This window comes from Sneathiella sp. HT1-7, assembly GCF_020731145.1.
Classification (GTDB): domain Bacteria; phylum Pseudomonadota; class Alphaproteobacteria; order Sneathiellales; family Sneathiellaceae; genus Sneathiella.
The window spans coordinates 919,042-1,031,261 of the sequence record NZ_JAJFZN010000001.1 but is presented as its reverse complement, the minus strand read 5'-3'; the positions used below and the strand labels follow the sequence as shown (position 1 = coordinate 1,031,261).

General features: G+C 53.2%; 117 protein-coding genes and 1 tRNA gene (2 of these 118 only partly in view). 46 read left to right on the top strand and 72 right to left on the bottom strand.

All coding sequences use genetic code 11. The features are described from left to right. The 4 genes from LKE13_RS04995 to LKE13_RS04980 all read right to left on the bottom strand — a co-directional run. Positions 1–454 carry the 5' portion of an Hsp33 family molecular chaperone HslO gene (locus LKE13_RS04995; protein ID WP_227948731.1) on the bottom strand. 452 nt of this gene lie to the left of the window's left edge, so 454 of the gene's 906 nt are visible here — the first part of the coding sequence; the start codon lies at positions 452–454; its stop codon lies off the left edge, out of view. Positions 455–483: 29 nt separating this feature from the next. Beyond that, a complete protein-coding gene (argF, locus tag LKE13_RS04990; RefSeq protein WP_227948729.1) occupies positions 484–1,410 on the bottom strand; it encodes an ornithine carbamoyltransferase in 927 nt (308 codons plus the stop codon). Then, positions 1,403–2,578 carry an aspartate aminotransferase family protein gene (locus LKE13_RS04985; RefSeq protein WP_227948726.1) on the bottom strand — a complete coding sequence of 392 codons (1,176 nt, stop codon included), beginning with the start codon at positions 2,576–2,578 and terminating at the stop codon, positions 1,403–1,405. Before LKE13_RS04985 ends, argF begins: the two co-directional genes overlap by 8 nt. A 116-nt stretch (positions 2,579–2,694) precedes the next feature. Continuing rightward, positions 2,695–3,534 carry an ABC transporter permease gene (locus LKE13_RS04980; RefSeq protein ID WP_227948724.1) on the bottom strand — a complete coding sequence of 280 codons (840 nt, stop codon included), beginning with the start codon at positions 3,532–3,534 and terminating at the stop codon, positions 2,695–2,697. A 150-nt stretch (positions 3,535–3,684) separates the two neighbouring features. On the opposite strand from LKE13_RS04980, the gene arsC reads away from it, so the two are divergent. Then, positions 3,685–4,032 carry an arsenate reductase (glutaredoxin) gene (gene arsC / locus LKE13_RS04975; protein WP_227948722.1) on the top strand — a complete coding sequence of 116 codons (348 nt, stop codon included), beginning with the start codon at positions 3,685–3,687 and terminating at the stop codon, positions 4,030–4,032. Between the two features lie 161 nt (positions 4,033–4,193). After that, positions 4,194–5,378 (top strand): acetyl-CoA C-acyltransferase, encoded by a 1,185-nt coding sequence (locus LKE13_RS04970; RefSeq protein WP_227948719.1) that lies wholly within the window; start codon positions 4,194–4,196, stop codon positions 5,376–5,378. A 78-nt stretch (positions 5,379–5,456) separates the two neighbouring features. Here LKE13_RS04970 and LKE13_RS04965 read toward each other — a convergent pair whose 3' ends face one another. The 5 genes from LKE13_RS04965 to LKE13_RS04945 all read right to left on the bottom strand — a co-directional run bounded on the left by LKE13_RS04965 (position 5,457) and on the right by LKE13_RS04945 (position 9,063). After that, positions 5,457–6,329, bottom strand: a complete 873-nt coding sequence (locus tag LKE13_RS04965) for a 3-hydroxybutyryl-CoA dehydrogenase (protein WP_227948717.1) — start codon at positions 6,327–6,329, stop codon at positions 5,457–5,459. Positions 6,330–6,393: 64 nt separating this feature from the next. Beyond that, entirely contained in the window at positions 6,394–7,323 is a 930-nt protein-coding gene (locus tag LKE13_RS04960; RefSeq protein WP_227948715.1) for an electron transfer flavoprotein subunit alpha/FixB family protein, read from the bottom strand. After that, the gene (locus LKE13_RS04955; RefSeq protein WP_227948707.1) at positions 7,323–8,072 is read right to left on the bottom strand and encodes an electron transfer flavoprotein subunit beta/FixA family protein; all 750 of its coding nucleotides are present in this window, start codon (positions 8,070–8,072) and stop codon (positions 7,323–7,325) included. The genes LKE13_RS04960 and LKE13_RS04955 overlap by 1 nt, the downstream gene beginning before the upstream one ends. A 210-nt stretch (positions 8,073–8,282) precedes the next feature. Next, positions 8,283–8,846: a cob(I)yrinic acid a,c-diamide adenosyltransferase gene (locus LKE13_RS04950; protein WP_227948705.1), complete on the bottom strand. Its 564-nt coding sequence runs from the start codon at positions 8,844–8,846 to the stop codon at positions 8,283–8,285. 22 nt (positions 8,847–8,868) lie between these two features. Then, positions 8,869–9,063: a twin transmembrane helix small protein gene (locus tag LKE13_RS04945; RefSeq protein WP_227948703.1), complete on the bottom strand. Its 195-nt coding sequence runs from the start codon at positions 9,061–9,063 to the stop codon at positions 8,869–8,871. 75 nt (positions 9,064–9,138) lie between these two features. On the opposite strand from LKE13_RS04945, the gene LKE13_RS04940 reads away from it, so the two are divergent. The 3 genes from LKE13_RS04940 to LKE13_RS04930 are packed head-to-tail and all read left to right on the top strand — an operon-like array spanning position 9,139 to position 11,385. Then, positions 9,139–10,317 (top strand): NAD(P)/FAD-dependent oxidoreductase, encoded by a 1,179-nt coding sequence (locus tag LKE13_RS04940; protein WP_227948700.1) that lies wholly within the window; start codon positions 9,139–9,141, stop codon positions 10,315–10,317. A gap of 20 nt (positions 10,318–10,337) precedes the next feature. Next, positions 10,338–10,532, top strand: a complete 195-nt coding sequence (locus LKE13_RS04935; RefSeq protein WP_227948698.1) for a 2-hydroxymuconate tautomerase — start codon at positions 10,338–10,340, stop codon at positions 10,530–10,532. Between the two features lie 22 nt (positions 10,533–10,554). Continuing rightward, positions 10,555–11,385 (top strand): YihY family inner membrane protein, encoded by an 831-nt coding sequence (locus LKE13_RS04930; RefSeq protein WP_227948695.1) that lies wholly within the window; start codon positions 10,555–10,557, stop codon positions 11,383–11,385. Positions 11,386–11,453: 68 nt separating this feature from the next. On the opposite strand, the gene LKE13_RS04925 is transcribed toward LKE13_RS04930, so the two are convergent. Next, positions 11,454–13,142: an acyl-CoA dehydrogenase family protein gene (locus LKE13_RS04925; protein ID WP_415776500.1), complete on the bottom strand. Its 1,689-nt coding sequence runs from the start codon at positions 13,140–13,142 to the stop codon at positions 11,454–11,456. A 37-nt stretch (positions 13,143–13,179) separates the two neighbouring features. Next, positions 13,180–14,484 carry a crotonyl-CoA carboxylase/reductase gene (ccrA, locus tag LKE13_RS04920; protein WP_227948690.1) on the bottom strand — a complete coding sequence of 435 codons (1,305 nt, stop codon included), beginning with the start codon at positions 14,482–14,484 and terminating at the stop codon, positions 13,180–13,182. A gap of 267 nt (positions 14,485–14,751) precedes the next feature. Between ccrA and LKE13_RS04915 the strand changes: the two genes are divergently transcribed. Then, a complete protein-coding gene (locus tag LKE13_RS04915; RefSeq protein ID WP_227948688.1) occupies positions 14,752–16,764 on the top strand; it encodes a protein meaA in 2,013 nt (670 codons plus the stop codon). A 40-nt stretch (positions 16,765–16,804) separates the two neighbouring features. Here LKE13_RS04915 and gluQRS read toward each other — a convergent pair whose 3' ends face one another. Beyond that, positions 16,805–17,650 (bottom strand): tRNA glutamyl-Q(34) synthetase GluQRS, encoded by an 846-nt coding sequence (gene gluQRS, locus LKE13_RS04910; RefSeq protein WP_227948686.1) that lies wholly within the window; start codon positions 17,648–17,650, stop codon positions 16,805–16,807. Positions 17,651–17,790: 140 nt separating this feature from the next. On the opposite strand from gluQRS, the gene LKE13_RS04905 reads away from it, so the two are divergent. The 4 genes from LKE13_RS04905 (at position 17,791) to LKE13_RS04890 (ending at position 21,294) form a co-directional block, all read left to right on the top strand. Beyond that, positions 17,791–19,077 (top strand): S41 family peptidase, encoded by a 1,287-nt coding sequence (locus tag LKE13_RS04905; protein WP_227948683.1) that lies wholly within the window; start codon positions 17,791–17,793, stop codon positions 19,075–19,077. After that, the gene (locus LKE13_RS04900; protein WP_227948681.1) at positions 19,074–19,715 is read left to right on the top strand and encodes a DNA-3-methyladenine glycosylase family protein; all 642 of its coding nucleotides are present in this window, start codon (positions 19,074–19,076) and stop codon (positions 19,713–19,715) included. Before LKE13_RS04905 ends, LKE13_RS04900 begins: the two co-directional genes overlap by 4 nt. A gap of 201 nt (positions 19,716–19,916) precedes the next feature. After that, on the top strand, positions 19,917–20,468 hold the full coding sequence (locus LKE13_RS04895; RefSeq protein ID WP_227948679.1) for an HNH endonuclease: 552 nt from the start codon (positions 19,917–19,919) through the stop codon (positions 20,466–20,468). A gap of 97 nt (positions 20,469–20,565) precedes the next feature. Then, the gene (locus tag LKE13_RS04890; protein ID WP_227948676.1) at positions 20,566–21,294 is read left to right on the top strand and encodes a hypothetical protein; all 729 of its coding nucleotides are present in this window, start codon (positions 20,566–20,568) and stop codon (positions 21,292–21,294) included. A 13-nt stretch (positions 21,295–21,307) separates the two neighbouring features. Here the strand turns inward: LKE13_RS04890 and LKE13_RS04885 are convergent, their stop codons facing one another. From LKE13_RS04885 to LKE13_RS04875, 3 genes are read right to left on the bottom strand one after another with little or no spacing between them, the layout of a single operon-like run. Continuing rightward, entirely contained in the window at positions 21,308–21,880 is a 573-nt protein-coding gene (locus LKE13_RS04885; protein ID WP_227948674.1) for a demethoxyubiquinone hydroxylase family protein, read from the bottom strand. 9 nt (positions 21,881–21,889) lie between these two features. Next, a complete protein-coding gene (locus LKE13_RS04880) occupies positions 21,890–22,366 on the bottom strand; it encodes a disulfide bond formation protein B (protein ID WP_227948671.1) in 477 nt (158 codons plus the stop codon). A gap of 35 nt (positions 22,367–22,401) precedes the next feature. Next, positions 22,402–22,983 carry a YqaA family protein gene (locus LKE13_RS04875; RefSeq protein WP_227948669.1) on the bottom strand — a complete coding sequence of 194 codons (582 nt, stop codon included), beginning with the start codon at positions 22,981–22,983 and terminating at the stop codon, positions 22,402–22,404. Between the two features lie 165 nt (positions 22,984–23,148). Between LKE13_RS04875 and LKE13_RS04870 the strand changes: the two genes are divergently transcribed. Next, positions 23,149–23,234 (top strand) — tRNA-Leu (locus LKE13_RS04870). 114 nt (positions 23,235–23,348) lie between these two features. Next, positions 23,349–23,870 (top strand): prepilin peptidase, encoded by a 522-nt coding sequence (locus LKE13_RS04865; protein WP_227948667.1) that lies wholly within the window; start codon positions 23,349–23,351, stop codon positions 23,868–23,870. A 3-nt stretch (positions 23,871–23,873) separates the two neighbouring features. On the opposite strand, the gene LKE13_RS04860 is transcribed toward LKE13_RS04865, so the two are convergent. The 6 genes from LKE13_RS04860 to LKE13_RS04835 form a co-directional block, all read right to left on the bottom strand. Beyond that, positions 23,874–24,221 (bottom strand): EamA family transporter, encoded by a 348-nt coding sequence (locus tag LKE13_RS04860; RefSeq protein WP_227948665.1) that lies wholly within the window; start codon positions 24,219–24,221, stop codon positions 23,874–23,876. After that, positions 24,218–25,222, bottom strand: a complete 1,005-nt coding sequence (locus LKE13_RS04855; protein ID WP_227948663.1) for a glycosyltransferase family 2 protein — start codon at positions 25,220–25,222, stop codon at positions 24,218–24,220. Before LKE13_RS04855 ends, LKE13_RS04860 begins: the two co-directional genes overlap by 4 nt. Then, entirely contained in the window at positions 25,219–27,027 is a 1,809-nt protein-coding gene (locus LKE13_RS04850; RefSeq protein ID WP_227948661.1) for a hypothetical protein, read from the bottom strand. Before LKE13_RS04850 ends, LKE13_RS04855 begins: the two co-directional genes overlap by 4 nt. Before the next feature lie 144 nt (positions 27,028–27,171). Next, on the bottom strand, positions 27,172–27,591 hold the full coding sequence (locus LKE13_RS04845) for a response regulator (protein WP_227948659.1): 420 nt from the start codon (positions 27,589–27,591) through the stop codon (positions 27,172–27,174). Positions 27,592–27,604: 13 nt separating this feature from the next. Next, complete coding sequence (hpt, locus tag LKE13_RS04840; protein ID WP_415776499.1) at positions 27,605–28,144, bottom strand: hypoxanthine phosphoribosyltransferase; 540 nt, start codon at positions 28,142–28,144, stop codon at positions 27,605–27,607. Between the two features lie 67 nt (positions 28,145–28,211). Further along, positions 28,212–28,919, bottom strand: coding sequence for a DUF3426 domain-containing protein (locus tag LKE13_RS04835; protein ID WP_227948655.1), 708 nt, complete (start codon positions 28,917–28,919; stop codon positions 28,212–28,214). A gap of 124 nt (positions 28,920–29,043) precedes the next feature. On the opposite strand from LKE13_RS04835, the gene ftsE reads away from it, so the two are divergent. The 7 genes from ftsE (at position 29,044) to LKE13_RS04800 (ending at position 35,423) form a co-directional block, all read left to right on the top strand. After that, positions 29,044–29,742, top strand: a complete 699-nt coding sequence (gene ftsE, locus LKE13_RS04830; protein WP_227948653.1) for a cell division ATP-binding protein FtsE — start codon at positions 29,044–29,046, stop codon at positions 29,740–29,742. After that, on the top strand, positions 29,739–30,626 hold the full coding sequence (locus LKE13_RS04825; RefSeq protein WP_227948651.1) for a cell division protein FtsX: 888 nt from the start codon (positions 29,739–29,741) through the stop codon (positions 30,624–30,626). Before ftsE ends, LKE13_RS04825 begins: the two co-directional genes overlap by 4 nt. A 1-nt stretch (position 30,627) precedes the next feature. Beyond that, positions 30,628–31,173, top strand: coding sequence for a D-glycero-beta-D-manno-heptose 1,7-bisphosphate 7-phosphatase (gene gmhB, locus LKE13_RS04820; RefSeq protein ID WP_227948648.1), 546 nt, complete (start codon positions 30,628–30,630; stop codon positions 31,171–31,173). 3 nt (positions 31,174–31,176) lie between these two features. Next, on the top strand, positions 31,177–31,761 hold the full coding sequence (locus LKE13_RS04815; protein ID WP_227948646.1) for a YdcF family protein: 585 nt from the start codon (positions 31,177–31,179) through the stop codon (positions 31,759–31,761). A gap of 18 nt (positions 31,762–31,779) precedes the next feature. After that, on the top strand, positions 31,780–32,505 hold the full coding sequence (locus LKE13_RS04810; RefSeq protein WP_227948644.1) for a lysophospholipid acyltransferase family protein: 726 nt from the start codon (positions 31,780–31,782) through the stop codon (positions 32,503–32,505). A gap of 89 nt (positions 32,506–32,594) precedes the next feature. Beyond that, positions 32,595–34,925, top strand: a complete 2,331-nt coding sequence (locus LKE13_RS04805; RefSeq protein WP_227948642.1) for an adenosylcobalamin-dependent ribonucleoside-diphosphate reductase — start codon at positions 32,595–32,597, stop codon at positions 34,923–34,925. Positions 34,926–34,994: 69 nt separating this feature from the next. Continuing rightward, positions 34,995–35,423 carry a VOC family protein gene (locus LKE13_RS04800; protein WP_227948640.1) on the top strand — a complete coding sequence of 143 codons (429 nt, stop codon included), beginning with the start codon at positions 34,995–34,997 and terminating at the stop codon, positions 35,421–35,423. On the opposite strand, the gene LKE13_RS04795 is transcribed toward LKE13_RS04800, so the two are convergent. Further along, the gene (locus tag LKE13_RS04795) at positions 35,420–36,022 is read right to left on the bottom strand and encodes a gamma-glutamylcyclotransferase (RefSeq protein WP_227948637.1); all 603 of its coding nucleotides are present in this window, start codon (positions 36,020–36,022) and stop codon (positions 35,420–35,422) included. The genes LKE13_RS04800 and LKE13_RS04795 overlap by 4 nt on opposite strands. Continuing rightward, the gene (locus LKE13_RS04790) at positions 36,019–36,927 is read right to left on the bottom strand and encodes a DMT family transporter (RefSeq protein WP_227948635.1); all 909 of its coding nucleotides are present in this window, start codon (positions 36,925–36,927) and stop codon (positions 36,019–36,021) included. Before LKE13_RS04790 ends, LKE13_RS04795 begins: the two co-directional genes overlap by 4 nt. A gap of 98 nt (positions 36,928–37,025) precedes the next feature. Between LKE13_RS04790 and LKE13_RS04785 the strand changes: the two genes are divergently transcribed. Then, positions 37,026–38,072 carry a DUF2125 domain-containing protein gene (locus LKE13_RS04785; RefSeq protein WP_227948633.1) on the top strand — a complete coding sequence of 349 codons (1,047 nt, stop codon included), beginning with the start codon at positions 37,026–37,028 and terminating at the stop codon, positions 38,070–38,072. A gap of 3 nt (positions 38,073–38,075) precedes the next feature. Here LKE13_RS04785 and LKE13_RS04780 read toward each other — a convergent pair whose 3' ends face one another. Genes LKE13_RS04780 through LKE13_RS04770 form a run of 3 tightly spaced genes read right to left on the bottom strand, consistent with a single transcriptional unit; the run spans position 38,076 to position 40,999 of the window. After that, positions 38,076–39,020, bottom strand: coding sequence for a prephenate/arogenate dehydrogenase family protein (locus tag LKE13_RS04780; RefSeq protein WP_227948631.1), 945 nt, complete (start codon positions 39,018–39,020; stop codon positions 38,076–38,078). A gap of 3 nt (positions 39,021–39,023) precedes the next feature. Then, positions 39,024–40,112, bottom strand: a complete 1,089-nt coding sequence (gene hisC, locus LKE13_RS04775) for a histidinol-phosphate transaminase (protein WP_227948629.1) — start codon at positions 40,110–40,112, stop codon at positions 39,024–39,026. A gap of 32 nt (positions 40,113–40,144) precedes the next feature. Continuing rightward, entirely contained in the window at positions 40,145–40,999 is an 855-nt protein-coding gene (locus LKE13_RS04770) for a chorismate mutase (protein ID WP_227948627.1), read from the bottom strand. A 163-nt stretch (positions 41,000–41,162) separates the two neighbouring features. Between LKE13_RS04770 and metX the strand changes: the two genes are divergently transcribed. Together metX and metW are read left to right on the top strand one after the other, a co-directional pair. After that, entirely contained in the window at positions 41,163–42,308 is a 1,146-nt protein-coding gene (gene metX, locus LKE13_RS04765; RefSeq protein ID WP_227948625.1) for a homoserine O-acetyltransferase MetX, read from the top strand. Further along, the gene (metW, locus tag LKE13_RS04760; protein ID WP_227948622.1) at positions 42,305–42,943 is read left to right on the top strand and encodes a methionine biosynthesis protein MetW; all 639 of its coding nucleotides are present in this window, start codon (positions 42,305–42,307) and stop codon (positions 42,941–42,943) included. Before metX ends, metW begins: the two co-directional genes overlap by 4 nt. A gap of 5 nt (positions 42,944–42,948) precedes the next feature. Here metW and LKE13_RS04755 read toward each other — a convergent pair whose 3' ends face one another. Continuing rightward, the gene (locus LKE13_RS04755) at positions 42,949–43,704 is read right to left on the bottom strand and encodes a class I SAM-dependent methyltransferase (protein ID WP_227948620.1); all 756 of its coding nucleotides are present in this window, start codon (positions 43,702–43,704) and stop codon (positions 42,949–42,951) included. Positions 43,705–43,773: 69 nt separating this feature from the next. On the opposite strand from LKE13_RS04755, the gene gloB reads away from it, so the two are divergent. After that, the gene (gene gloB / locus LKE13_RS04750) at positions 43,774–44,544 is read left to right on the top strand and encodes a hydroxyacylglutathione hydrolase (protein ID WP_227948619.1); all 771 of its coding nucleotides are present in this window, start codon (positions 43,774–43,776) and stop codon (positions 44,542–44,544) included. Between the two features lie 3 nt (positions 44,545–44,547). After that, entirely contained in the window at positions 44,548–44,982 is a 435-nt protein-coding gene (locus tag LKE13_RS04745; protein WP_227948618.1) for a cupin domain-containing protein, read from the top strand. Here the strand turns inward: LKE13_RS04745 and LKE13_RS04740 are convergent. From LKE13_RS04740 to LKE13_RS04725, 4 genes are all read right to left on the bottom strand, one after another. Further along, positions 44,979–45,875: a DMT family transporter gene (locus LKE13_RS04740; protein ID WP_227948617.1), complete on the bottom strand. Its 897-nt coding sequence runs from the start codon at positions 45,873–45,875 to the stop codon at positions 44,979–44,981. The two genes, LKE13_RS04745 and LKE13_RS04740, sit on opposite strands and share 4 nt — an antisense overlap. 106 nt (positions 45,876–45,981) lie before the next feature. Next, the gene (gene phbB / locus LKE13_RS04735) at positions 45,982–46,704 is read right to left on the bottom strand and encodes an acetoacetyl-CoA reductase (protein ID WP_227948616.1); all 723 of its coding nucleotides are present in this window, start codon (positions 46,702–46,704) and stop codon (positions 45,982–45,984) included. A 27-nt stretch (positions 46,705–46,731) separates the two neighbouring features. Further along, positions 46,732–47,901, bottom strand: a complete 1,170-nt coding sequence (locus tag LKE13_RS04730) for an acetyl-CoA C-acetyltransferase (protein WP_265334753.1) — start codon at positions 47,899–47,901, stop codon at positions 46,732–46,734. A 144-nt stretch (positions 47,902–48,045) separates the two neighbouring features. Next, on the bottom strand, positions 48,046–49,293 hold the full coding sequence (locus tag LKE13_RS04725) for an alpha/beta fold hydrolase (protein ID WP_227948615.1): 1,248 nt from the start codon (positions 49,291–49,293) through the stop codon (positions 48,046–48,048). Positions 49,294–49,532: 239 nt separating this feature from the next. Here LKE13_RS04725 and phaR point away from each other — a divergent pair, with 239 nt between their 5' ends. Together phaR and LKE13_RS04715 are read left to right on the top strand one after the other, a co-directional pair. Beyond that, on the top strand, positions 49,533–50,147 hold the full coding sequence (phaR, locus tag LKE13_RS04720) for a polyhydroxyalkanoate synthesis repressor PhaR (RefSeq protein WP_227948614.1): 615 nt from the start codon (positions 49,533–49,535) through the stop codon (positions 50,145–50,147). Positions 50,148–50,348: 201 nt separating this feature from the next. Further along, a complete protein-coding gene (locus tag LKE13_RS04715) occupies positions 50,349–50,780 on the top strand; it encodes a hypothetical protein (protein WP_227948612.1) in 432 nt (143 codons plus the stop codon). Positions 50,781–50,793: 13 nt separating this feature from the next. On the opposite strand, the gene msrA is transcribed toward LKE13_RS04715, so the two are convergent. Further along, a complete protein-coding gene (gene msrA, locus LKE13_RS04710; protein ID WP_415776498.1) occupies positions 50,794–51,282 on the bottom strand; it encodes a peptide-methionine (S)-S-oxide reductase MsrA in 489 nt (162 codons plus the stop codon). 170 nt (positions 51,283–51,452) lie between these two features. On the opposite strand from msrA, the gene LKE13_RS04705 reads away from it, so the two are divergent. Then, positions 51,453–52,937 carry a PLP-dependent aminotransferase family protein gene (locus tag LKE13_RS04705; RefSeq protein WP_227948608.1) on the top strand — a complete coding sequence of 495 codons (1,485 nt, stop codon included), beginning with the start codon at positions 51,453–51,455 and terminating at the stop codon, positions 52,935–52,937. Between the two features lie 7 nt (positions 52,938–52,944). Further along, on the top strand, positions 52,945–54,735 hold the full coding sequence (locus LKE13_RS04700) for an extracellular solute-binding protein (protein WP_227948606.1): 1,791 nt from the start codon (positions 52,945–52,947) through the stop codon (positions 54,733–54,735). 2 nt (positions 54,736–54,737) lie between these two features. On the opposite strand, the gene LKE13_RS04695 is transcribed toward LKE13_RS04700, so the two are convergent. From LKE13_RS04695 to argH, 5 genes are read right to left on the bottom strand one after another with little or no spacing between them, the layout of a single operon-like run. Next, entirely contained in the window at positions 54,738–55,736 is a 999-nt protein-coding gene (locus tag LKE13_RS04695; RefSeq protein ID WP_227948604.1) for a glycosyl transferase family protein, read from the bottom strand. Positions 55,737–55,769: 33 nt separating this feature from the next. Continuing rightward, positions 55,770–58,229 (bottom strand): TIGR02302 family protein, encoded by a 2,460-nt coding sequence (locus LKE13_RS04690; RefSeq protein WP_227948602.1) that lies wholly within the window; start codon positions 58,227–58,229, stop codon positions 55,770–55,772. Positions 58,230–58,240: 11 nt separating this feature from the next. Beyond that, a complete protein-coding gene (lysA, locus tag LKE13_RS04685; RefSeq protein ID WP_227948599.1) occupies positions 58,241–59,506 on the bottom strand; it encodes a diaminopimelate decarboxylase in 1,266 nt (421 codons plus the stop codon). A gap of 22 nt (positions 59,507–59,528) precedes the next feature. Next, complete coding sequence (locus LKE13_RS04680) at positions 59,529–59,654, bottom strand: lipoprotein (RefSeq protein WP_227948597.1); 126 nt, start codon at positions 59,652–59,654, stop codon at positions 59,529–59,531. Continuing rightward, entirely contained in the window at positions 59,651–61,051 is a 1,401-nt protein-coding gene (argH, locus tag LKE13_RS04675) for an argininosuccinate lyase (RefSeq protein ID WP_227948595.1), read from the bottom strand. The genes LKE13_RS04680 and argH overlap by 4 nt, the downstream gene beginning before the upstream one ends. 39 nt (positions 61,052–61,090) lie before the next feature. Between argH and LKE13_RS04670 the strand changes: the two genes are divergently transcribed. Beyond that, positions 61,091–61,663, top strand: a complete 573-nt coding sequence (locus tag LKE13_RS04670; RefSeq protein ID WP_227948593.1) for a TlpA family protein disulfide reductase — start codon at positions 61,091–61,093, stop codon at positions 61,661–61,663. Here LKE13_RS04670 and LKE13_RS04665 read toward each other — a convergent pair. From LKE13_RS04665 to LKE13_RS04650, 4 genes are read right to left on the bottom strand one after another with little or no spacing between them, the layout of a single operon-like run. Continuing rightward, on the bottom strand, positions 61,658–61,972 hold the full coding sequence (locus tag LKE13_RS04665) for a hypothetical protein (RefSeq protein WP_227948591.1): 315 nt from the start codon (positions 61,970–61,972) through the stop codon (positions 61,658–61,660). The two genes, LKE13_RS04670 and LKE13_RS04665, sit on opposite strands and share 6 nt — an antisense overlap. Next, positions 61,969–62,553, bottom strand: a complete 585-nt coding sequence (locus LKE13_RS04660; protein ID WP_227948588.1) for a TetR/AcrR family transcriptional regulator — start codon at positions 62,551–62,553, stop codon at positions 61,969–61,971. The genes LKE13_RS04665 and LKE13_RS04660 overlap by 4 nt, the downstream gene beginning before the upstream one ends. 42 nt (positions 62,554–62,595) lie before the next feature. Beyond that, on the bottom strand, positions 62,596–63,462 hold the full coding sequence (locus LKE13_RS04655; protein WP_227948578.1) for an SDR family oxidoreductase: 867 nt from the start codon (positions 63,460–63,462) through the stop codon (positions 62,596–62,598). Between the two features lies 1 nt (position 63,463). Beyond that, entirely contained in the window at positions 63,464–64,192 is a 729-nt protein-coding gene (locus tag LKE13_RS04650; RefSeq protein ID WP_227948576.1) for a hypothetical protein, read from the bottom strand. A gap of 99 nt (positions 64,193–64,291) precedes the next feature. Between LKE13_RS04650 and LKE13_RS04645 the strand changes: the two genes are divergently transcribed. Beyond that, on the top strand, positions 64,292–65,047 hold the full coding sequence (locus LKE13_RS04645; RefSeq protein WP_227948573.1) for a tetratricopeptide repeat protein: 756 nt from the start codon (positions 64,292–64,294) through the stop codon (positions 65,045–65,047). 2 nt (positions 65,048–65,049) lie between these two features. Here LKE13_RS04645 and LKE13_RS04640 read toward each other — a convergent pair whose 3' ends face one another. The 4 genes from LKE13_RS04640 to LKE13_RS04625 all read right to left on the bottom strand — a co-directional run bounded on the left by LKE13_RS04640 (position 65,050) and on the right by LKE13_RS04625 (position 68,749). Further along, on the bottom strand, positions 65,050–66,573 hold the full coding sequence (locus LKE13_RS04640; protein ID WP_227948571.1) for a YifB family Mg chelatase-like AAA ATPase: 1,524 nt from the start codon (positions 66,571–66,573) through the stop codon (positions 65,050–65,052). Between the two features lie 88 nt (positions 66,574–66,661). Beyond that, positions 66,662–67,618: a glutathione synthase gene (gene gshB, locus LKE13_RS04635; RefSeq protein ID WP_227948569.1), complete on the bottom strand. Its 957-nt coding sequence runs from the start codon at positions 67,616–67,618 to the stop codon at positions 66,662–66,664. Positions 67,619–67,695: 77 nt separating this feature from the next. Continuing rightward, the gene (locus tag LKE13_RS04630; RefSeq protein ID WP_227948567.1) at positions 67,696–68,289 is read right to left on the bottom strand and encodes a BON domain-containing protein; all 594 of its coding nucleotides are present in this window, start codon (positions 68,287–68,289) and stop codon (positions 67,696–67,698) included. A 76-nt stretch (positions 68,290–68,365) separates the two neighbouring features. Further along, positions 68,366–68,749, bottom strand: a complete 384-nt coding sequence (locus LKE13_RS04625) for a YraN family protein (protein WP_227948564.1) — start codon at positions 68,747–68,749, stop codon at positions 68,366–68,368. Positions 68,750–68,888: 139 nt separating this feature from the next. On the opposite strand from LKE13_RS04625, the gene LKE13_RS04620 reads away from it, so the two are divergent. Continuing rightward, complete coding sequence (locus LKE13_RS04620; protein WP_227948562.1) at positions 68,889–70,322, top strand: penicillin-binding protein activator; 1,434 nt, start codon at positions 68,889–68,891, stop codon at positions 70,320–70,322. Here LKE13_RS04620 and hemW read toward each other — a convergent pair. The 3 genes from hemW to rph are packed head-to-tail and all read right to left on the bottom strand — an operon-like array spanning position 70,314 to position 72,809. Further along, the gene (gene hemW, locus LKE13_RS04615) at positions 70,314–71,495 is read right to left on the bottom strand and encodes a radical SAM family heme chaperone HemW (RefSeq protein WP_227948560.1); all 1,182 of its coding nucleotides are present in this window, start codon (positions 71,493–71,495) and stop codon (positions 70,314–70,316) included. The two genes, LKE13_RS04620 and hemW, sit on opposite strands and share 9 nt — an antisense overlap. Continuing rightward, a complete protein-coding gene (gene rdgB / locus LKE13_RS04610) occupies positions 71,473–72,096 on the bottom strand; it encodes an RdgB/HAM1 family non-canonical purine NTP pyrophosphatase (protein ID WP_415776481.1) in 624 nt (207 codons plus the stop codon). Before rdgB ends, hemW begins: the two co-directional genes overlap by 23 nt. Then, positions 72,093–72,809, bottom strand: a complete 717-nt coding sequence (rph, locus tag LKE13_RS04605; protein ID WP_227948558.1) for a ribonuclease PH — start codon at positions 72,807–72,809, stop codon at positions 72,093–72,095. The genes rdgB and rph overlap by 4 nt, the downstream gene beginning before the upstream one ends. A gap of 127 nt (positions 72,810–72,936) precedes the next feature. Here rph and hrcA point away from each other — a divergent pair, with 127 nt between their 5' ends. Then, positions 72,937–73,965: a heat-inducible transcriptional repressor HrcA gene (gene hrcA / locus LKE13_RS04600; RefSeq protein WP_227948556.1), complete on the top strand. Its 1,029-nt coding sequence runs from the start codon at positions 72,937–72,939 to the stop codon at positions 73,963–73,965. 12 nt (positions 73,966–73,977) lie between these two features. Beyond that, positions 73,978–74,625, top strand: a complete 648-nt coding sequence (gene grpE, locus LKE13_RS04595) for a nucleotide exchange factor GrpE (protein ID WP_227948554.1) — start codon at positions 73,978–73,980, stop codon at positions 74,623–74,625. A gap of 15 nt (positions 74,626–74,640) precedes the next feature. Here grpE and rarD read toward each other — a convergent pair whose 3' ends face one another. Continuing rightward, positions 74,641–75,600 (bottom strand): EamA family transporter RarD, encoded by a 960-nt coding sequence (rarD, locus tag LKE13_RS04590; protein ID WP_227948552.1) that lies wholly within the window; start codon positions 75,598–75,600, stop codon positions 74,641–74,643. Positions 75,601–75,881: 281 nt separating this feature from the next. Between rarD and dnaK the strand changes: the two genes are divergently transcribed. From dnaK to dapB, 3 genes are all read left to right on the top strand, one after another. After that, a complete protein-coding gene (gene dnaK / locus LKE13_RS04585) occupies positions 75,882–77,801 on the top strand; it encodes a molecular chaperone DnaK (protein ID WP_227948549.1) in 1,920 nt (639 codons plus the stop codon). Between the two features lie 101 nt (positions 77,802–77,902). Further along, positions 77,903–79,027, top strand: a complete 1,125-nt coding sequence (gene dnaJ, locus LKE13_RS04580; protein WP_227948547.1) for a molecular chaperone DnaJ — start codon at positions 77,903–77,905, stop codon at positions 79,025–79,027. A 90-nt stretch (positions 79,028–79,117) separates the two neighbouring features. After that, positions 79,118–79,921 carry a 4-hydroxy-tetrahydrodipicolinate reductase gene (gene dapB / locus LKE13_RS04575; protein WP_415776497.1) on the top strand — a complete coding sequence of 268 codons (804 nt, stop codon included), beginning with the start codon at positions 79,118–79,120 and terminating at the stop codon, positions 79,919–79,921. Here dapB and LKE13_RS04570 read toward each other — a convergent pair. Further along, positions 79,885–80,421: a DUF2244 domain-containing protein gene (locus LKE13_RS04570; protein WP_227948543.1), complete on the bottom strand. Its 537-nt coding sequence runs from the start codon at positions 80,419–80,421 to the stop codon at positions 79,885–79,887. The two genes, dapB and LKE13_RS04570, sit on opposite strands and share 37 nt — an antisense overlap. Positions 80,422–80,479: 58 nt before the next feature. On the opposite strand from LKE13_RS04570, the gene nth reads away from it, so the two are divergent. Beyond that, the gene (gene nth, locus LKE13_RS04565; RefSeq protein ID WP_227948541.1) at positions 80,480–81,115 is read left to right on the top strand and encodes an endonuclease III; all 636 of its coding nucleotides are present in this window, start codon (positions 80,480–80,482) and stop codon (positions 81,113–81,115) included. A gap of 24 nt (positions 81,116–81,139) precedes the next feature. Here nth and LKE13_RS04560 read toward each other — a convergent pair whose 3' ends face one another. The 3 genes from LKE13_RS04560 to LKE13_RS04550 form a co-directional block, all read right to left on the bottom strand. Beyond that, the gene (locus LKE13_RS04560; RefSeq protein WP_227948539.1) at positions 81,140–81,640 is read right to left on the bottom strand and encodes a hypothetical protein; all 501 of its coding nucleotides are present in this window, start codon (positions 81,638–81,640) and stop codon (positions 81,140–81,142) included. Further along, positions 81,640–82,326 carry an EI24 domain-containing protein gene (locus LKE13_RS04555; protein WP_227948536.1) on the bottom strand — a complete coding sequence of 229 codons (687 nt, stop codon included), beginning with the start codon at positions 82,324–82,326 and terminating at the stop codon, positions 81,640–81,642. Before LKE13_RS04555 ends, LKE13_RS04560 begins: the two co-directional genes overlap by 1 nt. Before the next feature lie 79 nt (positions 82,327–82,405). Beyond that, positions 82,406–83,827, bottom strand: coding sequence for an amidase (locus LKE13_RS04550; protein ID WP_227948535.1), 1,422 nt, complete (start codon positions 83,825–83,827; stop codon positions 82,406–82,408). A 98-nt stretch (positions 83,828–83,925) separates the two neighbouring features. Here LKE13_RS04550 and LKE13_RS04545 point away from each other — a divergent pair, with 98 nt between their 5' ends. Both LKE13_RS04545 and LKE13_RS04540 read left to right on the top strand, forming a co-directional pair. After that, positions 83,926–84,924, top strand: a complete 999-nt coding sequence (locus LKE13_RS04545; protein WP_227948533.1) for an adenosine kinase — start codon at positions 83,926–83,928, stop codon at positions 84,922–84,924. Positions 84,925–84,941: 17 nt separating this feature from the next. Continuing rightward, entirely contained in the window at positions 84,942–86,660 is a 1,719-nt protein-coding gene (locus LKE13_RS04540) for an adenylate/guanylate cyclase domain-containing protein (protein ID WP_227948532.1), read from the top strand. On the opposite strand, the gene LKE13_RS04535 is transcribed toward LKE13_RS04540, so the two are convergent. The 8 genes from LKE13_RS04535 to LKE13_RS04500 all read right to left on the bottom strand — a co-directional run bounded on the left by LKE13_RS04535 (position 86,661) and on the right by LKE13_RS04500 (position 91,098). Next, on the bottom strand, positions 86,661–87,038 hold the full coding sequence (locus LKE13_RS04535) for a histidine triad nucleotide-binding protein (protein WP_227948531.1): 378 nt from the start codon (positions 87,036–87,038) through the stop codon (positions 86,661–86,663). It abuts the gene before it with no gap. Next, positions 87,028–87,381, bottom strand: a complete 354-nt coding sequence (locus LKE13_RS04530) for a phosphoribosyl-ATP diphosphatase (RefSeq protein WP_227948529.1) — start codon at positions 87,379–87,381, stop codon at positions 87,028–87,030. The genes LKE13_RS04535 and LKE13_RS04530 overlap by 11 nt, the downstream gene beginning before the upstream one ends. Further along, positions 87,378–88,151, bottom strand: a complete 774-nt coding sequence (gene hisF, locus LKE13_RS04525; RefSeq protein ID WP_227948527.1) for an imidazole glycerol phosphate synthase subunit HisF — start codon at positions 88,149–88,151, stop codon at positions 87,378–87,380. The genes LKE13_RS04530 and hisF overlap by 4 nt, the downstream gene beginning before the upstream one ends. After that, the gene (hisA, locus tag LKE13_RS04520; RefSeq protein ID WP_227948870.1) at positions 88,144–88,878 is read right to left on the bottom strand and encodes a 1-(5-phosphoribosyl)-5-[(5-phosphoribosylamino)methylideneamino]imidazole-4-carboxamide isomerase; all 735 of its coding nucleotides are present in this window, start codon (positions 88,876–88,878) and stop codon (positions 88,144–88,146) included. Before hisA ends, hisF begins: the two co-directional genes overlap by 8 nt. Then, positions 88,856–89,428 (bottom strand): GNAT family N-acetyltransferase, encoded by a 573-nt coding sequence (locus LKE13_RS04515; RefSeq protein ID WP_227948525.1) that lies wholly within the window; start codon positions 89,426–89,428, stop codon positions 88,856–88,858. Before LKE13_RS04515 ends, hisA begins: the two co-directional genes overlap by 23 nt. 1 nt (position 89,429) lies before the next feature. Beyond that, on the bottom strand, positions 89,430–90,071 hold the full coding sequence (hisH, locus tag LKE13_RS04510; RefSeq protein ID WP_227948522.1) for an imidazole glycerol phosphate synthase subunit HisH: 642 nt from the start codon (positions 90,069–90,071) through the stop codon (positions 89,430–89,432). 41 nt (positions 90,072–90,112) lie between these two features. Next, complete coding sequence (gene hisB, locus LKE13_RS04505) at positions 90,113–90,712, bottom strand: imidazoleglycerol-phosphate dehydratase HisB (RefSeq protein ID WP_227948520.1); 600 nt, start codon at positions 90,710–90,712, stop codon at positions 90,113–90,115. 110 nt (positions 90,713–90,822) lie between these two features. Then, complete coding sequence (locus LKE13_RS04500) at positions 90,823–91,098, bottom strand: hypothetical protein (RefSeq protein WP_227948518.1); 276 nt, start codon at positions 91,096–91,098, stop codon at positions 90,823–90,825. Between the two features lie 174 nt (positions 91,099–91,272). Between LKE13_RS04500 and hslV the strand changes: the two genes are divergently transcribed. Continuing rightward, a complete protein-coding gene (hslV, locus tag LKE13_RS04495) occupies positions 91,273–91,833 on the top strand; it encodes an ATP-dependent protease subunit HslV (RefSeq protein ID WP_227948516.1) in 561 nt (186 codons plus the stop codon). Further along, positions 91,826–93,136 (top strand): ATP-dependent protease ATPase subunit HslU, encoded by a 1,311-nt coding sequence (gene hslU, locus LKE13_RS04490; protein WP_227948514.1) that lies wholly within the window; start codon positions 91,826–91,828, stop codon positions 93,134–93,136. The genes hslV and hslU overlap by 8 nt, the downstream gene beginning before the upstream one ends. Before the next feature lie 12 nt (positions 93,137–93,148). Here the strand turns inward: hslU and LKE13_RS04485 are convergent, their stop codons facing one another. Beyond that, positions 93,149–93,988, bottom strand: coding sequence for an enoyl-CoA hydratase/isomerase family protein (locus tag LKE13_RS04485; protein WP_227948512.1), 840 nt, complete (start codon positions 93,986–93,988; stop codon positions 93,149–93,151). 22 nt (positions 93,989–94,010) lie between these two features. Here LKE13_RS04485 and LKE13_RS04480 point away from each other — a divergent pair, with 22 nt between their 5' ends. Both LKE13_RS04480 and LKE13_RS04475 read left to right on the top strand, forming a co-directional pair. Next, entirely contained in the window at positions 94,011–94,856 is an 846-nt protein-coding gene (locus LKE13_RS04480; RefSeq protein WP_227948510.1) for a class I SAM-dependent methyltransferase, read from the top strand. 43 nt (positions 94,857–94,899) lie between these two features. Next, a complete protein-coding gene (locus LKE13_RS04475; protein ID WP_227948508.1) occupies positions 94,900–96,258 on the top strand; it encodes an adenylate/guanylate cyclase domain-containing protein in 1,359 nt (452 codons plus the stop codon). A gap of 3 nt (positions 96,259–96,261) precedes the next feature. Here the strand turns inward: LKE13_RS04475 and LKE13_RS04470 are convergent, their stop codons facing one another. From LKE13_RS04470 to LKE13_RS04425, 10 genes are all read right to left on the bottom strand, one after another. Continuing rightward, positions 96,262–97,446, bottom strand: coding sequence for an ABC transporter permease (locus LKE13_RS04470; protein ID WP_227948506.1), 1,185 nt, complete (start codon positions 97,444–97,446; stop codon positions 96,262–96,264). Continuing rightward, positions 97,443–98,471 carry an ABC transporter permease gene (locus LKE13_RS04465; protein WP_227948504.1) on the bottom strand — a complete coding sequence of 343 codons (1,029 nt, stop codon included), beginning with the start codon at positions 98,469–98,471 and terminating at the stop codon, positions 97,443–97,445. Before LKE13_RS04465 ends, LKE13_RS04470 begins: the two co-directional genes overlap by 4 nt. 159 nt (positions 98,472–98,630) lie before the next feature. Further along, positions 98,631–100,526, bottom strand: a complete 1,896-nt coding sequence (locus LKE13_RS04460; protein ID WP_227948502.1) for an ABC transporter substrate-binding protein — start codon at positions 100,524–100,526, stop codon at positions 98,631–98,633. Continuing rightward, on the bottom strand, positions 100,523–102,415 hold the full coding sequence (locus tag LKE13_RS04455) for an ABC transporter ATP-binding protein (RefSeq protein ID WP_227948500.1): 1,893 nt from the start codon (positions 102,413–102,415) through the stop codon (positions 100,523–100,525). Before LKE13_RS04455 ends, LKE13_RS04460 begins: the two co-directional genes overlap by 4 nt. Continuing rightward, entirely contained in the window at positions 102,412–102,933 is a 522-nt protein-coding gene (locus tag LKE13_RS04450) for a hypothetical protein (RefSeq protein ID WP_227948498.1), read from the bottom strand. The genes LKE13_RS04455 and LKE13_RS04450 overlap by 4 nt, the downstream gene beginning before the upstream one ends. Further along, positions 102,930–103,736 (bottom strand): polysaccharide deacetylase family protein, encoded by an 807-nt coding sequence (locus LKE13_RS04445; protein ID WP_227948496.1) that lies wholly within the window; start codon positions 103,734–103,736, stop codon positions 102,930–102,932. The genes LKE13_RS04450 and LKE13_RS04445 overlap by 4 nt, the downstream gene beginning before the upstream one ends. After that, on the bottom strand, positions 103,733–104,896 hold the full coding sequence (locus LKE13_RS04440) for a glycosyltransferase family protein (RefSeq protein ID WP_227948494.1): 1,164 nt from the start codon (positions 104,894–104,896) through the stop codon (positions 103,733–103,735). The genes LKE13_RS04445 and LKE13_RS04440 overlap by 4 nt, the downstream gene beginning before the upstream one ends. Continuing rightward, positions 104,893–105,474 (bottom strand): histidine phosphatase family protein, encoded by a 582-nt coding sequence (locus LKE13_RS04435; protein WP_227948492.1) that lies wholly within the window; start codon positions 105,472–105,474, stop codon positions 104,893–104,895. Before LKE13_RS04435 ends, LKE13_RS04440 begins: the two co-directional genes overlap by 4 nt. Continuing rightward, on the bottom strand, positions 105,474–106,601 hold the full coding sequence (locus LKE13_RS18750) for a glycosyltransferase family 4 protein (RefSeq protein ID WP_227948490.1): 1,128 nt from the start codon (positions 106,599–106,601) through the stop codon (positions 105,474–105,476). The genes LKE13_RS04435 and LKE13_RS18750 overlap by 1 nt, the downstream gene beginning before the upstream one ends. Then, positions 106,598–107,872, bottom strand: coding sequence for a glycosyltransferase family 4 protein (locus LKE13_RS04425; RefSeq protein WP_227948488.1), 1,275 nt, complete (start codon positions 107,870–107,872; stop codon positions 106,598–106,600). Before LKE13_RS04425 ends, LKE13_RS18750 begins: the two co-directional genes overlap by 4 nt. A gap of 203 nt (positions 107,873–108,075) precedes the next feature. On the opposite strand from LKE13_RS04425, the gene LKE13_RS04420 reads away from it, so the two are divergent. The 3 genes from LKE13_RS04420 to LKE13_RS04410 form a co-directional block, all read left to right on the top strand. Then, positions 108,076–110,730 (top strand): ABC transporter transmembrane domain-containing protein, encoded by a 2,655-nt coding sequence (locus tag LKE13_RS04420; RefSeq protein ID WP_227948485.1) that lies wholly within the window; start codon positions 108,076–108,078, stop codon positions 110,728–110,730. A gap of 31 nt (positions 110,731–110,761) precedes the next feature. Further along, entirely contained in the window at positions 110,762–111,223 is a 462-nt protein-coding gene (locus LKE13_RS04415; protein ID WP_227948483.1) for a cyclic nucleotide-binding domain-containing protein, read from the top strand. A gap of 66 nt (positions 111,224–111,289) precedes the next feature. Beyond that, a protein-coding gene (locus LKE13_RS04410) for an AmpG family muropeptide MFS transporter (protein WP_227948481.1) crosses the window boundary here: on the top strand, positions 111,290–112,220 show its 5' portion. It continues 365 nt past the right edge of the window; only the first 931 of its 1,296 coding nucleotides appear in the window; the start codon lies at positions 111,290–111,292; its stop codon lies off the right edge, out of view.

Below are 112,220 nucleotides of genomic sequence, written 5' to 3'. Positions count from 1 at the left end.
CGAGGCTCTCCCCTTCCAGATCAACAATGCCCTGATATCTTTTATGCTCTTCGCCTGCATCGATGGTAAAGGCCGCATAGCCCTTGCCCAAGTAGTTTTCCACATTCATCGCCACAGCAGAGGAAGTTATGAGATCAAGTTTTTCCTGATCGAAGGATGCGTAACCACGCATATTTCCCGGCGTCGTCATATCCGAGGCAATCATGGAAATCGCGCCATCCCCCTTGGTCTGAACCGTAAATATACCGTCAAACTTGAGCGCACCTCCCAGCATCGCGGCAAGCACAATCCCCTCCCCCAAAAACTGGGCCACCGCGTCAGGATAACCGTGCCGGTTCAGGATCGAATCGACGATACTTCCCATTCGCACGATCCGACCGCGTACCCCGGCCTTGGCCATCTGGAAAGGCTGGATAAGATCATCAGTAATTATTTTTTGACCGTCTTGGGCCATCAGTCTTTTCTCACCAAATTAAAGGAGTATCAGGTGCCGAGGCACCAGCGTAGGACAGCTTTTTGAGCATGCAGGCGGTTTTCGGCCTCATCAAAAATCACCGACTGCGGGCCATCCATGACGTCGGCCGTTGCCTCCTCTCCGCGATGAGCAGGCAGGCAGTGCATAAAGACAGCATCAGCCGCCGCACGTGCCATCAATGCGTCATCCACCTGATAAGGCATCAGCAGGTTATGACGATTGGCAACATCATCCCCCATAGACACCCAAGTGTCCGCGACAATGCAATGCGCATTCGCTGCCGCTTCCGCCGCATCACGAGTGACATGGACATTTGCACCAATTTCCTTAGCCCAGGCGAGTGCTTTCGGGTCTGGTGATAATTCTTCCGGACAAGCGATACGAAATTCGAAATCAAACAATCCAGCCGCATGAATCCAGGATGTGACCATGTTATTACCATCTCCGCACCAGGTAACGATCTTGTCCTTGATCGGCCCGCGCGCTTCTTCGAAGGTCATGACATCAGCCATCAACTGACAGGGGTGGCTCCCGTTTGTCAGGCCGTTTATAACCGGCACAGTCGCATATTCCGCAAGCTCAAGCAGCTTGGAATGTTCATCTGTCCGAAGCATAATTGCATCGACATAGCGCGACAACACGCGCGCGGTATCGGCGATTGTCTCTCCGCGGCCAAGCTGCATGTCATTGCCGTTCAGGACGATGGTATGGCCGCCGAGCTGCCGCATCGCCATATCAAAGGAAACGCGGGTCCGGGTTGAGGGAAACTCGAAAATTGCCGCAAGTGTCAGCCCCGCAAGCGGAGTTTCCTTGTCCTCCGTACCTTTCGGCAGGCCGGCACGCTCTTGCTTAAGCGCAATCCCGTCATCAATAATGTGCCGTACTTCGGCCTTCGATAACTCGTTCAAATCCAGAAAATGTTGTGGCTTAGCCATTTTCAAGCTCCGTGCAGGCTTCATCCAGAAGACCTATAAATTCTGATATCTGTGTATCTTCTATGACCAACGGCGGTAGCAGACGAACCACATTATCGCCCCCCTTCGCTGTTAAAACGCCAAGTTCCAACAATTTGTCGCCGACCTTGGTGTTCTCAACTTTGCATTTCAGGCCAATATGCAGACCTATGCCGCGTATTTCCTCAAGTATATCGGGATGGCGATCAACAACACCGGCAAGTCCCTGCTTGAGGTGATTGCCCATCTGGCTCACATGATCGAGAAAACCTTCCTCCGTTATCACATCGACGACGGCACCCGCCACGGCCATGGCAAGAGGATTTCCGCCGTAGGTAGAACCATGGCTGCCGACCGTCATGGCTTTGGCAACCTTCTCAACCGCAAGGCAAGCGCCGACAGGAAATCCGCCACCAAGCGCTTTCGCGGACGTCAGGATATCCGGGGTGATTCCCGCATGCTCATGAGCGAACAGCTTGCCCGTCCGGCCCATACCGGTTTGAATCTCGTCGAGCATCAACAGCAGGCCATGTTCGTCGCAAAGTTCTCGTAGTGCACGCATGAACTCTGCTTCAACGACCTGAATTCCGCCTTCACCAAGTACTGGCTCAATCAGAATCGCTGCCGTCTCATTAGTGATCGCCGCCTTCACCTTCTCAATATCCCCAACTGGGACATGATCAAAGCCTTTAACCGCCGGGCCAAAACCATCCAAAAGTTTTTGTTGACCCGCTGCCGCAATGGTCGCGAGGGTACGCCCGTGAAAGGAGTTTTCAAAAGCAATGACCCGGTATTTTTCCGGATGACCATTGGCACTGAAATATTTTCGCACCATCTTGAGACCGCATTCGTTTGCTTCGGCCCCTGAATTACAGAAATAAACGGCATCAGCAAATGTCGCATTGACGAGTTTCTCGGCGAGCTCTTCCTGCCCCGGAATACGGAACATATTGGAGACATGCCACACCTTGGACGCCTGATCCGTCAAAGCTGCGACCAACTTCGGATGGGCATGCCCCAGGGCACTCACTGCTATGCCAGCCGCGAAATCGAGGTATCGTCGTCCGTCATTCCCATAGAGATACATGCCTTCCCCTTTTTCAAAGGAAAGATCAGCAGGAGCATAATTTGATAACAAAGCAGGAATCATATGCTTTCTCCACGAAGTGACGGGACATACGGCCAATTTCCGCTGTCAGAAAGCGCGGAAGTATTGACAGGAGACCGGTTTCTGTCAATCAAACTCTTGTGCCAGAGACAATATTTTCAGGCTTTCAGGCGATATCCGCTTTTTATGAGCGCCCAGACGGCAATATAGAGCAAAATGTCCAGCGCCGCGATCGACACGGCACCGACCCAAAGACTGCTGTCTGAGGTCCCGATAAAGCCATATCGAAACCCATCAATCATATAGAAAAACGGATTCAGATGGCTGATCTGGTACCAGACACCAGTAAGTCGGTCGATCGAATAGAAAGTACCAGATAGAAATGACAACGGCATGATAACAAAGTTTGTCATTGCGGCCATATGATCGAATTTTTCAGACACGATCCCCGCGATCATTCCCAGCAAAGACAGCATCAGGCCCGCACCGATGACGTAGTAGATTACTGCCGCCCAGGAATGAATCGAAATATCGATAAGTAACCACATGACAATCCCGACAACCAAGGCCACCGTCAGACCCCGGGCGAGGCCCGACAGAACATACGCCAGCGTTAATTCCGCGGCCGAGAGAGGCGGCATCAGAATATCGACGATATTTCCCTGAATTTTGGATATCAGAATGGAAGAAGAGGTATTGGCAAATGAGTTCTGAATAACCGCCATCATGATCAGGCCAGGCGCCAGAAAATTCGCGTAGGAAACCTCTCCCACATAGCGCTCGCTGCCGCCAAAGGCGAGAGTAAAGATCGCCAGAAACAGGATTGTTGTCATCATTGGTGCCAGCACGGTTTGCAGCGGTACTTTCAAAAACCGGCGCACCTCCTTCCAAAGCAAGGTGATGAATCCGAGCCAATTCACAAGGCCGATCATGGAGCCGATCCGAGTCAGAACGCCCGGCTTCTGCAGGTTACTATGGGTTGTCGTGTAAGAAGTCATGGGGCTTAAATATGCAATTGACCGCGCGCAAGCAAGCACTCAATTGCGAAACCGGCTTTCCTGTCATTCAGCGGCTAGCATCCAGATCACCGCTGCGCTACATAGGTAGGTGAATATAAGAACCACTATCTATTCCGGAGAATAAAAATAATGTCTGTCGAGATCTTCCATAACCCGCGCTGCAGCAAATCCAGACAAACCCTCGCGCTCTTGCAGGAGAACGATATTAAGCCTGTAGTAGTCGAATATCTCTCCTCCCCTCCAACAAAAGAACGTCTTGTGGAAATCCTGAAACAGCTGGATATGAAGCCCCGCGATCTTATGCGAAAAGGGGAGGCAGACTATAAGGACAATAACCTTGGAGATCCATCACTCAGCGATGACGCTCTCCTTCAGGCCATGGTTGATCATCCGAAATTGATTGAGCGCCCCATTGTATTTGCCAATGGCAAGGCACGCATTGGCCGGCCGCCAGAATCGGTTCTTGAAATAGTGTAAGTCAGAATAAGCCTCCGCTATTTCGTCGAAATTTCGCCGCCATCACAACCCGGTGCAGATTCAGCCTTTCCATCAGGAAACTCTGTATATAGAATTAGCGGCAATTCCCGTCTCAGTCTGATATGCCGGGCGTATAAAAAATAATATTGAGGAGAAATCTTATGGCAGACGCCGTTATCGTATCCACCGCCCGAACTCCAATAGGCAAAGCCTATCGCGGTGCTTTCAACAACACCCATGGTGCTGATCTGGGTGGTCATGTTATCAAGCACGCGGTTGAACGTGCTGGAGTAGACCCGGCAGAAGTTGAAGATGTTATTTTCGGTGTCGCAAACCCAGAAGGCGCGACCGGTGGCAACATTGCCCGGCAGGCCCTACTCAGGGCAGGCCTGCCCATTACGACATCGGGCACCACGGTCAACCGTTTTTGCTCTTCTGGCCTGCAGACGATCTCCATGGCGGCGCAGCGGGTTATCGTTGATAAAGTCCCGGTCATGGCCGCCGGCGGGATGGACAGCATCAGCCTTGTCGTGAATGAACATATGAACCGGTATCACGCGCAAAATGAATGGCTATTGGAAAATAAACCCGCCATTTATGATCCCATGCTGAAAACCGCAGAAACAGTAGCAACGCGCTATGGCATCTCCCGCGAGGCAATGGACGAATACAGCTATCAAAGCCAGATGCGGACAGCTGCAGCTCAGGAAGCGGGCCGGTTCGACAAGGAAATCGTTCCGATGACCACGACCAAAGTAATGGTGAACAAGGAAACCGGGGAAACCTTGGAAGAAGAAGTCACCCTTATGCAGGATGAAGGCAATCGGGCCAGCACAACTCTGGAAGGGCTTGCCAGCCTTAAACCGGTTCTGGGTGAGGATTGCTTCATCACGGCAGGTAACGCGAGCCAGCTGTCGGACGGGGCGTCTGCCTGTGTTGTTATGGATAGCAAACTTGCTGAACAGCGGAACATTGAACCCCTTGGCATCTATCGCGGCCTTGTTGTCGCTGGCTGTGAGCCTGATGAAATGGGCATCGGTCCGGTATTTGCGATCCCGAAACTGCTGGAACGCAATGGCCTCAAGATGGACGATATCGGTCTTTGGGAACTGAACGAAGCTTTCGCCGTACAAGTACTCTACTGCCGCGATAAACTCGGCATTCCGAATGATTTGCTTAACGTTGATGGCGGCGCCATCTCCATTGGTCATCCATTCGGCATGTCCGGTGCACGCCTGACGGGCCACGCGCTGATCGAAGGCAAGCGTCGCGGTGCGAAATATGTCGTTGTGACGATGTGCATTGGCGGCGGCATGGGTGCAGCGGGACTTTTCGAAGTCAATTAGGCCCAGCTCTACAATCAAGAAAGCCCCGGAAGTCTAACTAGATTTCCGGGGCTTTTTATTTGATATGCAGCGTTTAGCCTAGCGCGTGGGGATCGGTTCATCCCCGGTGTAATCATAAAAGCCACGGCCGGATTTCCGACCAAGCCAACCCGCTTCGACATACTTAACCAAAAGCGGACAGGGCCGGTACTTGGTATCCGCGAGGCCCTCATAGAGCACCTGCATGATTGCCAGACATACATCCAGACCAATAAAATCGGCAAGCTGGAGCGGCCCCATCGGATGGTTGGCACCAAGACGCATTGCTGTATCAATCGCCCGAACCGAACCGACGCCTTCATAGAGCGTATACACCGCCTCATTAATCATAGGCAGAAGAATTCGATTGACGATAAAAGCCGGGAAATCTTCCGCCGGAGTTGGCGTCTTATCCAAGCGGATGGTAAGTTCCTTGATCGTCTCGAATGTTTCCTCATTCGTCGCAATACCTCGGATCAGCTCGACAAGCTGCATCACCGGCACCGGATTCATGAAATGCATGCCGATGAATTTCTCCGGCCTATCCGTAATCGCCGCAAGACGAGTCACAGAAATGGAAGAGGTATTGGTGGCAATTATCGCTTCAGGTTTAAGTCGCGGACAGAGAGCGGCCAAAATCTTCTTCTTGATTTCCTCATTCTCAGTCGCCGCTTCGATCACCAGATCCACTTCGGATAAATGATCATCATCAGTCACCGTCTGGATATGGCTTAAGGCTTTCGTGATATCGCCCTCAGAGAGCGCACCCCGACCGACCTGACGCCTCAGATTGCGCTCAATCGTTTTTAGAGCCTTATCAAGCTGTTCCTTGGAAATATCCTTAAGAAACACATCAATACCAGCGACCGCCAGGACATGGGCAATACCATTGCCCATCTGACCGGCGCCAATCACACTTACTTTATTTATCATTGCCTAATTCCAAGCATAGAGGTGAGCGTGATCATTACGCCGAAATCCTGACTCATTTGCGCCACTACAGAGCTTCATCGAGCTCTGGCAAGGCCTTGAACAGATCCGCGACAAGTCCGTAGTCGGCAACCTGGAAAATCGGTGCCTCCTCATCCTTGTTAATCGCCACAATCACCTTGCTGTCCTTCATGCCGGCAAGATGCTGAATAGCGCCGGAAATACCAACAGCAATATAAAGCTGCGGCGCAACGACCTTACCGGTCTGTCCAACCTGATAGTCATTGGGAACAAAGCCTGCATCAACAGCGGCGCGACTTGCGCCGACTGCGGCACCAAGCTTATCGGCCACCTTCTCCAGAAGGTGGAAGTTATCGCCGGACTGCATACCGCGACCACCGGAAATAACGATCTTCGCCGATGTAAGCTCCGGGCGCTCCGATTCAGAGAGTTCATCACTAACAAAAGTCGACAGTCCGCTATCTGCGGCGGCACTAGCCGCTTCAACAGAGGCGGAACCGCCTGTTGCTTCCGCTGCCGGGAAATTGGTCGAACGAACTGTAATCACCTTCTTGGCGTCGCCAGACTGCACTGTTGCCATGGCGTTACCGGCATAGATCGGACGAACGAAGGTATCCGGAGAGACAACCTCAACAATTTCTGAAATCTGTGCAACGTCGAGAAGTGCCGCAACGCGTGGGAGAATGTTTTTACCCGACGTCGTCGCAGCAGCAAGAATGCCATCATATCCATCCGCGAGCGAAACGATCAAAGCAGCCATATTCTCGGCCAAGGCGTTCGCATACAGAGCATCTTCAACCAGCAGGACTTTGGCGACACCAGCGACTTTCGCCGCTTCGTCTGCAACAGCCGCGCAGCCATTTCCGGCGACCAGCACATGAACATCGCCACCCAACTTGGTTGCGGCAGTAACTGCGTTTAAAGTTGCGGCACCCAACGCTTCATTGTCATGATCAGCAAGAACAAGAACAGTCATTAGATAACCCCCGCTTCATTTTTCAACTTGTCGACCAGCTCCGCGACAGATTCTACCATTACGCCAGCTTCACGTTTCGCCGGTTCTTCCACTTTCAACGTCGTCAGACGTGGCGCGATATCAACGCCAAGATCTTCCGGTGTTTTTTCATCAATCGGCTTTTTCTTCGCTTTCATGATGTTCGGCAGGGACGCATAGCGGGGCTCGTTCAGGCGAAGGTCCGTTGTCACCACAACCGGCATTTTCAGATCAATCGTCTGCAGACCACCGTCAACTTCGCGGGTGACTTTCGCCGTGCCGTCTTCAAGGCTGACCTTGGAGGCAAATGTACCTTGCGACCAACCCAGAAGAGCAGCCAGCATCTGGCCTGTCTGGTTGGAGTCATCATCAATCGCCTGCTTACCAACAATAATAAGGTCCGGCTTTTCTTCTTCTGCCACGGCCTTCATCAGTTTCGCAACGCCAAGCGGTTCCACCATTTCATCGGTTTTGACAAGAATGCCCCGGTCGGCACCCATCGCAAGCGCAGTCCGCAGGGTTTCTTGGGCGGCTTGTGGGCCAACGGACAAGGCGACAACTTCCGTTGCGACACCAGCTTCGCGCAGGCGAAGCCCTTCCTCTACAGCGATTTCATCGAAGGGGTTCATGGACATTTTGACATTTGCGAGGTCTACACCAGTCTTGTCCGCTTTAACACGGATCTTAACGTTGTAGTCCACGACACGTTTAACAGCGACGAGAACTTTCATGGATCGGTCTACTCCAGGGTCATAGTTTTTTCACATCCGACGAAAGCCCGTATTCCGACGGTATGAATTTCAGGTTATTAGATACGTTGTTTCTACTCTTATTCGGCAGTGCACAATAAATAGCTAATGACTATCTGTCAATTCGCCGAAGCAGGACATTTTAGCACAGTTGAAAGATGTCTATTTCCGGCCAAAATTTACCAGAAAAGGTCACCTATTTGCGCCCGGCACCCACAGAACGTCCTCCACCCCCTTGTTATTGAGGTAACGGCCCAGAACAAACAGAAAATCAGACAGTCGATTGATGTAGGCGATGGCAACAGGATTGAGGATGTTCGAATCGCCAAAAGAGATCATCCGCCGTTCCGCCCGCCGGCAGACTGTCCGCGCCAAGTGCAAATTTGCAGAAGCAGTCGATCCGCCCGGTAGAATAAAAGAGTTGAGCGGTGAAAGTTCTGCATTGAGGCGATCAATTTCCTTTTCCAGCCGTTCAACCTGTTCCAGTGCAATCCGGAGGGGAGGATATTTCGGATTTTCCTGTTCAGGCGTACAAAGATCAGCCCCAAGATCGAAGAGATCGTTCTGGATACGCGCGAGCATCTCATCCGCTTCCCCAGACACATGAAGCCGGACGAGGCCAATCACGGCATTGGTTTCATCTACATCACCATAGGCCTCGACCCTTGGATCTGTCTTGCTCACCCGGGCACCATCGCCCAGCGAGGTTTTTCCCTTATCTCCGCCACGCGTATAGATTTTGGTCAGTTTTACCATGTGCTGCCTTCGCCTTATACGTTTAACTACCAGTATTCACGATCCAAAACCCGATCAACATGAGGACAACAGCTATTGCCTGCATCAGGATGCGCAAACGCATCAGTTTATTCCCATAGCGGCGATTGAACTCGCCCCCCCGGGCGAAAGTCAGCACGCCGAATAACAGAACCAGAGCTGTTGCGACAACGGCGGCGAGAATGAAATAATTGATCATGAACGGTCCGATCTGTCATATAGAAATGCAGCAGTCAAAACTACATCGTTACACCTTATATGGACAGGAACTCTAATGGAAGCAACCCGAGATGTTGTGATTGTCGGCGGTGGAGTCATCGGCTCCGCCATTGCATACTTCCTTAAGGCCACGCCGGGGTTTTCCGGCACTGTCACCGTTATCGAAAAAGATCCAAGTTATGAATTTGGCTCCACCGCCCGCTCCTGGGGAGGTGTCCGGCAACAGTTTTCAACGCCGGAAAATATCCAGATGTCTCAGTACACGCAAGAATTCCTGGGGCAGATATCAAGTTTACTTGGAGTAGATGATACCCCGGTTGACGTCAGCTACCATGAACAGGGCTATCTCTTTCTGGCGGAAGATCGTCATATTCCACGCCTGTACAGCAATAATGCCATCCAACGAGGGCTTGGCGTCAATGTCGGCCTGCTGGACGCAGATGATCTTGCAAGGGGGTTTCCCTGGATGAATGTCACTGATCTCGCCGGGGGATCCTTGGGCCTTTCCGGGGAAGGCTGGCTCGATGCCTACAGTCTTAATCAGGCGTTCCGGAAGAAAGCAATTTCCCTCGGGGCCTCTTATATGGCGAAGGAGGTTGTGGGACTTGACGGTGACAGAAACAAGGTATCCGCCGTTCTTCTTGCAGATGGCACACGCATTCCTGGAGGTTATATTGTTGACGCGGCGGGCCCGGCCGCGGCGATAGTCGCCAAATGGGCGGGCATTGATCTACCTGTTCGATCCCGGAAGAGATTTGCCTATAGCTTCAGCTGTCGAACGGAAATTACCGGCTGTCCTTTGATCATTGATCCAAGCGGCGTGCATTTTCGCCCCGAAGGGCATCAATTTCTAGCGGGCTGTTCGCCCGGGCCGGAGAATGATCCCGATTGCACAGATTTCAATGTTGATTACGGATGGTTCGAGGAACATATCTGGCCGGTTCTGGCACATCGTGTTCCCGCCTTCGAGGCCATCAAGCTCGAAAACGCGTGGGCCGGACACTACGCCTATAACATTCTAGACCAAAATGCCATTCTGGGATCGCATCCCGACGTCACCAACTTCTATTTCGCCAATGGTTTCTCCGGCCATGGGCTGCAACAATCACCCGCCGTTGGACGTGCCATCGCCGAGTTAATCACATTCGGAGAATACCGCAGCCTCGATCTAAATCGCTTCTCCTTCTCTAGGCTGGTGACAGGAGAGGCTATATCAGAGCATAATATCGTTTAACTAAATCAATAGGACAAAGAATGCCGATTATCAGAATTGAAATGTTTGAAGGACGGGATCGGGAGACCAAACAGAAGCTGGTCAAATCAATGACCACAGAAATGGCTCGAATCACGGGTTGCAGTGAGGCAAGTGTCCATGTGGTGATCAATGATGTTTCCAAGGAAGATTGGAGCATTGGCGGAGAACTCGCAGTCACTAAATTCCCAGACTAGATCAACCGACTGAGGAGACGAGGTGCAGAATATTTTCATTGTCGCGCTGCTAATCCGCATCTGGCACCATTTCAAGGATCAGCATTGCCTGCGCATGGCGACGGCCCTGAGTTATCAAACTCTGCTCGCAATCGTGCCGCTGGCAGCTGTAGTCTTTGCCCTCTTCACCGCGATCCCGGCATTCACGCACCTGAAGGTCAAGCTGACAACGCTTTTGTTCAATAATCTGCTGCCTTCAAAAATATCAACGGTCGATGCCGTACTCAATGACTTTGCTGTCAATGCGAGCCAACTGACTTATTTCGGTCTTGCGGGTATCGCGATTACCGCACTTATGCTGATGTCCAGTATCGAGGAAATATTCAGTCAGATCTGGCAGGTAGCGGCAACACGCAATCCGTTTAAACGGCTGATGACCTATATATTGATAACGCTGATTGGGCCCATTGCGGTCGGCTCCAGCCTGACGCTCATAAACTGGGTGATCGATATCAGCGAGGAAGCAACGGGATTTGAGGTGAAAGGAGCCTATTCCCTACTCAGCGAAGTCATGCCCATGTTGCTCCCCTTCATCATACTATTTGTCCTGTATCGCATCGTACCGGCTTGCGATGTGAAATGGCGCCATGCCTTCATCGGTGCCGGAATTGCAACCGCGCTTTTCCTTTTTGGAAAATTTATGTTCAAGCTTTATCTGGAATTCTTCCCGTCCTATGAGGTCGTTTATGGCGCTATGGCGGCCATTCCGCTCTTTCTGATCTGGCTTTATGTCAGTTGGGGGATTGTTCTGTTCGGCGCGACCATTGCCGCCGTCCTCGGCTTTGAATTCACTGCTGATATGGAAAAACGGTAGACTGGCGAGCCTCAACGAAAAAGGAACTACCGGAAGCGCCCTAAACAGACCGCTTCCGGCTAAACTTTTTAATTCGCGCCTTCTAGCAGACGGCGGGCAATGACCTGCGCCTGTATTTCACCGGCACCTTCAAAGATGTTTAGAATACGCGCATCACAGAGAACCCGGCTTATCGGGTATTCGAGGGCAAAGCCGTTGCCGCCGTGGATTTGCAGGGCGTTATCCGCCGTGCTCCAGGCAACGCGGGCACCAAGCAATTTAGCCATACCCGCCTCAAGGTCACAACGTCGGCCTTCGTCTTTCGCACGGGCAGACGCATATGTGAGCTGACGCGCCATCATGATTTCCACAGCCATCCAGGCAAGCTTACCGGCAACACGCGGGAATTTGATGATGGGGCGAGCAAACTGAACGCGGTCCAACGAATAACGAAGTCCAAGTTCCATGGCGTTCTGCGCCACACCGAGGGCACGGGCCGCTGTCTGAATACGGGCACTTTCGAATGTCTGCATCAACTGCTTGAAACCGTTACCCTCTTCTTCGCCGAGCAAATTTTCCGCCTTGATCTCGAAGTTATCGAAACCAAGCTCATATTCCTTCATCCCGCGATAGCCGAGAACCTCGATCTCTCCACCAGTCATACCATCGGCCGGGAAATCCTCCTCCTCGGTCATGTGAGGCTTTTCCGCGAGGAACATGGAAAGACCTTTATAGCCCGGCTCATCAGGATTGGTGCGCACCAGCATGGTCATGACATCCGCACGCGCCGCATGGGTGATCCATGTCTTGTTGCCTGTGACTTTATATACATCACCGTCCTTCACAGCGCGGGTTTTCAAAGACGCAAGGTCGGAGCCAGTGTTGGGTTCCGTGAAGACAGCCGTCGGCAGTATTTCGCCTGTTGCAATCGGGGAAAGCCATTTTTCCTTCTGCGCGTCGGTACCGCCTGTCAGGATTAGCTCTGCCGCAATTTCAGAGCGTGTTCCTAGCGATCCCACTCCGATATATCCACGGGAGAGTTCTTCTGACACGACACACATGGACATCTTGCCAAGACCAAGGCCGTCATATTTTTCTGGCACAGTCAGGCCAAAAACACCAAGTTCCGACATTTTCTCGACCACTGGCATCGGGATCAACTCGTCCTTCAAATGCCACTCATGGGCATAGGGCATCACCTCTTCATTGGCGAAACGGCGGAATTGATCCCGAATCATCGAGAAGGTTTCATCCAGTCCCGGATCGCCGAAATGACCAGTGTCCATTCCGTCGGCTATCAGTTCAGCAATTCTTTCCTTAACCGCCGCGCTATAACCCGATTCAAGAAGCGTCAAGACGTCTGCCGTCTTGAATTTTGCGATCGCGGCGTCATCCAGACCTAGGTCCTGCGGGCGAATAATTTCCCCGAGAGACATGGGAATACCGCCGGTGATCTGGCTTAGATACTCGCCGAAGCCCGCCTGCAGGGTGAGCTGTTCCAACTCTCCATATTTACCTTCCGATGCAAGATGGCGTGACCAATTCAGGGTTTCGCGCAAAGCCTCCACGTAGGTTGCGAGCCAGGCAAGGCCGTGGGTAGCGTATTGATTGGCCTCAACCAGCTCCGCGCTGATCCGGCCATTGCTGCCGCGGGTCATATCCGCGACGGCCATGATCGCCTGCTGCTTGAAAGATTCAGCCGCGCCAAGCGCTGATTCGCATAGGCCATCCAGCCCGTCCAACAAGATTGTGCCGGACGTTTCAGTCATTTCAGACATTGTCATTATTATTTTTCCTTTTGATTACGGCTTGCGCTTACTCGTTACCGGCTTCAATCGCATCCTCGATCGTTCTCAGACCCGGATACTTCGACGAAACCAACACAGCCATATTGCCCGGTTTATGCTTATTATTCATCATTTTTGTATGCGCGCGCGGGATATCATCCCAGGAGAAAACCTCTGACATACAGGGATCAATACGCCGCTCTACAACCAGGTTATTTGCCTGCGAAGCCTGCTTCAGATTGGCAAAATGACTACCCTGGATACGTTTCTGGCGCATCCAGACAAAGCGGGCATCCATTGTCAGATTAAAGCCCGTCGTGCCCGCACAGAAAACGACCATACCGCCCCGCTTGACCACGTTACAGGAAACCGGAAAAGTCTGCTCTCCGGGATGTTCAAACACGAAGTCAACGTCATTACCTTTACCGGTAATTTCCCATATGGCCTTGCCGAATTCGCGTGTTTTCTTCATATAATCGCCGAAGCCTTCACCGTTCACTGTCGGCAGCTGGCCCCAGCAATCAAAGTCCTTGCGGTTAAGAACGCCTTTCGCGCCGAGCGACATCACAAAGTCGCGCTTGCTTTCATCGGAGATAACGCCAATGGCGTTAGCACCCGCGGCAGCACAAATCTGGATCGCCATGGAACCGAGACCGCCTGACGCCCCCCAGATCAGAACATTATGGCCAGGACGCAGGATATGCGGCCGATGACCGAACAGCATGCGATAAGCAGTCGCGAGGGTCAGCGTGTAACAGGCGCTTTCTTCCCAGGTCAGATGTTTCGGGCGCGGCATCAACTGGCGGTCCTGCACGCGGGCGAACTGGGCGAAGGAACCATCTGGCGTTTCATAGCCCCAGATGCGCTGGCTCGGCGAAAACATGGGATCGCCGCCATTACATTCCTCATCATCCCCATCATCCTGGTTACAATGAACAACGACTTCATCACCAATCTTGAAGCGCTTCACCTTGTTGCCGACCGCATAGACGACGCCGGAGGCATCCGATCCCGCAATATGGTAGGGCTGCTTATGATAATCGAACGGGGAAATAGGCTCACCAAGGGCTGCCCAGACACCGTTATAGTTGACGCCGGCCGCCATAACCAGAATCAGCACGTCATGGCTATCCAGTTCCGGCGTTTCCACGACTTCCACCTGCATAGCTTTTTCAGGCTCCCCGTGACGTTCCCGGCGGATCGCCCAAGCATACATCTTGGAGGGGACATGGCCGAGCGGGGGAATCTCTCCTACTTCGTAGAGATCCTTAATCTCACCTGCCGGCGTTTCATTTCCTGCTTCAGACTGCGCAGAAGCTTGCGTATTTGACATCAAAAACATCCCTCGTATTTTGTGTGTAGTCTACTGTATAGGGCGTTAGTCTTTAGAAATTGCAAATTCCTTATCCGCCTTCATATATCGCATTGCATCAAAAAACGAAACGGAGACCTTTACATTAGCCCGGTTTATGAGAAGATTACTGACCTTTGTCCAGATAACAAGTTTTTTTTGCGCTGCAACACAAAGTTATGTTATTACGTGCGACATTAAAAACACGTAACAACCGAACTTATAAGACTATAAATACGAAAGATAATTATGGCACAAGACAAGACGGACGCCGTAAAATCCGGCACACCGAAGAAAGATCGCCCGTGGTTGTTCCGCACCTATTCCGGCCATTCTTCCGCAAGTGCGTCGAACGAGCTTTATAAAACAAATCTCGCACGTGGCCAGACTGGTTTGTCAGTCGCCTTCGATCTGCCAACCCAAACCGGTTATGATTCGGATCACGTCCTGGCCCGGGGAGAAGTTGGCAAGGTGGGTGTACCCATCTGCCATCTCGGGGATATGCGCACCCTGTTTGATGATATTCCACTTGAAAAAATGAACACATCGATGACGATCAATGCGACCTCTGCCTGGCTTCTGGCACTTTATGTCGCGGTTGCCGAGGAACAGGGCGCGGACGTGTCCGCCCTGCAGGGCACTGTTCAAAATGACATTATCAAGGAGTATCTTTCCCGCGGAACCTATATCTTTCCACCCAAACCGAGCATGAAGCTGATTACCGATGTGGTAAGCTACACCTATCAGAAAATGCCGAAGTGGAACCCAACCAACGTCTGTTCCTATCATCTGCAGGAAGCGGGCGCCACTCCGGTGCAGGAACTATCCTTTGCACTCGCCACCGCTATCTCGGTCCTAGATGCAGTGAAAGAAGGCGGGCAGATCAGCGCAGAGGATTTCCCTGCTGCCACGGGAAGAATCAGCTTTTTCGTCAACGCCGGCATCCGTTTTATTACTGAAATGTGCAAGATGCGCGCTTTCGTCGATCTTTGGGACGAAATTCTGCGCGACCGCTATGGTGTTGAGGATGAGAAGTTCCGTCGATTCCGCTATGGCGTACAGGTAAATTCGCTCGGTCTGACAGAACAGCAGCCGGAGAATAACGTTTATCGCATTCTCCTTGAAATGCTGGCCGTGGTCCTTTCGAAGAATGCGCGGGCGCGTGCCGTTCAGCTTCCCGCTTGGAATGAAGCGCTCGGTCTGCCCCGTCCTTGGGATCAGCAATGGTCCTTGCGTTTGCAGCAGATTGTGGCTTTCGAGACCGATTTGCTGGAGTTTGGCGATATATTTGAGGGATCGACTGAGATTGATCGTAAGGTTGAGGAATTGAAGATCGCCGCGCGCGCGGAGTTGAAGCTTATCGAGGAGATGGGTGGCGCCGTTGCCGCCGTCGATACGGGCTACCTGAAGGAAAGCCTGGTGAATTCCAACACGAACCGCGTCCAGTCGGTAATTACCGGTGACTTACCTGTCATTGGCGTGAACAAATTCACCGAGTCCGCCCCCTCTCCACTCACGCAGGAAGCTGATGGCGGAATCATGACCGTCGATCCAGCCGCAGAGGCAGAGCAGATTGAGCGATTGCAGGCCTGGCGCACGGATCGGGACGAGACCGCCGTGGCAAAAGCACTCGACGCCTTATCGAAAGCGGCAAGGGAAGGGCAGAATATCATGCCCCCCTCCATCGCCGCCGCCAAGGCTGGCGTTACCACAGGCGAATGGTCCGAAGCACTCCGTCACGTATATGGGGAGTATCGTGCACCGACAGGTGTCGGTTCTGCAGTTTCCAACGCCGAAAACGATATTCTGGAACCGGCGCGCGAGAAAGTCGCAGCGGCGGCGGCAGCACTTGGGCGACCGCTCAAGGTTCTGGTCGGAAAACCCGGTCTGGATGGCCATTCGAACGGCGCGGAGCAAATTGCCGTGGCAGCTCGCGACAGCGGAATGAACGTAGTCTATGAGGGCATCCGCCTAACGCCGGACCAGATTGTCACCGCTGCCCGGAACGGCACGGTCGATCTTGTCGGCCTTTCCATTCTGTCCGGATCTCACGTCCCACTCGCGACCGAAGTTTGTGAGAAGCTACAGGCCGCCGGTATGAATGACATTCCTGTCGTAGTTGGCGGGATCATCCCACCAGAAGATATAGACAAGCTTAAAAAAGCGGGCGTAAGTGCGATCTATACGCCAAAGGATTTTGATATGGCTGGTATCGTCATCGACATGGTCGACATGATCATGAAATATGAGGATGTCGCCTGATCAATGCATTAGCGGGAGATTCGCGGAAAAGCGCCGAAAATTAACCATAATCGACCATTTTCCGCACCTCTTCCGGCTGGTAACCATATTCTCGTAAAGATTTGATTGTTGCATCCTTATCACGTTTTGACAGGCGACGCCCCTTCGTATCCGAGATCAATCCATGATGAAAATAGGTCGGCGTTGGCAGGTCGAGCAGGGCCTGCAACAACCTATGAATATGTGTTGACGGGAACAGGTCCTGACCCCGTATTATATGGTTAACACCCTGAATTGCATCGTCAAATGTCACCGCCAAATGATAGCTGGTCGGGGTATCCTTCCGGGCAAGAACGACATCTCCAAATGGTACCGGGTCGCACTGGATGAAGCCCTTGCCCATTTCTTGAAACCGCAGCGTCGATAACCCCACTTCCGCAATCGCATTAACCATATTTAGCCGCAGCGCATAAGCGTCACCACGGGCGAAGCGCGCCTGCCGTTCGTCTTCCGCCAACACGCGGCAAGTCCCCGGATACTGGGGCCCTTCCGGCCCATGCGGCGCTGAATTACTACGATTGATTTCGGCTGCGATTTCCTTTCGGGTGCAAAAGCAGGGGTAAATCAGGCCACGATCACTCAGCTTTTCCAGGAGCACCGCATAATCCTCAAAATGTTCGCTCTGGCGGCGGACTGGCGGATCCCAATCAAGGCCTAACCATGAGAGATCTTCATAGATCGCATCTTCAAATTCCGGGCGACTTCGGTTCTGGTCAATATCTTCCATGCGGAGAAGGAATCGTCCCCCGCTCTCTCGCGCCGCCTTCCAGGCAAGAGAAGCGGAATAAACATGTCCAAGATGGAGAAAACCGGTTGGGCTCGGCGCAAAACGCGTTATAGTTACCATATAGTTAACAAGGGAGTGATTCCGAAAATAAATCTCTAATACGCGTAAAATTTTATCTGTTTTTCTTGTCAGCCGCTAAGGCCGACGCTAGCCTTTGTTAATACTTTATTAATTATAAAAATTGTCAACGGGCGAGACGAATGTTTAGAAGAATATTGATCGCGCTGAATATTTTAATGCTGGCAACGGCTTGTGCGATACCGATTACCAGAAACCATGATGTCAATGCTGCGATGGACCGGTATGAAGTTGCTTATCGTGAAACCGTGAAGAACGACCCCATGATGGCAGAGAATATCAATGTCATGGCAGATGTTCTGCAAACGGTTGACCAACGGTATGTCGATACCGTTAACCCTGGCGACCTGATCGACAAGGCGATTGAAGGACTGAAAGCCATCCCGGCAGAAGGTGAAGGGGATAGTGATCCCACCACCCGTGCGCTGAATGCGATGTTGGCCTCAATGGATCGATATACCGGCTATATGGCGCCGCAGCGCTTTTCCTCTTACCGTGAAAGCTTGGATGGTCATTTTGTCGGACTTGGCATTCATATCCGGATGATTGACGATAATCTCACAATCATGAGCCTGCTGCGCGGTTCCGGTGCGGAAGAGGCCGGCCTGTTGGAAAAAGACATTATCACACATGTTGATGGTGAGCCGATTAAGGGCCTCACGCTCTCTCAAGCGCGTGAAATGCTGCGTGGACCGGAAGATACATTCGCGCCACTGACTATTCAGCGGGAAGGCGCGCCTACACCACTACAGATTGATGTCTTGCGCCGGGATGTGGAAGTTGTCGCCGTAGAACACCGTATTGAAGGAAATGTTGGCTATATTCGTATCTTTTCATTTACTCGGAATACCGGTCCTGGTGTCGCCACTGCATTGAAAGATATTCAGTACACCCTTGGTTCCAATCTTTGTGGCATCGTTCTGGACATGCGAAACAACCCCGGCGGACTGGTTTCCGCGGCCGAGATTGTTGCCGACGCCTTTCTTGATAGCGGAAATATCTATTCCGTCAGAAATCGCGGAAAGGAACTTGTATCACGTGATGCCGTGCAGGGGGACGAGACCCAAGGTGCACCAATTGTGGTTATGCTAAACAAGAAATCCGCTTCTTCTTCGGAAATTGTTGCCGGCGCTCTGAAATATCAGGCACGGGCCAAGCTTTTTGGCGAAAAGAGCTATGGAAAGGGCCTGATGCAGTCGCTGATGCCACTGCGGAATGGTGGCGGCCTTCGGTTAACGACGGGGAGGTTCACTACGGGCGGCGGCCCAACATTTCACGGAGTTGGGCTAACACCGGATATTCCGCATATTGTTCATGAAGGTGAAAGCGATGAAGCACAAATCGCCATCGCTGCACAATCCCTGAACTGCTCTACGGATATGAAAACGGCGCTCGTTACTGCCCAATGAAGAATGAGGGGGATATCGCTGAGGCTCTTGCATTCCTTAGCAATCAGGACCCCGATTTTGCCCATGCTCTCACCCTGATTCAACCGTTGCCGGAACGGCGGCGGCCCGCCGGTTTTGAACATCTAACAAAGATCATTGTCGAACAACAGGTCTCCCTGGCCAGTGCGGAGGCCATCTGGAAGAGATTGGCGGGCGCCGTGACGCCATTTGTCCCGGAACGAATGCTCGCGCATACGGAGGAAGAACTCCGCGGACTAGGGCTTAGTCGCCAAAAAGCGCGTTATTGCCGCGCCCTTGCCGAAGATATCCTGACAGAGCGACTAGGACTCGACGCCCTTCACATGCATGACGACGACAATGTTCTCACGCAGCTGACCAGCGTGAAAGGGATCGGACGCTGGACTGCAGAGATATACATGATCGCCTGTCTTGGTCGAACAGATATCTGGCCAGCCGGTGATGTGGCACTTCAAAGTGCCTTTGGGCATCTTAAAAAACTCCCAACCCGGCCGGACGCGGCGAAAATGGATGAACTGGCGGAACCCCTCCGTCCTTACAGGACGGTCGCGGCGCGCATTTTGTGGCGTTATTATGCCGATGTGGTTCAGGCACCAACACGCAAAAAAAACCCTGAATAAACATAGTTTTAGAGAGGGTCCGCGAAAACAAACGAGCACACTCCGACTTACCCTACGGAAAAATATTTTGGCTTCAGGGCGCCCCCTAGATGCGGTGGCTTCATAATTATTTCACACAAAATACTGTATTAGAGTTTGCAATTTACAAAGGGAAGGGCCAAACTTTCCTCCATAATATCCCGTTTGGAGACAAATAGAGCCTTGCAAACGTCTGTGGAAAAATACCCAGCCCTGGTTCTGAATGCCGATTACAGGCCCTTAAGCTATTTTCCTTTATCGCTTTGGTCCTGGCAGGACACACTTAAATCGGTCTTTCTGGAACGGGTCAATATCGTCTCGGAATATGACCGGGTTGTCCGGTCCCCGAGTTTTGAGATGCGCCTTCCCAGCGTGATCTGCCTGAAGCGTTATGTCAAACAAGGCAAGCAACCTGCCTTTACCCGCTTTAATCTTTTTCTGCGTGATGGTTTTCGCTGCCAATATTGTGGCTCACCGGAAGAATTGACGTTCGATCATGTCTTGCCGCGCCGTCTTGGGGGACAGACAAGCTGGGAGAACATCACGACCGCCTGCGCGCCCTGCAACATGAAAAAAGGGGGCAGGCTTACCCGGGAAGTGGGCATGTTCCCCGAAATCCGACCCTATATCCCGACCCCGCAAATGCTTAATCATCAGGGTCGCGGCTTCCCGCCTAATTATCTTCATGAAAGCTGGCGTGACTATCTTTATTGGGATACCGAACTCGAAGAATAGACGAATTTCCCCGCCCCCACTTGCCTTTCCTGCGTTTCGGCGTCTATATAGAAACAAATCTATAGTCTTTCCCTTATTGCTGAAGATGTGACGCACTATGAGTTATGGCCTTGGTCTTTCTGAGAAAAAGCAAGCGCGGCAACGCCGCAACCGATTTTTCAAGTTTGTTTTGTATATTGCGCTGGTCGCCGCAGCCGGTGTCTATGGATATTATGAGGGCCAGGCCAACGCCGATCGCCGCATCGCCGATATCGAAGGGCAGGTTATTGTTCTTACCAGTGAGAATGACCGGCTGAATGATCAGGCCCGTGCCGCCCTCGATAAACAAAGTGCTGCCTTGGCGGAGGCCCGTCAGTGGCGCGACAAGTTCGAGAACGAAATCCCGAGCGGACCCACACGCGAAATTCTGGACCTGGTGCAAACCCGTATGACTGACGGTCTGGAGCCGGATCGGCTACTGTCCCTCATTACACTCGCCCAGAACAGCCAGAATTGCGACGCGGCGCCGGAAACGAAGCGCTTCATCGTCAATACCCCAATCTTTTCCAGCCCCGGAAATTCAGTCAGCCTTGGTAATGGCTCAATTACAGTTACTGGAAATGGAAAATCGGTCGTGAATGCGGAAGGCAAGGTAGAAGCCTGGTATGATCCTGATCAGCCGGTCGAAATCACCTTCACACAGTTAGGTGGCCAAAAAGAACTCCTGACAGGCGTTCTTCCGCTTCACAAGAGTGTGGTTTTTGGGGCGAATGAATATCGTTTCAGTATTTTGGCAGGCAAGCAAAGCTTCGCCACCATTTCTGCAACGCGGTGTGATTTTCCGTAAATAATACCGTTACTCAGATTCGCGAAGAGAGCCAGATCGCCATCTTTGATCCCGCTTTAACGGCAGAACTCAGTAGCTCATAACCCGGAGCCTGGCTGGCCCCCTCTTCCCGCGCGGTATCGCGATGCTCGATTTCCTCGTCGCGGAATTTGGAAATTGTCTCTTTCAGCTCTGGCTCGTCCTCTCCAAGAGTGTCAAGTTGATCGCGATAATGCTCATCGATGACCTCTTCGACTGCTTCGGTGCAAGCCATCGCCGCCTCTTTCCCAAGCATGGCCGTTCCCGCACCAAGGGCAAACCCCGCGACATGCCAAAGCGGGCTTAACAAGGTCGGGCGTACACGTCGATCCCGAAGGAGCTCTTCAAATTTCTTTCTATGAACCTCTTCCTGCTCCTTCATATGCTGAAGGGTATCTGCGGCTTCAGTTTCTTTCAGAACGGCGAGCTGTCCTTCATATATCCGGACAGCACCAAATTCCCCGGCGTGATCGACACGGATAATTCTCTCCAGCTGTTCACGCGGGCTAAGGTCGCCGGGCTGCCGTCCGAAGGCGGGTTTCTCATTGTTCAATAATTTATCAGGCATTGCCGTCCCTTACTTACTCTTAAAAGAACTTAGCGCAGCAAACAGCGAAAAAACAGTCAGAATTACACCGGCAATAACATTATAGCCTGCCATCGAAATACCGAAAAGAGACCAAGCAACTTCATCGCAGCGAACAATGGGCGTAGACATAATCTTGGCCTTTAACTCCTGCAAATTGCTGGCCTTGGCCGTATCGCCGACGCATTCCGCCGTTCCTTCCCACCAACCCTGCTCTACACCCACATGATATCCGGCAACGGCAGCAGTCACCGCGAACCCGAGCGCACAGAGCAAAAGAAACGGTCCTGCACCGATGCGCTTATGCAAGGCGATACCGGCAAGAGATATTACAATGACTGCGGCATAGGGCCAGCGCTGATACAGACAAAGTACACAGGGCCAGAGATCAAATACATATTGCGCAATAAAGGCCGCGCCAAGCGCGCCAACACTTCCCAACAGAGCTACCCATAACGCGTTCTTCATCAGGTAAGTCAATCTGGTCCGCCCTTTCCTTTACGCTATAGCATATATTTGATGGCAACGAATCCACCAATCAGTAATACAAAGAAAAGAAGTGTCAGCAGGCCAAGATATTTCTCGATAAATGTCTGAATTGGCGCTCCAAATTTCCATAGAAGGCCAGCAACAATAAAAAACCTAAGGCTCCGCGAAATGACAGAGGCAAGGATAAATATGAGGACATCAAGATGGGTTACGCCACTTGCAATAGTGATGACCTTATAGGGAAAGGGGGTCAGGCCAAAAAAGGCGACAATCCATCCGCCCCACTCATTATAGGCATCCGTAAAACTATCAAACTTGTCCGTATAGCCGTAGAAATCAATGATCGGTGCACCAACCAAATCAAAAAAGAGGTACCCGACGAGATAACCGAACAGCCCCCCAACAACCGATGTCAGGCTACAAATAAACGCAAGCCGCCAAGCTTCCCGTCGATTGGCAAGCACCATTGGGATCAGAAGAACATCCGGCGGAATGGGAAAAAAGGAGCTTTCGGCAAAGGAAATGCCCCCCAGAAACCACTTTGCCCGCGGCTTAGCCGCCAGTCCCATGGTGAAATCATACAAACGTCGCAGCATAGAGCGGGCCAGAACCTGAATAAATCAAAAAAAGAAGACCGCTCTTTTTAGACGTTTTTGTAAAGTGTCTCAATCTTTATCGTTATTTATCCTAAGGATGCGTGTCCAGGCAGAACGCCTATTGACCCGCCTCCATTCATCGCTATAGTGCGGATTTTCGACGCAGCCCCTGTGGCGGAATTGGTAGACGCGACAGATTCAAAATCTGTTGTCCTTAGGGCGTGCCTGTTCGAGTCAGGCCAGGGGCACCATCAATTATTCATCCTTTCTGCGCTATCGGCCGACAGATTTCCTTAACGATATGCTAATATCTGGCTCGTAAGATTACAGGCAATCTTACAGCTTAGCCGTTAAAGGGTGTATAAATGCCTGTCCTGATGATGTCAGCCGGTGGTTTGGTTCTTATAGCTGCGCTATGGGACGTTTTCTCCCGCCGAATTCCGAATTTGCTGCCGCTGATCATTGCAGCGCTCTATTTGCTACAAGCGACAATCGCCGGTGACTGGGCCAATCTTCCCTGGCATTTGCTATGCGGCATGGGCGTTCTTGTTGTCGGGATTATGATATTTGCCCTTGGCTGGCTGGGCGGCGGCGATGTCAAACTGCTCGCGGCTTTGGCGCTATGGGCCGGCCCGGACCATCTAATTCTCCTTCTGTTGATGACTTGCCTAGCAGGCGGCGCCCTGGCTCTTGCTTATGTGTTGCCAATTATTCTGTCGCGCAACCCAATGATATCAAATGGGATCGACTGGATTTTTGTAAAAGTCTTAAGAACGCGGGCTCCGCATCTCCAAACAGGAACCGCCCTCGGCCTAAAACTTCCCTATGGCGTCGCCATCGCTGTCGCAGGTTTTGTGGTATTCTACCAGTTCTTCCGGGTATTGTAATTCTCAGGCCGCTCGGGCGAGCCAAATGCCGAAAACAATACAAAAGGCGCCAGCCATAAACCGAAGGCTTAGCGGCTCTTTCAAGAAAATATAACTCATCACAGGGACCAGGATAAAACTGAGCCCCATGAACAAATACGCCTTACTCAGCGGAAAATGCTTAAGAATATAGACCCAAAGTAATGTTGCAATTCCATACAGGATCAGGGCGACAATAAAGTAGCCATTCATCGAAAGTCTGACCAAAGAGTTATGATCAAAGGCTGCCACATCCCGGCTAGCAATTTTGAACAGAACCTGCCCACCTGAAATAATGAACGGCATAATGAGGATGAGGATATCTTTACTCATTTTGTGCGTTGCGCCCTAATTGAAGCCGGACCCGCAATCGAGAGATAGGAAAGTCGTTTTCTTTCCCGCCGCCCGCGCGTGACGGAATCAAGAATAAATCCACATGCCAGAAATAGAAATGATAACAGCATGCAAGCACTTGCCAGAATAGCGGTAGGAAAGCGCGGTACCAGCCCCGTCTCCAGAAAGGTAAATACGACAGGTGTCGCGAGAATGATTGATATCATTGCCAGCAACAGGAACAGGCCCCCGAAGAATGTCATCGGACGTTCATCCTTAATCAGCTTGACGATCAGTTTGGTGATTTTTAATCCATCCGAGAAAGTATTAAGCTTGCTGGCAGAGCCTTCCGGGCGCTCTATATAGGTGCTCGCGATTTCGGCCACAGGCATATTGAGTTCCAGCGCATGAATGGTTAGTTCGGTTTCAATTTCGAACCCCTCGGAGAGGATCGGGAATGATTTGACGAACCGACGTGAAAAAATCCGGTATCCGGTCAGAATATCCTCGAAACGGCGGCCGAATACCCGTGCAACAATGCCAGAGAACATCCGATTACCCAGCACATGCCCCTTGCGGTAGGCGGCCTGACCGGTTGCCACGCGCTTGGCACAAACCATATCCAGTCGCCGTTTCAAAAGATGATCCACCAATACCGGCGCAAGGGAAGCTTCATAGGTGGCGTCGCCATCCACCATCAGATAGATATCCGCCTCAATATCCGAAAACAGGCGGCGGATCGCGTTCCCTTTTCCGGGCATATCCTCATAGATTACTTCCGCACCGGCAGTTTTAGCGACTTCGGCAGTTTTATCTGTCGACGCATTGTCACAGACGACAATTCGCGCCTCCGGCAATGCCGCGCGAAAATCCCGGACAACGGTGCCGATTGTCATTTCTTCATTGAGGCAGGGGATCATGACAGCCAACGCCCCGGTCACCCTATGCTCCGGTATCGGCATTGCCATCTCTGGCTTTTCGATCAAATCGGTCTTGTTCATTCTTTACCATTCCTAACTTCGAACAGTCTCCAAGGAGACGGCACATCAATCTCCGTTAGGTTATCTGGGAAACTCCCGGCAAGTAGGCGATTATAGAGAACTTCCTGCGAATTTGACTCCTGAAAATAGGATTGCGAGGAATCATCCGGACATATTAAGATATAGTCAATGTCATACTTTCGAAGAATTTTGTCACTTTTCGAATATTCTTTCGCGGTTAAAAGAGCATGGGTGTCGAAAATACTATCGCCATTTCGATGATACGGGACAGCAAGAAAATGATGCGGCGTGCGATATATGAGCTCTGGGCCATAATCAAGATTGTTGGCAAATTTGAGAACGCCGCGTCCACGGATAAACTCGTCGTCGCTTAGAAATGTCGCAATTTCTGCCGCGTTACATTTTGCTGCTGTTGGTTTTACCGCAGCAATTGCCTCTGAAGGTTTCAGACCATTGCTCACCGTTCCGACCAATACGGCCAGGAAAAACGGCCCCAGAATAATGGCGGCGCGAACCAGAAGTCCCGTTGCACTATTTCTCCATCCGCTATAGTGGCTGGCGACGCGGCTCAGGGAGTATTCCAGAAGCGGGCCCGCAGCAATCACACCGACCACCGCGAGATAAAGCGATGCCCGCATATGAAATAGCGCGAGGGCGCCCGTACAGATCAATACCGGCAACAACCGCATCCACATTTGTCGACGCTCCAGATGTTTTCTTCCAAACAAAACGAAACAGCCATAAACAATGGCAATAAATGGCAAAAGGCAATTGAGTATGATCATCCGGGTATTGCCTAGCAAAGGCAGCATTTCGCTTACTTTATCGTGCCATATTGGTCCGATACGTGGATCCGCCTCCGCCACTGGTCCGACAAGAAGATCAGGAAAATAAAACAGAATCAGGCTAAGGCATACAATAGCAAATACTCCGGCCCCGGTAATCCGTCCGATAGTCTGGCCCCTTCTGTCACAAATTTCGGCAATCACGGACCAGAAGAAAAAGGGGCACACTACCAAGAATAGCTGGGCAATCGATATCCGGTCATAGCGCGCAATCAGCCAGCTTTCCGGCATTACATCCGTCGCCATTGCCGCCAAACACACGAGAACCGTACCCATTGCGAAGTCTCTGTTAACGCGGCGCCATTCTTTCCCCCAGATGAGCCAGCAAAGACCAACGCCCAGCGTAACCGGAACGAAGACTATCAGGAATTCAAGGCTGATCCATAAACCAAGGCCGCTCAACATCCCGCCAATGAACGCGTCGCGAGACAATCCGTAATGGGCGTTAAGCCGGATCATGCAGCCCAGAACAGCCCCCGTCAGCACCGCCAGAACCATATGATGATCCGCCCGTCCGATGTGAAAATAGTTCTGAATAACCGGCTGAACGGCGAGAAGAATGATGATCGAGAACAGGTTTCCCGGCTGCATTAACGGGATAACCGCCCATATACATACCAGGACGAGTAACAGTGACATCAGCGCCGGTAGAACAACACCTGCCGTTTCGATGGCATCATGAGTACTCATAAATGGCATGATCGGCGCTGCTGCACCAATGATGAGAAGATCCATTGGCCGCGTCCAGTGAATATCTGCCCCACCTTCACCGGCGGCACGGGCGATATGGCCATCATACCAGTCGCCAGTCTCTACCAGCAAATTCACCCGTTCCAAGCGCATAAACGCATCCGGCCCTTCGGGTTGAAACGCATTCGGCGCCGATGCGATCTGCACTGGCAGAATCACAAAGCAAGTCAGCCAAAGCAGACAAAACATTACTACACGTTCGACGGTCACAGATAATTCCTTGATGCCAATTGACGCGGCTTTGTAATGTGAAAGTTACATCAAAAACCTTAACAAAAAGGAAGGGCGAGGCAGGATATTTAGCTATATCCGCCCGGCAAGAGTTCCCAGTCTGCAAGAAAGAGACAGAGGCGGCTATTTTTTGGACCGAAGTCCTTCATCGCTCGTCGTGGCGGGTTTCAGAACCGCCCGATCACTCTTAAGTGCTTCGCTGACTTTCTCACATATCTCATCGAGCGTAAAAGGCTTTGCGATGACATCATGGATCAGCATCTCAAGGTTATAGGCCCGCTGTCTTTCGGCCGCATATCCCGTCATCATGAGAACCTTGAGATCGGGGAAGTCCTTGGTCACTTTAAGCGCAAGTGCAATGCCATCCATTATCGGCATCACAATATCTGAGAGCAGAAGGTTGAACATTTCCCCTTTTTGCAGGGTCGCCAGCGCCTCCGCGCCGTCTGCCACAGCGACGACATCATGCCCATGATGGGTCAAGGCGCGACTGACAAACTCCCGAAGAGCGGCCTCATCCTCTGCAATCAATATTCGCGCCATCTTTATATTCCGTTCAATGCTTGACGATATGGCCTATGTAAGGGAGCTCCCTGTAATAGTGAGCGTAATCAAGACCATATCCGACAACGAATAGGTCAGGACAGTCGAAGCCAACGAAATCTGCTTCGAACCCGGAAACTCTTTTTCCTTTTTTGTCCAGCATCAGGCAGGTTTTTACCGTATCCGCCCCACGATCGAGAAGCTCCTGAGTCGCGAACGCCATAGTTCGACCAGACTCCAGAATATCGTCGATCAGCAACACCTTGCGGCCCTTGACCGTATCCACGATATCGCGGGTAATCATCACATTTCCGCTGCTGACGGTTTTATCGCCGTAAGAGGAAAGCGCCATGAAGTCAATCTGCGGCTTGACCCCCGCATGATGCAATGCCCTGATCAGGTCCGCCGCAAACACAAAGCTTCCCTTCAGCACGGCAATAACCAGGATATCCGGACCCATGGACTTGGCAATCTCCTCCGCCAATTCTTCATTCCGCTTGGCGATATCCGCACTCGCAAAGAGGATTTCAATATCTGATTTGGGATCAGCGATATTCATGGTAGCCCTTTCAATACGCGATCAATGTGTACCCGCATTCAAACAAAAGATCGTGACGGATTTAATTCTCGGGGTCGACCAGATCGACCTTAACATTCTTTGCCTCTTCCGGCGGTTGGTTCATACTGCTGGAGAACTCAATCTGGCCCCAGGGTGGAACCACTGGATCCTCAACAGTTGTCGTCCAGCTATAAACGCTTTGCCCCACCTCATCAATGAGGGCGACCTTAATACGCGGCACAGGTTGAGGGCTCTCGGTAACATTTTTTATCACGCCCGACACAGTCAGCGTCGTCACGCCGTCTTGCAATACCGACTTCGTTTTCAAGTCATGTATTTCAAGGCCTAGCATGTTTTGGGTTTCTACATCTATCTGCAGATATTGATAAGCGGCGGCGGATCCGGGCCAAATTTGCACCACATAATTACGGGCAAAATAGGCTCCACAAACAAGTCCGACCAAAACCAGAAGGAGGAGAGCCCAAGCGATCCAACGCCGCTTCCTGCCGGGACTTCCAGCGACAGCCGCACCAGCCTTCGCCGCTGTCATCTGTTCGATACTCATCCCCTGATCCGGCACAGCAACAGGAGCTTCAATTTCCGGTTTTTCAGGGGCAGGGTCAGCGACCACTTTCTTGGGCGTGTCCTCTGGTGGGAACTCGCGCCATTTATGGCCGCATTTGGCGCACTTAACCGCACGGCCTTCCGGACCGATCGTCGTCGGGTCAATCGAATAACGGGTTGCGCAACTAGAACAGGTTAGAATCATCGGCCAGGGACACCAGCTCACGAATTAAAGTTTCTTTTTTATAGGCGTTTGCTTGGACATGCACAAGACTGGCTGATAAATCTATCATAGTTTATATTCTGCCGCGTAATTTTGGGAGGACAGTTTGGTCAGGTTTGAAAATGTCGGCATGCGCTATGGGCTGGGACCTGAAGTATTGCGCGATATCAACTTTCACCTGCGGCCCGGGTCCTTTCACTTCTTGACGGGACCCACGGGAGCCGGTAAAAGCTCCCTCCTGAAATTGCTTGCCCTGTCACATCGGCCGAGTCGCGGTCTGGTGACGCTTTTCAATAAGGAAGTCTCTACGCTCAGCCGCGAAGACCTGCCCGGAATGCGGCGAAAAATTGGGGTGGTTTACCAGGATTTCCGGCTACTCGATCATCTTTCAACACTCGAGAATGTGGCCTTACCGCTCAAAATTGCCGGTGCGAAAAACGATCAGGTTTACCAGCATGTGGCCGAACTGCTGGAATGGGTGGGCCTTGGCCGCCAGGTGGATGCAAAACCCCCGACCCTCTCCGGCGGAGAAAAACAACGGGTTGCCATCGCGCGTGCCGTGATCAACCGGCCACAGCTCCTCATCGCCGATGAACCGACCGGCAGTATGGACGCTGAAATGGGATTACGGCTTATGTATCTCTTTCAGGAGCTTAATAAAATCGGCACTACGGTTGTTGTTGCCACTCATGATCTGGAACTGATCAAGCGATTTGGTAACCCGGTCATGATCCTCAAAGACGGTATGCTGACCACCCGCGCGCAGGACGAACTTCCCTCGCAGTTCAGCAAGGATCCGGCATGATACAGTTTTTCGGTAAATCCGCGGAATTGCAGTTGGAAAAAGATGTATCGACGCGGTATTTGCCCGTCGTGATCTCCGCCATGATCTTTCTTGCGGCTCTTTCCATCGGTGGGCTGTTCTCTTTAAGTAACGCGATCAGCGACTGGTCTGAAACCCTGACGGAAAACCTGACTGTGGAAATCGCGTTCGATCCCGTCGCAGATCTTGATAAGAAGGTTGCCGATGCCGTTGCCCTTCTTTCAAACACGCCGGGCGTTGCCACTGCCCGGGCGATCGAGCAGGAAGAAACACTGCTACTGCTGGAACCATTCCTTGGCAAAAATGCATCGCTCGGCGATCTGCCCATTCCCCGCCTGATCGAGGTGATTATCGCAGAGGACAGCGCCATCGATCTTGCCGCGCTTAACAAAAAACTGGCCGAGGCTGTTCCGGGAGCAAGGCTTGACATACACCGGCCCTGGCTTGACAAAATGGTCCTTCTCGGCCGCTCCATTCAGTTTCTGGCAGCGGGAATTATGCTGCTGATCGGCTGCGTAACCGTGATTATCGTGATTTTTGCCGTCCGCACGGGGTTAATTATGCATGCGGAAGTTATTCAGGTTCTGCATTTGATCGGTGCGCGCGACAACTACATCGCTGAACAATTCCAGAATTATTTTTCCAGGCTGAGCCTCCTCGGGGCCGTGCCGGGCCTTATCGTCGCCATCATTGTCATGTTTATTTTTAATTTTCTTGTTGGATCGCTGGAGGCGTCGATGCTACCCCCGCTCACAGTTGGTATCGAAGGAGCGATTGCCCTGCTGTTACTCCCCTTATTGGTGGCCTTGCTGACGAAATATACCGTCCGACGGGTTGTATTAAAGTCGCTTCGTCGGATGATGTAGTATGCTTGTATTGCTTGACAGAGACGGTGTGATCAATGAAGACCGCGCGGATTTCGTAAAATCCCCGGCAGAGCTGATCTTCATTCCAAAAGCGTTGGAAGCAATAGCCCGGCTTAAGGCGCATGGACACAGGCTGGTTATTGTCACCAACCAGTCCTGTATCGGCCGTGGAATAATCAATGAAGAGCAACTAACGGCCATTCATGGTAAGCTACGCGATCATCTGGCAAAGCTATCCGGGGAGCTGGACGATATCTTATTCGCGCCTGATGCTCCCTGGGCTGCGACCGATCGCCGCAAACCCGGCCCCGGAATGCTTTTCGAAGCGATGAGGAAGTATCAGGTTTCTCCTAAAGAAAGTATCTTTATCGGGGATAGCGCACGTGATATCGAGGCGGCTCGATCTGCGGACTGCCATCGGGTCCTTGTCCGGACCGGAAAGGGTCAAAAAACTTTAGCAGAAGGGCTATCGCGTGATCTTATGCCTGTCCATGTCGCGAACGACCTTGATGAGGCCGCAGATTTCATTCTTGAGGGAAGGTTCTAATATATGCCCTTTCGCTGGAGAATAATATTCGCCCTTGTCTTTATCTTCCTCTGCCTCTGGACAGGTGCCTTTCTCACCTTCATGGAAGATGTTGAAAATAGACCACCTTCGCTCCCTCATAACATCGGCGGCATTGTCGTCCTGACTGGCACACCAGCTCGACTGACGGCAGGATTTGATCTACTGAAGGAAAATGAGGGCGCGCGATTGCTGGTATCCGGCGTGAACTCGAAAGTTACACGTGAAACATTGCGGCAGGCTACGGGCCAAAGCTCGGAATTAATGAACTGCTGTGTCGATCTAGGTCGCCTTGCCCGGAATACGGAGGGTAATGCGTATGAAACGTCTCTTTGGGCCAAGTCGAATAGTTTCGACAGTCTGGCCATTGTCACCAGCGCGTATCATATGCCCCGCAGCCTTGTGGAGCTGAAACGCCAGATGCCGGATATTAATCTGATTGCCTATCCCGTCGCCAGTGATACGCTTGAGTTGACCGGTTGGTGGAAAAACCCGCGAGCCTTTATGGTACTCGCTGGAGAATTCAACAAATATGTCTTTAGCCTTGTCCGGGCAAGGCTTGACGATTAGGCACCGAAAGAGGACAGATTGACCCAAATTAGATCCCTAGCCTTCTTTATCTGCTTTTTTGCGTGGTCTACGGTCATGAACCTGGCCTTCCTGCCCTTTCTTCCCTTTGACCGGAAGTGGATTGTACTGGGTCAGCGGATCTGGTCTGGCGGCATTGTGTTTCTCCTTCGCACCCTCTGTAACCTCAAGCTGGAAATCAGGGGAGAGGAATATCTTCCCAAGGGAGCCGCGATTGTAGCAGCCAAGCATCAATCTGCGTTTGAGACCATGATATTTCACCTGATCACGGACGATCCGGCGATTATCCTGAAAAAAGAGCTCCTTAGCATTCCAGTATATGGCTGGTATTGCCGCAAGACAAAGATGATTGCTGTGGACCGCAAGGGTCATGCGGCGGCGCTGAAATCCATGTTGTCGCAAGCTCAGCAAGCAATTGAGGATGACCGCCCCATCGTTATTTTCCCGGAAGGGACACGTTCCCCGCTGGATGAGGACCTTCCTTTCCAGCCCGGCATCGCCGCACTCTATACGAAACTGCAGCAGCCAGTTACGCCCGTTGCTCTCAATACGGGGCTTTTCTGGCCGCGCAAGAGCTTTTTCTGTCGGCCCGGCGTCATGGTGATCGAGTTTCTACCACCAATCGCCGCCGGAATAGACCGCAAAACCTTCATGAAGGAACTTAAATCCCGCATTGAAGATAAAACCGAGGCCCTGGTCGCAGAGGGGCGCGAGAAATATCTTTGATAAGTATCGGTCCTCATATTAAATTTTACGTAAGACCCCTTTGCTACTATATTTAGTAGGATGAGTTTTTTCTAAAATGAAGGTGCACAATGTCGCCTGTCGCCCCGATCTCTCAACAGATATGGGATATGAAGTATCGCTTCAAATCCGCCGATGACAGCGTCAAGGAGCGCTCAATCGAGGATAGCTGGCGGCGTGTCGCCCGCGCCATGGCCGCCGCAGAAAAAGAAGAAAATCGGGAAAAATGGGAAGATCGCTTTTACGCCCTCCTAGAAGACTATAAATTTCTTCCCGCAGGGCGCATTTTGTCCGGCGCCGGAACGAAACGGCAGGTTACCCTGTTTAATTGCTTCGTCATGGGCGATATCGATGATGACATGTCATCAATCTTTGACAATCTGAAGGAAGCCGCGCTTACCATGCAGCAGGGGGGTGGGATCGGCTATAATTTTTCGACTCTCCGGCCGAAAGGCGCGCCGGTCCATGGTATGGGGTCCGATGCCTCCGGCCCGCTCAGCTTTATGGATGTCTGGGATAGTATGTGCCGCACGATTATGAGCGCAGGTTCCCGCCGTGGCGCCATGATGGCGACGATGAGATGTGATCATCCAGATATTCTCGACTTCATCAAGGCGAAACAGGATCCCGGTCGCCTCCGGATGTTTAACCTTTCCGTTCTGGTGACAGATGCCTTTATGGAGGCGGTCAAGAAGAACGATGCGTGGGAACTTCGTTTTGACGGCACCCTTTATAAGACGGTGCAGGCTCGTGAGCTGTGGGACGAGATTATGCGCTCAACCTACGCCTTCGCGGAGCCCGGTGTTATCTTTATCGACCGCATCAATGCCCGCAATAACCTATATTATGCCGAAACCATCACCGGTACTAATCCCTGCGGGGAGCAACCCCTGCCCGCCTATGGCGCATGCTTGCTGGGATCAGTCAATCTCACCAGAATGGTCGCCCATCCATTCGAGAAGAAGGCTGCCATTGATCTTAAAAAACTTGATGGCGTTGTCCGCGATGCAATCCGTCTGATGGATAATGTCGTGGATGTCTCCGGTTATCCGCTTCCCGAGCAGGCAAATGAGGCCCGCACGAAGCGCCGCATCGGCCTCGGTATTACAGGTCTTGCCGATGCACTTATCATGTGCGGCGTGCGCTATGGCTCAGACAAGGCGCTGGCTCTCACTCGCAAATGGATGGCGCAACTCCAGCGCTCCGCCTATCTTGCGTCTGCCGATCTCGCCGCGGAAAAAGGCGCGTTCCCGCTCTTTGACAAGGAAAAATACCTTGCCGGGGAAACGATTAGTGCCCTCGATAAGGATATTCAGGAAGCGATTGCGGAAAAAGGCATTCGCAATGCGCTTGTTACCTCCGTTGCGCCGACGGGTACGATCTCTCTTCTCGCGGACAATATCTCAAGCGGGATTGAACCGGTTTTCAGTTTTTCATATACCCGCAATGTTCTGATGCCGGACGATACGCGCAAATCTGAGGAAGTAACCGATTATGCCCTTCGCCTATTCCGGCGATTGAAGGGTGCCGATACGCCTCTTCCCGACTACTTTGTCGATGCGCAAGTGCTGACCCCGCCAGATCATGTGCGGATGCAAGCCGCCGTGCAGGAATATATCGATAGCTCAATTTCGAAAACCATCAACTGCCCTGAGGATATCAATTTTGAGAATTTCAAGGATATCTATCTGCAAGCCTATGAGCAGGGCTGCAAAGGCTGCACCACCTACCGACCCAATGATATCACCGGCGCAGTGCTTGAAGTAAAGAAGGATGATGCGAAGGCAAGTGCGCAGCCTGACTTGCCACTCGATGTACCATATAGCAAACCCTCCGACAGTTTCGAGGCGGGTGGCATTGTGTATATGACGAAACCACTGGACCGGCCCGGCACATTGCCCGGTCAGACCTATAAACTCCGCTGGCCGGAGAGTAATCACGCCATATATATAACACTTAATGACATCATTCAGGACGGCCGCCGTCGCCCGTTCGAGATTTTCATCAACTCCAAAAATGTCGAGCATTTCGCCTGGACGGTCGCGCTGACCCGCATGATTTCTGCTGTTTTCCGCCGTGGCGGCGACGTCAGTTTCGTTGTGGGTGAGTTGAAGGCCGTTTTTGATCCGCGCGGCGGTGCCTGGGTGAAGGGCAAATATGTCCCCTCCCTCCTTGCGGCGATCGGCGAGGTGATCGAGACCCACATGATCCAGATCGGCTTTCTCCCACCACCAGAGGGCAAAAAAGAAGAAGCAAGCGAGGCTGTCTCAATGGCCGCGGGAGGTACAAGCAAGCCGAAAGAAGGTCTGCTCCGGCAATGTCCGCAGTGTGGCGAGGCCGGATTACTGAGGATCGAAGGCTGCGATACCTGCACGGCATGCGGCTTTTCCAAATGCAGCTGACCGTAATATCACTTTCAACATGGCGTAAAGACCGCTATTAACGCGCGATATTCTGCAACGGAGATAACTATGACGGACAAACCGATTTTCCCTTTTCATCTGGCCTTTCCCGTCGATGATCTGGAGGCCGCGCGTGGTTTCTACAAGGGACTGCTGGGCTGTGCTGAAGGCCGTAGTTCCGACGATTGGGTCGATTTCGATTTCCATGGTCATCAAATCGTCGCCCATCTCGCGCCGGAAGAACTCGGCACAGCCAGAACCAGTACAGTGGATGGCCATGGCGTTCCCTGCCGTCATTTCGGATTGGTGATGTCGATGGATAAGTGGCAAAACACTGCTGACCGCCTTACCAAGGCGGGCGTAAATTTTATTATCGAGCCTTACGTCCGCTTTCAGGGAGAGACTGGCGAACAGGCGACGATGTTCTTCGCCGACCCTGCCGGAAATGCTATTGAGTTAAAGGCGTTCAAGAATATGGACCAGCTGTTCGCAAGCTAGCTGTCCTTTTCGATCAACGCCATAATGCGGTGAAGCGGGCCGTCAGCAATGCCAAATTCATCGAGATGCGTCAGCGTGCTTTTCAGGTAATCTACATTGGGGCCGCCTCGACCATGGGCGCGGGCAATAATCTTTGCGGCCTCTCCCAATGACGGTTTGCCGCAATATTGTTCGTGGCCCGGATCAGCAACAAAAGTAAGCGCGGACGCCATAGTGCCATCTTGCAAAAGCCTGATCCGCACTGTCTTGGGTCGATAAACACTGGTCACCATTTCCCGCCGATAAAGATAATCGATTACCGGTTCCCGGATATCCGATGGGCACAGGATTCCTTTCCCACGGCAAGAGCCGCCACGATCAAGCCCTAGCACAAGCCCCGGATTCTCCCGCGTTCCCCGATGCACGACGGAGGTCACACAGAAAGCGCGGTGATAACCATAAAGCTGGGCATCCTGAATACCAAGGTGGTCGAAACCAGGCCGCCACATTAACGAGCCATAACCAAAAATCCAGAGATCTTCATTCGCAGGCAGTTCCGGTAGCGGATAATCAACGGGCGGAAGGTCCGGTTCCAATACCAAATCAAATTTTCGCGTCATGTCTTTCTCGCCTTGTTGAACCGGAAATTAACAAGCGCCACCCCAACCACGGCAATCCCCATTCCGATCAAGGCAAGTGCGCCCAACGTCTCATCAAACAGGAAATAGGCAACCACCGCTGTGCAGGGCGGTGTCAGGTAAAAGAGGCTGGACACATTTGCCGCCGCGCCTCTTCGCAGCAGGATGTAGAGAAGCGTCATGGCGCCAAGTGATAAAATAATGACGAGCCAGAGCAGGGCAAAAACCAACTCTTCTGACCAGATAACTTCTCCTGTTTCGAACAAGAGAGACATGAGATAAAAATAAACTCCGGCGACCATGAACTGAATCAGGTTCCCACTTTTTATATTCATGTGCGAGCAGAATTTCTTCTGATAGAGGGTGCCCGCAGAAATGCTGATCAGCGCGATAAAGGAAAGGCTCATGCCAAAAAGCGTTCCTTCCCCGACCGAAAGCTTGTTAAAAACCACGAGAAAAACACCAAGGAGCCCCAGCAAAAGACCAACCCATTTCTGTAAAGAAACACTCTCCTTTAGCAAAACCCCGGCTAGCGCCGCCACGAAAAGCGGCTGTATCCCCACAATAAGAGAGGAAATACCCGCTGGCGTCCCCTTTGAGATGGATAGGAACACAAAACCGAGGTAACCGCCATGCATCAGGAGGCCCCCGATTGAAATATGAAAATAATCAATGCCGCGCGCGGGCCAGCGTGTCTGGGTCATCAGCACGAATGGGATCATCAGTGCAACGCAAATGCCGAAGCGCAGGGCGAGAAATGTCATCGGCTCGACATAGGGCAGACCCATTTTCGCACCGATAAAGCCCGTGCTCCATAGAAAGACGAAGATAACTGGCATCGCCTTTATAAACAGGCCGTCAGTAAGCTGACTGGAATTATCTGTCATGATGCATGCGAAGCCGAGGTAAGGAAATTCTGTAACTGCTGAAGTTCTTTCTATATAGAGTGCATAAGCGTTTCACAAGCAATCAACCCGGACCGGCGATGCGTATTCTCTATAGCGGAATTTTGGCCCTCATCCTTGTTATCGGTGGTTATGTCTACTGGTGGCACCATGTAGCGGACAAGCTTGTGGAAATTGCCGACAGATGGCGTGAACAACGGATCAGCGAAGGCTATGAAATCAGCCACGAGCCGCTGGTCACATCGGGCTTCCCCTATCGGGTGAGGGTCACGGCAGAGATGCTCTCTGTCGCCAATCCATCCCATAAACAAGCACCAAGCATAAATGTTCCAACCTTCTGGGCCGTGGTAGAGCCATGGCGCATAAATCATGTGATTTTCGGTGTAGAGGGCACGGGCCGAGCCGATTGGCTGGAAAAAGGCCTGCAAAGAAGACTTGATTTCACGGCTGCTTCCGCACTCGGCAGTGCAACTTTCAATATCGATGGTCGAATGCGCACCGTCGCCATTGATATCAAGGAGCTTGAGGCAGCACCGTCCTGGCGGCCACCGGTCACGGCAGAGCGACTGCAGCTTCATGGTCGCCCAAAACGACCTGAAAGTTCAGACGAAAAAGCCAGCACCGAAAGAATGGAAGGCCAGCAGATTGCTGTCCGCGCCGATAACATGGTGATAGAGGGGATGGATGATTTCCCGCTCGGAAAGCGAATAACGGATTTCTCTCTTTCCTCCATTCTTTATGGCAAGGTACAGAGACTTCCAGCCGCCGATACCCTCACCAAATGGCGCGATGAGGGCGGGTTTGTCGACATAGAGACGCTCAATATCGATTGGGGCCATGGCGCCATCACCGGAAATGGTGCGCTCACCTTGGATGACCGGATGCGCCCTCTGGGGGAGCTTAAGACCCGAATTTCGGGGTATGAGAAGATTCTCGCGGCACTGACGGAAACACGGCAGATAGATGCAAACGCCGCCCGCACTATCGGTTTTGGCTTAGGGTTACTGGCAAGAGAAGAGGACGACGGCAAACGCTATATCTCGCTCCCTTTATCGGCGCGGGATGGTGGCGTTTATCTCGGACCCGTCTATTTGATGCGGCTCGGCGCCGTCATCGGGAGCAAATAGACGCTATTCGGATTTCTTTGGCGTGTCCGCGGAAGTGTGAACACGACCGAAATCCGGTTCCGGCGTTTCCTGTCCGGCGTCAATAATCTGCCGCCGGATCGCCCTCGTCCGCGAGAAGATATTGAACAATGTGTCCCCGTCATCGCGCCGAATTGCCCGCTGCAACGCGGTCAAATCCTCAGTAAAGCGACCGAGCATTTCCAGCACAGCCTCCTTGTTATGCAGGAATACATCGCGCCACATAGTCGGATCGGAAGCGGCGATACGGGTAAAGTCGCGGAAACCACCGGCTGAATACTTAATCACTTCAGACTGAGTGACGTCTTCCAGATCATCTGCCGTCCCGACAATATTATAGGCGATCAGATGTGGAATATGGGACGTGATGGCGAGGACCAAATCATGATGATCCGGGTCCATAATCTCAACCTTGCTGCCCATTGCTGCCCAGAAGTCCGACAGTTTCGCGACCGCCGCATCGCTTGCCTGCCCGCATGGCGTCAGGATGAGCCAGCGATTGATAAAAAGTTCGGCGAAACCTGCTGCAGGGCCTGACTTTTCTGTTCCGGCAACCGGATGGCCCGGGATAAATTCGGCATGGCTCGGTAAATTAGGGCCGATAGCCTTTACCACGGCCCCCTTAACAGAGCCCACATCAGTGACAATCGCACCCTTTTCGAGCATCGGCGCAATCTCTTTTGCTAGTGCCTCATAGGTGCCGATAGGAGTGCAGAGGATAACAAGATCCGCACCTTTAACGGCCTCCTTGGGGCTCTCATAGGCCGCATCGACGATGCCGAGTTCCTTCGCAACTCGGCGACTGTCCGCCGTGCGCGCCGCACAGACAATTTCATCTGCAAGGTTATGCTGACGCACAGAGCGAGCTATCGAAGATCCGATTAAGCCAATACCGATCAAAGCCAGCCGTTTGAATTTTACTTCCGTCATACTCTAATTGCCGAGAAATTCGCTCAGCGCCTCTATCACTGCGTGGTTTTCATCATCCTGCCCGATTGTCATCCGCAGGCAGGTCGGCAGGCCATATCCTGCCACCGCGCGAAGCAGCAGACCCTTTTTCGCAAGATACGCTTCGGCATCGGCAGCGGATTTTCCACTCTCCTCAAAATCGATGAGCAGGAAATTACCGACGCTTGGGGTAATACCCAATCCCATTCCACGAAAGCTTTGTGTCAGGATTGGTAGCCATTTATCATTGTGCTGTCGCGCCTTTTCGATATGCGCCTGATCACGAACGGCCTCAACCCCGCCCGCCTGGGCAAGGGCATTAACATTGAACGGCCCGCGCACGCGGTGCAGCACATCAATGATCGCAGGGGGGCAATAGGCCCAACCGAGGCGCAGCCCGGCAAGGCCGTAGATCTTTGAAAAAGTCCGGGTCACAACCACATTGTCGTTGGTATCGACCAACTCGACCCCTGCACGATAATCATCACGGCTAACATATTCCGCATAGGCCGCATCTAGCACGAGAAGAATGTCATCGCGCAGACTTTCACGCAGGCGCACCACTTCTGAATGTGGCAGATAAGTGCCTGTCGGGTTATTCGGATTAGCGAGAAAGACAATTTTTGTCTTCTCTGTCACCGCCGCAAGCAGATTGTTCACATCCGCAGTGCGATCAATTTCCGGAGCCTTCACCGGTGTTGCCCCCGCCGCGGCCGCAGAAATGGCATACATCAGGAAACCATGCTCCGGAAACAGCACTTCATCCCCGGGTCCGACATAGGCCGTATTCAACAGGGAAATAAGTTCATCCGATCCGTTTCCGCAGACAATGCGGGCGGCATCCAGATTATGCACTTCGGCAATCGCGTCCGTTATGAGGAGCGAGCCACCATCGGGGTATCGATGAGCATTTGCAACAACCGCCTCAATCGCAGCGACCGCCTTCGGGCTCGGGCCGAGCGGCGATTCATTGGAAGAGAGCTTGGCAACATTCTGATTTTCACCCGCCTTGGATTTGCCGCCAACATAGGGGGAGATAGTCATAATACCTGGCTGTGGAACCGGTGTCGTCATTGAACTTCTTTCAACTCGGGTAGTGGATTTCTTTATTTGATGGGAACGGCGTATGCGCCAAGAATAACGGCTTTAATAAAGCTTTCGCCACCGATCTCCCCTAGTGTAACCAGGCGTGGATCTGTTTTCGCAACAAATTCGGGCATTTCGATAAGATGGAGCCAGTCACCTTCCCCCGCATCGGGCGTGCGGGAATCCGCACAATAACCGCTGAGACCCGCCTTCGTAAGATTTTCTGTGAGCCGCGCGCGGCTCACCTCTTCACTGGTGGCCAGAGCCATCAAGGTCACATCATCGCCAGAGGGCTCCGGTTCCGCCTGACCGATGACAAGGGAGTTCAAATCCTCAAATCCGCCGGACGGATTATCAAGGAAAGGTAGCGCCGCCAGAATCTTGGGCACATTTTCCCCGCCTTGCGCAAGCTGTGTCCACCAGGTATCGCGCTCCCGCGTCAGCCAAGGAAGCACGCCCAGAGTCGACGGGTTTTCATAAACCTCCCGCAGGACAACCGTTGGCAGCTGATGCAACTTCATTGGCGTCGCTGAGCCAAAATGAAACCGCGCCAAATCCCAGTAGCCAACGGATTTATCAGGCGCGGTTATGGAAACCGAGTATGGCTGCTGCATCCAGCCAACTGCTGCAATTAATTCTCGCCAAATCGCCGCAATAACCGTGTCAGGCAGCTTGCTGGAATGCGCCTTCAATATATTACGGAGAATGGATGCCTCTCTACCCGGGCGAAAGGCAATAGCCTTGCCATCTCCTTTTTTCGCCGCGGCGATATCCTCGACAATTGCGATCCGCTTTTCCAGAACCGACAAAAGTTCCGCATCCAGCCGGTCAATCTCAGCCCTCAGCGCTTCCAGTTTTGTATTTTTTATTGTCACTATCGTTACCTGAACTTACAGACTGTTTTGTCAAAATTGGACCACAAAGCCCCGGATTTGGCAAAGAATATATTGACATACCTTACCCCGCCGCACTAGCTAACAGCAAAGTCATTCAAAACAAAGATTTTTCTAATCCATTTGCGGGAAAAGAGTAGCATAAGTGTCTATAAATCCTCCACAGTCGGATAATCAGACTATTATCCTTGGAAAGGAGACCCCGCTCAAGCTGGACTGCGGCGTGACGCTGGAGGCCATCAATATGGCCTATTGCACTTATGGAAAGCTGAATGCGGAGAAATCAAATGCGATTCTGGTCTGTCATGCCCTGACCGGCGATCAATTTGCCGCCAGTCGCCAACCCGTTACCGGCAAGAACGGTTGGTGGGAAATAATGATTGGCCCGGGCAAGGTTCTCGATACAGATAAATACTTTATTGTCTGCAGCAATGTCCTTGGTGGATGCATGGGCACGACAGGCCCGTCCGATATCGACCCGAAGACAGGCAAACCATTTGGCCTGAATTTCCCAATCATTACCATCGGAGATATGGTCCGCGCCCAGGCACTGCTTCAGGATTATCTCGAAATCGGAAGCTGGTTTAGTGTAATCGGCGGTTCCATGGGCGGTATGCAAACCCTGCAATGGGCCAGCGCCTATCCAGACCGGGTATTCAGCGCGATTCCCATCGCCTGTGCCGCACGCCACAGTGCACAGAATATTGCCTTCCATGAGGTTGGTCGTCAGGCAGTGATGGCCGACCCCAACTGGCAGAGCGGTGATTATTACGCAAGTGATACGAAACCGACAGCCGGCTTGGCAGTTGCGCGCATGGCCGCGCATGTGACTTATCTTTCAGAGGCAGCGCTCCACCGGAAATTTGGACGTAACTTGCAGGATCGAGATAATCTCACTTACGGGTTCGACGCGGACTTCCAGGTTGAAAGCTATCTGCGGTATCAGGGAATCAATTTCGTCGACCGGTTCGATGCGAACTCCTATCTCTATATCACCCGGGCCATGGATTATTTTGATCTGGTGGAGGATAATGGTGGTGCGCTCGCCAATGCGTTTGAGGGAACGAAAACCCGCTTCTGCAGTGTCTCTTTTACGAGTGACTGGCTATTTCCGACATCCGAAAACAGGGATATTGTCCATGCGCTGATCGCGGCAGCAGCGAATGTCAGCTTTGTAGAGGTTGAGACAGACAAGGGCCATGACGCCTTCCTGCTCGATACACCGGAAATGTTCAAAACAATTGATGGATTCCTGCAGTCGAGTGCAAAAAGCCGAGGCTTGGTCTCATGAATGATCCCATCAAATTTGTGCCCAAGCGGGACATCCGCGTTGATTGGCAATTGATTGCGGAAATGGTCGAGCCAGGCAGCCGGGTTCTGGATGTCGGCTGCGATGACGGGCAGCTTCTTGCCCATCTCGCCGAAACGAAGGAAGTCGAAGGTCGCGGTCTTGAGCTTAGCCAGCAGGGTGTGAACATCTGTGTCGCGAACGGGCTTTCCGTGGTGCAGGGGAATGCCGATACGGATCTTGTTTATTATCCCGACGACAGTTTCGACTATGCGATTTTGAGCAAGACCTTGCAGACTACGCATCAGCCGCATGTTGTACTGGAACAGCTTCTTCGCATCGGGCGGCGCGCCATTGTCTCTTTCCCGAATTTCGCCTACTGGCGTTGTCGGGCCTATCTCGCAGTCAAGGGACGGATGCCGATGACGAATTCATTGGATATTCCGTGGTACGAAACGCCGAATATCCATTTCTGCACGCTCACGGATTTCACCGCACTTTGCGAAAAAATGGATGTCAAAATCGAACAATCGGTCATCGTCAAGGCATCGGGCGATGTGATGACCCGCTCGACCTATGGCAGCTTCGCTAATTTCTTCGGCGCGGACTGCATTTTTATGCTCTCAAAAAATTCCTAGATCTTTTATTTCGCCTGCCGGGACTGCCTTCTGGCAATTACAGGACGGGCCGCCGGCAAGATAACCGGTCGCCGACGTGTTTTACGTTCGGGTAATTCTGTCAGCGCGTATATCTGTTTCTCCGCTTCCATAATCCGGACACCGCAGAAATGCCCCCACCATTTTTCACCGACATTCTCCCATGCTTTCGATAGGCGCAGATTAAGCCGCCATTTGCTAGGCGGCATATAGAGGGCGCCCTGCCGCTCACCCGGTGTAAAGCTGTTATCCCGCAGAAGACGGTTAAGCTGCTTGTCACTATAGGGGCGACCATAGCCGAAGGGTGTGTTTTCCGTCCGCGACCAAAGACCGCGCCGACTTGGCACCACGACCATCAGTTTTCCCGTCGAAGTGAGGACTCTCCAAAGCTCCTGCATTATCAAATCAACATCGGTCGCATTTTCAAGTCCATGCACCCAGATGATACGATCGATAGAAGAATCAGGGAGTGGCAAAGTGTGCTCATCCACAAGGCTGACGAGGCTTTTGCCCTCACGCGGCCATTGAATGACCCCCTGCTCTAGCGGCATGAAGGAGATAACCCGTTCTGCCTCCGCGCGAAACGGATTTAGAAAAGGCGTAGCATAACCAATGCCGAGAACCCGGAAATTTTTCAGATCCGGCCACATCAGCCGGATTTTGCGGCCAATCGTGCGGCGGACCATCTGCCCAAGAGAGCTGTGGTAAAAATTCCGCAAATCAATAACATCGGGTCTGAGCATGGTGTTATACTGCCATAAAATATAGAAATGGAAACTTAACAAAAAAGCGCAATTTCGAAAGAACAACTGATGAGCAAACTGGAAATTCACCAAATTCCTGTCCTAAGTGACAATTATGTCTATTTATTTCGGGACCCCGAAAGCGGTTTGGTTGGCGTTGTCGACCCCGCTGTCGCTGATCCGGTCTTGGGTAAGCTGAAAGAACTTGGCTGGACGCTAACCCATATCATCAATACCCATCATCATCCGGATCATACAGGTGCCAATCTGGAACTTAAGGAGAAGACGGGCTGCACGATTGTTGGCGCAAAGAATGATGCGGCGCGCATTCCGGGGATCGATATCAAAGTGGAAGAAGGCGATACTTTCGAATTCGGCAGCCAAAAGGCGCATGTATTTGAGGTGCCGGGTCATACGGTCGGCCATATTGCCTACTGGTTTGAGGAGTCAGACGCGCTCTTCTGCGGGGATACGCTGTTTGCTCTCGGTTGTGGACGGCTGTTTGAAGGGACACCTGCGCAGATGTGGCAGAGCATCAGCAAATTCCGCAACCTTCCCGATGAAACCAAAGTCTATTGCGCCCATGAATATACCGAAGCAAACGGCCGTTTTGCTGTGTCGGTGAACCCCAGGAACGAAGCACTGCAAGAACGCTTTGCCAAGATTGTCGAGATGCGAAAGAAGAATATTCCGACAGTCCCTTCCACCCTTGGAGAGGAGAAGGAAACCAACCCCTTTATGCGCGCGGATGACCCGGTTCTGGCGTCAGAACTAGAGCTAAGCGGTGCCGATCCAGTGGAGGTATTCGCCGAAACCCGCCGTCGCAAGGACAGTTTCTAAATCATGACCCTGACCGCCGCCGATATCATCCAGCGTCTTAATATGCAGCCCCATCCGGAGGGCGGGCATTTCGTCGAAACCTTCCGTGATGACCTGACTCTGCCGGATAGCAAACGCGCGCTTTCAACGGCGATCTATTATCTGCTTGAAAAGGGAGATCGGTCCCATTGGCACCGTGTCGATGCCGTGGAAATCTGGCATTATTACGCGGGCGCATCGCTCACACTCTCCATGGCTGCGGAGGACGCCCCGGCGGAGGACTGGATTTTGGGCCCGGACCTTTTCAATGAGCAGCGACCACAGATCACCATTCCACGAGGCTACTGGCAGGCTGCCCACTCAAACGGGGACTGGACGCTTGTCGGATGCACAGTTGCGCCGGGTTTCGAGTTTGACGGGTTCGAGATGGCGCCGAAAGACTGGGCCCCTACGATTTAGTCAGGTTTTGCCGGCGTCCATAACGCCCGCAGTATTTTCAGCGAACCGACGAGTGCGCCAACAGTAATAAGAAGGCACCCAAAAATCAGGGACCAGGAAAAGCTGGCCACGCCGACGGCCAACAGGATCAGGGTGGAGAGCAGGGGCGAGAGATAGGACAGTACGCCTAGCGTCTGGATATCTCCGTGCTTCATCCCGCGATCCCAGAGGAAAAAAGCTCCGCCGACGGGACCAATACCCAGGCCCAGAACTGCCAACCATTGTAGAGCACCCTCGGGCCAGAGCGTCACCTCAAACAGGACATGGCAGCCAAGCGATAAGAGCGCCGTTATTCCGCAGAAAAGACCGATAACGTCGGAAGAGACCGCCGAATATCTCCGGCTCAAGACCGAATAGCTTGACCAGATAAAAGCACAGAGAATGGCAGCGAGATAGCCCGTGCTGTATTCCGGCCTGATCTCCAATGTGGCGCCCTTGGTGATCAGCAAGCCTGCGCCCACCAGGCTGATCAACCCGCCAACCAGGTGGAACCAGTAAAACCGCTCTCCCGGCAGCAGCGTCGAGAACAGGACGATCAGCAGCGGCCAGAGATAAGCGATCAAGCCTGCTTCTGCCGCCGGAGCGTTTTTAAGTGCCAGAAAATAGAAAAAGTGATAGCCGAACAAGCCCGCAACCCCAAGCACCCAAAGGCCAGCCGGTATCTTGAACAATGGCCGGATATCCTGACGATAGAACAACCATTTCAGGGACACACTAACAAAAGCTATTCCGAACGTCATCGCCGTGAGCTGGAATGGCGGCACCTGAGCTGTACCTGCCGTAAACAGGGCCAGAAGTGCCCACAGCAGGATTGCGCCAAGGCCGCAAAGGCTCGCTATCGTTCGTCCTCTCATCGTATAACCGCCCCTGAATTAGTCCGAATTGTCCGAAAAAGAAAATGGCATGGCTCCGGTCTCCCGGCGCCATGCCACTTTCAATTACAACCGTACAGATCAGGGATCAATACATATGCTGACCACCGTTGATCGAGAGTGTCGAGCCGGTAATGAAGCCGGCGTCGTCCGCAGCGAGGAAGCAAACCCCACGAGCGATTTCAGATGCCTTGCCAAGCCTCCCGACCGGAATACCGGCAACGATTTTAGCCAGCACATTTTCCGGCACCGCCGCCACCATGTCGGTATCGATATAACCCGGCGCAATGGCATTCACTGTGATGCCCTGCCCCGCACCTTCCTGAGCCATGGCCTTGGTAAAGCCATGAATACCGGATTTTGCCGCCGCGTAGTTAACCTGCCCATACTGGCCGGCCTGACCATTGATCGACCCAATATTTATTACACGGCCAAACTTTGCCGCACGCATATCGTCGATTGTTACCCGGCACATATTGAAGCAGGAGCCAAGATTGGTATCGATCACCTTTTGCCAGTTTTCCTGAGTCATCCGATGCAGTGTTCCATCTCGGGTAATGCCTGCATTATTGACAACTATCTCTACCGGACCGAGATCTGCCTTCACTTTGGCCACCCCTTCGGTACAGGCGTCAAAATCTGATACATCCCATTTATAGGAAGAAATGCCTGTGCGGTCCGAAAACTCCTTCGCCCGCTCGTCATTCCCTCCATAGTTCGCGGCAACTTTGTAACCCTTCTCATGCAGCATGATGGAAATGGCCTCGCCAATTCCACGAGTACCGCCCGTTACAATTGCTACTCTCGACATTTTCTGCCCCCTTTTGTCCCTAGTTAGCTATCGTTCAACACACATGGCGATACCCATACCGCCACCGATACAAAGTGTTGCCAGTCCTTTATGCGCATCACGCTTCTGCATTTCATGCAGCAACGTGACCAACACGCGAGCACCCGATGCACCAATCGGATGTCCGATGGCTATGGCACCACCGTTCACATTGACCTTGCTGGTATCCCAGCCAAGATCCTTATTCACCGCGCAAGCCTGCGCGGCAAAAGCTTCGTTCGCCTCAACAAGGTCTAGATCGTCGGTCGTCCAGCCCGCTTTTTCAAGCGCGGCGCGGCTCGCAGGAATAGGACCTGTGCCCATGATCGCGGGATCAACACCGCTTTGTGCCCAGGAAACAATCCGCGCGAGGGGCTTCAGCCCTTTTGCTTCAGCGGCCTCCGCCGTCATCAGTACAACGGCAGCTGCACCATCATTAATGCCGGAAGCATTGCCCGCCGTAACGGAGCCGTCTTTCGCGAAAGCAGGTCGCAGTCCGCCCAACTTCTCAGCCGTAGTTCCGCCGCGGATATATTCATCCTGATCCACAACAATCTCGCCTTTGCGCGTGGAAATGGTGACTGGAACGATCTCGTCCTTGAAACGGCCCGCGGCCTGTGCCTCGGAGGCTTTACGCTGCGATTCCGCGGCGAATTCATCCTGCGCTTCCCGGGTAATCTGCCATTTGGCGGCAACATTCTCCGCCGTGTTGCCCATGTGATAACCATGGAATGCGTCAATAAGGCCATCTTTCAGCATGGTGTCCGTAAATTCGAGCGGGCCCATTTTCTGCCCATTGCGCAAATGCGCGCAGTGAGGCGCCCGGCTCATGCTCTCCTGACCACCGGCAACGACGACCTGCGAATCACCATTGAGGATGGCCTGATAACCAAGAGCGACAGCACGTAGGCCCGAACCGCAAAGCTGGTTCACGCCCCAAGCGGGAACTTCAAACGGGACACCGGCGTTGACAGAGGCCTGCCGCGCCGGATTCTGGCCCTCACCTGCACTCAGCACCTGGCCCAGGATAACTTCGGAAACTTCGCTCGCGTCCGTCTTAGAGCGGGAAAGCGATTCCTTAATAACAATCTCGCCAAGTTTATGCGCAGACAAAGGCGCCAGTGCGCCATTGAAAGAACCAACGGCGGTGCGGACCGCACTAGTAATGACAACGTCCATAATTTATTTCTCCTGCTTCGAATGTGTAATTTTAATTCAAAAATCACTTCGTATGAGAAATTTTCCAATCATTTACCCTGCTCATACGAAATAACGTTAGTTTTTCGGAACCGCAACCCTTTTCTTATTTCATCGCTCAAAAACTCAATTTGCCATGATCCAATCGCCTAATTGCCGCCATAAACCATCCTGCGCCTTCCCGCTCGCCATCATACCAACATGCCCCGACGGCGGGGTGATAACTGTCGCGGATGGCAAAACGGACGCCAGCGCGAGCGCAGAGGGTCGAGGAACGATCTTGTCGGTTTTTGGAACAGCGATAAGAGATGCTATGGTAATATCCTGCGGCTGAACAATTTTCCCGTCAACCGCCCATTTCAACAAATTCGGCTCGTTCCGACCATACCATTTATCAAAAACATCCGCAGCCACATGTCGGACGAGCGGATAACCGTCGTTCAGCCAATCTTCAATGGCAACAAATTCCTGTGCCTGATCGGACGTCATGTCCATACTCACAAATTTGCTAAACTTTCGAAGCCCAAGGTTTGGATCTAGACTGGCAAAAAGCGTTTGCAACAGATCCACCGGTAATTCCCCGAACCCTGCAAGAATATTGGCCCACATTTCCCGCTGATCGAAAAGCGTCTTTGCCTGACCGCCAAACTCCGCATGAAAATCCCAAGGCGCCGCAATGGCTATGAAACTCTGAAGTTTGTCCTGCCGACGTTGCGCCGCCGCGACCGACAGAGTCCCCCCCATGCAGTAACCCACAAGATGGAGAGAGCCTTTCGAATAGGCTGCAGACACAAAGTCTATCGCGGGGCAAATACGCTCAGTTACATAATCGGCGGTATCGAATCCACGCTCCCTCTCACCGGGTGCATTCCAGTCGAGCAGAAGCGGATGCATCCCCCGCGCCGCGAGATAATCGACAAGGCTCCGATCCGGCATGAGATCTAGAATGTAGGCCCGGTTGACCAGGGACGGGACCAATAGCACAACAGGCGCAGTATCTGGGGCATCAGGCGCGCCATCCAGCAGTTGGGTCGTGCCGCACTGCCAGATAACTGGCCGATTGCGTGGTTCCCGATGGTAGGGATGATCGTGATATAGGCGAATGCCTTTGATCATTTCCTTCACTTGTTCACTGCCCTGATCAGCAAGCTGTTTGAGCATCTCAGGTCCATATTCGATAGATCCGAAGTCGAGCGAACTACCCCGCGCGGCGGACGATGCGGGTGTCGGAAAGATGGTATCCTTCTGGCGAAGCGGAAGAAGCGCCAGAGAGCTTGCAACAGATGTGGTCGCCAACCCCAGATGGAGCGCCAACGGGCGCGGACCAGTCCGCGAGGCTATCGAACTGTTATTATTCTGGGCGTTAATACTCATTCGCCAACACCTGTTCCAGCAATATAGTTACAGTCTGGGATCTCATTCCTGCCGTCACCGCTGCATATCATATTACTTTATATATGCCAGCGCGGTCGGGTTGCCACTTGGCGATATGCTTTATTTCGACTTTATAATGCATTATTTACCAACGGCGTTGCACAATAAACTTGCGCAGCGCAGCAAATACAGGTGAAAATACGCGCATTAATATCTTCCAGCATAAGTTAGGAGACGCCGTGGTTGAAAAAAAGACTGATGACAAAAAGCCAATTGTCATTAAAAAATATGCAAACCGCAGGTTATACAATACTGCCACGTCATCATACGTCACGCTGGATCATTTGAGCCGTATGGTCAAGGAAGGGACTGAATTCGTTGTATTTGACGCGAAGACGAATGATGATATTACGCGGTCAGTCCTGACCCAGATAATCTTCGAGGAAGAAGCCAAGGGTCAGAATCTTCTTCCCATCAACTTCCTTCGCCAACTGATTAGCTATTATGGCGACAGCCTGCAAACCGTGGTCCCGGACTATCTCGAAATGTCCATGCGGTCTTTCTCCGACAATCAGGACAAGATGCGGGAAGTCCTGCCCGGGAACCTGACAGCCAATCCCATGTTCCAGCAGTTTGAGGAAATGGGGCGCAAGAATATGGAAATGTTCAGCCAGGCGGTGCGTATGTTCTCTCCCCCTACTTTATTTGGCGGTACGGAGGGGACCGCAGAAACTGAGAAACCAACAGATTCTGCACAAAAGAAACCTGATCAAACCGCCGAGATGATGCAGGAACTCAAGGATCAGTTGAAGTCCATGCAAAAGCGCATTGATGAAATGGGCGACAAGAAATAGCGCCGGGAGTTGTGTTTTCGCCGGTTTTATGTTAAATTATTTTTATAACTATAGGTTTTGTTAAGATTATTTTGCGGATTTACCCTCAAAATAATCGGCCTTAGTTTGGGCTGACGGAGAATCAGTCGCCCCCATTGTCATTGGCTTCAGAATGAAGACCGATTACTTCTGAATTTTAAACTTGTCCGGGACCGGATATTGATGGACGTTACGCGGACCATTTCAAATATTCTTCCACCGCCAGCGAAACGTAATGATGGCGGCGCTCTGCAGTTTGCCCGGAAAAGCACTCCGGCGGACCAAGATGACGTGCGCGTTGAAGAAGTACCGTCCGTTAATGCACAGCAGCGTCACGCCCGCGATGAGATTAGATCCGAAAAAGGCATGGCGCAGGTCCCCGTCAGGCTTCGGGAAATTCACAGCACCTTTACATCATCCCGCGCCCCCGGTGCTGTTGCCCACACTCCATATTCAGCACCATTTCTTGCACAGCAGCTAGCCCAGCAGGATGACGCAACGATCGAGGGTGATTCTGCACGTGTCCACCGCCAAGCCATCTCCGCCTACGATAACAGTCTCAACCTGACCGCGACAGTAATCGGGTTTGAGGGTCATTCGGAACGGATTGCCTAAACGCCTTTAGCCCCTAGATACGACAGGTCGCTAGCCCGCGCTTTTCCAGATATTGTTGATGATAATCTTCCGCCGGATAAAAATCGAGCGCCGGTGAAATTTCCGTAACGACCGGTCGACGCAACAGCCCGTGTCTTCCTTGCGCCTCTTTTGAGGCTTCGGCAATTGCCTTCTGGTCGTCATTTCGATAGAAAATCGCGCTGCGGTACTGCGTGCCGATATCCGGCCCCTGCCGGTTCAATGTCGTCGGATCATGGCTCTGCCAAAAAACATTGAGGAGGTCCTCAAAACTCACCACGGCCGGATCGAACCTTACTTGAACCACTTCCGCATGCTGTGTGCGCCCAGTGCAAACATCTTCATAGGTGGGATTTGCCGTGTTGCCGCCTTGATATCCAACAACGGTTTCCTTCACGCCCGATACTTGTCGAAATGCCGCCTCGACACCCCAAAAGCAACCGGCGCCAAAATAAGCAATTTCTGTTGTTTCCGTCATTTTCATCTCCTCATACACAAGATCGGCGCTGTTTATTATTTCGCGCATTTTTTGAAGAATGCAACCGCGGACAAGAAAACTTGATCAGAAAGAAGCCGTCGCCGAAATATAACTTGGTATTGGTCTGATATTTTTGTAAAATTTCCATGAATTACAAACCAATTTAAATGGTTCCCATGCCCCGTCGCCTCAAGAATGCACAGCTGCAGACGTTAACCCTCGACCCAAAGAGCGCCGTTTCCCTGCATCAACAGCTTTTTTTGGCGCTGCGTCAGGCAATTCTTGACGGTCGGCTGAGGCCTGACACGCGCTTACCTTCCAGTCGGTCTCTTGCCGCCGATCTCGATGTTTCGCGCAATACAGTGCTGAGCGCCTATGATCAGCTGATGGCGGAAGGATATCTTATCAGCCGCATCGGAGCCGGCTCCTACGTGTCGGATCAACTTCCCGACGATTTGCTGCAGCGCAAGACGAAAGGTCAAGCGCCGGGCGTTCAGACACGGGAAATCTATCTTTCGAAAATGGCCGCGCCTTTCCTGGGCAAGACACGTTCCTCAGAGAAAAGGGGCCTGCCTTTCTCCCCGGGGCTACCCGCACTTGAAACCTTCCCGTTTGAGGACTGGGCACGCCTTCTCTCTCGCCACTGGCGGCGACCAGGACGCGAATATCTGGTCGATAATCCCGTTGGCGGCGCTAAAATTCTACGCGAGGCCCTTGCTTCATACCTTGGACAGACCCGCGCCGTTCGTTGCCATCCCGATCAGGTAGTCATTCTTTCCGGATCGCAGCAGGCTATCCATTTGGTGGTGCGTGCCTTTGCCGAACCGGGCGAGGCTGTCTGGATGGAGGAGCCGGGCTATCCCGGCATTCGCGATGCCATCCTTTCCGCCGGGGCTGTTCCAATCTCCGTTCCCGTTGATGAGGAGGGATTTTCCCTCACGCGCGCGCGCGAAAGATCGCCCGCAGCCCGCCTTGCCTGTATTTCCCCCTCCCACCAATATCCGCTGGGCCAGACAATGTCGCTCGCCCGGCGGCTGGATATTCTGAAATGGGCGAAAGAGGAGGGGCGATTTATCCTGGAAGATGATTACGACAGCGAATATCGTTACGCGGGGCGACCCCTCTCTTCACTTCAAGGCCTCGATGATGACAATCGGGTGCTCTATGTCGGCACCATGAGCAAAGTTATGTTTTCCGGCCTAAGGGTAGGCTATATGGTGGTACCGGAGGATCTGGTGGATGTGTTCCTCGGTCTTCGCCAGAATATTGACAGCCACTCCCCTGCAGTACCCGAAGCAGCGCTTGCGGACTTCATCAATGAGGGCTATCTCGCCGCCCATGTCCGGCGTACCCGGCTTTTGTATGAAGCACGGCAGAAACATCTACTCTCGCTGCTACATGAAAGACTAGGTGATATCATTATGGTGGCACCACAGGAATCGGGCATGCATCTTGTCACCTATCTGCCGCCCGGCATCAATGATAAGGATGTGGAGCGCGACGCCGCCAAGGCGGGCATGCTTGTACGGGCCCTTTCCGGATTTTACAATTTGCCGACAGACCAGACCGGTCTTATTCTTGGCTTTGCCGGCACAGCGGAAAAAGAAATGCCACAATTGATCGATAGGCTTGCCAAAATCATTCGCAGCAAGGCGACGTAGTTTGCATATGAAAAAACATTCTTCACTCCTCCTCTTCCTGATAGCCCTTTTTTTCGGTTGTGCGGGTCCGGCACAAGCTGCTGAAAAACACCATGCCATCGCCATGCATGGAGAACCGAAATATCCTGCCGGATTCTTGCATTTCGACTATGTCAATCCAGGATCTCCAATTGGCGGGACACTGCGCCTTAGCGACATTGGCAGCTTTGATAGCCTTAACCCCTTTCTTTTGAAAGGAGTCACCCCGCGCGGGCTCAGCGATGTCTATCAGACTTTACTGGAACGGTCCCGCGATGAACCCTTCACCCTGTACGCAAATATTGCCGAAGCCATTGAAGTCGCGCCGGACCGCAGCTGGATTGCCTTTCACATCAACCCCAAAGCGCGCTTCTCGAACGGCACCCCCATCACGGCGGAGGATGTGCTGAGTTCATACGAAACCCTTCGCGAACAGGGGCGACCGAATGTTCAACTCTATTACCGTAAGGTGACAAAGGCCGATATTCTTTCCCCCCTCTCCGTTCGATTTGCGTTCGAGGAGGAAGGACGTTTCGAGATGCCACTTATTATGGGGCTGATGAGCGTATTGCCAAAATCGGAGCTTTTAGAGACCAGTTTTGATAAAACCTCCCTCACCCCCCTGATCGGGTCAGGCCCCTATCTGGTTGAGAAAATCGAACCCGGTCGGCGCATTATCTATCGCCGAAACGAAAATTTCTGGGGCTGGCATCTGCCGCAAAACAAAGGCCGACATAACTTCGGGCGGATAATTTATGACTATTTCCGCGATGACGACGTCGCGCTAGAGGCCTTCAAATCCCACAATATTGATGCCCGCTTCGAAAGTAATGCAGCCAAATGGACCGCGAGCTATGGCTGGCAGTCAGGTGCTGAGTACAAGAGATCAACCCCGAAGCTCAGCATACCCGCACCAATGCTCGCCTTTGTCTTTAACACACGGCATAAGAAATTTGCTGATCTGCGTGTCCGCAAGGCCCTGACCCACGCCTTTGACTTCGAATGGGTAAACGCCAATATCCTGCATAGTCTTTATAAGCGCACGCACAGTTTTTTCGAAAACTCCCCACTTGCCGCAAAGGGCATAATCAAGGATGCCGAGCGGGACGTGCTCTCCCCCTTCGCGGATGAGCTGCCTGAGGCCGTATTTAACGACGCTTTTAGCCTTCCCAAAACGGATGGTTCGGGCCGGGCGCGCGTTAATCTCAAAATAGCGCGGCAATTACTCCTGTCTGCAGGTTACAAGATTAAAGATGGCATTCTAACCCATCAGGAAACTGGTCGCCCCTTCGAGATCGAATTTCTGATCAATAATACCGACTACGTCAAGATGATCTCCCCGTTTCAGCGGAATCTTGAACTTCTTGGCATCCAGAGTAATATCCGCCAGATCGATACGGCAAGTTATCAGAACCGCCTGACCGAGTATGAGTTCGACATAATCATCAATAGCTGGGGCCAGTCACTCTCACCCGGGAATGAACAGGCTTTCTACTGGAGCCGGAACGCTGCTGAAACGCCCGGCACGCGGAATTATCCGGCCATCCGCCTCGCCGCCGTTGACGCCATGATCGAACAGATTGCCACCGCACAGGATCGGGCGACGCTGGTTAATGCGGCGCGCGCCCTTGATCGCGTATTGCTCAACGGACATTATGTCATCCCGCTCTATTATACGGATGAAAAATGGCTAGCGCATTGGCCGGAAATCAAACTACCGGCCGTCCCCTCCTACTGGGGAACCAGTGCCGATTTATGGTGGTATGAGAAGGACAGTTAGACTTAGCCGAACCGTTTCTTATCGCGGTTTTCCCAAATTTCCCGGGCATGTGCCTCAGCCTCGCAGATTTTAAGGGCTGGCTCCGCAAGCTTCAAGGCAAAGGCAAGGGTGCCGATGACCGCAAGGATAGGCACCGGCAAATCAAGACTCCCTTGCCAGAGATGGAGGAGCCGCTCTGGCGACAGATCTTCTTCCCGCCATTTATAGACATTCTCTTCTGTCATTGCCGGCCATTCCTGCACCGTCGCCTCGCCGCCCACCAGCGCATCGGCGAGAACAGGCTTCATCGGATTGCGCTGTACTTCGCCGCCGCCGCCCTTGAATATCAAGCTGTTGGGTTGGTCAAGCGTCTCTACTGTTCCAAGATGCAAGGCCTTGTAAGGCGGATGGAATACTCCCTGAAGCTGATAAGGCGCACTGAAGGGATTGATATCCCGCCCGAATGTATTCACCGCCGTCCGCACACCAAGCAGGGGGCGCAACTCGAAAAGCGCCTGTACTGAGGGGCAGAATTTCTCCAACCCAATATACACGAGGTTGTTATCACTAAGACATGCTGCCGCGTCGGAAAGAGAAGCAGCCTCTGGCACACCAAATACGGCGAGGCCCGGTCGTGTCGGCGCATAACCATCGGTATAGCCTTCGATGCCATGCATCAATACCTTGTACCCCTGATCAGCAAGAAGGATGGCGGAAAGGATAAACCAGGGCTGCTGCCGATGACGATCCGCGTAAGATGGCCAGTCAAAATCCACTTTTGCCGCAACATCCCGCTCCAGAAAATGATCGCGTGCAGCGGCCACCATACCGGCGAGTTCTGCGCCCGTTTCACCCTTGCGGCGCAGCAATAGCAGGAACGCGCCAAGCTGTAATGGCTCGACCTCGCCGGAGAGCACCATATTCATGGCGGCTCTCGCTTCGTCAAAAGTCATATCCCGCCACATCTTCGGACCTTTGCCGAGAATGCGGACATATTGCGCAAACGGATGATCTTGGGTCATGGCGAGAATTTATACCAGAATTTGCAAGGCGCCCTAGAAAATATCGAGCAGGCGTTGCAGATAATCGCGTTCAATATAGCTGCGCGCCGGATCGGAAAGCCGGCGCTGTAGCTCATCACGGATGGAGCGGCTTTTGCTCAAACCATTCGCCTCGCCGCGCATCAGCGCATTACCGGCGTCCCGACCTTGACCATCCTCTTCCGTCATCGAACGGCCAAGCGGATCCCGGCCCTGACCCGGTTGTCCGGGCCCGGCGGACTGAGTACCCTCTCCCTGACCGTTCTGCATCATTTGTTGCGCCAGCGATTCTGCCCCCTGGCGTAGGCTTTCAAGCGCATTATTCTCGGATTGCAGGGCGGATTGTCCCTGCCCTTGGCCCAGAGCATCCCGCGCATCGTTCATGGATCGTTCCGCCTGACCAAGTGCCCCCGGTATCTCCCCTTCTTCGCCAAGCCGACCCATCAAGTCACCCAGCATCTGGCGCAGCGCCTCCTGAACTTCGGCTAAATCCTGCAGATTGCCACGTTGGCCAGATTGGCCCTGTTGGCTGTTTCTGTTTTCCTGCTGTGATTGACTACCTTGGGATTTCCGAAAAGTCTCATCCAACAGCTCTTGCTGCTTCTGCATCAATTTGCCAAGCTCATTGAGCATTTGTTGCGCTGCCTGCTGACTGGCGGACGGTTGCCGCGCTTCAGCTGTCTTCAGGTTTTCCATGATATCCTGAAGTTCGCTCAGCAATTGCCGCGCGGCATCACGGGCCCCACCGCGGGCAAACTGATCAATCTGATCGAGCAATTTCTGCAAATCCTGCGACTCGATAAACCGATCCTGGCTATTTGGATCGCCGGCCGCTTGCTCATCCATGGGCTGCGCCTGCTGCGCAAGAGCTTGAAGGAAATTCTCCATGGCGGCACGCAGTTCCTCGACAAGGCGCTTAATCTCTGCATCGCTGGCATTGTTGTTCAACGCTTCCATCAGGGCTTCCTGCGCTTCCCGCAAAGCCGCTTCGGCAAGCGACAAATCGCCGTTTTCAAGGCGAAGCGCAGTATCCCAGAGCATATCCACTACATCGTCAATGTCGCTCTGGTCCTTCCCTATCACCAGAATTGATTGAGCTGTAGAGAGAGATAACATGACGGTCACATCATTATTAACACTATCCGGCAGGAGGGTGAGGGTCTCCAATACAAGCGCGACATTCTCCTTGTTTCCCTCAGGATCGCTGACCAGATTTTTACGTTGTTCTATGAGCGCTTTAGCAACCGGATGGAAGAAGTTTCGCTCCGGAAGAGTGAAGGACATGGCATCTGAATATCCGCGTTGCCCGATCTGATCCTCCGCGAATAGTGTCAGCTTAACCGGAAGTCCGGCCCAGGGATGCGCCGTCAGATCATGATAACTTTTGCTGATTACTTTCTTCGAGCCTCGCCCCGGTGTCGGCAGCACAAGTTCGATCTTTTTGTCACTGCTATCACGGGTGATTTCGCCGCCAATTCTTTCCACACCATAATCATCCTGTGCCTGATACTGCATCTTGAAAGCGGCTCTTTCGGTGACTTCCGGATTATTGAGGAACGCCGCCGTCGGTATCTCATCTGCAATAACAGTCAACTGCCAACTGGCAATGACATCACCATCCTTCTCGATTTTCAGGCTTGTCGATTTATCAAAGCGGGTCTCGATCTGGAAATTCCGCACATCCGAGGCGCCGAATTCCTCTCGCTCTTCCCCGACCAACAGGGCCGGTGTACCGCGCCCGCCGCCGAATACATTGGCGATAAAACTGCTTTGCGCCGGCACAATAAATGTTTGCGCAGTTGCCTCTTCACTTGTCGAGTTAGTCAGCAATATCGGAGCCTGGCCAGTATAGGCGGGCGGAGTGATCCAGGCAGTCACCTCAACCGGGACCGACGGCGTGCCGATGGATGGCGTGACAGCCGCAACAAGTCGGTCCGTCGAATTTGGTCCGGCAATCACAAAGGCTGCCACCAAAAGAAGGATCACAATTGCCCGGAAGCCGTAAGTATCCTCTATTCCCATATCAAGGCGCGGCGGCCCAACCTTCAATCCGCGCAAATACTGGCGTAAGGACTTCTGATAAACCCGCCACATGGCACTGGATTCGGTATTGTTGAATTTTTCCGCCTCGGAATGCGCGCCAAGAGATTGAAGCGGCCTGTGGCCCAACCGATTGCGGCGCTCCAGATACTGAAGGGCACGGCTTCTTGTCGGCGCTTCCAGATTTCGCGCGAGCTTATAAAGGCTGTAAAGGGTCGCAACACAGAAAAGAATCAATGCGAGAAGGTGCAACCACCCTGCGCTAAAGGACCATATATCAAGGAGAGACAGGCCGAGAAATAACCCAACGAGACAAAAAAACAGCCGTCCATGCCGCCAAATTCCTTCAAGAACAAGGTTGACCTTCGCAAGCAGGATACGGATTTCGAACCCTAATCCATACCCTCTATCACTTGTGTCGCTGCGACGCTGCATTCATCCTCGATTCACCCCTCGAGCCATGTCGGTAGTATATCAAGTTTCAGCAAGTCATCCAAGCTTGGCCGCGCTCTGATCACCGCATATTGATCGCCTTTCACCAGAACTTCGGGCACAAGAGGCCGCGTATTATAGGTAGAGGCCATGACCGCGCCATAGGCCCCGGCACTTCGAAAGGCAACAAGATCACCGCGCGCGAGATCCGGCATATCGCGTTCCCGCGCGAATGTATCACCCGTTTCACAGACCGGACCCACCACATCGGCAAGGGAGTATTCCCCAAGCTTCTGATCCTCCCGGATCGGGTCGATCTGGTGAAAGCCGTCATACATTGCCGGCCGGATAAGGTCATTCATTGCGGCGTCCAGAATGACAAATTTGCGCTTCGTCGCCTGCTTCATGTAAATCACCTCGGATACCAGCACACCAGCATTCCCGACAATAAGGCGGCCCGGCTCAAAGATTATCTGGCAGCCAAGATTACCAATTGCCTCCAGTGCAACAGCGGCATAGGCCGTCGGGGCCGGCGGAATAGTACTGTCATAGGGGATGCCAAGCCCGCCGCCAAGATCGACGCGGGAGATGTCATGCCCTTCGGCTCTGAGCTGCTGCACAAGTTCCCGTACGCGATTGAACGCATTCTTGTAGGGTTCAAGATCGGTGAGTTGCGATCCGATATGGACATCCACTCCCTTGATATCGATCCCGGGCAACGCTGCCGCTTCGGCATAAATACGAGAGACATCCTGCCATGGCACTCCGAACTTGTTCTCGGCCTTGCCAGTGGAGATTTTGGCATGGGTTTTTGCATCCACATCCGGATTGACGCGGAAGGTGATGGGCGCCTTAACGCCCATGCTGCTCGCTACCTCACTCAGGATACGAACTTCAGGCTCTGATTCCACATTGAACTGATGAATACCCACCTCAAGCGCATAACGCATCTCTTCCGGCTTCTTGCCGACACCGGAAAACACAATTTTCTCGGGCGGAATACCGGCTTCCAGCGCACGGCGAAGCTCCCCTTCGGATACGACATCAGCACCCGACCCCAGATTCGCAAGGGTACGGATCACGGCTAGGTTGGAATTAGCTTTCAGCGCATAGCAGACGAGCGCATTCGCCCCATCAAACGCACCGGAGAATACTTTGTAATGCCTCTCGAGCGTTGCTGTGGAATAGCAATAAAACGGTGTGCCCACCGTCTCAGCGATGGCGCTAAGGGCAACATCTTCGGCATAAAGCTCGCCATTCTTATAGGTGAAATGATCCATTTGTCGGCAATCTTTTCTGAACTTAGCTTTTCTTCTGTTCGGATTTTTGCGTATCCGGTGAGTACTTGGGGGCGCTTTTCACACCACAGGCTGAAATCGACAAGGTGGTCAGCAAGACGACAAGCATCATCATAAATGAACGTTTCATTTCTTGCTCCCTTCCTGGCCCTGTTTTTCACGCCAGCGCGTGATTTGTTCCCGTACACGGGATGGTGCAGTGCCGCCATAGCTTACGCGGCTGGCAACTGAATTCTGAACACCGAGTACCTTATAAATATCGTCCGTAATGCCGCTCTCCACCGACTGCATCTGCGAAAGGGACAAATCTTCAAGCCCACATGTGTTCTCTTCGGCGAGCTTTACAAGGGCACCTGTCACATGATGCGCCTGACGGAAGGGCATATCCAGTTTCTGCACCAGCCAGTCGGCTAGATCGGTGGCCGTGGTAAAGCCCGCTCCAGACGCCGCGGTCATCACATCGCCATTGACCTTGATATCACGGATCATCCCGCTCATGGCGGCGAGGCAGAGCTGAAGATTGTCGGCGGCATCGAAAACCGGCTCCTTATCTTCCTGCATGTCCTTGCCATAGGTCATAGGCAGACCCTTCATCATCATCAGAAGAGAAGTAAAAGCGCCGGCGCTCCGCCCGGCTTTACCGCGGATCAGCTCCGCCGCGTCCGGGTTCTTCTTCTGCGGCATGATGGAGGAGCCGGTCGAGAAGCTGTCAGAACATTCAACAAAGCGGAACTGCGCACTCGACCAAATAACGATTTCCTCAGCCAACCGCGACAAATGCATCGAGCAGATAGAGGCAAAACTCAGAAACTCCAGCGCGAAATCCCGGTCCGACACGCCGTCCAGCGAATTGGCAGTTGGTCGATCAAAGCCAAGTGCCTTGGCCGTCATCTCCCGGTCGATGGGAAAAGATGTCCCGGCCAGCGCCGCCGAGCCAAGCGGGCTCTCATTCAGGCGCACCCGTGCATCTTTAAGCCGACTGCGATCACGCGCGAACATCTCCACATAGGCGAGCATATGATGACCGAAAGTGACCGGCTGTGCCGCCTGCAAATGGGTGAAGCCCGGCATGACGGTATCGGCTTCGGCCTCGGCCTGCTCAAGAAGGGCGTCCACTAGATCCACCAGCTCTCGGTCCAGATGATCCATGGTATCACGCACCCAGAGCCGGAAATCCGTCGCCACCTGATCATTGCGCGACCGCCCCGTATGAAGCCGTCCCGCTGCATCACCAATCAGCTCGCGCAGACGCGCCTCCACATGCATGTGGATATCTTCCAGCGCCGGGTCGGTCTTGAAATTCCCCGCCTCGATCTCACGAAGAATTGTCTGCAATCCGTCCTGAATTTTTTTACCATCTTCCTCGGAAATGATATTGCAGGCCATTAACATACTGGAATGCGCCATCGAACCCATTATATCTTGGGCATAGAGCCGACGGTCAAAGTCAATGGAGGCATTGATCCGTTCCATAATTTCGGCGGGGCCTTTGGCAAATCTGCCACCCCAAAGCTCATTTGCGCTCATTTTCGGGCTCGCTTTGTAACAATTGGACGTTTAAGAAATATGATGACAAAACCCATGAAATTCACCGGCCTGCTGTTCTTGCTTACATTTACAGGGCTTGTGGCGGGAACATCAACAGCTTTCTCGGAAAATCTGAGCGCTTTGCTGACCGGGGAGATGCAGAATTTCGCCCCGAACGAGACGCCGCGTCCATTTAAGGATTTCACCTTCCTGAATGCAGCGGGAAAAGAAGAAAAGATTTCCGAGTATCAGGGAAAGGTTCTTCTTGTCAATTTTTGGGCGACTTGGTGTGGGCCATGCAAGAAGGAAATGCCAAGCCTCGATCGGCTGCAGGGTGAACTTGGTGGTGAGGATTTTGAAGTGCTCGCGATCGGTCAGGACCTGCAAGGCATGGAAAAAGTGAAGAGTTTTTTTGAAAAGCGCAAGATCAGAAACCTGGCTGCGCTAAACGACAAAACAGTCAAGTCCGGCCGCAATGCCGGGGTTTTCGGCCTGCCGGCAAGCATACTGCTTAATGCCGAAGGGGAAGAAGTCGGCCGCCTTATCGGCCCGGCGGAATGGGACAGCCCGGAAGCCAAGGCCCTAATAGCCCATATTATGAACAGATCATGATACGGGCGGTTGCCGGTCTTTCTTTCGTTTGAGAAGATAAAGGCGGAACACACGCTCCAGCCCCCAGCTGATTGCAAAATACAGGAGGGCATTGAGAATGGTGACCAGCATCAGGTCCATGCCCAAGCCATAATCACGCTTTACAACACCGATATAAAACTGGAAAGCAAGTATCGAGAGAAGTCCTGCCGCCGCAACCAACGCCACAATCAGCCGGATTTTACCATCCGTCCAAGGAATTGCCATGAGGCAGAGGAACGAGATCGCCTGGAATGTCGCGCCCCACAGGTTAATGCCGAATTCAGTCATTCGCCATCCAGAACCGTCAGCGCAACATCTACCATGGGACCGAGAACTTTCTCGTTCGGGTTTACTTTACCAACAACCCGCATTCCCTGCATCACACCTACAAAAAAGGCGGCAAGGCTGGCCGCGTCGCGCTTTGTCTTGAAAGTTCCGTCGCGCTGGCCGCGGCTGATCAGCTCTTTTAAGGCGTCTTCCATGTCCTCAAAAAAGACACGCACACGTTCAGCGCACTCATCATCGCGGGAGCAAAGCTCAACCGCTGCGTTGGTCATGAAACAGCCCCGGCGCTTCGGGTCCATAACTTGCTTTTGCATAAAGACATACATGAACCTGGACAGAATTTCGCGGGCATCGCCATCCTGACGCAGGACGTCCGTCCTTAAGAGCGCGCCTGTGCCATACTGATCCAGCGCCTCCAGAAACAACTGATGCTTATCACCGAAAGTATCATAAAGGCTGCCCCGGTTGATGCCCATACAGTCAACCAAGTCCTGAACGGAGGTCGCTTCATAGCCCTTGGCCCAGAAAGCCTGCATGGCCTTTTCCAGCGCCTCGTCGCGATTAAAGCATTTCGTTCGTGCCATTTACCGATCCATACGGCTGTCAAAAAACAGTCTAGAGAATGGTTATATACCGATTTCACCATCAAGCAAAGCCGCCAAACCCTCCCTATAGGTAGGAAATTTGAGCGAAATCCCAAGCTCTGATTTAATTTTTGCGTTACTGACCTGCTTACTGTCCAAATAGAAACTACGCGCCATAGGGCTAAGGTCAGCATCCTCGAAGTCAATCAAAGGTGGGGGAGCGATCCCCAAAAGTTCAGCTGCATAGGCAACAACATCCTGCGGCGGTGCCGGTTCATCATCGGCAATATTGTAGATTGCGCCGGGATTTGGCTTTTCCATTGAGGTCATAAGAATCGCCGCCAGATCAGCCACATGGATACGTGAGAATATCTGACCCGGCTTGGCGATTCTCCGGGCCTTCCCTTTTTTCAACGACACCAGCTGGTTTCTCCCCGGGCCATAAATTCCAGGCAGGCGGAAAATATGAACCGGCAAGTCGTTTGCCTCATATAGGCTGAGCCAAGCCTGCTCCGCCCGCATTCGCCTCCCCCCTCTCTCCCCGGAAGGATTATAGGGACTTTCTTCATCGACCCAGCCACCATTGAAGTTGCCATACACTCCAGTCGTCGACAAATATCCAACCCACTGCAAATTCTTAAGGCGTAGGAGTTCCGACGCCATCACATCATAGACCGGGTCTCCCATCTCGTCGGGCGGGATGGAAAGGAGGATATGAGTCACATCTGCCGCAATATCATTGAAATTCTCTATCCGCTGATCCCGGCGGAAGGGGTAGAGGGGAATGCCCCTCTGCGTCGCGTCATCAGCGGGGGACCGGCCCGTTCCCATCACCCGCCAATTTGGAAAGTCTGTCGCGATCTGGCGGGCCGTAAAGCCGAAGCCAAAGCAGAATAACCTTTTGTCCATGCTACTCCTGTTTCGGGTTGGGCATGTCAATCCGGCCAAGGACGATCAGCGCCGACACCGATTGCTTGACGGAGACCAAAAGCTCCGCGCCACCCTGCGACCCGGAAGATTCTGTCGCGGCATTGGACTTCATCATCATTGTCCGCGGGGACGCATCCATGCTTTGTGTTGGATAGGTCTGGACGAAATCGACCTTGCGGACATGATACTCCCCGCCGGACATTACCTTGTTCAGTCGCGCCACTTCATCAAGGGCCTGCAGATAGATCTGCGCTCGCAAGTCCCCGCGCAACTGCTCAAACTCTGCCAATGACGGTGTAAAATCCACGTTAGAGATCGTCACCTTATATCCCGGGCTACTCGCTTTTTTTGCGCGATCCTGAAGACCGGCCAGCGCCGCCTCGGGGATACGCGCCTCCGCGCTTACATACCAGCGATTAAGCCCGGTCTGATCAAGCTGTTGACGGGAGGACGTAATGCGCCAGTCCACATCCTTGGCGAGGGATTGCAGCGATCCATCAATACGGTTTTTTAGCGCATCTGCCGATTCTTCCTGCTGAACAAGTTCAACATAGACCGACACTCTGGCGGTATCGGTCTTGACCCACCCTTCCGTCGTCAAATTTAGAACAACTTGATCCTGCATCATATGGGAACGATGAGGCATTTCCGCCGCCGCAAGGGGGACGAAACTTAGAAAAGCGATAGTGGCAACAACCAGTCTGTTCATGGTAGAACTCCCAATGTAATCAATCCTGTATTCGGCATGTAGGGTCGAATCAAGACCAATTTAAGGCATTTCATGTTCGCGCGATTTTTAACCCTTTTTATGGCACTTACCATATCCCTGGCCGCCCGGCCACTTCTCACTTCGGCAGCGGGGGCACCTGATGGTGTGCGGACGCAGGAAAGCGAGTATGAAGCCTGCCTGACCCTGACCCGGCGAGAACCGGAAAAAGCTTTTGAATCTGCCCTTGCCTGGCGCGATGCAGGCGGTGGTTTTCCGGCCCGTCATTGTGTTGCGCTCGCGCTTGTCGCGATGAAGAAATATGACCATGCGGCCCTGACACTGGAGGAACTGGCGGAGGATATGCAGGGGGCCGGCTCCCCTCTACTCGTTCCCGTACTAACTCAGGCGACCAATGTCTGGTTGCTGGCGGAAGAGTATGAGCGCGCACTCGCCGTCGCCACGACGGGACTGGAGATTGAACCCGAAAACATCAACCTCCTTGTCGACCGAAGCCGTATCATGGCGAAGGTCGGCGACTACAAACGTGCGTTCGATGACCTTGACCTTGCCCTCAAACTTGACCCAGCGCGCCCCGATGCACTTACTTTTCGAGCTGCCGCCCGGCGGCATCTGGGCGATAATGCCCGTGCGTTAGAGGACGTGGAACTCGCCCTGTCGCTGGAGCCTGATCAGCTGGACGCCCTGATCGAACGTGGCATCCTCTATGAGGCGGCGGAAAAACGGGATTTGGCGCGCAAAGATTGGCTGCGAGTTCTGGAAATTGCGACCAACACCCCCGCAGGCGACGAAGCCCGCCGCCATCTGGAAACCCTCGACGTCAATAAGGATAAATAGCGCTAGCCGTTCATCGCGAGGCGGCGGCGGTATTCCAGCGCCTCGGCGATATGGGATCGGGTGACGGGCTCGCTCTCGGCAAGGTCGGCCAAGGTACGCGCGACTTTCAAAACCCGGTGGTAACCGCGCGCAGAAAGTTTTAGCTTGCCGATAGCATCCTGCAAAAGCGCGGTCGCCGATTTATCCGGCTGGACAAAACGTTCCAACACCTCACCTTCCGCATCCGAGTTTGTGCGGATCGGCGTCGCATGATCGATACCCTGATAGCGATCGCGTTGAATTTCGCGGGCCCGGCCCACGCGAGCGGCAACAATCTCGGTTGTCTCGGTCGGAGGTGGTAATGTCAGATCAGCAGCAGATACAGCGGGCACATCCACGTGAATATCAATCCGGTCGAGCATTGGGCCGGAAATGCGGGAACGATACTCAACAGCGCATTTTGGCGCCCGGGCGCAGGCCTGTGACGCATCGTCAAGATGACCGCAGCGGCAAGGATTCATCGCCGCGATCAACTGCATACTCGCAGGGTAAGTGACATGCAGATTGGCCCGCGCCACCACCGCCCGGCCGATTTCCACCGGCTGACGCAAGGATTCCAGAACCTGCCGGTTAAACTCCGGTAATTCATCGAGGAACAGAACGCCCAGATGGGCGAGCGAAACCTCCCCCGGTTTCGCTCCGCGCCCGCCGCCAACCATGGCGGCAACCGACGCGGAATGATGGGGGTCGCGAAAGGGACGCCGGCGAGAAAGCCGACCCTCCTTCATTTCACCAGCGATACTGGAGATCATATTAACCTCCAACGCCTCCGCCGCGTCGAGCGGTGGGAGCAGACCAGGAAGTCGCGCCGCCAGCATCGACTTGCCGGAGCCCGGCGGCCCCGTCATTAACAAGTTATGCCCACCTGCCGCCGCTACTTCGAGGGCGCGCTTCGCCGTTTCCTGCCCCTTGATATCTTCAAGTCTCAGTGACAGTGCTTCATCAATAATATCACCGTGGGCAGGCGGGGTAAGCACCTGCGTGCCCTTGAAATGATTGATGAGCGCGAGAAGGTTTGCGGGCGCCAACACATTCAGATCACCGGCCCAGGCTGCCTCAGGTCCCGAGGCTTCCGGGCAGATGATATTCTTATCCTCTCCCACCGCAGCGACGGCAGCAGGCAAAATACCAGTTACCGGATTACAGCTGCCATCGAGTGAGAGTTCGCCCAAGACATAATAATCATCAAGTTCCTCAGCGGGGAGAACGCCCATCGCGGCGAGGATGCCAAGTGCAATCGGCAAATCATAATGCGCGCCCTCTTTTGGGAGGTCAGCCGGCGCGAGATTGACAGTGATGCGTTTGGGCGGCAGACCAATACCAAGGGAAGTGAGCGCGGCGCGCACCCGCTCCCTGCTTTCCGCAACGGATTTATCCGCGAGGCCAACAACGGTGAAGGCAGGCAGGCCAGAGGCCATCATCACCTGCACATCCACTTCGCGCACCTCCAGCCCTTGAAAGGCCACGGTCTTTATCTTCGCCTGCATGTCAACTTTCGGTTCAACATATCATTATGCGCACAACGATAGCATGTGCCGAAAGAATCTTCATGGTTAAAATTTAGGCTTGTGAAAACTAGCAAGAAGCGGAATTGCTGACCTTTTCTTCTAAGCAATCCCAAATGGTTGCCTCCAACTTCACACCGTCGAAGCGATTGATCTCCTGCAGTCCCGTCGGTGATGTCACGTTGATTTCCGTGAGGTAGTCCCCGATTACGTCAATCCCGACAAAGATTAGGCCCTGTTCCTTCAGCGCAGGGCCAATAGCTTTACAGATTTCTTCTTCCCGCTTGGTGAGAGCGGATTTGACGGCCTGCCCGCCGACATGCATGTTGGAGCGAACCTCACCTTTTTGCGGCACACGGTTGATGGCGCCGACCGGTTCGCCGTCGACAAGAATGATCCGCTTGTCGCCTTCACGTACTTCGGGAAGGTATTTCTGTACGATCATCGGCTCACGATAAAATTGTGTGAACATCTCACACAGAGCCGTCAGATTTTCATCCTCCGGTTTGAGATGGAATACACCCGCGCCGCCATTACCATAGAGCGGCTTGATGATGATGTCTTTAAATTCGGCGCGGAATCCCTTTATTTCCTCAAGGTTGGAGGAGATAAGCGTTGGCGGCATGATACCGTCGAAATGGGTGACGAAAAGCTTCTCCGGCGCGTTGCGGACGCTCACCGGATCATTCACCACCAAGGTTTTCGGGTGGATATGCTCCAGCAAATGGGTCGCCGTAATATAGGACATGTCAAACGGCGGATCCTGCCGCATCAGCACCACATCTACAGTGGCAAGGTCGATTCGCTCCGCCTCTCCCGCGGTGAAATGGTTTCCCGCTTCACGCCGTAACTGGACCGGGCGGGCATTTGCAATAATACGTCCTTGCGAAAAGGACATATCCTGCGGGCCATAATGATAGAGGCCATGGCCGCGCGCTTGCGCTTCCAAGCCGAGGACAAAACTGCTGTCCCCGTTGATATCTACGTTCTCGATGGGATCCATCTGAATGGCTACGGCAAGACTCATTATTCCCGACCTTTATTTATAAAGTGATGCGCCGCTTGGTTTGTTGAGAGGGACCCTATCCCGCCCGGACAATCAGTTCAAGCTGAGTTCAGCTCTGATTTCATTTTGACATAGCTGACGATGCGGCGGACACCGGAAATTTCTTTCGCATGATTTTTCACCCGCTGCAGTTCTGCCTCGTTTTGAGCAATCCCCATCAGGTAGACTGTTCCATCCACCGTTTCGACCGAATAATTGATGTTCAAAATCTCCGGATCGCGCAAGAGCTGCAGTTTCAGTTTTGTCGTGATCAGGCTGTCAGAGGCAAAGCTGCCAACCGTCTCACTATCCGCAACCTTGACCTCATTATGCACTTCCTTCACACCCTTAACGCCCCATATCAGACGCGTCAGTGTCACCCGATCCTCTGGCGTCGGCACCTCCCCCGTGATCAGAACGACGCCATCAATGACAGTCGTCGAAGTCGACGTAAACATCGGTTCGCTTTTCTGGAAGATGGCGTTCATGACCTGCGTTTTGATGGTTGCATCATCAATCACCGTCCCAACGGAGCGTTCCTCCGCGACCGCAACGCCTCCGATTGCCGCCCCACCCAGGATCACCGTTGGGGTGCAACCGCTCAGCGCTATTAAGGACGATAAGACAAGAAGAGCATAAGCAACAAATTTCATTCCGATACGCCTTTAACTATGATTGTCACGGCACTATAAATCCAATTCGTTTCCGTTTAAAGGGTCTCTTCAACCCCTATTCCCACGCCCCTTCAATATGGCTCGGCCATTTCCACAAGGAGGTGACAAGCAGCACATCGAAGCGGACATTAAAGCCATCGAATTTTGGCCGTTCCATGACAAAGGCCTCTAGCGCACGTGAAATACGGCGTTTCTGTTTTGCACTGATGGCTTCTGCTGCCTCCGCGAATCGCGGCCGGGCTTTGACCTCAACGGCGACAAGAAGGTTGTTGCGCCGGGCGATGATATCTATTTCACCGAACGGTTTTCTATAACCTCGGGCGACAATATGGTATCCCTTCATCCGAAGCGCCGTTGCCGCCAGATATTCGGCAGTGCGGCCCCTGAAATAGGCACGGCGGCGTTTATGTTTCAGCGCTTCTTTTGTTAGATGTGCCAAAATGTCGCCTCATCATCCTGTTTATAATGCCGTAATCAACAATTTGCTTGCTCCCCATACAGGGGTTACCTAGTCTTTTGGGCTAGGAATTTCACAAAAAGACATACGGAGTGAAAAATTGTTTCCCGCGAAATCTGCCATGACGTCATGTCTTAAACGAAACCGGAACTCACTGACTTATGTTGGCCTTGTCAGCCTGTTGGCTTTTATCCTAACAGCATGTCAGCCTGCAAAAATCGCCGAGATCGAGCCAAAAGATAACACAAATACAACCGCCACCCAAGATCTGAAGGATCTGCTCCCGCCGGAACGCACACCGTCAACCGAAGATCTTTCAGACACCCCGACAGTTGACCCACTTGTCCGCCTGATTGAGCCTGCGCCCGCCGTTATTGGTCTGCGCGCTCCGGAGGCGTTGACGGAAGAGAAAATAAAGATTGCCATTCTGCTGCCGCTCTCTGGCCCGACCGCCGCCGTTGGTAATGATTTGTTGCGCGCGGCGAATATCGCCCTTTTCGATCTTGGAAATGGCCAGCTTGAACTGCTCCCCCTCGATACGAAAGGCACGCCACGCGGCGCGGAAAGCGCGGCGGCGGAAGCGCTGGTGTCAGGTGCGGAGCTTATCCTGGGCCCCCTCTTTTCTTCCTCCGTCGCGACGGTGCGCCCCCTCGCGCGCGAACGCGGCGTCAATGTTATCACCTTTTCCACGGACACAACGGTGGCCGGGGATGGCGTTTATGTCATGGGCCTGACGGTCGGGCAGCAAATTAAACGGGCGATGGAATTCGCCTATCGGCAAGGCCTGTTTAATTTTGCGGTTCTGGCCCCGAATTCTCCTTATGGTGATGCGGTGGTCAAGAATGTAACCGAGACAAGTACAGCACTTGGCCTCTCCCTCGATCGTACGGTGCGCTATCCGACTGATGTTCCCGCCGGATCACAGGATCTGCATGAAATCGCTAAAATACTGGGCGATTACGGGCTACGGCAAAAGCAGCTGGAAAAGGAAATCGAACTATACGCAGCCAAGGAAGATGCCGAATCAAAAGCCTATGTCAAACGTCTAGAGAAACTGGATACCTTTGGCGAGGTGACATTCGATGCCTTAATCATCCCTGAAGGAGGCGCTCGGCTAAAAGAGTTGGCGTCCTTGGTTTCTTATTACGACGTCGACCCGGAAGTCGTGCAGTTCATCGGCACCGGGCTTTGGGAAGACCCGTCCCTATCGGCAGAACCGGCACTGGTCGGCGGCTGGTTCTCCGCGCCAGCACCTGAAAAAGCGGCCGCTTTTCAGAAAAGATTTACTGAACTCTATGGCTATCAACCATCACGCATTGCCAGCCTTGCCTATGACGCCATGGCGCTGGCGGGGGTAATGGCACTTGATCCTGCCGATATTCGCTTTTCACGGGATGCCATCGAAAACCCGAGCGGTTTTACCGGATATGACGGCATCTTCCGCTTTCCCGAGAATGGCATTGCGGAACGTGGCCTTGCCGTTCTGGAAGTCGGGCCGAAAAAGCAGCTGGTTCTCGAGCCGGAACCGGAAAGCTTCGCTCCTGCGTTAAACTAGTATTTCCGGCAATAAGCTATTGAGGACAAGGCGGCCGCGCTCTGTGGCGCGGAGCTTCTGATCATCCATCTCCATCAACCCTGCTTCGACGAGGGAAGCCAGTCTGTCGTGTCGTAGAAATTCTTGCATGGGCGCGCCGATAGCGGCGCTGAAATTTTCGAACCAGACTCCTTCGTCAAGGCGCAGACCCATCAGCAACATTTCCTCCGCGCATTCGAGACGGTGAATGAGCGGTTCGGTTATATCGGTGCCGTGGCCTGCCGTCTCTACGGCTTCGAGCCAACTTTCCGGACGTTTTTTCTGCTGAAATGCGGTCCGCACGCCCTCTCGCATCGCCCGTCCATGCGCACCGGGGCCGACACCGATATATTCACCATATCGCCAATAAGTGAGATTGTGGCGGCACTCATATCCGGGTCGGGCATGGTTTGATATTTCATAGGCAGGTCGTCCGGCATCAGCGCAAATGTTTTGCGTTACCTCAAACAGTTCCTCGGCATTTTCTTCAACCGGTATAGCAAATTCACCGCGCCTGACCGCCCCGGCAAAGCCGGTATTCGGCTCAATTGTTAACTGATAGAGCGAGAGATGGTCCCCGGCAAGGATAAGTGCCCGCTCAAGATCGGATCGCCAATCCGCAACACTCTGTCCCGGCAGTGCGTATATTAAATCGAAGGAAATATTGGCAAAACTCTTTCGCGCCAATTCGATCGCCTGTAAAGCTTCCCCCGCGGTATGTTCCCGCCCGAGGAATTTTAGCGCCTCGTCACGCATCGACTGCACTCCGAGGGATAGGCGCGTCACACCGGCATCACCATATCCCGCGAACGAAGACGCCTCAACGGACGTCGGATTAGCCTCTAGCGAGATCTCGATGTCATCGGCAAAAGTAAATCGCGACCGCGCGCCCTCAATTAGTGCCGCAACTGTCTCCGGCGTCATAAGCGAAGGGGTCCCGCCGCCAAAAAAGATACTGGTCAGCGATTTTTGCGTCGTTTGATCCGCGAAATAATCCAATTCCCGCAAAAGTGCCGCCGTCCAGCGGTGCTGATCCACTGCTTCGCGCACATGGCTGTTGAAATCGCAATAAGGGCATTTCTTCCGGCAAAAGGGCCAATGAAAATAAAGGCCAAATCCGGGATCGGGGGTGCTATTCTCGGCTAAAGCAGGCATTTATCAGTTGTCGGAAGGCATCAGCCCTATGGCTCATGGCATGCTTTTCTTCCGGCTCCATTTCCGCGAAGGTAACCTGATAGCCATCGGGCAGGAAAATAGGATCATAGCCAAATCCCTGGTCTCCGCGAGGTGGCCAGACAGCGGTGCCGACGACCCGGCCCTCGAAACTCTCCACATGACCATCCGGCCAGGCGAGCGAGAGTGCGCAGATGAATTGGGCCTTGCGCCTCTCAGGCGTCATGGCGCCACGTTTCTTGAGTTCGTCCTCAACCTTTTGCATGGCAACGGAAAAATCCTTCGTTGGACCAGCCCAGCGCGCGGAAAAAATGCCCGGCGCACCATCAAGTGCATCCAGCGCAAAACCGGAATCATCGCTGAGCGCCACCATATTCGCACTCTTTGCCGCAGCAAGCGCCTTGATCTCGGCATTGGCGATAAAAGTGTCGCCATCCTCGACAGGTTCGGGCAGACCTAATGCGCCCGCTGAGATCGGCTCCACGTCGAAGGCGGATAGCAGTTCACCGATTTCGCGCACCTTGCCCGGATTATGGCTGGCAACGACCAGTTTTCCGCCCTCAAATTTTCGGTGGCCACTCAAATGCCGAGGGCCTGACGCTGCAGGGCACATAGCTCCGTCACACCCTTCTTGGCGAGTGAGAAAAGAGATCCAAATTCGGCTTCGGAAAAGGGATCTTCCTCGGCCGTACCCTGAATTTCGATGATCTGCCCCCCAGACGTCAGGACGAAGTTCGCATCGGCCTGCGCATTGCTGTCTTCGGGATAATCAAGATCGAGAACGGGCGTACCTTTGTAAATACCGCAGGAAACAGCCGCCACCTGCCCTTTCATTGGGATTTCAAGAATTTTCCCCTGCTCGACAAGCTTGTCAAAGGCCTGATAGAGCGCAACATAGGCGCCAGTAATAGACGCCGTGCGTGTCCCACCATCGGCCTGAATCACATCGCAGTCGACCGTGATCTGACGTTCACCAAAGCCTTCGAAATTGACCAGCGCCCGTAAAGAGCGGCCAATCAGACGCTGAATTTCAACGGTGCGGCCCTGTTGCTTGCCACGCGCTGCCTCCCGACCCATGCGCGATCCGGTGGAACGGGGCAACATACCATATTCCGCCGTCACCCAGCCTTTTCCCGTGTTACGCAGGAAAGGCGGCACTCGCTCCTCAATACTTGCGGTACAGAGTACATGGGTATCGCCGCATTTGATGAAGCAAGACCCTTCCGCATTCTTGGCATAACCGGGTTCCATAACAATGTCGCGCAATTGATCGGGGGCTCTGCCAGAAGGGCGCATAAGACTTCCTTTAATCGATGAAATAAGATTGGCGCTTGTTGTAACCGCTGTGCCAGATTGACGCAAGCCTCCCGCGTCACTACATTCTAGACCAACAAGGGATTAGACGTTTCATGACGAAATCGACATGACAATACAGGAACTTAACGACCGTAGCCGAGATGTCTTCCGGCATATAGTGGAAACTTATATGCAAACCGGGGAGCCCGTCGGCTCACGCACACTGTCACGGATCAGCGAGCTGGACCTCTCCCCGGCCTCGATCCGCAACGTGATGGCGGATCTCGCCGATGCGGGCCTTCTTTATTCCCCTCATACCTCGGCTGGGCGCCTGCCGACACAACAAGGCCTCAGGCTTTTCGTCGATGGCATTCTGGAGATTGGCAACCTGACCGAGGCAGAACGGTCTGATATCAAGGCCCGCTGTGCGGTTGATGGACGAAACATGGAGGAAATGCTCACCGAAGCCTCCTCTATGCTGTCTGGCCTGTCCAACTGCGCATCGCTGGTGATTGCCCCTAAAAGTGATAGCTCAATCAAACAGATAGAGTTTGTGCGGCTTGGAGTTGACCGGGCACTCGTGATTATTGTGACTGCAAATGGCATGGTCGAGAACCGGACCATTGAACTGCCGCCGGGTCTTACCGATTCAGGGCTGCGAGAGGCGGCCAATTACCTCAATGCAAAACTTTCCGGTCGAAGCTTGCAGGCAACCAAACAGGAAATTCAGCGTGAACTCGACAATCATCAGGCGCAACTTGATGAATTAACACAGGATTTGATCGCCCATGATATTGCGAGCTGGGGAGGTGGGGAGACGCTCATTGTTCGGGGTCACGCCAACCTACTTCAGAATGTGCAGGCCCTTGAAGATCTTGAAAAAATCAAGGACCTGTTCGATACACTGGAAGTCAAGAAAGAGCGGATAAAGCTGCTGGAACTGGCTGAGCAGGGAAGCGGCGTGAAAATTTTTATTGGGTCGGAGAATAATCTTTTCTCGCTTTCAGGCACATCAATGATTATTTCTCCTTACCAGAACAGTCAGGAACAGATCGTTGGCGCCATTGGAGTCATTGGTCCCTCGCGTTTAAACTATGCGCGTATCGTTCCGATGGTAGATTATACCGCAAAGGTAATCGGTAAATTGCTGGATTAGGAAGCAGACAGAATGAACGAACAGAAGCAGCCCCCCCTGAACGATCAGGAGGAGAGTGAAAAGATGAAAAACGAAGCACAAGCAGCGGCAGACGCCTCGGCACAGGGCGCGGAAGACGCAAGCCCCGAAACCGGTATGCACGAAGAAGCAGGCGAAGTTGATATCATCGCCGAGAAAGATGCTGAAATAGCCGATTTAAAAGACAAATTGCTCCGGGCAATGGCGGATGTCGAGAATATGCGCCGCCGAGCAGAGCGTGAAAAACAGGATGCCCACACATATGCGGTAACAAAATTCGCCCGTGATATTCTGGGGGTTGCCGATAACCTCCGGCGCGCAATTGAAAGCATTCCTGATAGCGCTCGCGAGAATCCGGATGTGAAGAATGTATTGCCCGGCATTGAAATGACAGAATCAGAGCTTCTCAACACGCTGGAAAAACACCAAATCCGGAGAATCGATCCCAAAGGCGAAAAATTCGATCCGAACCTGCACCAGGCAATGTATGAGATTGAAGACCCTTCCGTGCCATCGGGAACCATCCTTCAGGTGACACAGGCTGGCTTCGTAATTGCTGACCGACTCCTGCGTCCGGCCATGGTCGGGGTGTCAAAGGGCGGCCAGAAACGCACCGACGCCCATGTCGATGAGAAGGTGTAGCCGAGAAGTTACACCTTATTGTGCCGCGGGGCGACGCCGCCCCCGGTAGCCATCCACACTGTAAATAATCAATCCAAGCCAGATCAGTGCAAAGGCAAACAGCCGCGACTGATCGAACGGTTCATTGTAAAGATATATCGCGATAAAAACATGCATGGTCGGCGAGAGATACTGCAATATGCCGATCGTTGTGAATTTCAGGTATTTTGCCGCAGTCGTGAAAAGAATAAGCGGTGTTGCCGTCACCACGCCTGTCCCGATCAGCAACAGTAAAGTGTTCGTATCAAACAGAAACCCTGTTGGCGTTTCCGTTGAGGTCGCGGGATCCGCAGTAAACGTCAAATAAAGCAGAAACCCGAGCGCCACTGGAAACAACAAGGTTGTTTCGACAACCAGTCCAACGGCGCTGTCCGCACCGGCCTTCTTGCGAAGCAGGGCATAAAACCCGAAGGAAAATGCGAGAACAAGGGCAATCCAAGGCAGATAGCCAACCTGTATCGTCAGGATGGTTACCGCCGCGACAGCACATAAAATAGACACCGTCTGCCATTTATTGACCCGCTCACCCAGAAAAATCATGCCAAGCACGATATTAACCAGAGGATTAATATAATAACCGAGACTTCCTTCCAAAATGCGATCGTTGGATATAGCCCAGACGAAAGTCAACCAGTTACCTCCAATAAGCACTGTGGTCAGCACAAAGACGTAAAGCCGGCGCGGATCCCGGTAGATTTCCAAAAGCTGGCCGATTTTGCGGGTTGATGCAATTAGCAACAGAACCAGCACCGAAGACCAGATGATACGATGGGAAATAATCTCTATCGGCGAAACATGCGAGAGCCATTTAAAATACACCGGCGACCAGCCCCAGACGAGGAAGGCGCCAAACGCACTCAATAGTCCGCGGGTTTCATCCGGCGAAAATAAGCTGGAGGCAGCGCGATTGCCGCGGCTGGGTGGTTCGGACGTCACACGGATTCCCTGTTATGATCTTTGATTATATCTTCTATTGCTCGTATCAGAGCCCGGTGACAAGGTAAAGTGAGGATTAAGCATGGCAGACATACCGCCATTTTGGGCCGCTTCGACTTTTCGCAAATTTAACTTTATGTCCATGCACGGCCACTCCGGCCCTTGCACTGAATTTGTTTCGAACTTATATACACGGCAACAGACTTACACGTTTTAAATCCTGGGGATCACTATGGTGCATAAGTTGGCTATTTTGATCTGCCAATATTAAAGAGGATATGATGGCTAAAGTAATCGGAATTGACTTGGGAACGACCAACTCCTGCATCGCCGTTATGGATGGCAAGAATGCAAAGGTCATTGAGAATTCAGAAGGCGCGCGGACGACTCCATCAATGGTCGCCTTTACGGAAGACGGCGAAAAGCTCGTCGGACAATCCGCCAAGCGTCAGGCGGTGACAAACCCGCAAGATACCTTCTTCGCGATCAAGCGGCTTATCGGTCGCCGGTTCGACGATAAAACTACTCAAAAAGATAAAGCGATGGTCCCTTACGAGATCGTCAAGGCCGACAATGGCGACGCCTGGGTCGAATCCCGCGGCGAGAAATACTCCCCAAGCCAGATTTCAGCCTTCATTCTTCAGAAAATGAAGGAAACAGCAGAAAGCTATCTTGGTGAAACCGTTAGTCAGGCCGTAATTACGGTTCCTGCCTATTTCAACGACGCGCAGCGTCAGGCAACCAAGGATGCAGGCAAGATCGCCGGCCTTGAAGTCCTGCGTATTATCAACGAGCCAACAGCCGCGGCCCTTGCATACGGCATGGACAAAGCGAACCAGACCGTTGCGGTTTATGACCTGGGTGGTGGTACGTTTGACGTATCCATCCTTGAGATCGGTGATGGCGTCTTTGAAGTGCGCTCCACAAATGGAGATACTTTCCTCGGTGGTGAAGACTTCGACCTGAAACTGGTCGACTATCTCGCCGATGAGTTCAAGAAGGAGCAGGGCATTGACCTGCGCTCTGACAAGATGGCATTGCAGCGCCTGAAGGAAGCCGCCGAAAAAGCGAAGATTGAGCTGTCATCCTCCCAGTCAACGGAAATTAACCTGCCCTTTATCACGGCGGATGCCTCCGGCCCGAAGCATATGCAGCTCAAACTGACCCGGTCACAGTTCGAACGTCTAGTCGAAGATCTGGTCAAGCGCACGCTCGCTCCCTGTGAGAAAGCGCTGAAAGACGCTGGAATGCAAAAAGGCGAAATCGACGAAGTCATTCTCGTTGGCGGCATGAGCCGTATGCCGCAGGTTATCGAAACCGTTAAAAACTTCTTTGGTCGCGAACCCCACAAGGGCGTGAACCCAGACGAAGTGGTCGCTATTGGTGCCGCCATTCAGGCAGGCGTTCTACAGGGTGACGTGAAAGACGTTCTGCTGCTCGACGTGACACCGCTTTCCCTCGGTATCGAAACGCTGGGAGGTGTCTTTACCCGTCTCATCGACCGGAATACAACGATCCCGACGAAGAAGAGCCAGACTTTCTCAACTGCCGAAGACAACCAGCAGGCCGTGACCATCCGGGTGTTCCAGGGTGAGCGCGAGATGGCGGCCGACAACAAGTTGCTTGGCAACTTCGACCTGACCGAGATCCCGTCGGCACCGCGTGGTGTGCCTCAGATCGAGGTGACCTTCGATATTGATGCGAACGGTATCGTCAATGTTTCGGCGAAAGACAAGGGCACGGGTCGGGAACAGAAGATCCAGATTCAAGCCTCCAGTGGTTTGAGCGAATCTGATATCGACCAAATGGTCAAGGACGCCGAAGAGCATGCCGCCGAAGACAAGGCCCGCAAGGAAAAAGTCGAAGTCTTGAACCAGGCCGATAGCCTTGTTCACGCGACGGAGAAAACCCTTGAAGAGGCCGGTGATAAAGTAGGCGACGACGTCAAGGCGCCGATCCAAACTGCACTCGAAGAGCTGAAAGAAGCCAAGGAAGCCGACGACGTCGAGGCCATCAAGGCCAAGATGGAAGCGTTACAGGCAGCGTCGATGAAGCTCGGTGAAGCACTCTATGCTCAATCGCAAGAGGGTGGAGAGACGGGCGAAGCGAGTGCCGAAGGCCAGGAACAAGGCGAAGCCTCCGATGATGATGTCGTCGACGCTGACTTCGAAGAGGTCGACGAAGATAAAAAAGACAAATAAGGATTTATTAGAGGAAAACCGCTAAAATCCTGTCTTCCAAACATACCGCCTCGGTCCCAAAAATCCGGATCGAGGCGGCATTCGTTAAGTGATTGATACTAATGGCCAAACGCGATTATTACGAAATACTTGAGGTGGAAAGCAATGCTGACGCCACTGTGATAAAATCCGCCTATCGCAAGAAGGCGATGCAATATCATCCGGACCGCAACCCCGGTGATAGCAGTGCAGAAGCCGCCTTCAAGGAAGTCAATGAAGCCTACGAAATTTTAAAAGATCCGCAAAAGCGCAGTGCCTACGACCAATATGGTCATGCCGCCTTTGAAAATGGTGGCGGCCCCGGTGGCGCTCAGGGCTTTGGCGGCGGGTTCAGCGATATTTTCGAAGACCTGTTCGGCGATTTTATGGGCGGCCAGCAAAGTGGCCGCAGCCGCGCCCCACGTGGATCTGACCTGCGCTATAACCTCGAAATCTCCCTTGAAGATGCCTATCACGGCAAAAAAATGGAACTGAAAATCCCGACAACCGCACCTTGTGAAAGCTGTGACGGGTCGGGCGCGGAAGCTGGATCAGAACCGGCAGCCTGCGATACCTGTCAGGGAATGGGCAAAATCCGTGCGCAGCAAGGCTTCTTCACCATAGAGCGGACCTGCCCAACCTGTCAGGGGCAAGGGCAGGTTATCAAGAACCCTTGTAAAACTTGCCATGGACAGGGCCGAGTGAACAAGGAAAAAACCCTTTCAGTCAATATTCCGGCCGGCGTCGATGACGGCAACCGCATTCGCCTCTCCGGCGAGGGCGAGGCGGGCATGCGTGGCGGACCGCCCGGCGATCTTTATATTTTTCTGACTGTCGCGGATCATCGGATTTTCCAGCGCGATGGTCAGAACATACATTGCCGTGTTCCCATTCCACTCACAACCGCGGCGCTGGGTGGCGATATTGAGGTCCCAACTCTGGAGGGCGCGCGCGCAAAGGTCAGCATTACCGCAGGCACCCAGTCAGGGCGCAAGTTCCGGCTGCGCAGCAAGGGCATGCCGATCATGAATTCCCATAGCCATGGCGATATGTATATCCACACGATCGTGGAAACGCCGGTCAATCTAAGCAAACGCCAAAAGGAGTTGTTGAAGGAATTCGAGGCAGAGGGCAAGGGTGCCCATAGCCCTGAATCCGAAGGCTTCTTTTCCCGCGTTAAGGATTTCCTTGCCGACCTGAAAGACTAGCGAACCTCTACTTCAATACCATCTCGCCACAATCGTCCGACTGTGCTACATCCTGTGGCGCGATAAAAAGGGTATTGTGACATGAGCGATTTGAAAATTGGTATTGTTGGCGCGGCAGGCCGTATGGGCCGGATGCTGGTGAAACAGGTGAGCGAAACCGCAGGTTGCGAGATTTGCGGCGGGACAGAACCTGCAGGTTCCCCAGACATTGGCAAGGATGTCCATGCTCTCGCCGGGTTGGAACCCTCCGGCATTCTGATTGCTGAGAACACAGAAAATCTTTTTGGTGAAGCCGATGCGGTGATTGATTTTACTGCGCCCGCCGCCTCTGTCGCGCATGCGAAACTCGCCGCAAAGAGCGGTAAAATCCTTGTCATCGGAACAACAGGCCTCAGCAATGAACAGCAGGCGGAAATTACCGCTTGTGGTGACAGTGCCGTGATTGTTCAGGGTGCGAATATGAGCCTCGGTGTCAATCTACTCGCCCAGCTCACGCGGAAAGTCGCCACCATATTGGATGATGAGTTTGACGTCGAGATCCTTGAGATGCACCATCATCACAAAGTCGACGCTCCGTCGGGAACAGCCTTGCTGCTCGGAAAGGCCGCCGCCGCCGGACGCGGCGTCCAGCATAACAATGTAGCTGATCGCGGCCGGGACGGTATCACCGGCGCTCGCAAGCGCGGCGACATCGGTTATGCGGTGTTGCGCGGTGGAAATGTCGTGGGCGATCATACGGTGATCTTCGCCGCCGAGAATGAACGGATCGAGTTGACCCACAAAGCAGGAGATCGTTCCATATTTGCCCGTGGTGCCGTGCGTGCGGCGCTCTGGGCGAAAGACAAACCAGCTGGAAATTACGATATGATGGACGTGCTCGGGCTCGGCGACTGAAGAACGCCGCCCTTGCGGTACGTATCAAGAGCTGTCGCGATCAGCCCCTGAACTTCGATCTTCTCATCCTCACCGAGGAAATTGCCAATCTCGTAGGATTTGCCCCGGTTCGTCACACATAGCTGCCCCCGCTCGATCATCGTCCGCGACCAATAGGCATCGAACGCCTCTATTTTCTCTGCACCATCGGGCGCAATGCGCGTAATAGTGAACAGGTCCTTGTGAATTTTTATCGTCTCATAGCGCCGGGCCGCACGAAAATTGAGCCGGAAAGCGTAATAGATCAATAGCGCGTCTAGTCCAAAAAAACCAAAAACCGGCCAAGCGCCCATTGATAGGAACAACAGCCCGGAAACGAAGCTGATAAGGGCGACACTACTCATCAGGATAACAAAGCCAGATTGCGACAGACTGCGGTTCGGATGAAGCGACATAAAGAAAGACCCTTCCGCGCCAGTCTGCGCGTCATCTTCTTCCATTCTGTCATCTACTGTCGGCATCGCTCAATCCTCCAGATTGATTATTGCGCATAAATTCCACCTATGCCAATAACATAGGATGAAAAAAGCCGATATCCGCGAATTTTTTCGCCGCCTTGAAGAAAATAATCCCGAACCGGAAGGGGAGTTGAATTATGTCAACTCCTTCACATTGCTTGTCGCGGTGGTCCTCTCGGCGCAGGCGACGGATGTCGGGGTGAACAAGGCGACAGGGCCACTGTTTGCCATTGCCGACACGCCAGAGAAAATTCTTGACCTCGGCGAGGATACGCTGCGCGATTATATCAAGACCATCGGGCTTTATAAAACCAAGGCGAAGAACGTCATCAAGCTCTGTGAGGCTTTGATACGCGATCACAACAGCGAAGTACCCCAGACTCGTGAAGAACTTGAAAAACTGGCAGGCGTTGGCCGGAAAACGGCGAATGTCGTACTCAATATTGCCTTTGGACAGCCGACAATCGCCGTAGATACCCATCTTTTCCGGCTTGGCAATCGCACAGGTCTTGCGCCCGGCAAAACTCCGCTGGAAGTCGAGAAAAAACTCGAAAAAGCAATCCCGAAAGAATATCTCCGCCATGCGCATCACTGGCTGATCCTGCATGGACGATATATCTGCAAGGCGCGCAAACCCGAATGCTATCGTTGCATCGTCGCTGATCTTTGCGCGTACAAGGGAAAAACAGTCGCGTAAAGCCTCGGCCGGCCCAATGTGCCGTCAGGACGCCTTTTTCGCAACAAAGGTCTCTTCCGCACCAACGGCCTTGAGGTGATCGTTGAAGCATTGCTTACGATCCAGGTCAGAAAAATTTTCAATGCTGCGCCCATTGATGGCAATATGCCGGACGACAAGCGCCTCCCCGGAGGTTCCCGGATAGAAAAATAAATGCAGTGCACAACCCTGCGCAAGATACTGCCAGACTTCCGCCGGACTATCTTGCCTCAGCAGGTTGGGATCGCCGAACGCATTTTTTATCTCCGTTGACGTTTTGCCGATTACAACGGCTGGCTCCAGCAATATGCGGGGCTTAATCGCGGCAACGACCGGCGGTTTGAGGGCCGGCTTAGGAACGACGGATTTCGACGTGGATTTTTGCGGCGCGAATATTGCCGCGGCTTTCTTTGGCTTCTCAGTCTCAGGCTGAGAGGCCGTCGGGCTTTGTGCACAAGCTGACAGGCCAAACAAAAGCACCGCACAAATCGCCGTGAACCTTTTCATCAGGTAACAAGCTCGCGGCTTTTAGGCACGCTTCCCGCCCGCTTCTTATAGAGATGGACCATGGCCGCCGTCGCAATGATCGGTGCGATCAGATTGAGAATCGGAATGGTCAGTGAGAAAGCGATGACAATTCCCATTAAATAAAGCTCCGATGCGTTGGTCTTGCGCAGGCGAGTTACTTCCTCCACGTCGTGATGACGGATCGCTACCATCTGGAAATATTCGCGAGAGATCAGGTAGCCATTCAGCAGGTAATAAACGAATAGGTTGATGACCGGGATGAAATAAAGCGGCAATACAATAATATTACAGACAATGACCAATGCCAGAAATTTAACCGCATCCCAGATGCTCGAAAGGACCGGGACATCATGGGCGGGCTCATCATCGGGATAGTGCTTCTTCTCCACCGCGTCGGAGATGTCGTCGAGAAACAGGCCGATCAGGGCACTGATCACCAGCGGAAACAGAAAAAATCCACCGAGCAGAAATCCGAGGCCCGCAAGAAAACTGATCGCCGTGTTGATCCAGCCATATTCAAATTCGGGAACAAGGGAGAAAGCCTCCGTTGCTCCAAAGCCGACAAGAATGAAAATACCGGCGGTCAGTGCCAGCGCCCTCAAAAGAACTGACCGGAATGCCTTATCGTCGAGCTGCGCGATGGCCTTACTGATTGCAGAAAACAAAATACGCCCTTTTCAGTCTAACGAACCAAGTCCCGGATTATGTATGTATTTCCCGGCCCATGTGCAAGATTTTAACGCCCTACGCCGGTGTAATTGGATTGATCGGCACCCGCGACGCATAATCGTGATCCCGCTCAAACACATAGGCCGCCTGCAGGACACGGTCCTCGCGTGCATTCGGTCCCATGATTTGAAGGCCCACAGGAAGGCCACTTTTCGTATATCCGCAGGGGATTGATATGACCGGGCAGTTGGTCACTGTCAACATGGACGGGAGCGCCAGCCACGACATATAATTGTCGAATTTGACCCCGTTCACTTCCTCAATATAGCGCAGCTTATGGGGAAAAGCCGGGACGATAGACGTTGGTGTAAGCAGGAAGTCATACTCAGAGAAAAAGGCAACAACCCGCTGATAAAGATTGCCCTGCGCCCGCTGCGCCGCACCAATGTCGTCAGCATTTAGCTTTGCGCCCTTCTCGATATTCCAGATAACCTCAGGCTTCAGCTTCTCGCGATGCTCCGAAAGGAGGGGCGCGTGGTTGGCGATAAAGATTTGAGCCCGCAGGGTCTGGAAAATCTCCTCCGCATCGTGCAGGTCGGGACAGGCTTCTTCCACCCCGCGGCAATAGCGCGCAAAATCCTCCGCTGCTCTGGCACAGATATCGGCAACTTCTGGATCGACGGGGCATTGGCCCAGATCTGGACTATAAGCAATACGGCCAAACTTCGGGATATCCTTCAGGCTATCCACGTAAGTCGTCTCTGGCGCAGGCAAACTGCTCGGATCAAGAATATGCGAGCCCGCCATCACATCGAGGAACAGCGCCGCGTCTGGCACATTGCGGGCCATCGGCCCCTCCACCGGATAGGTCGAGAACGGCAAACCCAACGGGCCATGGGCGATCCGCTTTGGCGACGGACGCAACCCCACAATACCGGTGAAACTCGCCGGTGTCCGAAGGCTACCGCCCAAATCACTCCCTTGCGCAAGCCAGACCTGCCCGGCCGCGAGTGCCGACGCGGCACCGCCAGAGGATCCCCCCGGCGTCCGTTCCGTGTTCCAGGGGTTGGTTGTGGTGCCAAATACCTCATTAAAGGTCTGACCGCCCGCGCCAAATTCCGGCGTGTTCGACTTGCCGACAACGATACCACCTCTTTCCTCCAGACGCTCCACCATGACATCAGAAAAATCAGCAACCCTGTCCGCGAAAATGGGTGAGCCGGAGGTGAAACGAACATCTTTAACCGGAGTCAGGTCTTTGATTGCGATGGGAAGCCCGTGCAAATGTAGATCAGGCCGCTCAGACGGGTTTTCCTTTTCCAGCCTGGCCGCATGCGCACGTGCGCGATCAAAACAGAGCGTCGGCATGGCGTTGACGGCATCATCGGTTTCCTTGATCCGTGCCTCGGACGTATCAAGAAGTTCCCGCGGCGAGACTTTTCCGTCTTTCAGGAGGCCAACAACCTCCGTTGCCGTCATTTTTACCAAATCCGTCATCTGTTTCCTCCTAAATCGCAATGCGACGCAAAGCGTTCTTGCCCCTTTGGTTCGAGCGACTATACTCCCCCGATGCCAGAGTAACGAGCGGGAATATTATGACGAAGCGGATGTTTGACACAACCTGTATTGGCAATGCCATTGTCGATGTTATCAGTAAAACCGATGACGCCTTTCTGGAGGCGGAAAATCTTGTAAAAAATTCGATGAACCTTATCGATATGGTCCGCGCAGAGGAACTCTATGCGAAGATGAAATCGGCAATCGAGATGTCCGGTGGATCGGCAGGAAATACAGCAGCGGGCATTGCCTCACTTGGCGGTGCATGTGCCTATGTCGGGAAGGTCCGTAATGATCAGCTCGGTGATATTTTCACCCATGATATCCACGCCGCCGGCGTCACGTTCGAAACCGAACAATCGTCAAATGGCGCAGCAACCGCACGCAGCCTCATCCTAGTAACGCCGGATGCGCACCGAACGATGAACACTTATCTCGGCGCCTGTATCGAGCTTGGGCCGAACGATATCGACCCGGAGATTATCGCCGCCTCGAAAGTGACCTATATGGAAGGGTATCTGTGGGATCCGGAAAATGGCAAACAGGCTTTTCGTAAAGCAGCTGAAATTGCTCACGCGGCGGGCCAGCAAGTCTCCCTCACTCTGTCCGACAGCTTCTGCGTTGATCGCTACCGCGCGGAGTTTCAGGAATTTATCGAAGGCGGCGTCGATATTCTCTTTGCAAATGAAGATGAAATAAAATCCCTTTATGAGACGGATGATTTCGATGCCGCGCTGGGCGCCGTGCGCGAACAGGTGGAAATCGCCTGTCTGACACGGAGTGAAAAAGGCTCAATCATCGTCAAAGGGTCGGAGGTTCATACAATTCCCGCCGACAAGGACATTGAAGTTGTTGATACCACGGGCGCAGGTGATCTGTTCGCCGCCGGTTTTCTTTACGGCTACACCAATGGACATGATCTCGCCACAAGCGGGCGGATCGGCTCAATGGCGGCAGCGGAGATCATTAGCCATTACGGCGCCCGTCCGACAGCGGATTTGAAGGAATTGCTTCAGAAAAAACTCGCGGCCGCATAAATGCAAGGGCATAGCGGATGACATTGCCAAAGGGCCTGAAACGACAAACAGCAACGTTAAGGATGGCCCTTCGGCCGGACCGGCTCAGGCTGGTAAGCGGCCTTGTGCTAATGATCTTTCTGGCAGGTCATCTTATTAATCACGCGCTGGGCCTCATTTCCCTGAACGCGATGGAGATGGGCCGGGACATTTTTCTTAGCTTCTGGCGGAGCATACCCGGTACAATCCTGTTGTTGGGCGCCATAATCCTTCATATCGCACTGGTGTTTTACAAGCTACTTCGTCATCGCTCCTACCGCCGCCTTGCGGGCAAGGATGTCTTACAAATCATCCTCGGACTTTTAATTCCGCCACTTGTTCTTCTGCATATCATCGGCACCCGCGTCGCCCATGAGGTTTACGGCGTCGACGATAGCTATAGCTATGTGCTGTTCAGCTTGTGGGTCGCGACTCCGATTCAGGCGCTGCTGCAAAGTCTTGGGCTCGTGATTGCCTGGCTGCATGGCTGTATGGGCATTCATTTCTGGCTTCGGCTCAAGCCATGGTACGACAAGACATTTCCCCTCCTCTATAGCCTTGCTCTGATCTTGCCGATTGTCTCTTTGAGCGGGTTTATTAATGGCGCGAATGAATTGGAAAGACTGAATGCTGATGCCGTCTGGCGGGAAACCTTTTTCGCGCGCCTCGATTTACCGCCAGACCTTATCGGCTGGGCTTATTCGACCCGGGATATCGGTTTTCAGGTTATGTTCGCGGCGCTTGGCCTGCTCATCCTAAGCCGGATCTACTGGACAATCCGCTACCGTCGACGCAAGGTAAACGCCATTAGCTATCCGGATGAGAAGACAGTTCTCGCAACGCCAGGCCTGTCTATTCTAGAGGCAAGCCAACTTGGCAGTATTCCCCATGCCTCGGTTTGCGGCGGTCGGGGCCGCTGCTCCACCTGCCGCGTCCGAATTTTGAAGGGATGGGATAAATTGAACCCGCCGAGTGACAAGGAAACAGCCGTTCTACGTCGCGTCGGCGCCCCGCTGGGGACTCGCCTCGCCTGTCAGAGTATTCCCTCTGGAGACGTGTCGGTCATTCCGCTTCTACCGGCGACTGCCACCGTGCGTCAGGCCTTTAATCAACCTGCCTATCTGCAAGGGCAGGAGAAGGAAATCGCAATCCTGTTCGCAGATTTACGTGCCTTCACCAAATTTTCCGAGCAAAAACTACCCTATGACGTGGTGTTCGTGATCAACCAGTATTTTCGGCATATGGGTGAGGCGATCGAGGCAAATGGCGGTCATCTCGATAAATTCATTGGGGATGGCGTCATGGCGCTGTTTGGCTTGAACGAAAATAGCAAAACCGCCAGCCGCATGGCCTTGAACGCCGCCCGGTCAATGTCTAAAGAGCTTGAAATAATGAACGAGAATCTCAAATCAGATCTACCGGTACCGCTTAGAATCGGCATCGGAATCCATGTCGGGCAAGTAATCGTCGGTCAGATGGGGTATGGCATTGCTACCTCTATCACCGCCATCGGCGATCCGGTCAATACGGCAAGCCGTCTCGAATCATTGACAAAGGAATATTCCAGCCAGCTTATTTTTTCGGACAAGGTGGCAAATCTCGTGGCGGAGGATTTCTCGGAGCTAGCCCATGAAAGCACTGAAATCCGCGGGCGGGTTGAACCACTCGGCATCTATATTGTTGAAGACGCCCAGCGCCTTCCCTACTTCACGGTCTGATCAGTCGCCCGACATTCCTTCAGTCATGCCAGCCTCACCCAGTGGCTTGCCAGACATGATATGAATATGGAAATGCGGTACCAGCTGGCCGGAATTCTTGCCCGTATTGGCGACCAATCGATAGCCATCCTCACGCAGGCCAAGCTGATGCGTAATCTCGACAACCTTGGCAAAGAAATTGCTGACCTCCTCCGGTGAGCCATTGATCACGAAATCATCCATATCGATATAAGGGCGCTTCGGGATCACCAGAACATGGATTGGCGTTCTGGGCGCGATATCGTTGAACGCGAGAATGCTTTCATCCTCATAAACAGTGGTATTGGGAAGTTCGCCTCTCAGTATTTTGGCAAATATATTGTCGTTATCATACGCCATTTTTCTTCTCTCCGTCGGTTTTTCGCGCCGCCTTCTCTGCCAGGCCGGACTGGCCTTCACGCGCCTCTAATTTGGCATAGATATCGGCCGGGTCAACATCCGCATTCGCCCAAAGAACGGATAAATGATAGAGGAGATCCGCGCTCTCAGAAATAATTTCATCACGATCCTCAAGTGCCGCCGCGATGGCAAGCTCAACGGCCTCTTCCCCCACCTTCTGGGCGATCTTAGCGCTGCCCTTCGTGTAGAGCTTGGCAGTATAAGAGCTTGTCGGATCACTTCCTTTGCGCGCCGCCACAGTTGCATACAGTCTGTCCAGGCCGGATAGTTCTTCATTACTCATGCCGCGTCCTCTTCCAGGCGAACCGCGATGCCGGCATCCCGCATCGCCTCTTTCGCCTCTCTGATCGTGAATTCACCAAAATGAAAAATCGACGCCGCAAGAACTGCCGTCGCATGGCCATCACGAATACCTTCCGCCAGATGATCGAGAGTACCCACACCACCTGATGCAATGACGGGTATGGGTATGGCATCGGCTACTGCACGCGTGAGCGGAATATTAAAGCCCGAGCGCGTGCCATCACGATCCATGGAGGTGAGCAGAATTTCACCCGCGCCATAGTCCGTCATCTGTTTGGCCCATGCCACAGCATCAATACCCGTCGGCTCCCGTCCGCCATGAGTAAAAATCTCAAACTTGTCGGGTCCGGTCTGCTTGGCGTCAATGGCGACAACGATGCATTGGCTGCCGAACTGCTCCGCCGCCTCGCGCACAAATTCAGGGCGCTTGACCGCCGCACTATTGATCGACACCTTGTCCGCTCCCGCCAACAGGAGTTTGCGCACATCCTCTACTTGCCGCACGCCACCGCCGACAGTGAGCGGCATAAAGCAATGCTCCGCCGTCCGCCGCACCACATCATAAATCGTTTCACGGTTGTCCGATGTGGCGGTGATGTCGAGGAAACAAAGCTCATCCGCTCCTTGTGCGTCATAAACCTGCGCCTGCTCAACGGGATCACCTGCGTCAATCAGATCGACAAAATTCACGCCCTTGACGACACGGCCATCCTTCACATCAAGGCAGGGTATGACGCGAGCTTTAAGCATTTTCACGCCTCACAAGCTCCAGCGCCGCGGCAGGGTCAATCCGTCCGTCATAAAGCGCTCGGCCGATGATAACTCCTTCGATCCCACTTTCTTTCACGGCGAGAAGTTTCTCAATATCGACGATGGAGGCCACACCGCCGGACGCAATTACCGGAATGGAAATCGCCGCGGCAAGATCGCGCGTTGCCTCAACATTCACACCCTGAAGCGCGCCATCGCGATCAATGTCGGTATAGATAATAGCCTCAACGCCTACATCCTCAAATTTGCAGGCGAGATCAAGGGCGGAGGTTTCGCTTGTCTCCGCCCAACCTTCCACGGCGACCATGCCTCCCCGCGCATCAATCCCGACAGCGATATGACCCGGAAATTCCTTGCAGGCTGCCTTCACCAGCCCCGGATCCCGCAGCGCGACAGTGCCGAGAATTACCCGGCTCAATCCTTTGCCAAGCCACATCTCAATAGTCGCAAGATCACGAATGCCGCCACCCAACTGCGCTGGCACATCGGTAACAGCTAGAATTTTCTCAACAGCCGCCGCATTGACCGGCTTACCCTCAAATGCCCCATTCAGATCAACAAGATGCAGGCGTTCGAAGCCCGCTTTCTTGAACGCGAGCGCTTGATCCGCCGGGTCGGTATTGAAGACCGTCGCCGCGTCCATTTCGCCGCGAAGTAGGCGGACGCAGTTGCCATCCTTCAGGTCAATTGCCGGATAGAGGTTCATCACGCTTTAGCTCCGCCAGTTCTTTTTTATAGTAAAATCCATCGACATACCGCTCCCCATTCCAGGCATAGTTTGTCTTGGATGCCCATTTCTCATAGCCATTCGCCTCAAGGAGGGCAATGGCCGCCGTCTGGGTTTCGCGCACATCCACTTCCAGGATCTTGATGCCCTGCTCCTTTGCACTGTTTTCAATTACAGCGAGAAGGCCGATGGCAAGCCCATAGCCGCGCGCATAGGGCGCGATGAAGAAGGTGGCCACCTGTCCGATATGGGCGCCCGCCTCGTTATTGGAAAAGGGCTTCAAAAGCTGGCCGGAACCGACGATGCGTCCTTCAAAACGGGCGCAGTAAAGCTCCCGTACCGGTACCATCAACACGCCTTTCCAGAAATTCTCCTGCACGGCGCGGCGCGGCGGCGTCAGCCAGCCAAACCCGTTTCCGTCAAGAATAGCCTCCTCCGCCGCTTCGCAAAGATCGTCCATATCAGCCTGATCGAGTTCCTTGATCGCTTCGATCACTGGCTGCTGGATATGCCTGGTCCTATCCACCATGTTAAGGGTTCCACCGTAAAAAATTTGCAATGAGCCGAAGGCCCGTCTCCTGGCTTTTCTCAGGATGAAACTGTGTGCCAATCATATTATCCCGGCCGACAATCGCCGTGACCGGCCCCCCATAATCGACGGTTGCCAGAATATGGTCCGGGTCATGTGCTGCGAGGTGATAGCTATGTACGAAATAGACATGCTGACCACTTGCAATCCCGTCAAAGAGCGGATGGGCTGCCTGAACCTGTAGCTCGTTCCAGCCCATATGCGGAATTTTCAGGCCCGGATCATCGGGCGCTAGATTTACGACATCCCCGCCGATCCAGCCAAGCCCCTCCGTCGTGCCATGCTCTATTCCCTGGCTCGCCATCAGCTGCATCCCCACGCAGATACCGAAAAACGGGCGTCCCTTTTCAATGACAGCCTCCTGCAAAGCGTCCGCCATGCCATCAAGGGCAAGGAGGCCGTTCTTGCAAGCGCGAAAAGCCCCTACACCAGGCAAGACAATCCGGTCGGCGGCAGCAACTTCATTCGCATCACTCGTGACATTGATCTTTATGGATAGATTGCTTTCACGGCAGGCACGCTCAAATGCCTTCGCAGCCGAGCGCAGGTTCCCCGAGCCATAATCAATGATTACTGTTTCCATATCCGGTACAATTTCTCCCGCGCGTGCGCGGTGGTTCGAAGCTAGAGGCTGCCGCCCAGTACTCCCTTGGTGGAGGGGACAGCATCGGCGCAACGCGGATCAATTTCTATGGCATCACGCAAGGACCGCGCCAACGCCTTAAAGCAGCTTTCCACGATATGATGATTATTGGTGCCATAGAGATTTTCAACATGCAGCGTGATCCCGGCAGCCTGCGCAAACGCCTGAAACCATTCCTTGAAAAGTTCCGTATCCATCTCTCCAAGCTTGTCACGGCTGAATTCCACCTTCCAGATCAGATAAGGTCGGTTGGAAATGTCAAGCGCCACCCGCGTCAATGTCTCATCCATCGGGATATGTGCTTCGGCATAGCGGCGAATGCCTTTTAAATCACCGAGAGCTGCCGCAAAGGCCTCCCCGATGGCAATGCCGCTATCCTCCGTTGTATGGTGAAAATCGATATGCAAATCGCCATCCGCGCGCACTTTTAGGTCCATCAGGCTGTGGCGAGAAAGCTGTTCCAGCATATGATCGAGAAAACCGATACCTGTCTTGACATCATACACTCCCGTACCGTCAAGATTGAGTTCAACCTCAATGCTGGTTTCCTTCGTTTTCCGCTTAACCGTTCCTACGCGCATGAATTTTCCTTTCAGCCAGGCCGCTTACCGCGTCAATACCTGGCGAGGATATAGCAGGAACGGTGCAGAAATCCAAGCCTTAGAGACAACGACAATTGCGAAAGATCGAGTTACAGGGTTGCGTCATCGTTGCGTACGGGCGCAACGGCTGCCGCTCCAATCTGCACATTTGTGTGTGGGCCAGATATCGCTGTTGCATTTCCACCATTCTTAATGACCTCTTCGGCAAGATTGAGGGCAAATTCGATGCGATCCGCGAGCTCCCTGTAGTTGTCTTTCAGCGCATCGGCATGAATATAACTTAGTATCTCGAATATTGCCCGAAGGTTCGAGGCGCGTTCGGCAGCATCATCAATTGTTTCTGTTTGATCACTTACAGTTTCCATCAATCTCTCCTTTTTTCAGCGTCCATATCGGGAAAATGACGTTCCACCTGCGTGATTGTGAAGAAAGGCACGGCCAAAAATACATGCATCATCAAGGACAAAGCCCTTTGCACCTTGACCCGTGCGGCAAAATAGTTACATCGTCATGGCAAGTTCAAAAAATGAAGAGTATCTATGTCCGAAAAAAATGAAAGCTGGCACGGGACGACAATCTTGTCCGTGCGCAAGAACGGAACCGTGGTCGTTGCCGGTGATGGTCAGGTATCGCTTGGTCAGACAGTAATTAAGTCCAACGCCCGAAAAGTCCGCCGTATCGGCGCAAAAAATGATGTCATCGTAGGGTTCGCCGGTGCGACGGCTGACGCCTTTACGCTATTTGAGCGGCTGGAAGGCAAGCTGGAGCAGCATCCGGGTAACCTGACCCGCGCCTGCGTCGAGCTCGCGAAAGACTGGCGGACGGATAAATATCTCCGTCGGCTGGAAGCCATGATGGCCGTTGCCAACAAGGATGTTTCCTTGATCCTCACCGGAACGGGCGACGTGCTGGAACCGGAAGACGGGATCATCGCCATTGGATCAGGCGGCAACTACGCTTTGTCCGCAGCGCGAGCCCTGATGGATCGCGAGGATATGGAAGCGAAAGACATCGCCCAGAAAGCCATGTCGATAGCCGCCCAGATCTGCGTCTACACCAACGAAAATGTTATCATCGAAAGTATCGGTAAGAATGACTAATTTATCACCGCGGGAAATCGTCTACGAACTGGACCGCTACATCATTGGCCAGTCGGACGCCAAGAAATCCGTTGCCATTGCCCTGCGTAACCGCTGGCGTCGGCAGCAGTTACCCGAAGACCTGCGCGAAGAAGTGCTGCCGAAAAATATTCTTATGATCGGTCCGACTGGCGTCGGTAAAACGGAAATCTCCCGCCGCCTTGCCAAGCTGGCCCATGCGCCCTTCCTGAAAGTCGAGGCTACCAAGTTTACAGAGGTTGGTTATGTCGGTCGCGATGTGGAGCAAATCATCCGGGATCTGATGGAAATCGCGCTCAATATGGTGCGCGAGGACCAACGCAAGCAGGTAATCGCCAAAGCGGAACTCGCCGCCGAAGAGCGAGTGCTTGATGCGCTGGTCGGTGATAAAGCCTCCCCCGATACACGACAGAAATTCCGCAAGATGCTGCGCGAGGGCGAACTGGACGACAAGGAGGTCGAGTTGGAACTGGTTGATACCGGAAACGGTGGCATGCCAACTTTCGATATTCCGGGAATGCCGGGTGCCCAGATGGGAATGCTCAACCTCAACGACATGCTCGGCAAGCTTGGCGGACCGCGTACAAAACCCCGCAAGATGCCTGTGAAGGACAGCTACAAAGTTCTCATAGACGAGGAAAGCGACAAACTACTCGATGAAGATGCTGTCGTCCGGGATGCCATCAAGCTTGTTGAAAACAATGGCATCGTTTTCCTCGATGAGATAGACAAAATTTGTGCCCGAAGTGACCGTCAGGGCGCGGATATCAGCCGCGAAGGCGTGCAGCGCGACCTGCTACCGCTGATCGAAGGCACGATTGTCAGTACAAAATACGGCACGGTCCGCACGGATCATATCCTGTTTGTTGCCTCCGGTGCGTTCCATATCGCCAAGCCATCAGATTTGCTGCCCGAACTTCAGGGACGTTTGCCGATCCGGGTGGAACTGCGCGCACTGACCAAGGATGACTTCAAACGTATCCTGACAGAGCCGGAAGCGAGCTTGATCAAGCAGTATGTCGCTTTGATGGAGACGGAGGAAGTACATCTTAACTTCACCGATGACGCGATCGAGGCAATTGCCGCCATTTCCGCCGATGTAAATGCCGCAGTTGAGAATATCGGTGCGCGGCGGCTGCATACAGTGCTGGAGCGTGTGCTGGAGGAGATCAGCTTTCAGGCATCCGATAAAGGCGGCACTGTCATCAATATCGACAAGGAATATGTCGAGGAGCATCTCGGCGAGCTTGCGACGAATATGGACCTTTCCAAATTCATCCTTTGATCTGAGGCGAGTTCAGGACCCTTTAAAGTTGGCGGAGCGTTTCTCCGCCAACGCCTGCTTCCCCTCGGTAAAATCCTCCGATTGCAGGCATTGAAGCTGGAACTGGCGAGCCTTCGCCACATCGAGTTCCCCGCGTGCGATATCATTAAGGGTCTCTTTCATGCCGCGCAAGGACAGCGGCGCAAGTCCGGCAATATCCAGAACGAGGGCTTCCGTGCGTGCCTCCAATTCGTCTGGTTCAACAAGGTAATCGAGGAACCCGATGGCCTTCAATTCTTCGGCGGGCATCCTCTCGCAAGCGAGAAAAAAGCGTTTCGCCGGACCGAGCCCGAGCCGCGCGACAGCACGTGCGAGGCCTGCCGGAGGATAGTGAATGCCGATGCGTGCAGGCGGAATAAAGGAACTCATCGACGTGATTCCGATGCGAAAATCGCAGGAAAGGGCGAGGTCGGCCCCACCGCCATACACGCCGCCGTTTAACGCACAGATCGTCGGGAATGGAAGCCGCTCCACCACATCAGTCAGCTGTTCCAAAGGATTCTCATCGAAATTATAACGACCGAGCTCGCCAAGATCAGCACCCGCACAAAAACTTTTCCCCGTACCGGTCAACACCATGACGCGGAGCGATTTATCATCTGATTTCTCTGTCAGCCCTTCCCTCAATGCCTTCATGGTCGCTGGCGAAAGCTTGTTATGTTGCGCCGGATTGTCTAGGCGCACTCTAAGAGTGGTATTTTCAACAGTGATATGAAAAGATGCGCCCATTGCCAGTATCCTTTTTGCTTTTCTTGAGTTGAGCCCGACCATAAAGAGATTGCCGCAGCCGCGCCATGCAAAATAGTCAAACATCTGAATTTCGGAAAGACCTACTATGAATCTGCGTCGCCTGCGCATGGGCCTCAATACCGTCCTCGGACTGAAGAAGGAGGGGTTCTTTATTCCTTATCGCTATGCCGCGAGCCTCCCCAAGGCGACGGGACGCGGATCTTACCCCGCTATTGAAACATACATGGCAGCGCGCGAAGCTAATTTTGCGAAACACCTGGATGATCTGGCTACTTATCGGGGCGCATTCGAAAGCTTCGGCACTTTACCGCCGCCTGAGCCACGGTTTGAGCAGGACTGGTTCCCCCGGCTGGACGCAGCAATCGCCTACGCCATGGTGCGAAAAGAAAAACCGGCACATATTGTCGAGGTCGGATCGGGCCATTCCACCCGCTTCATGGCGCGTGCTATCAAAGATGGTGATCTCACCACGAAATTCACCGCGATTGATCCCGCCCCCCGCGCTACAATCGAAACCCTGCCCATTCAGGTGATCCACAAGACGCTGCATGAGGCAGGAAATGACCCTTTCACCAAACTTGCCGCAGGTGATTTCCTGTTTATCGACAGCAGCCACATTGCCATGCCGGGCAGCGATGTTGATCGCCTGTTTCTGGATATCCTGCCCTCTCTCCCACCGGGCGTATTTATCCACATCCATGATATCTTCCTGCCCGATGACTATCCCGAAAGCTGGGACTGGCGAGGCTATAACGAACAGCAACTTGCCGCCCCGCTTTTTCTCGGGGGAGGTTATGAGCTGATATTTTCAAGCGCCTATGTCGCGAGCCGCATGAAAGACGCGCTGGCACAATCATCTGCCGGAAGTCTGCCGATCCCCGATGGGGCGGTGGAGACCAGTCTCTGGCTGCAAAAGCGGGCGATCACATAATTATGAAGGGTTGTGCGTTCCATGTTATCGAAAGCGAGCGCATATGACGGGAATGTGGAATAGCATTAAAAAAGCCATACTGGGTGAAGAGATCGACGGGAAGTTGCCGGCGCGGGTGCAAGATGCCATCACGCGCCAACAGACCCAGTCGGAAATCCTGATCGCCTGGGTACAGGTGTTTATCGTCATCACCTTCTCCACCCTATACGCCCTGTCGCCGAAGACATTCGCCGCTGATGTTATGTTTGCGCCCGTGCCTTATGCGCTTATGATTTACGGTGTGTTTACAGTACTTCGCCTACTGCTCGCCTATTTCGGCAGGATGCCGTGGTGGTTTATCAGTCTTTCTGTTATCGCTGATATGGCGTTGTTGATGTTCCTGATTTGGAGTTTTCATATCCAGTATGAACAGCCGCCGTCCTTCTACCTGAAGGCGCCGACCTTGCTCTATGTCTTTATCTTTATCGCCCTTCGTGCCCTCCGGTTCGAGGCGAGCTATGTCCTACTCGCGGGCGCCTCGGCGGCAATCGGTTGGCTCATCCTGTTGGGGTATGCCGTGCATCTGGAAGACGGCATGGCACAGATCACCCGCGATTATGTGGAATTCACCATGTCGCATAAAATCCTGCTCGGCGCGGAGTTTGACAAGGTCATCAGCATCGTCGTGGTGACCCTTATTCTTGCTCTCGTCATTGTCCGGGCGCGGCGATTGTTGATCCATTCGGTGGCGCAGGCGACCGCGGCAGCGGACCTCTCCCGCTTTTTCTCCCCGGAAATCGCCGCTCAGATTACCCATTCAGAAAGCTGGATCGAGCCCGGGACCGGCGAAAGCCGACAGGCGGCAATCCTACATTGCGATTTACAGGGCTTTACAAAACTATCCATGGAACGGCCGGCGAACGAGGTGATTTCATTGCTGACGGAGTATCAGTCCCGCATGGTGCCTGTGATCCAGAAACACGGCGGCACCATCGACAAGTTTCTCGGTGACGGGATTCTCGCCACCTTCGGCGCGGCGGTCCCAACGGAGCACTACGCGGCCGATTGCCTGCGCGCGATGGAAGACCTGAACAAAGAGGCAGCGGCATGGTCGAAGGATCGAACGGCGGACAAACAAGACCCCATGACGGTTCGTTTCGTCTCCGCTGTCGGGGCAATTGTCTTCGGCGCGGTCGGCGATAACAGCCGGTTAGAATACACAGTGATCGGGGAACCGGTCAATCTTGCCGCCAAGCTCGACAAGCATGCCAAGGATGAACAGGCCACTGGTGTTACCACGCGGGAGGCACTGGACCTTGCCAAGACGCAAGGGTATGCACCTCAGGCAAAATTGGAAATTCGAGAGGCGCGCAAAGTCGACGGTGTTAAAGGGGCCGTCGATCTCGCCATCTTCCGCCCCTGAAATTTACTTGTATGGGTCCGCCGCGTCGCGCAGGCCATCGCCTAGGAAGTTAAAGGCCAGCACGATAATAATCACTGGCAACACCGGATAGATCAGCCAAGGCGTCGTCGCCACCGCATTGATGTTTGTCGTCTCATTGAGCAAAACGCCCCATGAGGTAATTGGCGGACGCAATCCCAGCCCGAGGAAGGAAAGTGCCGTCTCGCCCAATATCATGCTCGGGATCGCAAGGCTGGCGCTGGCGATCAAATGGCTCGCAAACGACGGCAACAGATGACGCCCGATAATCCGTTTGGGCTTGGCGCCCATAAGCTGCGCGGCAGTGCAGAAATCCTCCTCCCGGAGGGAAAGGAATTTTGATCTCACTGCACGAGCAAGTCCCGGCCAGTCGAGAAGGCCCAATATTACCGTCAATCCAAAGAAAACGAGGATTGGCGACCAGGTGACCGGTAGCGCGGCCGAGAGTGCCAGCCAAAGTGGCAACTGTGGCAAGGATTTCAAGAGCTCGATCGTTCGTTGGATAACATTATCAATCCAGCCGCCATAATAGCCGGAAATGCCGCCTAGAATAATACCAAGGGTGAAGCTAATGGCAATACCGATCAATCCGATCGAAAGCGATATCCGCGCGCCATAAATAATACGCGAGAGGATATCCCGCCCGAGCCGATCCGTGCCGAGCCAGAAGAAAGAGGCCAGCTTTTTCTCAGCCGGGCAGACAAGGTGCAGGTTCGCATCGAACAGGCCCCAAAATTCATATTCATCCCCGGCGCAGAAAAACCGCAATGGATACGGCTTGCTGGTATTGATCTCATATTCGCGCTTCAGGGTTTCCCGGTTAAGCCGCTGCTTATAACCATACACGAAGGGGCCAACGAATTCACCGTCATGAAAAAGATGGATCGACTGCGGCGGTGCGAAGATATATTTCGTATGCCGCGTTTGCAGATCATAGGGTGCCAGAAATTCCGATATCAGAATCGAAATGTAAAACAGCAGCAAGACAATCCCGCTGATGACCGCGATCCGATGCCGGCGGAATTTCCACCACATCATCTGCCATTGCGACGCCATATAGAAACGTTCCTGCTCCGGCGTGAACTTCTCCACCGAATGAGGATCGAACGGTTCGCGGGAGTACCAATGTTCGAGCGGCGGCTCCTTGTTCGGTCCGGTCGTCTCCGTCATTTTGTCGCCCCCCCGGTCAAACGAATGCGTGGATCAAGGACCGCCAGCAACACGTCGGAAACAAACATGCCGACCACCGTCAACAGGGCGAGGAACATCAAAAGAGAGCCCGCCATATACTGATCCTGATTGCGTAGTGCCTCAAGAAGAAGCGGGCCAACCGTCGGCAAGCTCAAGACCATACTTACAATCACCGAGCCTGAAATCACATCAGGCAAAAGATTGCCGATATCGGCAATAAAGGGGTTAAGCGACATGCGGATTGGATACTTGATCAACGCCTTCAGGCGCGGCACACCCTTGGCCTTGGCCGTTGTCACATATTGTTTTTGTAGCTCATCCAGCAGATTTGCCCGCAGGCGTCGGATCATAGAGGCTGTCCCGCTCGTTCCGATGACAATCACCGGCACAATCATGTGATCGAAGACCGACATTGCTTTGTCAAAGCTCCACGGCTGGTTGATATATTTATCATCCATCAGCCCGCCAATGGAAACACCGAAATAGACGTTGGCGTAATAGAGCAACACCATGGCGAGCAGGAAGTTCGGTGTCGCGAGGCCAAGATAGCCGATCAGGGTAAAGCCATAGTCGCCGATGGAATACTGCCGTGTCGCCGAATAAACACCGATGGGGAAAGCAACGATATAGATAAAGAGAATAGTCGAGAAATTGATCAGGAAGGAAAGGCCGAGCCGATCACCCACAACCTCTTTCACCGGCAGATCATAGGTGAAGGACTGACCCCAGTTTCCCTGTATCAGACCAGAAAAGCCGTCAGGTCCAGGCCAGAAGCCCATCCAGCGCGCATATTGTTCAATCGGGGATTTATCAAGCGCATACTGCTCCCGATAGAAGGCAATTTTTGCCATCGCAGAGGCGGATTCGCCCTGGGAGCGGAGTTCTTCAAGCTGATTGGAAAGATAATCACCGGGCGGCAGTTGGATAATAACGAATGTCAGAATACTGATCACCAGCAGGGTGGGGATCATAATCAGCACTCTGTGTACGAAATAGGTAAACATTCAAATCTGCCCCGCGAGGCACCGATTTTTCATCGGTTCCACCCCCATGCCATTCCTGTATTGTTTCCCGAAATGCGCCGCCCCGTCAACCGGCACACTGAAAAATGCCTTGATCGCGTTAAATTCCCCCGCCCCCAATGTTCCGGCCTCCCCGATTACCTAATTTTCAAACCAGAACAGGTCCGGATGATAAATCCCGAATTGCGCGCCGGGATCCCAGTTATAGATCCCTTCCTTTGGCACATTCCGCAGCTTATCGGAGACAACAATAGGCTGCAAAATTGCCCCGACAACGCCAATGGTAAATTGCTGATCCGCATGAATGTGCAGCATTTCCCGCCAGATTTCCGCCTTTTCATCGTTATCGGTGGTGACCAACCATCTTTTATACAGCTCGAACAGATGCTGCGCTTCAGGCGTATCGGCGGGCTCTCCGGACTTTCCTTTGGTTTCGAAATGCTGTCCCCATTTCGGCCATTGATAGCTTGTCTGACTGGTCGGTGCACGGGCGGCCGGGCTGGACTGCGCGGTCGGCACACCATTTTCAAATCCGGACCAGACAGACATTACGGTTTCCCCGGAGAAGATGCGGTTTCGGAACACTGCCCGCTGGGACGGTTTGGTGAAGAGTTCAACCCCGACCTGTTCCCAGGATTCGTTGATCAGCTCCAGAATGTCCGACTGTTCCGTCTCCTCTCCCGCCGTTTCAATCACAATCACCAGAGGTTCACCATTCGGCATCAACCGCGTGCCGTCATCATTTCGCTCTGTCAGGCCCATATCGTCCAGCAGACTATTTGCGGTCTCGATATCAAAAGTTGCCCACCTGGTGCGAAGGTCCTCTGTATAGAACGGACTTTGCTTCTGAACAGCATTATTCCCCTCCACCGCCAGACCAAAAAACAGGATATCGTTGATTTCCTCCCGATTGATGGCGAGGGACAAGGCCCGGCGGAAGCGCACATCTCGCATCAGCTTGCGCCAGATCGGATCTTGACTGTTCAGATTGGGATACAGCGTGAAATGGGAACCGCGGACCGTTTCCCAGAGCCTTACCTTGTAGTGAGAGCGCTTTTCATTCTCCTTCAGGAAGGTAGCGTCCTGAAGGCGCAAGCCCCGGGCCTGTAGATCTGAATCCCCGGAGGCGGCCTTCGCCGGAATCAGCTTACCCTCTGACACTGTGTAAATCAGCTCATCGATATAGGGCAGCTGCTGGCCCTCCGGGTCGACCCGATGGAAATAGGGGTTTCGTCTCCCCACAAACCGGTTTGCCGGGGCGGGTGTCGTATTGCGCCAGGGCTGCAATGTCGGTAGATCCGGGTTATCGAATTTATAAAGGTTATCGAGACGGTTGTGGTTTGCCGCCCAGGCCTTGAGCTTGATTTTCTGCTTTGTCGACAGCTTCGACCGGTCAATATACTCGATGTGATGCGTTTTCAAGTAATGTGACGGGCGATAGATAAGGAGCGGTGCCGCACCGGCAAGATTGGCAAGAAAATTAGGGTTCGGCGAGGACCAGGAATAGATAACAGTCAACGGATCTGGAAACTCGACCTTTGGCAGCTCACCGTCAACTAGCAGTTCCGCCGGGGGTCCTGCAGGAAAAAGCTTCGGGTTATTCGCAATGTCTTCCCACCAATAGCGGAAATCTTCCGATGTGAAGGGATGCCCATCGGACCATTTATGCCCTTCCCTGAGCTTCATGACAAAAGTCCGACCCTCAGTTACCTCGAAGGAGGCGAGGATATCAGGCTCGATCTCCAGCTCTTCCGTATAACCGACAAGGCGGGCATAGCCATTGACGAACATCAATTTTACATCGGCAGGACTGCCGACCAATGTCCTGAGTTTACCGCCATATTTACCAACCACCTGATCTTTACCGGGTGTTACCACCAGCGGGTTTTTCGGCAGCCGTTCTACCATCGGGGGAAGGAGTTTGGAGTGAACCGAATGCTGAAAATATGGGACTTCCGCAAGAGCGATGCCCGCCGGGATCGCGCATATCAGCGCCGATACAGCAACTCCCCCAAAAAATTTGCGCCATTCTCTCATAGCCGCAATTCCTCCAGATCCGTATTCTCATGCACCCGGACAAAATGACCGCCACCAATATCCATCATAACAGGTTTTGTATGCACATCGGCAGTAAAGGGTGCGGGCCAGAGTTCCGGATTGGACGCCTTTTCTTCAACCAGATTTGTGAAATTGAGCCGGTGATTAGGGTCCGGTTCCGGCACTGCCGCGAGAAGGCGTTTAGTATAGGGATGCACGGGGTTTTTGAACAACGCCGCCTTCGGAGCGGTTTCAACAAGCCGACCCTTGCACATCACGGCGATCCTGTCCGCAATATAGTCAACCACCGCCAGGTTATGGGAAATGAAGAGATATGTCAGGCCGAGTTCAGCCTGAAGGTCTTTCAGCAAATTGAGGATTTGCGCCTGAATGGAGACATCCAGCGCCGAAACCGGTTCATCGCAAATCAGCAGATCAGGCTTCAGCGCCAACGCCCGGGCGATACCTATCCGCTGCCGCTGCCCACCGGAAAAGGAATGCGGATAGCGGCGCAGGAAGCGGATATCGAGGCCGACGAGCGTCATCAACTCTTTCACCGTTTCCTCCCGCTCAGCCGATGTGCCGACGTTATGAATGATCAGCGGTTCGGATATAATGTCGAACACAGTCATCCGGGGATTGAGCGAAGAGAACGGATCCTGAAAAATAAACTGGACCTTGTTGCGGTAATCGAAAAGCTCGTCATTGGAAAGGGCCAGCACATCAATATCGCGTCCGCGATCATTATAAGTCACGCTTCCGTCCGTCGTCTCCAGCGCCCGCAAAATAAGTTTGGACAGGGTTGTCTTGCCACAACCACTCTCCCCCACCAGGCCAAGACATTCACCGGGCTTGATAAAAAAGCTGACATTATCCACCGCCAGCACCTCGCCTGCAGGCTTTGCCCCAAACAATGAGGATTTACGCGTCGTAAACTTCTTGGTGAGTTTACGCACCTCTAGGATCGGCTTTTCCTCTCCTGTTGCAACAGGGCGCGGATTGGCTTGCTGCAGAAATTTGCTGTCGGATTCGCGCTTGATCTCGCGGATCGGGGTCAATCGCTCCCCCGGTTTCATATCAAACCTCGGAATTGCGCGCATCAGGGCCTTCAGATAAGGGTGCTCAGGGCTTTTGAAAATATCCTCAAGCGTGCCCTGCTCCATGACTTTGCCGTGATACATCACAACAATCTCGTCGGCCATACTTGCGACAACACCAAGATCATGTGTAATCAGCAAAATCGCCATACCAAGCTGTTTTTGCAGTTTCTGCATCAAGTCTAGTATTTGCGCCTGGATCGTCACATCGAGCGCGGTTGTCGGCTCGTCCGCGATCAATAGCCCGGGTTTGCAGATCATCGCCATCGCAATCATCGCTCGTTGCCGCAATCCGCCTGAAAGCTCGAACGGATAGGTGTGAAAGGCTTCATCCGGTTTAGGAAAACCAACAAGGCGCAGCATATCAACGGTTACCTGCACACCTTCTGCCTTGGTTTTTTTATGGTGTAGATGCAAAGCTTCGGAAATCTGGTCGCCAATTGTATGAAGCGGCGAGAGGGAGGTCATCGGCTCCTGAAAGATAATCGAAATGCGGCCACCGCGAATATTGCGCATTTCCTTGCTGTCCGGTTTCAGCTTGGCGATGTCATAAAAAACGCCGGGTTTTTCCGGATCGAAGAACAAGATCTCCCCGCTGGTGATATACGCCGGTTTCGGCAGGATGGACATGATCGCCTGACTGATCACCGACTTGCCAGACCCGGATTCGCCGACCAGCGCGACCGTCTTGCCGTCCGGCACCCGGAAACTAACCCCGTCTACTGCCTTGATCGTACCTTCCGCTACCCGGAACTCGACTTTCAGGTCTCTGACCAGCAAGACATTTGTCATTGATCCACCATCCCATACGCAACTGTGGGAGATTGGGCCTGCCTCGTAATACCAAGAGCCCTTAAGTTGCGCGCCGTATTCTGGTCGGGAGCAAGGCCGTTTTGTGCCGCCGCACGCGCCGCCTGCTCTACCAACTCCTCAAACCCGCCGATGGTTGAATCTATACTCAATCTTACGCCCCCGCCTTTAAGCTTCAGATGCATCCAACCCGCTTCCCGATCTCGCCGTGTCGAGTAGTAGTTCAGGTTGAACCCGTCCAGTTCCTCCCAGTTTATGCGTCGTTTTACAGGGCCAGACATAAAAATATCGGCGCCGCTCACCTCAAATTGGGTGAATTGCCGCAAAATTGTGCGCACGCCATACCAGATGAACGCGCATAACAAAAAAACCAGCAAGTAAACAATGACAGATATCGGATTTAACAACAAGAGCGGAACAAGCGTGAAAGCAACGCCAAGAAGCACGCGCAGGTAGCTACCCAAAAGACTACGGCGAGGATATGTGAACACTCGTGTCATTCCAGATCCTGTTCCGCCTCCCTATGGAATAGCTCATCCGCCAGTTCGTCTATCAGCGCAAGGGCCCCTTCGATAGGGACAAACCGCACCGCCGGATGATCTGTCAACACCGTCAATAACTTATAAAGCACCGCCCAGATTTCTTCATCATGCACAAGATGATGGGTGAGCAGTCCGGTCAGCTCCATCGGGTCCGCCTCCTCTTGTCGCCGCGCCGCCAAATGGGTGGTGACCATCTCCAAGAACGTCGTTTCGGACACAACACTGCGGTCACCACGCCAGTTTATTGGGTCGATATGCGTGTTAATCTCGCCGAGACTTGGTCGGATCAACGCACTTTTTCGCGCTTTATAGCGGGAAATACCTAGATATCCGAGATCCGCCAACACACCAAGATGGTTGTCCGCGATCCGGTTCCAGGGTGGCACCATTATGGGCACAAACTGGTCGGTGAATATCCGCGTAAGTGTCTCTTTTCCTTGTTTTAGATCGATTTTCACCTCATCAACTGCGCGGCTTCCAGGGAACTCCGATTTCTTTTCCCCGTTAGCCGCAAAGTTTTCATGGGCAAATCCGTGCTGAAGGATTGCGCAATGCTCCAGGTGGTTGACAAGCTCCGCATCGACATGTGCCGGAACAACCGCCAACGCAAGAGGTAGATCGAAATGCTCCTTTAGGTGCAACAGCCGGTCGAGTGCGGGCGTCGGCGCAACAACATCATCATCGCGCCACCAGAAAGTCGCAACTCGCCCCTCCGTTTCCCAGAGGTCGAGTTCTCTTTTCAGGCTGTCCCAATCGCTCATTTATTCTTTTCTGCCCACATATTCAGCAATTCTATCGTTTTCGCCGCGCCATTTACATCAATTTCGGCCTGCGCCGGCGGGCCATTCAGGGCAATATCTACCTTGGCTGCCAGAACGTCAGGCGTGAGGCCCTCTTCATCGGCAATCTGAAGCACACCTTTCTCGGCAAGCAACCGGGCGCGGAGCGTCTGCTCCGTCTCCAAACCACCTGCATAAGGCACGATAACCGCCCGGCATTTAGCATGGAGGGTTTCCATCACCGTATTATAGCCTCCCTGACTAATAGATAGCGCGGAATTCATCAAAAGCGTGGTAAAATCGGGCCGCGCCCGCTCAACAATCACACCTTCTGGCGCCAAGGCGGCGAGCTCGTCGAAAATTTCCGCCTCTACCGTAGCACCAACCATCATTCGCCATGTCAAGTTGTTAGCCGAGCTTAGCGCCCGCGCCTTCATCGCTGTCTTTAGTAGATCGGTGCCGACCGCGCCGCCACCGCTGGAGACAATCACCTCACCCGCGCCCGGCGCATCCGGCCCGCCCTTGACACCGGTATGATCGACCACATAGCCGGTATAGAAAATCCTGTCCCTTATCCGCTCCGTATGGGGAAAAGTCCTGTCGAGAGAAATCAGCTCTGGATCGCCATGTACCATGACGTAATCGAAGTATTTCTCCACCAGCCCCAACATTTCATCATTCCGGCCGGGTTTTGTTTGCGCCACCAGGATATCCCGGACAGAAGAAATGATGAGCGGTCGCGGCGTATCGGCCCGCGCCGCATTGAGCAGCGGGAGCAATTCAAACCGCATCTGCCGCCGACCAAAGGGAAACAGCTCAGTAATCAGGACATCGGGTTTATGTTCACGATATATGTCCAGCAGCTTCTCCGCCCGTTTTTGCCGCCATTCATCGTCGATCTGCTGGCCGCCCTCATCAACCAGCACCTTGAAATAAAGGTCCGTCGCGCGCGTCGCCGGTAATTGGATCAGTCGCGCGCCGCCGAGATCGACATCAATCTCATGGCCGCCGGAGACGACCGTCACATCGAAACCCGCCTGCATCATGTTACGGGCCAGCGTTGCCGTCCGCTTGAGATGCCCGATGCCTAGCAAATGCTGGACATAGAACAGGATTTTCAGCGGAGTAGATTGATCGGTCATGCGTCTTCCATAGCGATATTAATGCGCAGCGGCCGAAGACCGCCGTCGGGGCTTACCTCAAACAGATGCCCCGTCGCCCAATCGAAGCTGACCGGCGCCTTGTCAGTCATATCCCAGTTATAGGCGAGGGACTTTAACGCGCGTATGACACCCTTGTGAGTGACCGCAATAGTATCCGCCTCAAGCCCCTGAAGCCAGGGTTTCAACCGCGCCACCACATCGGCGGGGCTTTCCCCGCCGGGCGGCGTCATATTTATACCGCGGGCTTCGTTATATTTGAACTCCCCGCCATATTTCGCCCGGAGATCGGAAAGTGTCTCGCCTTCCCACTCGCCCCAGTTCATCTCGATCAGGGCAGGCTCGATCTTGAGGTTTTTTGCGCCAAGTAATTCTGCTGTCTCGCGTGTCCGTTTCAAGGGGCTGGAAGTGCAGTTAAACCCCGCAAACTCTGAAGGCAGCCGCATTTTGTCAAGTTCCGCGCGGCCAAGATCGCTGAGTGGGATATCTGTGCGACCCTGAATTTTTTTCTTCAGGTTCCAGTCTGTCTTGCCGTGCCTGATCACCAACAACCGGACCATTAGATTGCCCCTCCTATATGCGTTTTCAGGATTTCTGCCGCCTTTGCGAGGGTCCTTTCCGTCCGGACAAATTGCTGCCCTGCTTCACCCATTTTCTCGCGCAAGGGAGCATCAGCAAGTAATTTATCCACCGCAGCTGCAAAGGCAACCCTATCCTCTGGAGGTGTAAGAAGGCCGGTTTTACCGTCCATCACCACATCCGGTACACCGCGAATATTACCCGCCACGACGGGCAGGCCGCATCCTTCCGCCTCCAAAAAGGCCATGCCATACGCCTCCCCGCAGGCGGGCCAAACATAGAGGTCGGCAAAATCATACCAGGCGGGCAACGCCTCCGGCGTCATGGCGCCAAGATAGACCGCCTTGTCGCCGATCGGGGCAAGCGCCTCTTCCACCTCAGGCCGCTTCTCCCCCTCCCCGATCACCAGAAGCTGCCAATCCTCTGCCGTGACATGCGCGAGCGCCGTGCCGAGCTGTTGATAGGACATCAGCTTGTCGCCTGAGCGCATCATCGCAACGGTGAGAAGATTTATCACGCCCCGCCTGCCGCCGGCTTTCAAAATTGCGGCCTCAATATCGACCGGCGTAGCATTCTCAAGGAAACTATCGATATCAACAAAGGGCGGCAGCAGGACAAGCCTATTCTCGGGCGAGACCAGAGGCTTCAGGCATTCCCCGTCCAACCGGGTCATATTAAAGACAACTTGCGCGGAGCTGATGGCGGTTGCGGCGGCCTCATAACCTATCTGCCAGTCACCATGCGCGCGTTTCGGCGCATGACTCGCCTCCGCCACAAAATAGGGGATTTCTAGTGCACGGCATACCTCCGGGCCGATCCAGTCCGGCGCCTTGTGATAGACATGATAGGTGAACCAGCCGTTCGGTGCATCTTCGGGACTGTCCTGCCATCGCGCGATCAATACGGCGGCTTCCTTTCGTCCCTTTTCCTCCATCGATAGCTGAAAATCCTGATCACCTTTTCCATCGAAACTCCGCAATTCCGAGGCAAGCTCCGGTGAAAATCCAGCCTGTTCCAGCGCGGTCCAGAGCAACCGCCCCATGCGCCTGTCGCCAGATGGAACCGGATGTCGGGGCGATTTCATCGGCGCATAGAAGGCGAGTTTCACGATCCCGTCCTGACCTTACGCGACGACGAGGGCGCGCCAAGCTTCTCTGCAAGATTACCAATCCAGCGGTTTGCATCGAACAAATCACGCAGGCGGCTGTTTCCCTTGTTGGCAAACTGTTGACGTAATGCCGGTTCCTTAATCAGACGGGTAAGTGCGACCGACATCGCCGCCGGATCCCGTTCCGGCACCAACAGGCCTGTTTCTCCGTCGACGACTAATTCAGGAATAGCGGATACATTTGTCGCCACTACTGTCGTTTTCTGACTTTGTGCCTCCATCAGAACATTCGGCAGGCCGTCACGGTCGCCGTCCTCGGCAATCCGGCTGGCCAGTACGAAAATATCTGCCTGTTTCAGCGCCTCTAACACCTCTTCCTGTGGGAGGGCGCCGCGCCAGTCGATTTTTTCTGCGACCCCGAGCGTTTCCGCCTGCGCCCGCAAGTTGTCCAGAAGCGGGCCGCCGCCAATATGGGTGAAGGTCCAGTGCAAATCATCCGGCAACATCGCCAGCGCATTCAACAGATCGTCATAGCCCTTCTTCGCCACCGCCCGGCCGACTGACAGAATCTCCGCAGGCGCCGCAGCATCCGACCCATCGCGGACATGCACCCGCCCTGCAAATTCCGAGAAACGGCTGAGGTCCAGCCCATGATACATCAGTGCAACTTTCGACGGTTCTACGGCAAGACTGGAAAGGTAGTCCGCATTAACGGACGTACAGGTCACCAGCCAGGAAAGATCATCGAGCTTCTCTCGAAGTTCCCATTCGGGTGACGTCCAGATATCCTTTGCATGGGCGGAGCAGCTCCAGTTGAGGTCCTTCATCTGGCTCGCATATCGAGCGACGGAAGCAGGCGTATGCAGAAAATGGGCATAAACCATCACTGCATTTTCGGGCATCTCCGCGGCCAGCACCATCGCCTGACCGAAACGGCGGACGCGGTTGGTCGTCAAGTCCCGCCGTAAATCCTTCAACCAAACGCTCCGCGCTTTTTTGTAACCGGGATAGCGCCGCACCTGCCACCAGCTTTTCAAAACACGAATTGGTTCCTGATAAAGATATTCCGGCAGGTAATTGACCGGCGCGGTAATTTCCCGATGCACCGGGTGGATGGTCTTGTCCGTCGGGTGGCGCAGGGAGACGAGGGAGAGATTTAGGCCAAGCCGCTGCAACGCGAGAAGTTCCTGCGCGATGAATGTCTCTGACAGGCGCGGATATCCCTTTAGCACCACGACAACGGTTGGGCTCTCTTTTTTTGGGGTTGGCATAGCGCTCCGGCATGGAATTGGCGTTCCGGCATTGTTAAGGGTAGACGGCGAAAATTTCAACATGCAATGCGGTGAAGGTCACAATTCAACCGGATAGTGGAACATTTCCTCCTTGCAGCAAGAGGTAAAACTGTGAAAAACTGTCCCCGCAGCTGGCCCGCATATTGTGTGATGCCAATGATGAAGTGAGCAGGTCGCGTTCAATGGAACATAATATTTACAAGTATATTCTGCGCTACAGCAAAAAGCAGCAGATCATACTTACCATCATGTCCATCCTTTCTTTTCCCGCCCTGTATTATTATCTTGAACTCCCAAAACTCATCATCAACCAGGCAATTCAGGCGAACGATATCTCCTTTCCGGTTGAATATGTCGGTGTGGAATTTGACCAAACGGCATTTCTCTACCTGATGGTTGGGCTTTTTCTGCTGATGGTCATTGTCAATCAGGCCTTCAAATATGTAATCAATGTCTATCAGGGGATTACGGGTGAGCGGATGCTGCGTCGCCTGCGGTACGAGCTTTACTGCCGCATTTTGCGGTTCCCGATGCCGACGTTCAAGAAAAAGAGCCAAGGCGAAATCATTCCGATGATCACCTCTGAGGTTGAACCTCTTGGCGGTTTTATTGGCGAAGCTTTTGCACTCCCCATCTTTCAAGGTGGATATCTCCTGGTTATTGTCAGCTTTCTCATCATACAGAACTGGATCATGGCTGTCGCCGCCATCGCGCTTTATCCTTTACAGGCCTATTTTATCCCAAAGCTGCAAAAGAAGGTAAACTTGCTTGGCAAGTCTCGGGTAAAGCTGGTCCGCGTTCTTTCCGATCAACTTGGCGAGTCCGTAAGCGGCGTCGAGGAAGTTCACGCCCATGACGCTTCCAGTACCATGCGAGCCCATTTTTCGAACCAGCTGGACAAGATTTACACTGTCCGCTACCGCATTTATCTCCTTAAGTTTGTTATCAAGTTTCTGAATAACTTTATCCAGCAACTTGGCCCCTTCTTCTTCTATGGCATTGGCGGCACCATGGTTATCAACGGCACGCTGGAAGTCGGTACATTAGTTGCCGCAATTGGCGCGCATAAGGAAATGGCCGCACCGTGGAAGGAGCTTCTTGCTTATTACCAGCGGCGCGAAGATGCTCGCATCAAATATGAACAGGTAATCGAGCAGTTTGAACCCGCCGGCATGCGCGACGCCGATAATCAGCTGATCGAACCCGAAGAAATCCCGCATCTTCAGGGCGAACTGGTCGCGAGTAACATTGAACTGTCCGACGATACGGGATCGAAAATCCTGGAAGGGCTGAATACCCGCTTCAAACTCAACGAACGCATTGCTGTCATCGGTCCCGCCGGGTCGGGTCGCGAGGCATTGACCCATGTATTGGCTCGTCTGATCGATCCGGATCGCGGGCGGCTTATGGCAGGCGAAGTGAACATGCTCACCGCGCCGGAGGCCATTGTCGGACGGAAGATATCCTATGTCGGGCAGCATGGCTATGTCTTCAACTCGACATTGGGAGAAAACCTCTTCTTCGGCCTGAAGCACCGGCCCTTACATGAGAAAAGCTACTCCGACGATGCGGCGGAAGAGCGCAACGCCTATATCAAGAATGCGGAACTGACAGGCAATTCCATCGATGACATCGACGCGGACTGGAATGATTATGCGCTTGCCGGCGTCCCCGATGAAGAGGGGCTGAAGGCCCGTGCGCTTGAAGTGCTGGAGATGGTGGACCTCAGCGACGACGTTTACCGCCTCGGCCTACGAAGTACTATTGACCCGCAAGAGGCTCCGGAATCGGCAGAATTGGTGCTTGCGGCACGGCGGCGGTTTTTTGAAAAAATCGAAAATGACCCTAGTCTCAAAAATATGATCGAAGCTTTCGAACAGGACAAGTACAACACCAATGCCTCCGTTGCTGAAAACCTGCTGTTCGGCACGCCCGTCGGTGACGAATTTGATCTCGACCGGATGGCGGAGAATAATTATGTCCAGAAAATCATCGAAGAGGCAGACCTGACCGAAACGTTCCTCAGAATGGGGTATCAAGTCGCAACCTTGATGATTGAACTGTTTGCCGACCTCCCGCCAGACCATGAATTCTTCCAACTCTATGGCTTTATTTCTTCCGATGATCTGCCGGAATATCAAGCGATGATCAGCCGGATCGATTCCGAGCGACTGGATAACCTGCGCGAGGAAGACCGCATACGTTTCATGTCACTGCCGTTTAAGGTCATCCCTTCCCGACATCGTCTTGGCGTACTGACCGATGATATCGAGGAAAAAATCGTTGCCGCGCGTCACAGGTTCGCCGAAGAACTACCGCCACATCTTAAAGACAGCGTCGCCTTCTTCGACGCTGATGCCTATAACGCCGCCACTAATCTTCAGGATAATATCCTGTTCGGCAAGATTGCCTTCGGCTTTGCTCAGGCCGCGGAGAAAATTGGTGCTGTGCTGGCTGAGGTTGTCGAGGAAATGTCCCTCAGGAGCACAATAATCGAAGTCGGGCTGAACTTCACCGTCGGCACCGCGGGTGCCCGGCTAAATGCAACGCAGCGCCAAAAACTCTGCATCGCCCGGGCGATAATTAAAAATCCGGATGTGCTGATCCTCAATCAGGCTACATCAGGGTTCGATACCGCGACGCAAACGCGCCTTATGAAAAACATCCTCGAAGAGTTCAAGGGTCGATGCCTGATCTGGTCGCTCGACCATGCAGAAAAGACGGCCAACTTCGATTATGTTCTGATTATGCGGGGCGGCCGGATTGTGGAACAGGGCAGCCCTCAGAAACTGAAAGAGAGCAGCGCGCCATATAAAGAATTACTAGCGGCATCCTAGGAATCCGCGAAAGATAGAAGGGAGAAAATCCGTGAGCTTAAAAGAAGAAGTCGAGATCCTCCGGCAGATACCCCTGTTTGCAAAAATAGAGCCATCCAAAATCAAATTGCTGGCCTTTACATCGGAACGGTTGACTTTCCAACCCGACGATCTCGTATGTGAACAGGGGGATAATGGCGACGCCGCATACTTCATCATGGCGGGCGAAGCAGATGTTATCGTCGATACCCCATCGGGACCGCTGACCGTTGCGACACTTGGGAAAAACGATGTGGTCGGCGAGATTGCCATCCTTATCGATGTGCCCCGCACCGCGACAATCAAGGCAAAAACAGAGCTTACGACCCTTAAAATCACCAAGGATGTGTTTTTCCGTATGGTGACGGAATTCCCTGAAATGGCGGTGGAGATGATGCGCGTTCTGGCAGAACGACTAGTCCGGACGACGGATGATCTGCAGAAGGCCAAGGAAATGATCCATAAAGATAACTAACGGGCGATGCTATCCCCTTTTTGAATAGAGTACGCGTATGAGTAACCTTATCAAGATACGCATGACATGACCAACTGGCTGTCCGCGCTTTCCGTCTATCGCGACAAGCGCATCGTAAGCATCACTCTGCTCGGGTTTTCTTCCGGCGCCCCCCTCCTTCTAACCGCCAGCATACTACAAGCCTGGTTGACCCAGGAAAATATCGACCTTACCTCTATCGGGCTATTCACCCTCGTCGGATTGCCTTATACGCTGAAATTCCTCTGGGCGCCGCTTATCGATAGTATCCGTATTCCCCTTCTCTCAAAGCTGTTCGGACGGCGGCGAAGCTGGCTGCTCTTGCTGCAAATGTTCCTGATCGCGGCCATCCTCGCACTTGCGTTCAGTCAACCGGGAACCAGCCTGCTTTATGTCACCATTGCCGCCATTGCCGTTGCCTTTGCCTCTGCCTCCTATGACATCATTGTCGATGCGTTTAGAATTGAAATCTGCGACGAGAAAAACATGGCGGCGGGCGCAGCTACCTTCGTCTATGGGTATCGCATCGCCATGTGGCTCACGGGATTTTCGAGCCTTGTCATCGCCGAATATTTTGGCTGGATGATCAGCCACATGATGATGGCCGCGTTTATCCTTGTCGGCACGGTCACGGTGCTGTTCACGCGGGAGCCAAAAGAGCAACTGGCCAAAGAAAAAGGTACAGATGACTCACCAGCGAACGCCTATCTTGACTGGCTGAAAACGTCCGTAATTGACCCATTTACAGATTTCATGAAAAAGCCGGACTGGCTGATCGTCCTACTGTTCACAGTGCTTTATAAATTTGGGGATGCGCTGGCGGGCGCCATGGCGACGCCCTTTTATCTGCAAACCGGCTTTACATTGATCGAAGTTGCGGAAATCTCCAAAGTCCTCGGTACGGTCGCGACATTCGGCGGGCTGTTTATCGGCGGTTGGCTGCTTGCGGCAACGACAATGTACCGCACGCTCTGGATTT

What these genes read in the sequence shown, in the direction of transcription:
- LKE13_RS04470 (WP_227948506.1), bottom strand. Translation starts at nt 97,446, where the DNA reads ATGACGGAGACGACCGGACCGAACAAGGAGCCGCCGCTCGAACATTGG.
- msrA (WP_415776498.1), bottom strand. Translation starts at nt 51,282, where the DNA reads ATGAAAATGACGGAAACAACAGAAATTGCTTATTTTGGCGCCGGTTGC.
- LKE13_RS04785 (WP_227948633.1), top strand. Translation starts at nt 37,026, where the DNA reads ATGCGTATTCTCTATAGCGGAATTTTGGCCCTCATCCTTGTTATCGGT.
- LKE13_RS04985 (WP_227948726.1), bottom strand. Translation starts at nt 2,578, where the DNA reads ATGATTCCTGCTTTGTTATCAAATTATGCTCCTGCTGATCTTTCCTTT.
- LKE13_RS04450 (WP_227948498.1), bottom strand. Translation starts at nt 102,933, where the DNA reads ATGACACGAGTGTTCACATATCCTCGCCGTAGTCTTTTGGGTAGCTAC.
- argH (WP_227948595.1), bottom strand. Translation starts at nt 61,051, where the DNA reads ATGAGCGCAAATGAGCTTTGGGGTGGCAGATTTGCCAAAGGCCCCGCC.
- LKE13_RS04515 (WP_227948525.1), bottom strand. Translation starts at nt 89,428, where the DNA reads ATGGTGGATAGGACCAGGCATATCCAGCAGCCAGTGATCGAAGCGATC.
- LKE13_RS04465 (WP_227948504.1), bottom strand. Translation starts at nt 98,471, where the DNA reads ATGTTTACCTATTTCGTACACAGAGTGCTGATTATGATCCCCACCCTG.
- LKE13_RS04960 (WP_227948715.1), bottom strand. Translation starts at nt 7,323, where the DNA reads ATGACTGTTCTTGTTCTTGCTGATCATGACAATGAAGCGTTGGGTGCC.
- LKE13_RS04485 (WP_227948512.1), bottom strand. Translation starts at nt 93,988, where the DNA reads ATGTTTGACTATTTTGCATGGCGCGGCTGCGGCAATCTCTTTATGGTC.
- LKE13_RS04540 (WP_227948532.1), top strand. Translation starts at nt 84,942, where the DNA reads ATGACATTGCCAAAGGGCCTGAAACGACAAACAGCAACGTTAAGGATG.
- LKE13_RS04725 (WP_227948615.1), bottom strand. Translation starts at nt 49,293, where the DNA reads ATGAGTATTAACGCCCAGAATAATAACAGTTCGATAGCCTCGCGGACT.
- LKE13_RS04795 (WP_227948637.1), bottom strand. Translation starts at nt 36,022, where the DNA reads ATGACGCGAAAATTTGATTTGGTATTGGAACCGGACCTTCCGCCCGTT.
- LKE13_RS04570 (WP_227948543.1), bottom strand. Translation starts at nt 80,421, where the DNA reads ATGCCGACAGTAGATGACAGAATGGAAGAAGATGACGCGCAGACTGGC.
- rph (WP_227948558.1), bottom strand. Translation starts at nt 72,809, where the DNA reads ATGCGCCCTTCTGGCAGAGCCCCCGATCAATTGCGCGACATTGTTATG.
- LKE13_RS04865 (WP_227948667.1), top strand. Translation starts at nt 23,349, where the DNA reads ATGCCTGTCCTGATGATGTCAGCCGGTGGTTTGGTTCTTATAGCTGCG.
- LKE13_RS04805 (WP_227948642.1), top strand. Translation starts at nt 32,595, where the DNA reads ATGTCGCCTGTCGCCCCGATCTCTCAACAGATATGGGATATGAAGTAT.
- LKE13_RS04620 (WP_227948562.1), top strand. Translation starts at nt 68,889, where the DNA reads ATGACGTCATGTCTTAAACGAAACCGGAACTCACTGACTTATGTTGGC.
- LKE13_RS04825 (WP_227948651.1), top strand. Translation starts at nt 29,739, where the DNA reads ATGATACAGTTTTTCGGTAAATCCGCGGAATTGCAGTTGGAAAAAGAT.
- LKE13_RS04730 (WP_265334753.1), bottom strand. Translation starts at nt 47,901, where the DNA reads ATGGACGTTGTCATTACTAGTGCGGTCCGCACCGCCGTTGGTTCTTTC.
- LKE13_RS04935 (WP_227948698.1), top strand. Translation starts at nt 10,338, where the DNA reads ATGCCGATTATCAGAATTGAAATGTTTGAAGGACGGGATCGGGAGACC.
- LKE13_RS04835 (WP_227948655.1), bottom strand. Translation starts at nt 28,919, where the DNA reads ATGATTCTAACCTGTTCTAGTTGCGCAACCCGTTATTCGATTGACCCG.
- LKE13_RS04705 (WP_227948608.1), top strand. Translation starts at nt 51,453, where the DNA reads ATGCCCCGTCGCCTCAAGAATGCACAGCTGCAGACGTTAACCCTCGAC.
- LKE13_RS04650 (WP_227948576.1), bottom strand. Translation starts at nt 64,192, where the DNA reads ATGAACAGACTGGTTGTTGCCACTATCGCTTTTCTAAGTTTCGTCCCC.
- LKE13_RS04880 (WP_227948671.1), bottom strand. Translation starts at nt 22,366, where the DNA reads ATGAAGAACGCGTTATGGGTAGCTCTGTTGGGAAGTGTTGGCGCGCTT.
- LKE13_RS04670 (WP_227948593.1), top strand. Translation starts at nt 61,091, where the DNA reads ATGATGACAAAACCCATGAAATTCACCGGCCTGCTGTTCTTGCTTACA.
- nth (WP_227948541.1), top strand. Translation starts at nt 80,480, where the DNA reads ATGAAAAAAGCCGATATCCGCGAATTTTTTCGCCGCCTTGAAGAAAAT.
- LKE13_RS04965 (WP_227948717.1), bottom strand. Translation starts at nt 6,329, where the DNA reads ATGATAAATAAAGTAAGTGTGATTGGCGCCGGTCAGATGGGCAATGGT.
- LKE13_RS04845 (WP_227948659.1), bottom strand. Translation starts at nt 27,591, where the DNA reads ATGGCGCGAATATTGATTGCAGAGGATGAGGCCGCTCTTCGGGAGTTT.
- LKE13_RS04480 (WP_227948510.1), top strand. Translation starts at nt 94,011, where the DNA reads ATGAATCTGCGTCGCCTGCGCATGGGCCTCAATACCGTCCTCGGACTG.
- LKE13_RS04530 (WP_227948529.1), bottom strand. Translation starts at nt 87,381, where the DNA reads ATGAGTAATGAAGAACTATCCGGCCTGGACAGACTGTATGCAACTGTG.
- grpE (WP_227948554.1), top strand. Translation starts at nt 73,978, where the DNA reads ATGAACGAACAGAAGCAGCCCCCCCTGAACGATCAGGAGGAGAGTGAA.
- LKE13_RS04475 (WP_227948508.1), top strand. Translation starts at nt 94,900, where the DNA reads ATGACGGGAATGTGGAATAGCATTAAAAAAGCCATACTGGGTGAAGAG.
- LKE13_RS04875 (WP_227948669.1), bottom strand. Translation starts at nt 22,983, where the DNA reads ATGCTGCGACGTTTGTATGATTTCACCATGGGACTGGCGGCTAAGCCG.
- LKE13_RS04890 (WP_227948676.1), top strand. Translation starts at nt 20,566, where the DNA reads ATGAGTTATGGCCTTGGTCTTTCTGAGAAAAAGCAAGCGCGGCAACGC.
- LKE13_RS04560 (WP_227948539.1), bottom strand. Translation starts at nt 81,640, where the DNA reads ATGAAAAGGTTCACGGCGATTTGTGCGGTGCTTTTGTTTGGCCTGTCA.
- LKE13_RS04640 (WP_227948571.1), bottom strand. Translation starts at nt 66,573, where the DNA reads ATGCAGGCGAAGATAAAGACCGTGGCCTTTCAAGGGCTGGAGGTGCGC.
- LKE13_RS04665 (WP_227948591.1), bottom strand. Translation starts at nt 61,972, where the DNA reads ATGACTGAATTCGGCATTAACCTGTGGGGCGCGACATTCCAGGCGATC.
- LKE13_RS04905 (WP_227948683.1), top strand. Translation starts at nt 17,791, where the DNA reads ATGTTTAGAAGAATATTGATCGCGCTGAATATTTTAATGCTGGCAACG.
- gluQRS (WP_227948686.1), bottom strand. Translation starts at nt 17,650, where the DNA reads ATGGTAACTATAACGCGTTTTGCGCCGAGCCCAACCGGTTTTCTCCAT.
- LKE13_RS04780 (WP_227948631.1), bottom strand. Translation starts at nt 39,020, where the DNA reads ATGACGGAAGTAAAATTCAAACGGCTGGCTTTGATCGGTATTGGCTTA.
- gloB (WP_227948619.1), top strand. Translation starts at nt 43,774, where the DNA reads ATGAGCAAACTGGAAATTCACCAAATTCCTGTCCTAAGTGACAATTAT.
- LKE13_RS04915 (WP_227948688.1), top strand. Translation starts at nt 14,752, where the DNA reads ATGGCACAAGACAAGACGGACGCCGTAAAATCCGGCACACCGAAGAAA.
- LKE13_RS04455 (WP_227948500.1), bottom strand. Translation starts at nt 102,415, where the DNA reads ATGACAAATGTCTTGCTGGTCAGAGACCTGAAAGTCGAGTTCCGGGTA.
- hslV (WP_227948516.1), top strand. Translation starts at nt 91,273, where the DNA reads ATGTCCGAAAAAAATGAAAGCTGGCACGGGACGACAATCTTGTCCGTG.
- LKE13_RS04940 (WP_227948700.1), top strand. Translation starts at nt 9,139, where the DNA reads ATGGAAGCAACCCGAGATGTTGTGATTGTCGGCGGTGGAGTCATCGGC.
- LKE13_RS04755 (WP_227948620.1), bottom strand. Translation starts at nt 43,704, where the DNA reads ATGCTCAGACCCGATGTTATTGATTTGCGGAATTTTTACCACAGCTCT.
- LKE13_RS04445 (WP_227948496.1), bottom strand. Translation starts at nt 103,736, where the DNA reads ATGAGCGATTGGGACAGCCTGAAAAGAGAACTCGACCTCTGGGAAACG.
- hisF (WP_227948527.1), bottom strand. Translation starts at nt 88,151, where the DNA reads ATGCTTAAAGCTCGCGTCATACCCTGCCTTGATGTGAAGGATGGCCGT.
- LKE13_RS04790 (WP_227948635.1), bottom strand. Translation starts at nt 36,927, where the DNA reads ATGACAGATAATTCCAGTCAGCTTACTGACGGCCTGTTTATAAAGGCG.
- LKE13_RS04425 (WP_227948488.1), bottom strand. Translation starts at nt 107,872, where the DNA reads ATGCCAACCCCAAAAAAAGAGAGCCCAACCGTTGTCGTGGTGCTAAAG.
- LKE13_RS04800 (WP_227948640.1), top strand. Translation starts at nt 34,995, where the DNA reads ATGACGGACAAACCGATTTTCCCTTTTCATCTGGCCTTTCCCGTCGAT.
- argF (WP_227948729.1), bottom strand. Translation starts at nt 1,410, where the DNA reads ATGGCTAAGCCACAACATTTTCTGGATTTGAACGAGTTATCGAAGGCC.
- LKE13_RS04900 (WP_227948681.1), top strand. Translation starts at nt 19,074, where the DNA reads ATGAAGAATGAGGGGGATATCGCTGAGGCTCTTGCATTCCTTAGCAAT.
- LKE13_RS04550 (WP_227948535.1), bottom strand. Translation starts at nt 83,827, where the DNA reads ATGACGGATTTGGTAAAAATGACGGCAACGGAGGTTGTTGGCCTCCTG.
- dnaK (WP_227948549.1), top strand. Translation starts at nt 75,882, where the DNA reads ATGGCTAAAGTAATCGGAATTGACTTGGGAACGACCAACTCCTGCATC.
- arsC (WP_227948722.1), top strand. Translation starts at nt 3,685, where the DNA reads ATGTCTGTCGAGATCTTCCATAACCCGCGCTGCAGCAAATCCAGACAA.
- LKE13_RS04460 (WP_227948502.1), bottom strand. Translation starts at nt 100,526, where the DNA reads ATGAGAGAATGGCGCAAATTTTTTGGGGGAGTTGCTGTATCGGCGCTG.
- LKE13_RS04630 (WP_227948567.1), bottom strand. Translation starts at nt 68,289, where the DNA reads ATGAAATTTGTTGCTTATGCTCTTCTTGTCTTATCGTCCTTAATAGCG.
- hemW (WP_227948560.1), bottom strand. Translation starts at nt 71,495, where the DNA reads ATGCCTGCTTTAGCCGAGAATAGCACCCCCGATCCCGGATTTGGCCTT.
- hslU (WP_227948514.1), top strand. Translation starts at nt 91,826, where the DNA reads ATGACTAATTTATCACCGCGGGAAATCGTCTACGAACTGGACCGCTAC.
- LKE13_RS04955 (WP_227948707.1), bottom strand. Translation starts at nt 8,072, where the DNA reads ATGAAAGTTCTCGTCGCTGTTAAACGTGTCGTGGACTACAACGTTAAG.
- LKE13_RS04700 (WP_227948606.1), top strand. Translation starts at nt 52,945, where the DNA reads ATGAAAAAACATTCTTCACTCCTCCTCTTCCTGATAGCCCTTTTTTTC.
- lysA (WP_227948599.1), bottom strand. Translation starts at nt 59,506, where the DNA reads ATGGATCATTTCACCTATAAGAATGGCGAGCTTTATGCCGAAGATGTT.
- LKE13_RS04645 (WP_227948573.1), top strand. Translation starts at nt 64,292, where the DNA reads ATGGCACTTACCATATCCCTGGCCGCCCGGCCACTTCTCACTTCGGCA.
- LKE13_RS04815 (WP_227948646.1), top strand. Translation starts at nt 31,177, where the DNA reads ATGCCCTTTCGCTGGAGAATAATATTCGCCCTTGTCTTTATCTTCCTC.
- LKE13_RS04695 (WP_227948604.1), bottom strand. Translation starts at nt 55,736, where the DNA reads ATGACCCAAGATCATCCGTTTGCGCAATATGTCCGCATTCTCGGCAAA.
- LKE13_RS04545 (WP_227948533.1), top strand. Translation starts at nt 83,926, where the DNA reads ATGACGAAGCGGATGTTTGACACAACCTGTATTGGCAATGCCATTGTC.
- LKE13_RS04885 (WP_227948674.1), bottom strand. Translation starts at nt 21,880, where the DNA reads ATGCCTGATAAATTATTGAACAATGAGAAACCCGCCTTCGGACGGCAG.
- LKE13_RS04860 (WP_227948665.1), bottom strand. Translation starts at nt 24,221, where the DNA reads ATGAGTAAAGATATCCTCATCCTCATTATGCCGTTCATTATTTCAGGT.
- LKE13_RS04435 (WP_227948492.1), bottom strand. Translation starts at nt 105,474, where the DNA reads ATGGTCCGGTTGTTGGTGATCAGGCACGGCAAGACAGACTGGAACCTG.
- hisH (WP_227948522.1), bottom strand. Translation starts at nt 90,071, where the DNA reads ATGGAAACAGTAATCATTGATTATGGCTCGGGGAACCTGCGCTCGGCT.
- LKE13_RS04855 (WP_227948663.1), bottom strand. Translation starts at nt 25,222, where the DNA reads ATGAACAAGACCGATTTGATCGAAAAGCCAGAGATGGCAATGCCGATA.
- LKE13_RS04690 (WP_227948602.1), bottom strand. Translation starts at nt 58,229, where the DNA reads ATGCAGCGTCGCAGCGACACAAGTGATAGAGGGTATGGATTAGGGTTC.
- LKE13_RS04440 (WP_227948494.1), bottom strand. Translation starts at nt 104,896, where the DNA reads ATGACCGATCAATCTACTCCGCTGAAAATCCTGTTCTATGTCCAGCAT.
- LKE13_RS04740 (WP_227948617.1), bottom strand. Translation starts at nt 45,875, where the DNA reads ATGAGAGGACGAACGATAGCGAGCCTTTGCGGCCTTGGCGCAATCCTG.
- gmhB (WP_227948648.1), top strand. Translation starts at nt 30,628, where the DNA reads ATGCTTGTATTGCTTGACAGAGACGGTGTGATCAATGAAGACCGCGCG.
- LKE13_RS04660 (WP_227948588.1), bottom strand. Translation starts at nt 62,553, where the DNA reads ATGGCACGAACGAAATGCTTTAATCGCGACGAGGCGCTGGAAAAGGCC.
- phbB (WP_227948616.1), bottom strand. Translation starts at nt 46,704, where the DNA reads ATGTCGAGAGTAGCAATTGTAACGGGCGGTACTCGTGGAATTGGCGAG.
- LKE13_RS04925 (WP_415776500.1), bottom strand. Translation starts at nt 13,142, where the DNA reads ATGTCTGAAATGACTGAAACGTCCGGCACAATCTTGTTGGACGGGCTG.
- gshB (WP_227948569.1), bottom strand. Translation starts at nt 67,618, where the DNA reads ATGAGTCTTGCCGTAGCCATTCAGATGGATCCCATCGAGAACGTAGAT.
- hisC (WP_227948629.1), bottom strand. Translation starts at nt 40,112, where the DNA reads ATGACGACACCGGTTCCACAGCCAGGTATTATGACTATCTCCCCCTAT.
- dnaJ (WP_227948547.1), top strand. Translation starts at nt 77,903, where the DNA reads ATGGCCAAACGCGATTATTACGAAATACTTGAGGTGGAAAGCAATGCT.
- LKE13_RS04745 (WP_227948618.1), top strand. Translation starts at nt 44,548, where the DNA reads ATGACCCTGACCGCCGCCGATATCATCCAGCGTCTTAATATGCAGCCC.
- LKE13_RS04655 (WP_227948578.1), bottom strand. Translation starts at nt 63,462, where the DNA reads ATGGACAAAAGGTTATTCTGCTTTGGCTTCGGCTTTACGGCCCGCCAG.
- hrcA (WP_227948556.1), top strand. Translation starts at nt 72,937, where the DNA reads ATGACAATACAGGAACTTAACGACCGTAGCCGAGATGTCTTCCGGCAT.
- LKE13_RS04680 (WP_227948597.1), bottom strand. Translation starts at nt 59,654, where the DNA reads ATGAAACGTTCATTTATGATGATGCTTGTCGTCTTGCTGACCACCTTG.
- LKE13_RS04715 (WP_227948612.1), top strand. Translation starts at nt 50,349, where the DNA reads ATGGACGTTACGCGGACCATTTCAAATATTCTTCCACCGCCAGCGAAA.
- LKE13_RS04535 (WP_227948531.1), bottom strand. Translation starts at nt 87,038, where the DNA reads ATGGCGTATGATAACGACAATATATTTGCCAAAATACTGAGAGGCGAA.
- metW (WP_227948622.1), top strand. Translation starts at nt 42,305, where the DNA reads ATGAATGATCCCATCAAATTTGTGCCCAAGCGGGACATCCGCGTTGAT.
- hisB (WP_227948520.1), bottom strand. Translation starts at nt 90,712, where the DNA reads ATGCGCGTAGGAACGGTTAAGCGGAAAACGAAGGAAACCAGCATTGAG.
- LKE13_RS04500 (WP_227948518.1), bottom strand. Translation starts at nt 91,098, where the DNA reads ATGGAAACTGTAAGTGATCAAACAGAAACAATTGATGATGCTGCCGAA.
- LKE13_RS04950 (WP_227948705.1), bottom strand. Translation starts at nt 8,846, where the DNA reads ATGGTAAAACTGACCAAAATCTATACGCGTGGCGGAGATAAGGGAAAA.
- LKE13_RS04420 (WP_227948485.1), top strand. Translation starts at nt 108,076, where the DNA reads ATGGAACATAATATTTACAAGTATATTCTGCGCTACAGCAAAAAGCAG.
- LKE13_RS04980 (WP_227948724.1), bottom strand. Translation starts at nt 3,534, where the DNA reads ATGACTTCTTACACGACAACCCATAGTAACCTGCAGAAGCCGGGCGTT.
- LKE13_RS04970 (WP_227948719.1), top strand. Translation starts at nt 4,194, where the DNA reads ATGGCAGACGCCGTTATCGTATCCACCGCCCGAACTCCAATAGGCAAA.
- LKE13_RS04945 (WP_227948703.1), bottom strand. Translation starts at nt 9,063, where the DNA reads ATGATCAATTATTTCATTCTCGCCGCCGTTGTCGCAACAGCTCTGGTT.
- ccrA (WP_227948690.1), bottom strand. Translation starts at nt 14,484, where the DNA reads ATGTCAAATACGCAAGCTTCTGCGCAGTCTGAAGCAGGAAATGAAACG.
- hisA (WP_227948870.1), bottom strand. Translation starts at nt 88,878, where the DNA reads ATGAACCTCTATCCGGCAATTGACCTGAAGGATGGCAACTGCGTCCGC.